The organism is Vibrio xiamenensis (assembly GCF_900100015.1).
In the GTDB taxonomy this organism is placed as follows: Bacteria; Pseudomonadota; Gammaproteobacteria; order Enterobacterales; family Vibrionaceae; genus Vibrio; species Vibrio xiamenensis.
The window spans coordinates 1-115343 of record NZ_FNDD01000011.1 but is presented as its reverse complement, the minus strand read 5'-3'; the positions used below and the strand labels follow the sequence as shown (position 1 = coordinate 115343).

Here is a 115343-nt window from a genome sequence, read left to right as displayed (position 1 = left end):
AATACGCGTTTTTCGATGTGATGCTTAACCGCATTAAACAGCGTAATGCGCTCAATATCTTGGCCTTTAGCAATCAACTCCTCTGGGTATTGCGCATGGCCCACTTCCTGAATGCCTTGGGCGATGATCGGCCCTTCATCAAGATCGTTGTTGATGTAGTGCGCCGTGGCACCAACCATTTTCACCCCTTTTTCCCATGCTTGATGATAGGGACGCGCGCCCTTAAAACCGGGCAACAAGGAGTGATGAATATTGATCGCCTTGCCTTCGAGTTTTTCACACAGCCAAGGCGACAATACTTGCATATAGCGCGCGAGCACCACCAGTTCGACATCATGGGCATCAAGGAGCTCAACCATTTGCTGCTCCTGCTGCGCTTTGGTTTCACGGCTGATCGGCAAATGGTAATACGGAATTTGATGCCACGCGGCAAGCTCTTCCAAATCAGGGTGATTGGAGATAATCAGCGGCACTTCAATATTAAGTTGCCCAGTACGATAGCGATACAGCAAATCGTTGAGGCAATGATCGTACTTGGAGACCAAAATCGCGACTCGCGTGCGATGCTCTGGCTCGGTTAACTGCCACTGCATAGCGAAGGTTTCAGCGCGCGGCGCGAACGCGAGATTGAATTCCTCGACGCTAAAACCGTCTGGATTTGGGCGAAATTCGATGCGAATGAAAAAGCGCTGCGAAGCTTTATCGTCAAACGAAAGAATCTCTTCAACATAGTGCCCCATCTGCGCCATATAGCGCGTTACAACATCAACCGTACCTATGGTACTTGGGCAATTGGCGGTAAAAATCCAAGGTTTGAGGTTTTCACTCATCGGGTTACTCCAGGTCTTTCCATTTACCAGTAAGCCATTTACCAGCAAGACGTTTTTAAAAACTCGCGTGTAAAAATAAACGCTTTGCGATTATCCATATCGAATTAAGCCGCTTAACATTAAACGGCTTAATTCTGTTCACGTGGTGAGCGAACCGCCTTTTACAGCTCGATATTCAGGCCGTATTCAAGGCTGGCATCTTGCAGCCACAACCAGATGTAGTCAGCAAAGCTGCGCCTCACCACCAGTTCAAAGCGATCGGCGTCAACGCGGCGAATGGTCGCATTGCTCTTTGCAAACACGCTCGACACCACTTTCCCCACCGCAAATTCCTTGGGATGAAAATCGATTGGCGTCGATTTTTTAAGCACATCGATGGCATTAGGCCCAGACAGTTCGATGATGGTGTTACCGCCGCTACTGTTGACCAGAGAGTAATGCCCAGGCATCACCTCGCGCAGCTTACTCTCGACATCAAAAGCAGCCAGCCCAGGTGTGGTAATCAGCCACTCATCCGGCGTTAACCAACGAATCGCGAATTCGCCATGCTCAGCACTACTAAGCGGATCGGTCGGCAATTCTAAGCCCAGCGCCCGTTTAACCGCTTGGCACTGCTTTTTATCACTGCCATTGCAGCGCAGCACCAAATGACCCAGCAGCTTATTTTCTTTAAGCACTACGCCCGCACTGGCCTGATTGGCTTTTGCAAGCCCGACCAAATCGGCGTGATGCAAAGGAGATTGCGCCTGAATTTCACCGTTGGGAACTTGATTCATCAAGTCGACTAACTGAGTTTTTTGCTCGTCAAGCATTTGGGTATCAGACATTTTGACGCTCTCCTTGTGGATCAAAAAATACCGGACTACAAATTTCTGCTTCAATCACAGTGCCATCCACTTGCGGATAGAAGATTTTCTCGCCCATTCGCTCATGACCGCCTTTAATAAAGCCCATCGCGATGCTGCGACCTAGGTTGGCGCTCCAATAGCTTGAAGTGACATGTCCAACCATAGGCACCGGAATTGGCGCATTAGGGTCCATCACCCCTTGCGAACCCTCTGGTAGCACCACACTTGGGTCGACGGTTTTGAGACCGACCAGTTGCTTGCGCCCTTCACGAGCACAATCTTCCAGCGCCATTCCGCGTTTGCCGATAAAGCTAAACGGTTTGTTGTTACCCACGCACCAAGACATACCCAAATCGTAAGGGTGAACGGAACCATCGGTATCTTGGCCGGTGATAATAAAGCCTTTCTCAGCGCGCAAAATGTGCATGGTTTCGGTGCCGTATGGCGTGATGTCATATTTGGCGCCATGTTCGATAAGTTTTTCCCAAACATGCATGCCGTAGTTGGCTTGCACGTTGATTTCAAACGATAACTCACCGGTAAATGAGATCCGGAAAATACGCGCAGGCACTCCTGCAACGGTGGCTTGTTTCCAGTCCATAAAGCGGAAATTTTCTTTACTCAAATCGCAATCCGTCAGCTCAGCAAGCAATTTACGACTGTTCGGTCCTGAGATGGTTGCCGTCGCCCAGTGATCGGTGACGGTATTAAAGTAAACTTCAAGTTCTGGCCATTCGGTTTGATGGTAAAGCTCAAGCCACTCTAGAACATGGGCTGCGCCGCCTGTGGTGGTGGTCATCAGAAAATGGTTCTCACCCAAACAAGAAGTGACACCATCGTCAAACACCATACCGCCTTCGCCGCACATTAAACCGTAGCGACATTTACCCACGCCGAGTTTTGCCCACGCATTGGTGTAAATTCGGCCAATAAATTCGCGCGCGTCTTTGCCTTGAATGTCGATTTTACCAAGGGTTGAGGCATCTAAAATCCCAACCGATTGACGCACAGCCTGACACTCACGGTTTAAGCTTTGCTGCATCGATTCGCCCGCTTTCGGGTAATACCAAGGGCGTTTCCACTGGCCGACATCTTCAAATTTGGCGCCGTTTTTCAAATGCCATTCGTGCATCGCGGTATAACGAATCGGGTCAAACAGTTCATTACAGTTACGTCCGACAATCGCGCCAAACGTGACCGGTGTATAGTTGGGGCGAAAAATCGTCGTGCCAGTTTCGGGAATGGTTTGCCCTAGCGCTGCGGCAGTAATCGCCATCCCGTTGATGTTGCCAAGCTTACCTTGGTCAGTACCAAAACCCATCGCGGTATAACGCTTAACATGTTCAATGGATTCAAACCCTTCGCGGCATGCCAGTTCAATCCCAGCAGCGGTGACATCGTTTTGAAAATCAACAAATTGTTTGGGCGCTTTTGAGGTTGAAAGCGGATGAGGAATGTGGAACAGCGCCATCGGTTTAGCCTGATCAAAATCGGCAAGCTTAGGCAACACCACTTCAACTTTGCTAAGACCGAGCGATTCAATTGCGCTTAGCCCCGCAGCGACGCCTTGCGATAGCGCATCCAACGTGGTGTATTTACCAGTGATCGCCCCTGCAATCAGCTGGTTTTGACGTGAAGCGCCTGGGACAAAACCAATCGCCTCGTCATCCCAAACTGGGCGAGAGCCAGTGTGGCAAGAGAGGTGCACTGTTGGGCTCCAACCACCAGACGTTGCGACGGTATCGGCGTCAAGTTCATAAGGCTTGCCGATCGCGCGGCTGCCCAGCGCATCGATTTTCGCCACTTTCACCGCTTTAACGCGTTTGCTGCCTTTGACTTCAATGATCGCCGAGCCAGTGATGACGTTAATCCCTTCGGCTTTGGCTTGCTCAATCACTAAGCTGCTTGGCGCGTTGCGCGTATCAATCACCGCCGCAACAGGTTTGCCGCTGCGATGCCAATCTAGCGCGGTTTGGTAACCGCCATCGTTGGTGGTCATTACCACCAATTTCTTGCCTGGAACCACAGCATAACGGTTAATGTAAGTGGAAACGGCGCTGCACAGCATATTGCCTGGTACATCGTTGTTGCCGTACACCAATGGGCGTTCAATCGCACCAGTTGCCAGTACCACCCATTTAGCGCGCACGCGGTGCAAACGCTGGCGAGCAACGTTTTTTGGCGCACGATCGCTCAAGTGATCGCTGCAGCGCTGATGAATGGTTAAAAAGTTATGATCGTGATAACCATTGACGGTTGAGCGTGGCAGTAGCATCACATCATCATATTGGGACAATTCAGCCACTACTTCAGCGACCCACTCGGTCGCCGGTTTGCCATCAAAACATTCACGGCTTGAGAGTAAGCTGCCGCCAAATTCGTTTTGTTCATCGGCTATCATCACTCGAGCGCCTGCGCGCGCCGCCACCAAGGCAGCTGTCAGGCCAGCAGGGCCTGCACCAACAATCAGCACATCACAATGTTGATTGACGGTTTCGTAGCGGTCCGGGTCAAATTCCAGAGGTGAACGACCAAGGCCTGCGGCTTTACGAATGTAGGTTTCATAAGTTTCCCACATCGATTTTGGGTACATAAACGTTTTGTAGTAAAAACCCGGAGGCATCATTGAGCCGCCGACTTTGCCGAGCAGCCCCATCAAATCTTTGTCGACATTTGGCCAACCATTGGTCGACTCACACACTAAACCGTTATACAGCTCTTGCTGAGTGGCACGTACATTGGGGATTTGTGTCGCCTCGGTCGCGCCAAGCTGCATGATCGCATTCGGCTCTTCGGCCCCTGCGCCAATGATGCCGCGCGGACGGCTATATTTGAAACTGCGGCCAATCACATCAACGCCGTTAGCGAGCAGCGCGGACGCCAATGTGTCGCCTTGGTAGCCTTGATATTGCTGACCGTTGTAATGAAAACTGACTGGCTGAGAGCGATCAATACGACCTTCTTTAGATAGCCGATTTAACTGTGCCATCGTGCACTCCTTGCGTTATTCTGCCACTTCTATTCGGCAACCACAGAAGGTTGCTCGCCAATTTTGTAAACTTCTTTAATTTCGTAGGTTTGCGTATCGCGAGTCATATTGAAAAATTTGCGACAGCCCGCCGAATGCACCCACATTTCATGATGTAAGCCGCGCGGATTAGAGCGAAAATACATGTATTTACCCCACTCCTCATCGCTGCACCCATCTGGGTCGGCTGGCCTTGCGATGTGCGCTTGGCCTTTAGGACTAAACTCTTCTTCTTCGCGGAATTCGCCGCAGTGCGGACAGTAAATTAACAGCATCCCAAACCTTCCTTAGTGTGCAACCGCCGAAGCGCCGTGTTCATCAATCAAAGCGCCATTGTTAAATCGATACATGGAAAATGGTTTCGCCAACTCATGCATTTCTCCCGCCGCCAAACTGGCCGCAAACACGTTGCCAGACCCCGGCGTGGCTTTAAAACCGCCCGTACCCCAACCGCAGTTGAAGAACAGGTTCTTAACTGGCGTGGTGGTCATGATTGGACACGCATCTTCAGTGGTATCAACGATGCCACCCCACTGGCGATTCATGCGTACTCGGCTGAAAATTGGGAACATTTCTAGAATCGCTTGCATGGTGTGTTCGATGGTGGAATACGAACCGCGCTGGCCGTAACCGTTGTAACCATCAATACCGGCGCCGATCACCAAGTCGCCCTTATCCGACTGACTGACGTAACCGTGAACGTGGTTTGACATCACCACAGTATCGATGATGGGTTTAATCGGCTCTGATACCAACGCTTGTAACGGGTGCGATTCGAGCGGCATTTCAAAACCGGCCATTTTCGCTACCACGCCAGAGTTACCCGCCACCACACAGCCGACACGCTCAGCCAAAATGTTGCCGTAACGGTTGGTTTTTACCCCTTTAATTACGCCACCCTCAATGATGAGATCGGTCACTTCGGTTTGTTGAATCAAATCCACACCTAAGCTATCGGCGCCGCGGGCAAAGCCCCACGCCACGGCATCGTGACGTGCCGTCCCTGCATTTGGCTGCCAAGAGGCACCCAATATCGGGTAGCGGCGATTTGGTGAACAGTCCAAATGCGGCACCAACTCTTGAACTTGTTTGGTATCGAGAACTTCACCTTGAATGCCGTTTAATCGGTTAGCTGCAACACGGCGCTCGATATCACGCATGTCTTGCAGGGTATGACCGACATTCAAACAGCCGCGACGCGAAAACATCACGTTGTAGTTAAGTTCCTGAGACAAGGTGTCCCAAAGCTTGAGCGAATGTTCAAACAGGTGCGCCGCTTCATCCCACAGATAATTTGAGCGCACAATGGTGGTGTTACGCGCAGTGTTACCGCCGCCTAGATAGCCTTTTTCGATCACCGCGACATTTTTGATGCCGTGCTCTTTAGCCAGATAGTACGCGGTCGACAAACCGTGGCCACCGCCACCGATGATGATCACATCGTACTGTTTTTTCGGGGTGGGATTGCGCCACACGCTTTGCCAGTTTTCGTGGTGAGTTAACGAGTGCTTGAATAAGCCAAAACCTGAGTAATGCTGCATAGTCCTATTCCTTGGGGTCACATCAAAACGCCGCTCGCGTTTGATAACATATCTTTATTGGCGTCCATGGCTGCCAGCCTTCTGATTTACTGACGCTCAGTGTGCTGGCTTAGCTGTGGGTTGATTTAACAATTCGCGAATCTCAATTAGCGATAGGCTGGAAAATCGCGGCACAGTTCAGCCACTTTTTCCCCCACCTGCTCAATCATGTTGTCTAACGCGCTTGAATCACTTAAAACGTCGAGAATATCGGCAATCCAGCCCGCTAAACTCTGACACTCTTCAACGCCAAAGCCGCGCGTGGTGACCACTGGCGAGCCAATACGCAACCCAGAGGTGACAAACGGTGATTGAGGGTCGCCCGGTACGGCATTTTTGTTGACGGTAATATGCGCGCGGCCAAGGGCAGCGTCGGCATCTTTACCGGTCAAGCCTTGCTTAATTAAGCTGAGTAAAAACAAATGGTTATCTGTACCACCCGACACGACATCATAGCCGCGCTGAATAAACACTTGCGCCATCGCTTGGGCGTTTTTCACCACTTGTTGTTGGTATTGAGTAAATTCTGGCTCTGCCGCTTCTTTAAACGCGACCGCTTTCGCCGCAATCACGTGCATCAAAGGGCCACCTTGGCCTGCTGGGAACACCGCTGAGTTAAGCTTTTTCTCAAGCTCATTGGTCAGCGATAAAATCAAGCCACCACGAGGACCGCGCAGCGTTTTGTGCGTTGTGGTGGTCACCACGTCAGCGTAAGGCACAGGGTTTGGATAGACACCCGCGGCAACCAGGCCCGCAACGTGCGCCATATCGACAAACAGATACGCATCGACCTTGTCAGCAATTTCACGAAATTTCGCCCAATCGACCACGCGTGAGTACGCAGAAAAACCGGCAACAATCATTTTAGGTTTGTGCTCAAGCGCTAACGCTTCAACCTGTGCATAATCGATTTCGCCTGTCGCTTCGTCTAAGCCATATTGCACCGCATTGTATAGCTTGCCAGAAAAGCTGACGTGAGCGCCGTGGGTCAAGTGTCCGCCGTGCGCAAGGCTCATGCCTAAAATAGTATCGCCCGGTTCACACAGCGCCATATATACCGCGGCGTTAGCTTGCGAGCCCGAATGAGGCTGCACGTTGGCGTATTCCGCGCAAAACAGTTTTTTGGCGCGTTCAATGGCCAGCGTTTCGACTTCGTCAACGTATTCACAGCCGCCGTAATAGCGCTTGCCCGGATAACCTTCAGCGTATTTATTGGTCAGCATGGTGCCTTGCGCTTGCATCACACGTGGGCTGGTGTAGTTTTCTGACGCGATAAGTTCAATATGCGACTCTTGGCGCTGCTCTTCTTGGGCGATCGCCGCCCAAAGAACATCGTCATAGTCTGCGATGCGCTGGTCCTTGCTAAACATCTTCTCTCCTTGCTATCACCTTATAAGTGGTGACTGGTCTCTTGACTGGCTGATCATTCGCGCATGGGCTTGAATTTCCCATTACGAACGCGTGATACCTTTTCGGTCTCAGCCGTGATCGCTGAGTCGATCACAACATGGAGCCATGGTAATCAGTTCACCAAATGGCCCCTTGCCTGAAAATGCCTTTGACATGTCCGATAACGACACTCTGAAATGACGTAATCGGATAAGTTTGATTGAGGAGATAAAACGTCGCACTGGTTAGCAGTGACATAAAATCACGACGTGAAAAAGCCGATGGCAAAACCATCGGCTTAGAGGTTAAAACTTGCGAGCTTGCTTCCAGAAAAACTACTGCTGAGCGAGGATGTCTTTGGCCTCTTTTTCTTTGAGCTTTTTCCCCATTGCGGTGATAAACACTTTAAACATCAAGCCACTAAAATAGCTGCTCAAGGTAATGGCAAAAAATGCAGAGACAACCCAATCCACCACAGGATAAGCACTCACGATCACGCGCGGCTGATACAGCGCGACTCCGAGGATCACCACCCAATGACTTAAGCAGTAGAAACAACGAAACAGATAACCAATCATGTGGCCGCACTTATCAGCGAGAGTTCGCAGCGGCACAAATAGCTCAGTTTGAGTGATGGTAATTGAGATACTCGACGCTGCGATAGCAAGCACTAGACACACCCAAAAACCTTGAATGCCAGTCGAGACTAAAATTTCATACATTTGGTGTTTACCCATTAAGTAACTTTTGAAGTTACAATAATGGATACACAAACAGAGATCAATCTTTGGTTTAAAAATGATGGATATCAGTGATAAAAACTAACCTGAGCCACCAAATTTAATAAGCAGCGTAACGCTCGATAAAATCTTCGCTCAGCTCAGATAGTGTGATTTCAGAAAAGCGTTTTAGCAGTAAGGCTTCAGAGGCTTGCAGCGCTTCTCGAATCGCCGCATTCACCGCCTTTTCAACCACACAGTCAGGATTGTTGTTATCAAAACCAATACAAAATACCGTTGGCTTTCCGACGGCTTGGTAGATGTCGAGTAGCGTGACTGTGTTAAGGTCGCAAGCGATTTGCCACCCACCTTTTTGACCACGCACCGACGCCAAATATCCTGCCTCACGAAGCCCTGCCATGGTTCGCCGTATTACCGCCGAGTTGGTACCGAGCATTTTGGCAAAATGCTCCGAATTCATCGGTTTATCTTCGCGCGCCATATGCAAAATAATGTGTAATACGCGTGATAATCGGCTATCTATTCTCATGTCAAACTCTACATCTGTGGTTTTAGTGCGTCGATACTACTCAAAGCGAACGCGACAGCAAACCGGTATTAGCAAAAACGCTTTTCGCGCTGTACAAAATTTGGCGAATTTGTCTAGGGGTTGTCTGTCAGCTTGAGAAATACATTCAGCAACATTATACCGCTGACAGATCACTAACAATACGTTAACACCCACAAAAATGCGCTTCTTATAGTTCCCACACCACCGAAATTCCGTGGCGAATCATAAAGGAAACACAATGAAAAGAAGACCATTAACATTAAAAGCGATCGGATTGCTTACCTGTCTGAGCTTCACATTTGTCGCAAAGGCCGAAACCACACAAATTTCCGCCAAACGCGGGCTTGGCTATTCACTCACACAAACCGACGATGTGAGTTTAATGAAAAATCACATTGCCTGGTGGTACAACTGGACAGAAACACCTAACACCAATGTGGCTTACTCAACCGAACAAAATGCGGTGGAATATGTGCCGATGGCTTGGGGAAGCGATTTTGACCAATCCGCAATGCGCAGTTATCTCGCCGCTCATAATGAGATCAAATACATTCTGGCGTTTAATGAGCCCAATTTTGCCGACCAAGCCAACTTAACACCACAAGAAGCGGCGGATAATTGGTATAAAATTGAAGCCATCGCCGATGAGTTCAATTTAAAAATTGTCGCGCCAGCAATGAACTACAGCCCAGGAGATGTAGATATTCCCGATACCGATAATGACGGCAGCCCTTTTGAATATTTAGACGCCTTTTTTGCTGCTTGTACTGATTGTCGAGTCGATTATCTCGCTGTACACGCCTATATGGGGAATGTCTCCAGTGTCGAATCTTATTTAAATCAGTTTTATGAGCGTTACCAATTACCTGTTTGGCTCACCGAGTTTAATTTGTCGACTGGCAACAGTGATGAAACGCTTGAAGATCAAATGGACTTTCTCGCCGAGTTGACCCGCTGGTTCGAAGCACAAGATTATATCTACCGCTACGCCTGGTTTATTGGCCGCACCGATGATGGCGCAGACAGTTACCCTTATGTCGATATTCTTGATGACGTTGGGCAGTGGTCGAAACTCGGCGCCTTGTACTCAGGCATTCCAAGCCAAGATTATTATCAGCCTATCCCTGCTCGCATCGAAGCAGAACATGCATTGGCCATAACAGGCTTTCATCACCGCGCAACGAGCGCCAACGAAGAACCAGTGGTACAACTGTTTTCCAATCAAGATGATGAACAAAATGGCACGATGACCTTTCAGCTCTATTCAAGCAGCGACACGACTTATAACTGGACACTCAATTACGCCAGCGCCTCCGATTCGACTATCTCACTGCAAATAGACGATAACAGTGCCCAAACCATCACTCTTCCTAGTACTTACAATATTTATGTATGGAGCCAAATCGACAGCGCATTAAGCATTCCATCGGGTAATCATACCCTGACGATTAGCGTCCTCAGCGGCAAACCGGGCTTTGATTGGATGCAGTTTAGTCAATAATTCATAATCCAATTCAAGCCATGCACCACTTGAATTTAGCCCCTTTTCAACCGCTGTGAATGCAGCTAAACAGCAGTGTCCGCCAGCGTGAAAAGGGGTTGATTGCACAACTCATCATCAAAACGGAAACAACGGCGCGCTTTAGGTCAATAGTTTCTTGGCGTTGCATTTACCAATGTTATGTTTTGTGAATTTTAGGTCTTTCCTTACGGAATCAAGCTCAAAAACTGGCAATTTCCCATTAATCCTAATGGCTAAATCTTTTACAATTTGGCGGATTGTTTATGCTTAACGCAGAGAGTTAGGTGGCTCCACCTTATGAGGAAGTTTTGATGGTTATGATTCGATTGTTTTTGTTGGTTGCGATACTTACTTCGCCCTTGAGTCATGCCACATTGCTGACTGAATCGAGTGCTCACCACCGAGTGGTTGATTTAGTCAAAGTCGACAAGTCCAAGCGCCGCATGTATCTGCTGGAAAACAATCACATCATAAAGTCCTATCGTATCGCCCTTGGCAAATATCCAAAGGGCCATAAACAGCGTGAAGGCGATCAACGAACGCCTGAAGGTCGCTACTATTTAGGTACGGTTTCAAACGACTCAGCATTCTATCGCTCGATGCATGTCTCGTATCCTAATCAGCGTGATATTGCAGCGGCCCATCAACTCAATGTTGACCCAGGCGGTAACATTAAAATTCATGGTTTAAAAAACGACGAAACCCTCTCCGCGAGCTATATCCAAAGTTTTGACTGGACGAACGGCTGCATCGCCCTGACCAATACCGAAATGGATGAGTTTCTGACTCTGGTAAAGCCGGGCACGCCGATTGATATTGAGTGGTAATTGGCGCTAATACATGCGCTAAACCTGATGTTCAGCCATTGCCGCCAAAGTTTGTTGGTTAGGTTTGACGTCTCGCGTTACCCACCAACACAGTAGCGAGCCGACCGTCACCATCACCACGCCCTGCCAGAAACTAACACTTAAACTGATTCCGAGCAGAAATGCAGAAAACAGCGCCGAAAGGATTGGCGTAAAATACGACAGCGTCGCAAGAAGCAGCATATTTCCCCCCATCAAGGCTTTATTCCACAGCGCATATCCGCCAGCCATCGCGCCACCAGCGAGTATCAGCCACATCACACTGCCTGGATTAAGATTGATCGTTGGTTGCTCGGTCAACGCAAACTGCAGCCATAAACCACACGAAGTTAAAGCAAAGAAGTAGCTAACGGCATTGTTACCATCGGCGAATCGCTTGGTCACGTTGCAATACAGAGCCCATAACAGCGCACCAAACAGCGCCAAACTGTAGCTCAGTGGATTGGTTTGAACATGCTCGATAAGCGCGGGCAAGGTGAGCTGAGTGTCCCCAGTAATAGACCAAGCCACACCGGTGAAAGTCAGCAGTACACACAGATAAAGCCAAGCGCTGGGCTTTTGGGCACTACCCAGCACCGCGATAAGGATAGTTAGCGCCGGCCAAAGATAATTGATCACCATCATTTCAACCGCTTGATGGCGAGAATTTGCCCAGCCCAATGCCAGAGACAAGCAAATTTCGTAGCTGGCAAACAGCAACCCGCCCACCAGTAGATAAGGTTTAGACAAACTAGAAAATGCAGGGGTTTTACCCGTGAATAGCAGCATGATAGTCGCGACGGTATAAATCGATGCGGCGCCGCCGACTGGGCCAAAATGTTCCGCAACCACACGCACCAACGCGACGACCGTACTCCAAAGCGCGATCGCGCCCACCCCATACCAAGTATATTGATGACGTTTCAATACAACACCGTCTTATTATTGATTTGAATAGCCCACAACATGCGCTTGTGATGACGGAGAGTCAAGCCTGTACTAGCATTTTTCTCTAGCTGAAGAACACAAACACTAAAACCATGCTGATATCTCAGCAATTAGCCCATTAAGATCGCGAAGCCCGCGTTCGCTCACTGTCCAGATTAACGCGGCGAAATGAACACCAATAATCAGCGCCACCAACAGGCGATAGAAAAAGCTGCGACTTGGCAAAGAAAATAGCGCCGTGCACACACTTAAACCAATCCATCCACCAAATAGACTAATAAATATCAACGCTGGGTCACTGGTGAGCGGTTGCTGCTTTGCGTATGCGCGGCGATCTAAGGTAGCGACTACAACACTTGCAAGGTTGATGACACCCAGTCCCCACCCTATTACTCGCGGATACTGATACTGGTAGAGCGCAAAGCCAAGCGCGGTGACAAAAACCAACGCGGCAAACAGTGACAGCGGCGTAGACTGTAAACGCTCAATCTGAGTCGCATGATGATTGCCGTGACGGTCTTGGCTAAGCGTAAAGCGTACCACCGCATCCTTACTCGGTTGTGAAGTGATATTTTTAAGCGCATCGAACTCGAATTTAATCCGCTGAGTGCTATTTTCGAGCGTGATATAGCCATAACCTTGGCTTTGATACCACTGCGTAATTTTGCCTTTGTATGCCATGTTTGACTTTTCATGCCATAAAGTGGCAGCGAACAAATGAATCGCGTCTTCGCCGCCACCATTACCTACTACAAGCATAGAAAGGATTACCAAAATAGAAAAAGCCGAGCAATTCGCTCGGCTTTTTGCACTCAAATGGCAAGCATAGAACTAAACCACTGACCAACTGTGCGTCATGGTGACGCCTTTACCCAGCATTAAACACACTGAGCAGTATTTCTCAAGCGAGTTGGCCGTTACTTCAGCGATCACTCTTTCGTCTAAATCGCTGCCGCTGATTTCAAAATGGATATTGATGGCGGTAAAGAGTCGCGGCGCCGTCTCGCGGCGTTCAGTCGTCAGTTTCGCCACACAACCGGTGACATTTTGCTGAGCGGATTTCAACCCATCAACCACATCCACCGAGCTGCAACCGCCTGCGGCCATCAACACCATTTCCATTGGGCTAGGCGCGCTGGCGCCGCCACTGCCATCCATTACAATCGAGTGACCCGATTGGGATTGGCCAAGGAATTTAAAATCTTCGACCCATTTCACTTCTGCTTTCATCGATGTCTCTCTTGGTTATTTTGCTATTGCTTAACTGTTGCTATCGGTTGGGAATTTTACCCCAGTCTGGCGACGAATTTCTGCTAATAATTTGGCAACCAACATTGAGCGCTGTTTGCATGCTTCATCAAGAGTATTAGCTGTGATTTGATCGGCAAACACATTCGCTTCATCAAACATAGGGTTGTCGTGCTGCGCAACACTTAAATCCTGCGCTTGCCCACCGCGAGGAATTTTGACCACTTTGCTTGCCACAGAAATCATCTCAACTTGCAGAGCACCCTCTTCGCCCTGAATTTCGCTGGCTAAATAAGAATCGCTGATTTTCGAGTGAGTAAGTACCACATCAAAACCGTGATAGCGCATTAACACGCTGCCATTACCATCCACGCCGGAATCCAACAAATGCGCTGTCGCTTGCAGTGATTGTGGCTCGCCAAATAGCTCCACCGCAGATGCCAAACAGTAATAACCGATGTCCATGATTGACCCATTGCTAAACGCAGGATTGAACGTATTGGGGTTTTCGCCGTTTAAATACTTTTGATAGCGCGACGAATATTGGCAATAGCTGATGAACGCTTTACGAATCTCGCCAATCGAGCCGAGCTGCGATTTCAACACTTTAAAGTTTGGCCGATGCGGCGACATAAACGCTTCGAACAGCACTTTTTGGTTATCTTGTGCGGCTTGATACATTTGCTGAGCTAACTCTAAGCTCGACGTGAGTGGCTTTTCACACGCAACATGTTTACCCGCGTTTAACAATGCAATGGTCTGCGGCGCATGCAATACGTTGGGGCTGGCAACGTACACGGCATCAAAAACATCACTGTTGGCAAACTGGTCAAAATCATCAAATAACGCGATATTCGGTGAATATTGGCGGGCAAATTCGCCAGCACGTTTGAGCTCTCGCGAGTAAACCGCACTCAATTCAAAGCGCTCTGTCGCCAGTGCCGCACCGATAAATTGGTCGGTAATCCAGTTGGTGCCGATGACGGCCAATCTAATTACTGTCATGAGTTATACCGTTAACATCACCCGCAGAGCGAGAAGAATAAGAACCAAACCGGACATTCGGTCAATCACCACTGCGCGGCGACGGATTCTTTCCAACACTCGTGGGCTTGAAAGAAACAAAGTGATCAAAGTGTACCATAAGCCATCAACGATAAACGGCGTCAGTACGATAACCGATTTACTCTCCCAGCTGTGTCCTACCGCAACAAATTGGCTAAATAACGCGATAAAGAACAGCGCAATCTTGGGGCTGAGCAAAGAGATCATAAAGCCTTCTTTCGCCGACTGCGCGACGCTTACCGATTGTCCTGATTCAAGCTTTGCTGCCACACCACCTTTGGAGCGCAGCGCATTGTAACCAAGGTAAAAGAGATAGGCGGCACCCGCTAAACTGATGGTTTTGAATAGCATCGGCGATTGCTTAAGAACCACCGCCAAGCCGATAATGGTAATAAAGGCATAGATGCCAATACCAAATGCATGTGCCCAAGCGGTAGCAAGACCGTTAGAGCGCCCACCAGCTAGACTGTGCTTGGCCACCATTGCCAAACTAGGCCCTGGCGACATTGCGCCAAGTAAGCACACCATAAATAAAGATAACCAAATGCTAACCGTCATATTTTTCTCCTTAACAACGCGGTCAATGTAGCGCACTCAAGTTATGATTCAAAATCAAAATGCATCGCTAACATCCTGATATATCGAAAAACTCGGTGAGTATGGTATGAGTGGTGAGGTGTTTCAGTTCGGGAATACTGTACAGCGCTTCATGAAGTTCGCTCATTTTCGCCATACTCGGTACTTCAACATACAACATCATATCTGTTTCACCACTGATCGCGCGGCAGCTTTTGACGCCATCAAGCTGGTAAATAAATTGCGCGTGAGATTCGCAGCGTTGTAGCGAGTTTGAGGTGTCAAACTTAAGTGCCAGATACGCGCAGATCATTTCGGGCTTTTGCTGATCTCGGGCCAAAGTGGCATGATAACCAAGAATTTGCCCATCGCTCTCTAAACGCTTGATTCTCGCCGTCACCGCAGAGCGCGACAAATTGACGTCACGCGCAATATCGCTCACCGAGCGGCGAGCGTTAAACTTCAAAATATCAAGAATCAGATTGTCGAATTTGTCCATGGCTAACTTTATGATTGCGCGCGATTTATTGATGCAGGTAATGTGACATAAAACGCCATACCTGCCTAGCACTGCGCCTTGATAAGCCGCGATTTTTGCGTTGTCAGCCCGTTTATATCAAGCAAAACGATCACTTTGCTTGAATCGGCGCTAATTACCGTCAATTTGACATGCAGCTACGTCACTTTGCACTCTGCCCAAAACCCATCATTTCCGGTAATCTTTGACCTAACAATACTTATAAAAAATTATCTATGTCTCAGCTTAAACAAGAAATCACCTTAATATCCGGAATCGGTCAGTTGTCGACCACACTGATGGGTACAGGCTTATTTATGATACCGGCCATTGCTGCGGGTATCGCCGCTCAGTTATCGCTTTGGGCGTGGCTGTTTTTATTTATTGCGATCTGTCCGATTGCGTTAACCTTTGCGCAATTAGGTAAACGCTACCCAAATGCCGGCGGCACTGCTTTTTTCGTGCGCAAAGCGTTCAACCCACGCATGGAACGTGCGGTCGCTTGGTTGTTCGTCAGCGTGATTCCAGTGGGTGTTCCTGCCGCCATCGCCCTAGCCGCCAGTTTTCTGGTACAGCTGATGCCTAGTGGCCTAGACAATCCGTTATTGTGTCAAGTCATCACCATTGCTCTGCTGATGATTGTCAATCTTGCGGGGGCCAAATCATCTGGGCGATTACAAACGCTGATTGCATTAGCCATTTTTGCTTTGATTGGTGCATTTTTATGGCAGGGTGACATTAGCGCCCGCGACCTTGCGATGCCACCGTTGAACTCAGACAGTATTTGGCCTATTGGCGCGGCGCTGGCAGTGATGTTTTGGTGCTTCGTTGGCATTGAAGCATTCGCGCATATGGGGGAAGAGTTCAAAAATCCGCGCCGTGATTTTCCAATCGCGATAGTGGTGGGCTGCTTTGTTGCCGGTTTAACTTATTGGTTTTGCTCAGCGGTGATTTTGAAGTTTGGCGCTTATGGCAACGCAACCTTTGATAGCGGCGCCATACCTTGGCTGAGCGAGAAACTGTTTGGTAGCCGCGCATCACTGGTGATAAGCCTACTCGGATTCTCTGCCTGTTTTGCCAGCGTGAACTTATATACTCAGAGCTTGGCACGGATGATCTGGTCACAAGCACGTGAATATAGGCCAAGCGGCGCGATGGCAAAATTATCTCAGCGTGGGGTTCCCGCGAATGCAACCTATGTGATTGGCGCCACTTTGCTGATTTCCTGCGCGGTGGCTCAATTAAGCAGCCTCGACCTAGAATTCTTTTTAAAATTGGCCAACAGCATTTTCGTATTGGTTTACTTGCTTGCCATGCTGGCGGCGACCAAATTGCTGCGTGGTATTCAGCGCTTTTTGGCGCTCATAGCGCTCGCTCTCTGCGTGGGTGTGTTTGTGTGTCTTGGTTGGTCAATGCTCTACGCACTAACCATCTTTATCGTTCTATTAGTGCCTTGGCAAACGTTATTTACTAAGCGCGGCAAGCACTCGAATTCGCAACAGCCACAGCCGTCATCGAACTTTGAAAACCGTTCGACAAGCTAAACACATTAAGTTCGGTGCTGATAAAAAATCTTTGCCAATTGAGCCATCAACGGCTCAATTTGGCTTAGTGCAGCATTACCAAATCCTAATACCACGCCGTGCCAATCTCTCGCTGGGGCTAAGCTCGATTCATAATAGCTCAAAGGCCTTAACACAATATTTTGCTTGGCTGCCAACTCAACCCAAGTGCGCTCATCTATGCCCTGCTGCCACTTTAAGGTGATGTGCAGCCCTGCCGCTTGGCTAATCACATCGATATCATCACCAAATTCATGCTTAATCGCGGCTAACATGGCTTGATGTTTGTGTTTATAAAGACGGCGCATTTTACGCACATGACGCAAGAACTCACCTTCAACAATAAAGTCACTGAGCGCGGCCTGAGTATGAGTGGGAGAATCGCCGCTTAGAATATTTTTAAGTGCCAAGCAGGGCTCGATAAGCGACTCTGGTACCACCATGTAACCAAGGCGTAAACCATTAAACAGTGTTTTACTAAACGAACCGACATAAATCACACGCTCATCCAGTCCGATATTGGCCGCCAGACCTTGCAAACTGGTATAGGGCCGATGAGCGAACTGAAACTCACTGTCATAATCGTCTTCGATGATCCAACTGCCTCGCTGCTTTGCCCATTCGATTAACTCAAGGCGCTGCTCTGTATTGAGGGTGGTGCCCATCGGATATTGATTGCTCGGCGTAATATACAGCGCTTTAGCATCACTATTGAAAACGCGCTGAATATCAAACCCTTGCCCTGCGATAACCTCTACAGGTTCAAGCTGATAGCCTAAAATCTCTATGACTTTGGTCATCTGCGCATAACCGGGCTGCTCCATCAACACTTTATCTTGGCGCTCAAGGGTTGCCAGCAGCGCGATGCTCAAAGCTTGCTGAGCGCCGGATGTGATCACTATTCGCCGCGGGTCACAGCGAACCGAACGACTGCTCGACAGGTAGTCACTCAGTGTTTCTCGCAGCGGCAAATAGCCTTGCCGAGATTGATTACCCAACAATGAACTGCGTGATGAATGAAGGGTAATAAAACGCTGCCACTTAGCATTAGGAAATTGCTCTAAATCTGGAACGCCAGGTGAAAATGCGCCGTTTAGTGGCGCTGTTTTTACCGCTCTATTTAACAATTTGGGCGCCACTTTCGCGTCAATAAACCGCTCAGGTAAGGTAACCGCCACATAATAGCCCGCACCTCGCCTGCTTTCGACATACCCTTCAGCCACCAATTGCTCGTAAGCGCTGATAACCGTATTGCGACTAAGATCCATCTCTTCTGCCAGTGCACGAGTTGAGGGTAACTGCGCTCTATTTCGCCACATTCCAGACACTATCTTGGTACGTATCGCCTCAAACAACTGGGCGTGTTTAGGGCTTTTATCACCACACAACACCAGATCGCCAACATCCACCGAAGCCAAATTGGATCCTTTAATTATTCATAATTGGTACTCAATAACGTACCAGTTAACACTTAAATTGCAATCATCATCGGCAAATAAGGACATAAAATGCTGTCACAAACACCACGCACCGTCATAAACAAAGGCGCACACAAAGCGGTATTAGAAACACAAGCGCTATATCAAATTATCGATGAAAGTTTGATTGGCCACATCGCGATAGACGATCAAAGCACACCACTTGTCATCCCCATGTTGGTATGGCGCGTCGACGATATGATTTACATTCATGGCGCCCACAATAGCCGCTTGTTACGCCGACTAAAACATGGCGCACAAACCTGTGTGACCTTTACTCTTTTTGATGGTTGGGTTCTGGCCCGCTCAGCGTTTCACCACAGTGCGCACTATCGCTCAGCCGTTGTGTTGGGGCAATTTAGCCAAATTGAGCAGGCAAGCGAGAAAGATCGTTTACTCAATCACTTTATTGAACAAATTGCCCCGGGGCGTACCGAGCAAGTTCGATTAAGCAGCGACAAAGAACTCGCTGCGACCATGTTACTTGCCATGCCGCTTACCGAAGCCTCAGTTAAGATTGGCAAATTCGGCGTCAACGACGACAAACAAGACATGGATAGGCAAGTATGGGCAGGGATACTTCCCTATCGCACCGTAGTTGGTCCATTGCAAGCGGACCCAAACCTCAATCCTGAGCTTGAATCGCCGGACTACTCGGCCGCTTATGGTCATCGCTGGCATGACAATATCGAATAAACTACGCAATAAATTGCACTATGCAACGCTTAATTTGCAAATTGCAAAGATAAAACCGCATTTTTCACCCATTTATGATGAAAACACACGCAATTAGGTACTCTGAAAGTTGGCACATATCATGCTTTAGTTATTGTGACCCTTATTAAGCCGAGGGTCACCTAGCCAACTGACGTTGTTAGTGAACCGAATTTTGTTCACAAATGTATACGCCAATCGCCTTATTTCGCGGTTGGCTTTTTTTTGCTCAAAAATCTTTCAATGTTTTAACCATCTCTCCAAACGACCTGTATCAATTGCATAAAACAGCTACATTTTAAAGAGATAGTGCTTTTTCTTTGCTAAAGGTACTTATAAACTACGCCATTAGGTCGCATTCTCAATAACACCAAGTGACCACACGACTTGGCACCACTGTTCAATTTTCGTTTCGAGGATTTCGCATGAATTCAAAATGGGCGCAACGCTTTTACCAAATGGCAGAACTTGTTGGCTCTTGGAGTAAAGACCCGTCGACTCAGGTCGGGGCGGTTATTACCAAACAAAATCGCATCGTTTCTGTTGGTTTTAATGGCTATCCGCACGGCATATCTGACAGTGCCAGCAGCGATGATCGAGAAATGAAATACTTGAAAACGCTTCATGCAGAAGAAAACGCAATTTTGTTTGCCAAGCGAGACCTAGATGGTTGTGATATCTGGGTCACCCATTTTCCATGCCCTAATTGCGCCGCAAAAATCATCCAAACAGGGATTTCTGCCGTTCACTGTCCAGAACAAACGCCAGATTTTCTTTCTCGCTGGGGAGACAAAATCAAAGTCAGCCAAGATATGTTTTTGCAAGCCGGCGTTAAGGTCAATTGGCTGCCGTTAAGTGAACTACACCCCGACGCGTAAACGTTCTAAGGTGTCAAAAAGCTGCTGAGATTTATACGGTTTGGTAAGATAAGCATCCATACCTGATGCAAAGCAGCTTTCTATTTCTTCTTCGAGTACACTGGCGGTCAGCGCAATAATTGGTGTCCGTTCTAACCCCTGCTCTTTCTCCCATTGGCGAATATTCTTGGTCGCGGTTAAGCCATCCATTACCGGCATCATGCAATCCATCAAAATCGCACTAAATCGATCACCATCGCGAACGAAATTCAAGGCTTCTTGACCATTACTCGCGATGCGATATTCCATCCCGACTTTGCTTAAAAAGAAGCTGGCAATTTTCTGATTCATCAAATTGTCTTCAACAATCAGTACGCGTTGATGCACGTTGTTCGCTTGCGGCTCTTCATAAATTGCATCGCTGATTGGCGACTTGATACTGGAATGCTGTAACGTTTTGAGCACACTTTCAAAGCGCTGCCCTAAGATGGGTAATGTTATCGATGCTGTGACCCAGTTCTCGAGATCTTGGGCGATAAAAAGATGATGTTGCAGCAAAACCAATTGTGCGAGAGGAAACTGGGCGTGCAAGGTCTCTAAATCTTTGCGTGAGCCTTTCTCTTTGGCTTTAAAATACAAAATGACATCCACATCGGCTCTTGAATCGGACATGCGTTCAACATCACTCACAACCGATATTTGTAGGCCCAGTCTCAAGCATTCCTGCTTGACTAAATGCTGATGTTTTGAACCATTCACTACTAATAATGCATGTAAGGAACAACCTGGAAGCGGTGACGACAGCGGCTTACTCACTTCAACAGGGATAGTAAATTCAAAACAGCTCCCCAGACTGCGCGTCGATTCAACTGCTATTTTCCCCCCCATCAGGTCGATGATCTGTTTACAAATAGTCAGTCCAAGCCCGGTGCCGCCAAAACGGCGAGTAATGCTGCCATCTTCTTGAGTAAAGGGTTCAAAAATGGTCTGCTGTTTCTCTTTGTCTATGCCAACTCCTGAATCGATCACCGCACAATTTAAATAATGAGTATGCCCATCGAAGACATAACCAAGCTCGACCGAAACAAAACCTTCATGGGTAAACTTCACCGCATTACTGAGTAAATTAAGCAGTACTTGTTTAAAACGAAACTCGTCAATTTTAATCACCCCTGGCAGCGCCGTATCGAGCTGAATAAACAACTCATTTTGCTGTTTAAGTGCTTTAGTACATACCATATTGACGGTTTCAAAAACCAAGTTATGAACGCCCACCTCATGGGGAGTCAACACCAAATTACCCGACTCGATTTTTGATAAATCCAAAATATCGTTAATCAGCACCAGTAAGGACTGCGACGAGGTATCAATGTCCGCCAGAATATCCTTCTGACTATGAGTGAGGCGACTGTCGTAAAGTATCTCCGTCATACCAATGATGCCGTTAAGCGGCGTACGGATTTCGTGAGACATATTGGCCAAAAACATACTTTTGGTGCGGTTGGCGGCTTCGGCTTGCTCCTTGGCACTTAACAACTGTTCTTCATAACGAATTTGTTCTTGAATAACGTGATTTAAGTTGGCGGCAAATGCGGTAAATTCATCATTGCCATCGACCTGAATGAACGGCGTTTCGTTACCTTCATTGCGACGTAACGCATTCATCGACTGTAAAATACGCCCAAGTTTAGAATTAATCCGATAAAAGGTACTTGCGCCCCAAAAAAACATCATCAGCAATAAAAGTAATGTCGCAGTGGTGACCGCAATCAAACGCTGCCTTTCGGTACTAATGAGTTCGGCCAGTTGCTGCTGAAATTGACGTGAAAATACGCTGAGCTGCTGTTTCACCAAGGCATTACGTTGCTCGATAGCAAATGCCGCCGCGTCGATATCATTACTCGTTGCTTGGGGTGACATAAGCCGTTCTCGTACTTGCATCGCTTTGCGAAATGAAGCGCTAGCAAATAAGTTGAGTAGCTGTTCAACTTGCTGCTGGTCAGCACCCACATTGATGAATTGGTCAAGATAATATTGCTGCCTTTCGCTAATGTGGTAATACTCGCTTGAATAGCGGTCATAACGCCAAGATTGGGCGCGCGCTTGCTCGACATACCATGCTTCTTTTTCCATCCAAAGGTGCAGCCAATAGAGTTGTGTCAACACGCTGTCGAGTTTGTTGACCTCAGCGCTGCTAGCAAAACCAGACAGATTTTGGATTTCAATATAGCTATCACCGAGCAATTCAAAAATAAGCTGGCCCGATTCAATGCTTTCCTCAACACCTACGTAGTGAAGGTCTCTAACCAAGGTCGATAAATCCTTGGCATAACTAACAATTTTCTGATGCTGTTCAGCATGAATACTAAAGTCATTATCTTGGCTTAGCATTTCTTGAATAGCGTTAAGCGGCAAAACAGTTTGTTCGAGTTTGTCTTGTACTGGCTCGCCTATAATGGCGTTCTTTAAAATTTGATGAGTCGAATTAGAAAATTGTGACAAATTCTCCAGAATAGTGGCTCGCTCTCCGACTAAAGCCATTTGTTGCAAACGTTGCTCCACATCAGCAGCAAAATGAGTAGTAAAAGCAATAATGACAGACGCTGGGATAAGGCTTAAAACGAGCAGTCGAATTTTGATCGACAACGTTCTCAGGGTTATCCAAGAGGTGAATCGCATACAATCAATCCCTTGATTAAAGTATTAGCAAGCTGAATTTTAATAGTAGACAATATTCATCTATATTCTTATTAATTAAGCTGAATTCTTTAAATTACTTTTATCGTAGGATCTCTTTTGCACTCTCGTTGGTTAGCACTAACAATTTTGTTCATCTGGCCGATTTGCTACGCCGAAGATTTTGCCGTTATTACGTTTAATAACGAGCTTCAACCGCTGCGTGCAAACCAAGTCAAAATGCTCTATCGAGGCAGACTCAATCACCTCGAGGGTATCGCAATTAAACTCGCCGACTTACCGGACAATTCCCCGATCCGCCAACAATTTTATCAAGCGCTACTGAATAAAACGCCGAGTCAAATGAACATGATTTGGGCTCGACAAAGCTTTTCAGGCCAAAGTTCCGCACCCTATGAATTGGAAAACGACAGCGTCTCGGATGTCATGGACTGGTTAATAAACAACCCAAACGGCGTGGCTTATTTACCCGCTTCGCTGTTGCCTGCTGATGTTAACGTCTTATATACATTAAATAATTGAGGAAAAGTGATGAGTCGATGGTTTATTTTGTTATTGTTCCTCTCAGCTAAGGCCGCAGCCCAATTCACCCTAAGCGACGATCTTCGCGTCAGTGGGTTTGGAACCTTTACCGCCGCAAAAAGTGACAGCATCACACCTGTCATCGATCAACGCGATCTCACCAACCAATGGTGCTATGACTGTGACAGCATACTGGGCGTGCAATTTGACTGGCATATCTCTGACCATCTGCGTTCAGCGCTGCAAATACTAAAACGCCCACAAGACCATTATTCATCACCTCAACTCGAACGCGCGTTTATCGAATACTTTAATCACGGCATTACACTTAAAGCGGGTCGACTTCGAACGCCAATTTTTATTATTTCTGAATATTATTATGTCAGCAGCGCCTATCCTTGGTTACGTTTACCCAATGAGGTTTATAACAGCTTTCGCGGGTTAACTCATTACGATGGTGTTGTTCTTGATTGGTCGTATGAAAGCCGCTCTTGGGGGCAATGGATTGTTTCACCCTTTTATTCCATCGAAAGAGAAGAAAAAATTGAACAGTACGGCCAAACATTTGATATTTCGATAAAAGATTCTCTTGGTTTTTCGACCAACTGGTTCTACGAAGACCATCAATTACATCTGGCTTACATCCATAATGATGCCACTCAGAAGCTAAATAATCTGTTTATCAAAGAGTTAAAATTAGATATGGTTTCGCTTGGTTTCAGCAGTACCTTTGCCCAATGGCACTTTCAATCGGAACTTTTATTGGCAACCCATCTTTACGCAAACTGGTATGCCAGCATCGACTACACTTGGCGAAAATTCACACCTTATATCACTTACGGACAAAGCCGGCGCCGTATCGATTCACACAGTTATTTATTAGGCACTACATACGCACTAACGTCAGACATCAACTTATATGCAGAATGGCAACGTATCTATGGCCAAAATGAGATGATGAGTGGGCAATTTACCCGCTTGCAAGATCCAAGCGAACCATTTGATACTCAAGTGAACCTCGTGTCGTTTGGAATCTCCTTTACTTTCTAAGCTCTAAGCATGTTATTCGTTCAATTCATTTTATGTTCATATCTCCTCTGTTACTTTACTTAAAAAGGAGAAAGCGATGAAACGATTACTGATTACGATACTGACATTAACCATCGCCACAATGACGTTTTTCATTGGGCTGATATTTATTTTGCCGCTGAGTCTTATTGCTATTTTGAGCGGACGTGCGGCCTTCTCGAGTGCAATTCGATCGCGACCAAGAGCACGTGACCGTGTCATTGAAGGCGAATACTGCGATGTTACTGAAAACAAAAATGTGCCCCAGGCCCACACTCAGAAGCGGACATAAGACTCTTTTCACATAGGAATTGAAGCATAAGTATCGCGACGACAGCAAAACTGCCTGCACCTTTCACTATTTTTTCCTCAAATAATAAGCACCTATACACATAAGAAGAACTGATGAACCAATCAATAAAATTGGAATCCAGATCGCATACCCTAACAATTTCCTGACATTAGTACTAATACTCCAATTAACTCAAATTAAAAATTTTATAACTAGTTCAATAAAACTCATTTATTAATGCCTTGGTTTCATGTAAATAATTAAAATTTAAATCAAAAAAACCAATTAGATTTATCAAACCATTAAAATAATGAAAAGCATTGGATAAAAATGTAATTTATTTCATTTTTGATTTTACAAACAATTGATAAATAAACTAATAGCTAAAACACAAACCCCATCTTCCATTCTTCTTTTGTCAAGAAAACAAATTAAATACAAACCTTTAGTAGTAGATTTCTTGTCAGTACCAAAAAATAACCAATTCATTTATTCACCTAGGATATATATTTCAGCTTTGTATAAGATTAACTCGCGTTTATCGAAGGGCGAGATCGAGAATGTATTGTCGCCATATTGATTAAACACACTAGCTCGATATTTTTCGGGTTGGTCTTATAGGTTAAAAAGTTTATTGAAAACTTAACCGAGTTAAAATCAAAAAGGAATTCACTATGAGTGTCATTATTGGTACGTCCAACCTTGATAGTACAGGGTCATCTGCTGGTTTAACTGAAGAGAATGGTACCCTTGTTTCTGACTATTATGATGAAAACGGTGTGTTAGTGTACACATTCGACTCTTCATCCAGCGTTGCGTTTAACAGCGTTCAAATTCAATCCGATACTTGGGATAACGAAAATTACAAAGAAACAAAAGTAGACGGTAATTATGAAGTCATCACTGTCGATAACTTTGTCGACGTTGATATTACCAACGCGTCCGACCTAGGTTACTCTCATATTGACGTGCTTAACGCTAAACGTGGCACCATCGACACGTCTGGCGCAGACTCCGACGACTCGATCTATATCGCGGTGAGTAGTAACAGCTACACTTGGAGTAATCTGTTCACAATTACGACGGGTGAAGGTGATGATGATGTCACTTTAGCCAATGTCACGGGCTCACAATACACCAGTTTCGATATTAGCCTTGGTGACGGTAATGATGTACTCGATATTTCCGATCTACTTGATGCTAAATACGACAAAATCGAACGTACTGTCGATGGTGGTGATGGTTTCGATGTACTTATCACTAATGGGGACGACAACGTTGAGTTTTCTGGCTTTGAAGTCGTTGAGGGTACAGGCTTTGATGACACATTAGAACTGGACTCTGAAACCCTCGCGGCCAATGATGACGGTGAACTCGGTTTAGTTATCGCCAATATTAGCATCAGCTACTCTGATGATCTGACCTATACAACAAGTGACCTTGACCAAGAACAAACCGATTATCTCGATAACTTAGGGTATGACGCAGACAGTTTTGAAGTTGTGACTGTAACCAGCAGTGATGGCGAATACACTTTGTTGGTCGAAAGCGACTCTTATGCATAACAACCGAAATATCACTGAGATGTAATCACACTCTACTGATTTATTTCCGACTCTGTAACAACAGGGAGCGCCGCTTCCTGTTGTTTTTTTGGAACAATTTACAAAATCCTGCCCCTTGTTGTGTTGAGCAAAAGCATCAAAGCACGCTACTCTAATGCGCTAATTTCATGCTTATAACGGCAATATCATGACACGCTATTTGTTCTTTACTCTGCTTAGCAGCATCATCGCATTTCCGTCTTTATCGGCAACATCACTTAGCTCTGAGCAATGTTTAGCGATGAAGAAAGCCAACGTGATATCAGAACAGGCGCCACTTCCTTGCTCGCGACTTAAACAGGTCGATGTCACTTTCAGAGATTTTTCAGGCAAAACCCAAACTGGCGCTATTATTGTCATGGATGCCGTTGCTCATCGTGTTGAAATGATATTTTCAGCGCTTTATCAACATCAGATCCCTATCCAATCTATCACACCGATACGCGAATTTTTCGGCGATGACGAGGCGTCGATGCGAGCTAACAATACTAGCGCGTTTAACGCTAGACCGATAACTGGCGGCAGCTCTTGGTCAAAACATGCTTATGGTCTCGCCATCGATATCAACCCACTGCAAAACCCGTTTGTCGAATTTCAAGCCAGCCAAATCGTGGTTAAGCCCCCTCAAGCCGCCAAACATTATCTCAACCGTTATTCTTATCGATTAGGCAAACCATTTCGAACTGGAATGGCCGAAGAAATGGTCGACATCTTTGCCAATAATGGCTTTCTGATTTGGGGTGGATACTGGAACGACCCGATTGACTATCAACATTTCGAAATTGGGCCGCGAGCTTTGGTCAATCGACTCACCGCTGAACCAAGTAAGGCACGCGGTGTGTTTGAGAAATACATCGCCGATTATCTATCTTGCATGCAGCTATCGGAACGAACACCTCGAGAAAATGCCCGTGCCTATTGCTCAGCCAGTGTGGTTGAAAAATACAGCCACTGGCCAACACAATGATGCGTTGAACATCAGCCAAAAATTCAGTCGTAAAAAAGGGAGCCTGTTGGGCTCCCTTGGTATTGAATCGGTTCGACTAGTTAGTCGTCGTGCAGCTCTTCTTCGTCTGCGGGTTCGCGGTTGAAAGCCCATGCATACATAAGCTCAAGAGCAATCGTCGCACCAGCCAGAGCGGTCACTTCACTTTGGTCATATGGAGGAGAGACCTCCACCACATCCATACCGACAATATCCATTCCCGCCATTGCTCGAATGATTTTCAGCACTTTGTCCGAGCTTAAACCGCCGCATACTGGCGTACCTGTCCCCGGCGCAAAACACGGGTCAAGGCAGTCGATATCAAAGGTCACATACACGGGTTTATCCGCAACGATATCGCGAATTTGAGCGACGATCTCTTCGGCTGACATATCGTTGGCTTGCATCGCATTAATGACATTAAAGCCGTGGCGCTGCTTCGCATATTCGGTGCGAATCCCAATTTGCACCGAGTGTTTCGCTGAAATCAGCCCTTCTTTTGGCGCATGATAAAACATGGTGCCGTGATCATAGGCACTGCCATTAGCATAGGTGTCGGTATGAGCGTCAAAATGGATTAGCGCCATTTCACCATGATGTTTGGCATAAGCACGTAAAATTGGCAGCGTAATAAAGTGGTCGCCGCCGAGTGCCAACATGGTTTTGCCCGTTTTCAGAATTTCACTGGTTGCCGCTTCAAGACGGTAAGTGAAATCTTCAGCATCGCCGCAATCAAAGACCAAATCACCCGCATCAATCACATTCACGCGTGAAAACAGGTTAAATTCCCACGGAAATTTTTTGCTCTCCCAAGCGAGGTTAACCGAGGCGCGGCGAATCGCGTCCGGTCCCATACGCGCACCAGGGCGACCCGATGTCGCCATATCAAGTGGCACACCGAGCACCACAAGATCGGCATCACTATCACGCGGATCGCGTAAATAAGGACGACGCAAAAACGTCATCGCATTTGAATACAGTGAATAATCAGTTTTAGTAAACAAATCATTCATTTAGAAATCCTCTAAATAGGTATAACCACTTAGACCTTGCTCAAGCTCGGCTAAGATATTTTGTTGCTCGCTTTCATCCACCCGTTGGCTGACAAGCTCACGATAATGCTCACGAATACTATCAACATCGATATGCACGTAACGCATCATGTCTTCAACAGTATCGCCTTCGTTGACCAGCGCTAATTCCGATTCGCCATCATCGTTGATATTGACCACCACACTGTGAGTATCCCCAAACAGGTTGTGCATATCACCGAGAATTTCTTGGTATGCGCCGACTAAGAAAAAGCCCATCATGTACTGCTCATCTTTGGTCCAAGCCGGGACTGGCAAGGTTTTCTCGATGCCTTGACCTTCCACGTATTGCTCAACCACACCATCAGAGTCGCAAGTGATGTCCAACATCACCGCGCGGCGATCTTCCAAACGCTCCAAGCCCGATAACGGCAGTACTGGAAACACCTGGTCGATACCCCAAGCATCCGGTAGCGATTGAAACAGCGAAAAATTAATAAAGAACTTATCCGCTAAACGCTCGCTCAGTTCATCAAGGATCGGACGATGAAAACGGTTTTTCGCATTCATCTGCCGCGATAGCTCATGATAAATACGCAGTGACAATTGCTCGGCCCACGCTCGCTGCTCCAGGTTCATCATTCCGGTCGCAAAATGTGAGTGAACTTCGGCTAAGTCGCTTTGTGTATCGTTATAAATTTCAATCAGCGCACGCGCATCACTACCATCTTGTAGGCTCTCCCAACTGCTCCACATATTTTGCAGCAAAAAGCTCTCTTGCCACTCAGTGGGTTCCACCACAGGCTCTGGATGATACGCTTCCGTGCCAATCACGTTGGTAATCAAAACCGCGTGATGAGCGGTCAATGAGCGACCTGATTCAGAAATAATGGTTGGCATCAATTGACCGTATTGCTGACATACGTCACCCACAGTCGTCACGATGTTACGTGCATACTCATTAAGGCCGTAGTTCATCGAGTTCGGCGACTGGCTGCGCGTGCCATCGTAATCCACCGCCAAGCCACCACCGATATCAAAATACTCAATGTGCGCACCCATATCGCGAAGTTCACAATAGAAACGCGCTGACTCATTGACTCCATTACGCACATCGCGAATATTCGCCATTTGCGAGCCAAGGTGGAAATGCACCAACTGCAATGAGTCCAGCATCTCTTCCTGTTTAAGGCGCTGCATAACCGTTAGCACTTGCGACGCTGACAAACCAAATTTGGACTTTTCGCCCCCGCTCGATTGCCACTTACCCGCGCCTTGTGACGCCAAACGAATACGAATACCCAAGCGCGGTTTCACGCCAAGGCTTTTCGCCTCTTTAAGCACAATGTCGAGTTCCGACATTTTCTCCAGCACCACGAACACGCGGTGGCCAAGCTTTTCACCAATCAAAGCAAGACGCATGTATTCGCGGTCTTTGTAGCCGTTGCAAACAATCACAGAGCTGGCTTTTTGCGCCATCGCTAATACCGCAAGAAGCTCAGGTTTACTGCCCGCTTCAAGACCGAGTTGTTTGGTTTCTAGCTGCGCTTGGCTAGCGAGAATTTCATCCACAACTTCACGCTGTTGGTTAACTTTAATCGGGTAAACCAACAGGTAGTTGTTCGGGTATTGATACTCTTCAATCGCCTGATTGAACGCGTCGCAAATATTGTGAACTCGCTGATGCAAAATCTGAGGGAAACGCACCAATACCGGTAGATTTAAGCCGCGATTTTCAATTTGGCCAACAATATGGCTCAGCGAAGTTGGGAACTTATTGTCACTTCTTGGCGACACATACACTTCACCATCATCGTTAATACCGTAAAAGCCTTGGCTCCAGTAATGAACGTTGTAATCAGCGCGAACACTGTCTAATTTGGATTCGTTTTCCACATTGGTTTCCAGTTGATTGTCTTTCTTTGGGTATAGCAAAAGACTAAGCATAATTCTGTCAATCTTTCACTAATGATTGACAGCCGGTACGTGTAGAGAGGCGAAATATCTGATATTGAAACTGGCTGATAAGCCTTGCTCTGCCTGCGATAGACAGCGTTCACCCCTCAGTAATAACACGCGCATTAACAGGCAAAATCGCCTTTCAGTCTAATGAATAAATTTTGTCGTCTCGACCAAAATTACTATTCAAATTCACCGCTATTTTAGAAGCTAAAACACCGATAGCTTGGCGCTCAATATCTGTTAGTTTGAGGTTAATCTGGGCATAAATAGATTGAGGAGCAAAACCAGATCCGGAGCTTTAATTCATCCAATCAACACGGTGATAAAAACGCAGTTCTATTAAAGCGTCAGCCACAATAGTCATTTTGTGAGCCAGCAGACAAAGCCCAATACCGAGATGGGACGATGGAGATACAAAAAAGGCGCCTAAAAAGCGCCTTGTGGTCAATCAATGCGATCATTACCGTTTTAGTTCGGCGATCGATTCAATGCTGAGTGCGTCATGGCGCCAATATTCGATACCACAATCGATCAACTCGCCGTCTTGATTATAATTGCTGCGCTCAATCACCATTGCCGGAGCGCCTTGGGTGGCGCGCAGCGCTTGTGCCATATCTCCCAGTAACGTGCTGCTGGAAATGCTGTAGCCAATTTTTTGATAAACCACGCCGTAATGCTCTCGATAAATATCGGTCAGTGAATTGGCCAAATCAAACTGCAACAAGTTGGGAAACAGTTCCGGGCGAATATAGTTGGTGACGTAAACTACTGGGCGATCTTCCAAATAACGCACACGGTCAACGCGATACACATCTGAAAAGGGCTGCAGTTTCAGTAGCCGCGTGGCTTGGCGATTCACCAAAGTGCCTTTTGCCGACAGCAGCTCGGTTTTTGGCACGCGATTCTGCGCTTGGGCCATTTCAGGAAAGTTTAAAGTTTGGGTAGGATCGTAGCGCAGTGGCAAAGGCGAAATAAACCAGCCGCGGCGGTCTTCTCGATAAATGCGCCCTTCTGCTTCGAGCAATGACAAAGCTTCACGTAAAGTGACTCGTGTTGTATCAAAGGATTCGGCCAATTTACGCTCTGCAGGCAGTTTTTGACGCGGTGAAAGCATGCCAGATTCAATTTGTTCAACGATGGAATCTTTAATTTTTACGTACTGCACGAAGTGTCCTTATCTTTGGCGCTCTGCTTTGCGACTCTTAAGCCTTATAGTGGCAAGATACTACCCCAATTTTTGAGGTCAATGGATTAAACAAAAAAGCGCCGCAAAATATTCTGCAGCGCTCGATAAGATGGAATCGATATTCGAATCTAATGCGGTTATTTTTGCTCGTACTTGATGTGCAAGTCGCGTTGCGGGAATGGAATACTCAAGCCCGCTTCTTCGATCTTCGGTTTCACCATTTTTTGCATAGCCCAGTAAGTTTCCCAATATTTATCGGTTGGGCTCCAAGCACGTAGCTGTAAATTCACTGAACTGTCGGCCAACATCTGCACCATCACTTGTGGCTCAGGGTCGCGCAAAATATGTTCTTGAGACATGGCGATCTCTTTGAGCACGTTCATGCCCACGTCGATGGAATCCTCATAAGAAATTCCCACGATGATGTCCATGCGGCGACGGTCATTACGGCTAAAGTTTTTGATCGTCGAATTCCAGACCGTGCTGTTCGGACTGGAAATAAAAATGCCATCACCGGTTTTAAAGACAGAGGTAAATAGTCCAATGTCAATCACTGTGCCCGAGATGCTGCCAAATTCAATAAACTCACCTTTTCTGATTGGTTTTAAAAACAGCAACATGATACCCGCGGCAATGTTACTTAAGGTGTCTTTCAGAGCTAAGCCAATCGCTAAGCCTGCCGCACCCACTAGCGCAACCAAGCTTGAAGTATTCACGCCAAACAAATCAAGAACGATGACCAGCGCGACCAAATATACGCAGTAAGACGCCACTTTAGACAGCAAGCGCGAAACAATTTCATCACCACCGCTGATTTTTGACGATGCTTTAAACACGCCCCGTTTGACCAACTTGGCAATGATCGAAGCCACAATCACGATCAGTATCGTCAACAAAGTATTTTGCATAATCTGAATCAGGAGATCCTGATGCGTTTGATATAAGGCGATAAGCCGTTCCATATATGACTCCTTTCGTCATCCTAGGTGTTGAGAAATCCATGCTAAAGGCTGACAACAAATAGCTTGGCGATGAATCACGACCATCAAAGCAATAAGCGCTCCCCCGTGAATCATAAAAACAGCCACCGCGAACGGTGGCTGGTATAGACATAGTATATGCTTGAATCGCCAAGTTAAACTTTAAAACGACATTTCATCCAACCCTTTCACCCAAATATGCAGTTAACATTCATCCCAAAGCGTAATTTTGATGCGATACCGTACTTAAAAAAGTGTCCATTTCGCATTTTTCGCCACCATAAAAAAGCGCCTAAACCTAAGTTCAAGCGCTGTCCATTTTCCCAGTGATCAATTATGGCTGCGATAAGTATTGCTGATCGGTGACTTTTTCTTTCCAAACCACATTTGGACCTTGCTTTGCCGCGGTGACCACAAGATGCGTCATTGGTGCCTCTGGTGTTGCGCCATGCCAATGGTCAATGCCTGGCGGACACCATACACTGTCGCCTTTCGCAAAACGTATCACTTTACCATCACGTGTGCCTGTTAGTGCCACCCCTGATGTCACGATCATATGCTGCCCTGCTGGGTGCTGATGCCAAGCGGTGCGAGCACCCGCTGCAAAAGTGACATACGCCGCGCTGTAATGGGCGACATCATTTTCCGGGAATAACATTTCGACATTGACCTCTCCTGTAAAAAGATCGGAGGGTCCTTGAAAGTGCTTCTGGTCTGCACCGCGATACACCTGCTGCGCTGGTTCCTCACTCGCCTGAGCGTAGAAGCCAAGGCTACATGTGATACACAAACCCAGTGCCGATAATCCTCTTTTCATTTTCAATCTCCTCATTTTTGTGCCAATACGGCGGTCAAAACCTGCTCGGCATTCTGCGCGACTGCGGCGCCACAAGCGCGTTGTAAAATCGCGATAAACTGCTGCAGTTCTTGGCGAGAAACATCATTATTCATACTGATGTTATAGTGAGCGGCCAATTGGCTATTGACGCCGCTCATGTTGGCAAGCGCCGCTATGGTCGCGATTTCACGCAGTTTCCAGCTCAGTAGATCGCGCTGAAAAATGTCACCAAACAGATGGGATTTTAGGTAGGTGTCGATTTGCGATGAAAAATCAAACAGTGCGCCTTTGACTTCGCGGCCGATAAGTCGAGTTTGGTTGTCACTACCAAACTCTAGGCTGGTTTTGTCACTGGGTAACGGTTTCGACTCTGGGCCAAACTGGTCAACAATACCACTCGCTTTACGTGTCTCTAGTACCTGCATGAACGCCGCTAAGCCATTCAAACTGCGAGGAAAACCGGCGTAGGCATAAAGCTGAGCGATGACTTCTTTGATTTCGTTAATCGTCAACCCTTGATCTAAGCCTTGCGCAAGGCTGATTTTCAGTTTGTCGATATCACCGCTGGCGGTAAACGCAGCAATCGGGATAACTGCCTGCTGTTTAGCGTTTAATGCAGGTTGTGCATAACTCCATGGCGAAATGAGCAGCGCAAACGTCGCGACCACAGCTAACCACATAGGCTTAAATACGGATATGAATTTGGACAAAGTACCCTCCTGAACATTGTTGGAATCCATCGAATCTCATAACTAATCTACCTCGAACTGAGCGTAAATCTTTGCCTATAAACCCGTATTCATTGCCTGATTATCCACGATTTTAAAAATTAAAATAAACAATATAATCAAAAGCTTAGTTACATTTTGAAATGATTTTTTGCTTGATCTCGAACGCCGTCATTGCGGTTAGTAAGAGCCGTTGTCCAGACCAGAATGAAAACAATCAGTCGATAAGCACAGTGCGACACCCAGTGAATTGGGCATTTAAGGCAAGCATTCGAGACAATTAGGCAAACGGAAAAAGCCAACGCGCTTTTAGACTTATCGACTCTTGAGCGTTCTTAGCGATTGCGAAGGTTTGGCTGCGCAATTCTAAGCTCGTTTTAATCATCTCGAGGGCCAATTCTTTGTTAACCGAATCTAACCGATTTTCTTTTTTTAGCGCGGCATTATCGCTGATATCTACCTATGTCGTATCCTCTATCGCCATTCCGCTGTACGGCCTTTATCACACTGAAAATCAGGTCAGTTATTTACAACTTTCACTGAGCTCCGTGGTGTATTTTATCGGTGCCGTCTCGGCTCTATTGCTGTTTGGTCGAGTCTCCAATTTCATTGGCCGCAAAACCAGTTCACTGCTGGCTTTGTTGATCGCTGCGTTATCTATCGTGTTTTTTCTCCACCTCGACAGCGCACTACCGTTAATTATCGGTCGTTTACTGCAAGGCACCGCTTGCGGCCTTGCGTCTACGGCGCTGACATCTTGGCTGGTTGACCACGCCAAAGCCGTACCAAACTGGGTGCCTTCTGCGGTGATAAGTTGCGGTCCGATGACCGGTTTAACCATCGGCGGCATTGGTTCTGGATTACTGGTCGAGTACGCGCCAATGCCGCGCCAGTTCGGTTTTTATCTTGCGTTAGGATTGGTGATTTTGTGCAGCGGATTACTGTTTAGAAGCCAAGAAACCATGGTGAAAAAATCAGGAGTACTTCGCTGTCTAAAACCCAACTTCACACTACCTCCAAGCGCGCGCCGCGCATTTCCGGTGGCGGCATGTACCTTTGTCGCAACTTGGGCATTAGGCGGCTTTTTTCAGGCTTTTGGACCTGCGATGGCACACGAACAGCTGCATTCAGACAGCGCCGTTGCTGCCGCTTTAGTTTTTGCTTCAATCATGGCCCCGAGTTCACTGGGGGCCTGGCGGGCGGGCAAAATGAGCGGTGAAAAAGCGCAATGGCTTGGCATGATAAGCTTCACCCTAGCGGTTGGCGGCGTGTTGGTGGCGTTGTCCGTCAGCATGTTGAGCGCTTTTATGATCACCAGTGTTTTAGCTGGGATTGCTCAGGGAATGGTGCTGACAGGCAGCATTTCAACCATGGTGACTGGCTTAGAAGCAGAGCAGCGCCCAAGCGTATTCTCGGTGATTTATGCCGTGTCTTATGTCGGCGCGGCGCTGCCAACACTGATTGCCGGACGTCTTTCCGAGCAGCTGAGTTTACTGCATATTGCCGCTGGCTATGGCGTGTTGGCATTCATCGCAACGTTGGTCGTGCTGCTGAGCAAAATACGGGCGACTTCGTTACAGTCGTCAAAGTAACAGACAAAAAAATAACAGCCGATCTGGCTGTTATTTTTTATCTCTTTCACTCGCATACTCAATCGACTAATTCTATCGTCACCGTCATTGAGCCATGGGTAAAACGGCTCAGCTGGGAATCAAGTTGCCCCAGTGGAATCAAGCCTGATGCGTAACCGAAATCTTTATAAAAAATCACGAGGTTACCCCATGGGGCGTAATAGGCGATATCACCTGCTTGTGCACTGCTGCCCGCTGGCGCACTTTCGGTATCAAGTTTACGCGGCAAGTAAGCAATTTTCTCGGTGCGGGCATAGTCTTCAAGCTTAAACGTTAACGGTAGTTGGCGAATAAAATCGCGGGCGCTGTCACTATCATTTAAGGTCGCGTTGACTGTGGTATCGTCAAAAACAAAGCGTATTTTCATTCCTGTCACTTCTGTTGTGTTGCTTTTCAAAACATGAACATTGCTTGTTATAGAGTAAGCGGGACACGCTGCATTCGCAGATTCCAAACCCGCATCGTTTGCGTTTGGCAATGCAAAACAAGGGGTTGCGACTAGCAAGCTAAACAAACCGCTGCGCTGCATGTGTCGAGCTTGGCTACGCCAATAACGTACTGAAAAGCTAAACGTTCGCATCTAGTCAGCTCAATACCCTTTTCAATCGCTCAAGCCCATCGTGGAGTACACTGCGCGGACACGCCATATTGAGCCGAATATAGCCTTCACCAAACTCACCATACAACGTACCTTCGCAAATATGTAAATGCGCTTGCTGTTTGAGTTGCTCGCTGATTTGATGCGACGTCGTTTTAAGAGCGCGGCAATCAATCCAAGCAAGGTAAGTAGCTTGTTGTTGAGTGAGTTTTAGCTCCGGAAGATACTGACTTAAAAACTGTTCAACGTAGAGATAGTTGGCGTGTAGATACTCACGCAATGCATCGAGCCAAGGCGCACCTTGCGTGTAAGCTGCAATTAATGCGGTAACGCCAAATGGATTTACGTCGCACACTTCGTGTACATTGATCGCGCGATCGACACGCTGGCGAATACTCGAGTTAGCCGCAATAATATTGGCAATTTGCAGCCCAGCAATGTTGAACGACTTGCTTGGTGAATGACAAGTAACCGAGTTTTGTAGAAATTCCTCACCAAGCGCCGCAAATACTTGATGATGTTGGCCAGGAAACACTAAGTCACAATGAATTTCATCGCTAATAACGGTGACTTGGTGTCTAAAGCAGATCTCCCCGACTTTACGCAGTTCATCTTCACGCCATGCTCGGCCAACCGGGTTATGCGGGTTGCATAGAATCATAGCAGTCACATCCTCGCGACTGGCTTGCTGCTCCAACAGCTCAAAATTCATTTCATAATAACCATTGGTATTGCGCAGCGGACTCTCGATAAGCCGGCACCCTGTATTACGAATCGAGCTAAAAAAGCAGTTGTAGGCAGGCGTTTGCACAATCACACCGTCACCGGGCTTGGTCAAAGCCTTTAAAATCGCTGAAAGCGCCGGCACCACACCAGAGGTATAAATCACCCACTCGCGCGCAATGGCAAACCCGTGGCGCTGCTCAAACCAATCACTCAACGCGGCGTAGTACTCATCGGCGACATGGGTGTAGCCAAACACACCGTGCTCAACACGGCGGGCTAAAGCCTCAACAATGACTGGGGCGGTTTTAAAATCCATGTCTGCGACCCACATAGGTAACATGTTTGAATCGCTGTTAATATCCCATTTCACGCTACCGGAGCCACGCCTTTCCACCACTTGGTCAAAGTCAAAATCGGCCATGTTTATTCCTCTTCCTTGGTTTGAATAATACAAGCATTTGGGTCGCGACTGTGTTTATCAATGATGATTTCGCCAATGGAATGGGCTTTGATCTCACCTGCCAGCGGATTCTTAACGCTGATAATATCCGACACGATGTCGGCATTGAGGCTCGAATATTCGAAACACAAATCGGTTTGCTCCATCACACAGTTTTCCATCACCAAGTTTTCGGCATAGCACAGCGGCTGCTCCCCGCGAATGGTGCAATTTACCAAGCGCAAATTTTTCGAGTGCCAACCTAAGTATTCACCGTCTAAAATACTGTCGTAAACCGTGACATTTTCCGTGCCCCAAAATGCATCTTTGGAATCAAGATAAGCGTTTCGAATCGTGACATTTTTGGCATCTTGAAATGAGTAATTACCTTGCAGCTTTAAACCATCTATATCGATGTTTTCACCGTTCATAAATACGTAGTCGGCGCTGCGCATTTCCACATTTCGGATGCGAATATAGTCACACATCCAGAGCGTTTCGCCAGCGTTTGGAAAGCGCGAATCTTCAATGGTCAAATTCGACACCCGACGAAACATTTTTGGCGCTTCAACCACGCAGTTTTTCATGGTGACGTCTTGGCTATACCAAATTGCCGCGCGCGCGTAGACAGTAAATAGGCACTGCTCAATCGTCACCTGTTCGCTGTGCCAAAATGGGTACTTGCCCATAAATTCACACTGTTTAGCGACAATACTCTGGCTGTGTTTTAACGGCGACTCTCCCGGGTAAAAGCGCACTTTCTTCAGCATGACATTGTCTGCTGCATACAAAGAGCGCTCCCCTTCATAGAAACGATCGCTAATGACGGTCTGAGTGCGGTGAGTCTGAGTGTTTGACGAGACAGCACGGCCAGCGACCAAAGAAAGATGATCCATGGGATACCTCGATGAATTGATTTGACCGCACGCCAAGCAGTGTGGCGCTTAGCCAGGAGAAAAAACCATCCTTGGAAATAAGTTTGACGCTGCCGCTCTGGCATTTGAGCTCAGCACGCGATGGCGATAAACCGGGTTTTAACATGCATATCCCTATGCAAAGACAGCGATAAAAATGGGAATATTCAAAGGCAGTGGAAAAGTGAATATTCCCGCAAAGTTATTTGAGCAGCGCGTACTCTTCGTCACTGACAGGTTCACACCACTCGTTGCTTGAACCTTCGGCTGGAATTTCAATAGCTACGTGGGCAAACCAACTGTCTTTGGCTGCACCATGCCAATGCTTAGTTCCTGGCGCGATGTGGACCACATCGCCCGGATTTAACTCTTGGGCAGGTTTACCCGCTTCTTGGTACCAGCCTCGCCCGCCTGTCACCAAAAGGATTTGGCCGCCTTTATGGTGAATGTGCCAAAAGTTTCGACAGCCCGGTTCAAAGGTGACGTTAGCCACAATGATGCCTGGAAGATTCAGCAGCGCTAAATAGCTAGTGCCAGTAAAGTAATCGGCATAAGCGTCGTTGCGCTCACCAAATTCAAAAATCCCTTTACCTTCAAAATTGCCCGCTTTTAATTCAGCGGGAATCAAAGTGTTTAATTGTTGGCTCATCATAAACTCCAATATCAAATAATTCGTTGGTTCTGTGGCAATAAAAGCTGAATGGAATGTCGCTGTATTTTGTCGCTCAATCACTCACCCAAAACGCCGCTCAGTACCGTTTGAGCGTTATCCGCGATATCGTCGCCACAATGCTGACGAATAAGATCGGTAAACTGGTGAAGTTGCTCTACCGTGATGCCGTTATTAAGGCTGATTCCATAATGAGCCTGGAGTTGGCTATTCACACCTTGCATATTGGCTAGTGCGGCAATCGTGGCGAGTTCACGCTGCTTCCAACTCAGAATATCGCGCGCAAAAATATCACCAAACAGATGGGCTTTTAGGTAATGGTCAATCGCCGGAGCGAAATCAAATAGAGCGCCAGTAACTGGTTGGCCGACCAGCTGAGTTTGATTCTCAGTGCCGATGTCGAGGCTGGATTGTGGCTCGCACAGCGAATCGGCGCTGATACCTTCAACGTCAACCAATCCCTGTTGCTTACGTTCATTAACCACCGCCATCAAGGCCCCAAGCGCATTAAGGCTGCGAGGAAACCCTGTGTAGGCATACATCTGAACCAGCACTTCTCGCACTTCACTTATCGTCAAACCCGCATCCAAACCGATATGGAGGCTTGAACTTAGGCTGGTGAGATTACCGCTGGCGGTAAAGGCGGCGATTGGGATTAAGGCTTGCTCTTGTTGAGTTAACATCGGCTCATGGGTTTGCGTTTGCATCGCGACCTCCAAAGTAAAAAACACAGAAAAATGGATGACTTGATGGCAAAAAGCCAAAAAGTGTTAAAAGGGCTCTGCGCTCATTTCCTTGAGCCTGAGACGATATCGCTGGTCATTAATCCAACATGGAATGACGCAAGGTTTATCACCAAAGCAGAGCTCTAATTTACTCCGGTATGCGATTTTTCCGATAGCCTATTCATTTCGAATTCTTGCCTGATTATCCAAATTAACTTCCAAAATCGTCTGTTAAGGCGGTTTCCTTCGTCAAAGTCCATCTGTAATAAAATGAAAATAAATAATTGTTTTAATTAAACTTAACAAGCAAGATCGGGCTAAGGATAGACACCTAAAACCGCGTAAAATCCAGTTAACTTCACACCATTTCTGATTGCCTAATTGTCTTTACTTGAGGAAATTTGCTGTTATAACTTAAAGCATCACTTCTGCTCATCAGCGGATTTATTTGTGGAGTGTTTATGAATTCTTTGTCTCATATCGTCGATTATCAGCACCAGTTAGCTCGCCAAATCTCGCATTGGACTGGTGATCAAAATCAATTCGACACCCCGATTCCAGGCGTTAGGCTCAGCCGCTGGACAGAGCCGACACCACCAGCAAGTTACACCCATAACCCAAGCATTTGCCTGATTGCCCAAGGTCGCAAACGTGTTTTACTCGGTGAAGATGCTTATGTGTATGATGCCAATCACTTTTTGATTTCGTCGGTCGGCCTGCCGATCACCGCCAATATCATGGAAGCGAGCCCCGAAATGCCCTATTTGGGCATCATTATGGAGTTAGATTTACAGGACATTTCGCAGTTGATTGTCGACAGTGAAATGGCGTTTAAGCAGCCCAAACACGCGCAAAAAGGCATAGCTGTGGGCGAACTGTCGATGCCTCTGATTGACGCATTTGTACGTTTGATGGCGCTACTTGATGAGCCAGATAACATTAAAGTGTTGGCGCCAGTGATTAAGCGGGAGATTTTTTATCGTCTGCTGACCACAGAACAAGGGCTGCGCCTAAATCAAGCGGTCACTGCTGGCAGTCACAGCCACCAGATTTCTAAGGCCATTGATTGGTTGAAAAATAACTTCGTCAAACCACTGAGCGTGGGTGAATTAGCCTCATACAGCGGGATGAGCAAATCGGCGTTTTATACCCATTTTCGCTCCATGACATCGATGACGCCGCTGCAATTTCAGAAAAAACTGCGCTTGAGTGAGGCTCGCCGCCTGATGCTGACGGAGAATCTCGACGCCATGGCAACCACCTTTAAAGTCGGTTACGAAAGCCCTTCGCAATTTAGCCGCGAATACAGCCGTATGTTTGGCGCGCCGCCATCCAAAGACATCAAATCGTTACGTGAAGCCAGTTAACCACGTATAAAGTAGAAAGCCCCTGCCAGCTGGCAAGGGCTTTTTATTATTTTAAAGTGAATATAACACTCGAAATTAAGCCTGAGTCGAGGCTAACTCATCAAGCCACTGCTGCCATTGATTAGGTTTTCGATAAAAGCGGCTATGGGGAATGCGCACCATTTGCTGATCGATTTGTGCCAACAGCGTTGGGTATCCCTGCACTTGATATTGCGCCATTAACTGATGGGTATCTTCAACCCATTCGTTCGCCGCTTGAGCTTGCGAGTTCATCAGTTCAACCCACTTGGTTTCGTCGGCGCCAAGCGCTAACGCTAACTGTTTAAGAGTCTCCAGTTTTTCAACTTCGAGCCCCTGCTGATAATGGCCGCGCTGAATGGCTTTAAGCATCGCCATCGGGTTCATGGCTAATTGACTCGCAACGTACAAAGCACGGATCGGCATAAACGAGTCCAATATCAGCGGCGCATCGCTGGTCACGCGCGCCAGATAACCATCACCAAATAAGCTGCCCGTTTCGGTTTGAATCCGCTTATCTGCTTGGACAATGTGCTGACGAAAACCGCTATCGATAGCTTGATGTGCAATCATCCCGCCGGGATGATACTCGAGCTCAAAACCGCGGTGCTGCTCAACAATCTCCATCAGTTGTCCGGCGCCATAACACCAGCCGCACATTGGGTCAAAAAAGTAGTGTATTTTAATCATGGTGTATTTCTTCCTGTGCACCGCTTGCGGCTTCGCTCTCTACTAAATACTACTATAAAGAATAAAACCTTGAATGTTAGAGACTTTTATCGACAGCTAACTGTGATTTTCGTAATTGAATATTGTTGATGATCGTCACCAATACAAAGCTCAGCATCACCAATAAATACCAAGAGCTCAACTTGGTTAATGACACCATTTGCCAGTGGCTGCTTTGATTTGGATAAATCCACACATTAGCAAATGTGGCGATATTTTCAGCAAACCAAATAAATAACGCCACCAAAAACCAACCCAATAACAATGGCATATGACGATGGGTCTTGACCACTCTAAAATAGAGGCGAGTTTTGTAAAACAAAACTATCGCACAGGCGAACAGCAGCCATCGAATATCCCAAATATAATGGTGACTGAAAAAATTAATATAAATCAACGCCACTAAACCTGCCGTTAATCCTTTGGCAGGGTAAAACGAGTATTCGAACTCAAAAATCCGCCAGATACGTGTGATATAGCTCCCCACCGCACTGTACATAAAACCGGTGAATAAAGGCACATTACCGATGCCAAATAGATAGGCTTCCGGATAAGTCCACGAGCCAATCGCATCCGAAGTTTTAAATAACTCCATCACAGTCGCCAACACATGGAACACAACGATGACCAGCGATTCGCGAAAGTTTTCTAACTTAGTCACTATCAGGAAAATTTGAAAAGCGATCGCCGCGAGAAAAATAAAATCGTAGCGATGAATCGATTCAAGTGGGTACCAATAACTGGTCGCTACCATAATCACTAACAAGAAACCGCCAAATAGACTGGCATACGCTTGCTTTAAACCAAAAATCCAAAATTCATGTACTGCTTGTTTAAATTCATATTTTGCGCATGTTAAGTGGTTTTAAAAACTTGCCAATAAAGCGGAGGTTAACCTTGCATCCGAGCTATCCGCAAAGCGGTGACTTGGAAAAGCAATCGCTTAGGCAAGCAACTGACTAACCCATAATCAGCTCGAAAAAGGGCTCACACCTTCCACTCGAGCGCCGCACCAATAACACATCATGTTTCTACGGCCAATCTTTTTGCCACACTGCGTACACTCAGTAACGGCTTGTCTTATCGGCGTCATTCGACCATCCAATTTGCCATCACGCAGGTCGATTTCATTCATTTTTTTGACCAAATCGCTTTCGCTCACGCCAAGTTGTGCAGACAGCAGTTCCCACATGGCTTGATTAGCCAGCACTAAGGTGTCCATTTTGCGCTGCAGATCCTTAACCGAAACGGAAGTGGAGCGTGCCACACTCGCAACGTTTTTAGTATTGGTTTCATTATCGGCAATTTGAAAGCCTTGAATCAGATTCCAGATGGTATCAAGCACAGTGTTTTTCCTTTCTCGCGCGGCAAAGCGTACTCAGTGTCTTTCTCACTACGGTCACGATAAAACTGGCGAATACGCCAACGACCGCTCCGATCATCAAATAAGGGAGAGCAAGGTCGTTGTGCATAATGTCGAGATAGTCTTGCGTGGTGGGTTCTAAAGGAAACCTTGTGTCGCCAGTTTGCAAAAACAAACGAAACAAAAAGCCGCACAATGCAAACCATACCACCAGAAAAACATTCCATTTCACAAACGCTTGCCCCACAAGGGTTGTTTACCAAGGTAAACAATCCAAATCGTTCTGTATCATTGCGTCAGGGCTCAGAGTTTTACTAAGTTTTTCTGATGGTTATTGATATTGATGTCGAAATTTTCGGCTTCGCGCAGCGGCGTTAAGCTTGCACGCGACCTTGCTCAAGGATGCCCATCACCGCCACAGAGCGCTGCAAGTATTGGTAGCACTTGGTGAGATCGTTGTGCGCGTACATCTCCATAAAATGGCGGAATTCATACACCATATGATTATCAACATCGTGCTGGTTAAACACCTGACGGTGCCCATCGACATGCAGTTCTACCGAGGCGGCAATATTCGGCGTTCCTTGAATGACCAAGTAACCCTTTTCACCTTGAATCGTAAAATGGCCTGGGCTTTGTGAATCTTTCGCGCCGCTGCACACCGAAATAAACTCTGGGTATGTCATCACCATGACGCCCGAGGTATCGATGCCGTTATAGCCATGATTGGCGGTATAGGTCACTTGCTGTGGTACACCGAGGAGATAGCAACACAGGTGCAAATTGTAGACGTTGATGTCATACAGCGCGCCACCAGCAAACTGCGGATCAAATGCAGGATGAACATCCCCTTGCAGATATTTGGCATAGCGGCTGGAGAGCTGAGAATAGTTACCTTGCACCAATTTGACTGCGCCAATTTGAGGCAGTAAACGTTGAGCGATTTGAACGTTAGGCGCATGAATATTGGTCACCGCTTCAAACAAAAACAATCCTTGCTGCTGCGCCAAATCTCTTAGTTGGCATAACTCGTCGACGTCCTTAGTAAACGGTTTTTCACAAATCACATGTTTAGCGGCTTTCAAAGCCAACCACGAATAGTGAAAATGCATGTTATTTGGAATACCCACGTAAATAAAATCAATACTTGGGTCTTCAAGCATCAAATCGTAGTCGGTATAGATCTTCTCAATAGCATATTGCTCACACAGCTGCTGTGCTCGCACATAACTGGTTTGGCGCACAAAAATGGCTTCGCAGCGTACCCCTTCAATCTGCTGCAACGCATCTAAGCACGATTCAACAATATTTCCCGCACCGATAATGCCAATATTCATCTTTACCTCACTTAACATCACTTACAAAAGCGTAAATCAACTTAAATAGATCGATAAAGTCGCATAAACACTGATTAGTAGTCAATAATCTTAATTAAAAATAAGCAACCATAATTCTTTGTATTAAATTCACCCAACATCACTTACAATCACTTAAAAATTGCAATATTGAATAGGCAAAGCGGCAACATGACACAAGAAGAGCGTCTGATTGAACTGGAGTCTTTGGTGCGTAGCCAAGGTAAAGTGACGATTGAAACCATTTGCGAGCGGTACAATATTTCTTATGACTCCGCTCGTCGTGATCTAGTAAAACTGACCGAACTGCCGGGGATTTTGCGTATTCGCGGCGGCGCCATCGTCAATGAAGCCACGCGACATCTCTCCTTTGCCCAGCGCAACAAACCGGACCCGGTGAAGCAACAACTCGCCCAAATGGGCACAGCTCTGGTTGAAAGTGGTGACACCCTATTTCTTGATGCGGGCACCACACTTGAACTGCTCGCCACAGGCTTGAGCGTTGAAGCGAAAGTGATCACCAACTCGCTGGAAAACCTTAATGCTTTACGAGATAAAAGCCACATCAGCAAATGTGTACTAGGCGGCATGTTTGACGATCACTCTCACGCCGTGCTCGGCAACATTACGATTGAGCAAATCAAACATTATCGCGCCAATCGCGCCTTTATTGGTGTGAGTGCACTATCGGAAGATGGCATTACTACAGACAGTGAAATGGATGCGGCGCTGAAAAAGGCCATGGCCGAGCAATCACAGCAAGTGATATGCATAGCAACCGCAAATAAATTCAATACCCAGTTGATGCACCAATCTTGCACTTGGCGAGACATCGACTGCCTTATCACCGACAGCATGCCACCGCAGAATATTCTTAAGCGGCTAGAAGACCATGACGTGAATTTGCTGCTGATTGAAAACTCATCGGCCAATTAAAGCGCTGCTGACAAAAGCTTGCCTAACTGGTTACACCTCAATAGCAAAAGACGAGAAGGTCGCCCTGCTCGTCTTTTTATTCAACAACCTAACCTTTAGGTGTTCACCCTATTAAGCCAAGTGTTGTTTAAAGAACGCTTCCAGTTTATCAAACGGAATTACGTCCATTTGATCGTACAAATCCGTGTGGGTTGCACCTGGAATGATCATCAGCTCTTTAGGTTCAGCTGCCGCTGCGTAAGCCGTTTCACTGAAATAACGTGAATGGGCTTTCTCACCATGCACAAACAGCACCGGACGCGGTGAAATTTCAGCAATGTAAGTCAAAATCGGCATGTTCATAAACGACAGTGGCGTAGTCAGAGTCCACGAAGCATTAGAGTTCACAGCACGCGGATGGAAACCGCGCTGCGGTGATTTGTAATACGCGGCATATTCAACCACAAATTGAGGCTCACCACCTTGCAGCTCAAGCGAGACCGGGCCATAAGCCGTTTGCCCATTTTCAGCATCTTGCCAACGTTGCTGTGCCAATTGTTCAAGGCTTTGTGTGCGCTGCTCAAGTGTCACGCTGTCGTTATAGCCTTTGGAATATAAACGTGTCATGTCGTACATGGTGCTTGCCGCCACCGCTTTGATGCGTTTATCAATCGCCGTCGCATTCAGCACCATACCGCCCCAGCCACAAATACCAATGGCGCCGATACGCTCGCGATCGACATTGGCTTGCAGGCCAAGAAAATCCACCGCGGCGCTGAAATCTTCGGTATTAATGTCTGGAGAAGCGACGTTACGTGGCTCGCCGCCGCTTTCCCCGGTGTAAGAAGGATCAAATGCCAGAGTGACAAATCCACGTTCAGCCATGGTTTGTGCATACAGACCCGATGATTGCTCTTTCACCGCACCAAATGGGCCGCTAAGTACCAAACCCGATAATTTGCCGTTGGCGTTTTTCGGTTGGTATAAATCGGCCGCTAAGGTGATGCCATAACGGTTAGTGAAGGTTACTTTTTGGTGGTCAACTTTGTCACTTTTTGCAAATGTTTTGTCCCACTCGCTGCCAAGTTCAAGCTGAGTGTTCGCTGCTGCGGTTTCAGTACTCAATGCCCCTACTCCTATTGCGACCAGACCTGCGCTGGTCATTTTCATCATGGTTCGGCGCCCAGTATCAACGAACTCCTGAGCGGTGTTTAGTTCTGCTGTTTCACTTTGATTTTTCATGATAATTACTCCGAATCAGCCTGAAGCGCGAGGGCGACATATCAGGCGTTAAAGTTGGCTATCACTTAAAGGCGAAAGACTCACAAGCCGAAGTAAGCAACAGCAATTTCGAGGAGCTTATTGTGGCGTAACGACGTGGTTTTTAGTTAGCCAGATGATGTGGGTTTATTGCCTATTCGTCCAAAAATCTATCGAATGGCAATCGTAGAGATGATGAGTATTTAGCGCTGCAAGTGGATTGCGGATATCAAAAAGCCCCCTCATCCATCGTGATGAATGAGGGGGCTTTGGGCATTAACTTGCCTTGCTTCTTAGCCGATATCGACTGGGATGGCTAACATTTACGGCTCGATAAAGTACATATCTTTGGCGTAAATATTGCCTTTAGGATTATTGGTTGGGAATCCTTTGAGCGTCTTTTGCACCAAGCGAGTTTGCTTATAGTAATACAGTGGGATAACCGGCGCGGCGTCGGCTAAACGCGTTTCTGCCTGATGAAACAGCGCATAACGTTCCGCTTTATCGCTGGTTACGCTTGCTTGTTGCAGCAAGTCGTCAAACTTTTGGTCGCAAAAACCCGTTTCATTTTCAACATTGTTACAAGTGTAGGACGCCAGCACCGAAGATGGCTCTGCGTAATCGCCAAATGACCAAGAGCGCGCCACTTGGTAGTCACCCAAGGATTTAGCAGACACATACGCTTTCCACTCCATATTTTGCAAATGCACTTGAACGCCGAGCGGTTTCCACATCGCAGCCAACGCGATTGCGATGGTTTTGTGGTTCTCACTGGTGTTGTATGTGATGGTGAACTCAAGTGGATGCTCACTGTCATAACCAGCCTCTTCAAGCAGCTGCTTGGCTTGTTTTAGCCGAATCGACATATCTTGATCGCTATATTCCATATGCGCGGCTGAATAATCAGCAATGATTGACGGCACCAGTGTATAGGCTGCTTGCTCTCCTTGACCGGTAATTTTGTCAACCAGAATATTGCGATCAATTGCCATATTCAGCGCTTGTCTGACTTTGACATTATCGAAAGGTGCTTTGCGAGTATTAAACGAATAGAGATACGTGCCAAGCAGCGGCAAGCCTTGGATTTGCGACGGATCTTCTTTCATCAAACGCTGATACTGCTCAAGCTGAATGCGGTTGGTCATATCAATTTCACCAGACTGATAACGCACCAACTCAGCATTTTGCGACGCCAGACCCAGGTAGGTAACGCCCTCAATGACGGTGTTGGCGTTATCCCAATACTCAGCGTTACGTTTAACCTCCACATATTCATTCGGTACCCATTTCACCAGAGTGTAGGCACCGTTGGTTGCAATGTGCTCTGGTCTGGTCCACTGCTCGCCATATTGGCTCACTACCGCTTGAGGAATTGGAAAGAAGGTTTTAACGCTCATCAGGCTAAGAAAATAAGGCGTTGGCTTGCTCAATTGCACCTCAAGTTGAGTATCACTGAGCGCTTTTACCCCAAGCTGATCAGGCGCTTTATCCCCGGCAATAATGGCATCGGCGTTAACAATATTCGCGGTAGTGAAATAATGGCCGGTAGTATTACCAGTATTCGGATTTACCGCTCGCTGCCAAGCATAAACGAAATCACTGGCCGTTAATGGCGAGCCATTTGACCATTTAAGGCCATCTTTAAGCACAAAGGTAATGGTCTTGCCATCAGGCGAAACCGACCACGACTTTGCCTGGCCGGGAACCATTTTCCCGTCAAGGTCCTCAATGATAAGCCCTTCAAACATATCATTGACGATAACATCACCTGGCATACCCGAATTCACTAATGTCGGATCGAGAGTGCTTGGTTCAGCGCCATTGCCGCGCACTAAATGTTGCTGCTGAGCAAGCTGAGTACCTTGTGGAACATGAGCGGCCCAAACGGCGCTCGAGGAGAGAGAGGCCAGCGAGGCGATGACAAGTGATAGAGCGTTTAACTTCATTGGAGCATCCTTTACATGCATGACGTTAGCGATCATTTCAACCCAATAAATCGCCAATGTCACACCTAGAGACATGTGTAAAATCGCAGGATAAACCAATGTTCATATAATTAATATTGATAAGAATAAGAAATTGAATAACAAAGTGTTCTATCAAATAACTAGAAAAAACAATTAATAAAAAAACGAAATATAAACACAAACCTCATTCCTGTGGATTATATTTTCATTTTAAAAACCTGACCTGGCGCCCCTATACGCCCTACAATTTGAACCAACTTTAATTCGTCTTATAAGATCGAAATTTAAATTTGTGAAAGAAAGACTAATAAACTTTAAAAAATAGCCTAAAAATAAATTCGATGGATTTTTTTTAAAGTTAATAAACCATATAAAGTGGTTAAATAGCCATAACTTAGCAAGAAATATGATTGTGACATCGCGAATTACAATTGCTAAGCCAATGACACCCCCAATAGAAGCACAAACATAACAAACTGAAATTAAAGGATATAATTTATAAAAACGTTTAAGTATCCAAATCCTCAACCGCCAATCAAATAGTCACTTTAATGATATCCATTGTATCTAAACACATTAGACAATGATTAAACAAACACGTCCCGCCTATTGTAAATATAAAATCACCATCACTACATTTACCACCTACTTTTTTCAACAAAACTTAAAATATATTTAACTAGATTTAAATTCGAGACAAACTTTAAATTACATCCATTATTATTAATTATATTAATAATTAGATACATTTTTACTTATTCACTTCAAAGAATAATAGAATTTTAAGCAGATAATACCTCACCACAAGATCATTAATTAAGCAACATCAATGTTTTTGTGCAACGCAAAATATGGGTAAGCCGTCCAAAGATTGGCAAATGGCGTCAAGTTCATACCTTCCAGACGCCGTGACTTTTGGAGATTGGACTCTTGCAGGAAAAGTCGAAGACATCAATGCAATCAGCTGGGGCGATGAGTTAGTGCCAAAACTGATTGCGAGAAAGAGCATGCCACCTTATAGCCAACATATCGTCTACGACAAAAACCTTATCCAAACGCTCAAATCCTAATTGACACCAAGCGATTTTTTGTACAAGTTGAACGCTATGTTATCAGTTTGTGACCACACAGTTTAGCATTCACCGATAAGAAGGAATGGCCGATGAATCCGGGTCAACGCAGCTTAACCTTGCGCTTTTTAGCAGAACCTACCGATGTCAACTTCGGCGGCAAAGTCCACGGCGGCGCCGTAATGAAGTGGATAGACTTAGCGGCTTACGCCTGCTCGGCCTCTTGGAGTGGCAAGTATTGCATCACCGCCTACGCTGGGGGAATTCGCTTTGTCTCACCAATTTTGGTGGGCAATCTCGTTGAAGTGAATGCCAAAGTGGTTTACACCGGAAAGACCTCGATGCACATCGCCATCGATGTTCAAGCCAGTGACCCCAAAGAGATGAAAAACCACCTCACCACGCACTGTATCGTGATTATGGTCGCGGTCGATGAGAATGGTAAACCCACTCCGGTGCCCGAGTGGGTACCTGAAACCGAGGAAGACATTGAGCTGCGTAAATCAGCGATTCGTTTGATGGAGATGCGCCAAGAGATCGGCGAAGAGATGGAAGCGCACGTCAAGTATTTAAAAACCGACGCTTAATAGCAAAACACCCGCAAGTTGCGGGTGTTTTTTTCTGCTTAACTTGGCGTTAAACCGCAAGCTCGCGAGCCGTTTTGATGTAAATGTCGCGCAGTTTAAGCGCGAGTTCACCGGGCTTACCACTGCCGATCGGCTTGTCATCAATGGCGACAACAGGCCAAACAAAAGTGGTGGCCGAGCTGATAAACGCTTCTTTAGCTTGATACGCTTCATCAATCGTAAATAAGCGCTCTTCGATGGTCAGATTCATCTCTTTTGCCAGCGCCATTAGCGAAGCACGAGTAATCCCATGCAAAATATCGTTACTTAGCGGGCGAGTTACGAGCACATTATCGTCGGTGACGATATAAGCGTTACTTGAACCGCCTTCGGTCACAAACCCATCTTCAATCAACCACACATCTTCTGCACCTGCCGCGTGTGCGGCATGTTTTGCCATACACGCTGGCAGCAAACTGGTGGTTTTGATGTCGCGGCGACGCCAGCGAATATCATCAAACGAGATCACTTTGATACCAGTTTGAGTTTTCGGGCTCTCGATCAGGCTACGTGATTGGGTAAACAGCACTAAGGTAGGCGCAATCTCATCACTGTATGAAAAATCACGGTCACCTTCATCGCCGCGTGTCAGTTGCAGATAAATCCCGCCTTCCACTAAGCCATTTTTTTCGATCAACTGGCGCTGAATGTCCATCAACTCATCACCAGTAACCGGCATTTTAATCCCCAATTCTTTCGATGAACGCTCTAAACGCGCTAAGTGTCCTTCATGGTCAATCAGCTTGCCGTCCAAAACTGCGGTGACTTCATATACGGCGTCAGCAAAAAGAAAGCCGCGGTCAAAGACCGAAATTTTTGCCGCAGATTCTGCGAGGTACTCTCCATTGAGATAAACGATACGTTCCATTATTTTCCCCTTACCCCCACAACTGACTGTGGAAAGGCAGCATCGAATTATTTTCAAATTCAAAGCCGTGTTCAATATCTTCGCTCAAAAGCAGTGGGCCATCTAAGTCCACAACTTCGGCACCTTGCGCCACCACAAAAGCTGGCGCCATACTCAGTGATGACGACACCATACAACCGACCATGATTCTCAGCCCAGCTTGCTCAGCTTGCGCTTTGAGAGCCAACGCCTCAGTCAAACCACCTGTTTTATCGAGCTTAATGTTAATCATGTCATAGCGGCCTATCACTTTGCTGAGACTCTGGCGGTCATGGCAAGATTCGTCAGCGCAAATCGCAATCGGTCGCTCAAGCGTATCCAAAACATGATCGTTATCGGCATGAAACGGCTGCTCAATCATGGCAACGTCTAACTTCAAAAGCTCTGGGATCAGCTGCTGATAAATCTCTGCTGTCCACGCTTCATTGGCATCCAAAATGATGGTCGCGTTCGGCGCACCGCGGCGCACCGCTTGAACACGCTTAAGATCGTCAGGACCGCCCAGCTTGAGTTTCAAAAGCGGACGATGAGCATGTTCGATGGCGGTTTTTTCCATGTTTTCCGGCGTATCAAGCGACAAGGTATAGGCGGTGGTCAGCGGACCTGCGTCAAGATTCACCTTATCCCATACCGACTGCCCCGCTTGCTTACACTCCAAATCCCATAGTGCACAATCAAGGGCATTGCGCGCCGCGCCCGAAGGCAGCAGTGGCTGAAGTTGTTCGCGGCTAATGCCCGCTTCAACTTGCTCAATCACCGTTTTAATTTGTGCCACAACCGAATCGATCGACTCACCGTAACGGCCATAAGGAACGCATTCTCCGCGCCCTTTAATACCTTGGTGTTCAATTTCAACAATGATGGTTTCGGCATGGGTTTTACTGCCACGCGAAATGGTAAAACTGCCGCGAATTGGCCAACTTTGGGTATAAAGATCAACCTTCATTACAGCTCCAGCAATTTATCGACAATGCGTGATACGCCTTGGCGGAATGGGTCAACCACAGGAAGGCCAACCTCCGATTCGACTTTGTCCATGTACTCAAGCGCTTCGCTTTCTGCAAGGCCTGAAGTGTTGATTGAAACGCCAACAAATTGCACGTTCGGGTTCGTCAGTTTCGCGGTAGCGATGTTCGCTGCCATACACTCTTTCAGCTCAGGCAATTTGTAATCCGGTAAGCCGCGCATGTGCGTACGTGTTGGTTCGTGGCACAGCACCAAAGCATCGGCTTGAGAGCCATGAATCAACCCTGTGGTGACGCCCGCAAACGACGCGTGGAACAGTGAACCTTGACCTTCAATCACATCCCAGTGCTGCGGATCGTTTTCAGGTGTGATGGTTTCAATTGCACCAGACACAAAATCAGATACCACGCAATCTGCGCTCACGCCGGCACCGGTAATCAGAATGCCGGTCTGGCCTGTTGCGCGAAAATCGGCGTCAACACCGCGCTCTTTCATCTCTTTTTCAATCGCCAAAGAGGTGTACATCTTGCCCACAGAGCAGTCTGTACCAACGGTAAGAACGCGTTTACCTGCACGTTTTTTACCATTCGCTACCGGGTAAGTTTGGGTTGGATAACGGACATCAAACAACTGACAACCATTTTTGCTCGCACATTCCACTAACTCTGGAATATCAACCAGTTTGTTGTGCAGACCGGCAGCGATATCCATCCCAGCATCTAGTGCTTGCACCAATACTGATACCCACTCTTTAGAGATCACGCCGCCGCGGTTAGCAACGCCTATCACCAAGGTTTTTGCGCCCGCCTCTGCAGCTTGATCAATGGTCATGTCTTCAAGACCGACATCCGCATTACAGCCTTCTAGACGCAGCTGACCAACGCAATAGTCTGGGCGCCATGTTTTGATCCCTTGCGCGACTTTGGCAGCCAGTGCATCTGCCGCATCGCCCAAGAATAATAGGTAAGGTTGTTTAAGTTCCATTTTGCTGTACTCCATATTGAGGCGATATCGCGCCAGACATAAATATCAATCGACAATACAATCTACAGAGCAAAATTCGTGACAACAATACATTCAACAGCAAAATATCATTCAAAAAATAGTCAATACACCGCAAATAATTGAATAACAAGTCATAACATTAAATAAAAATGAATAAAAATTCACAAAGTTTAATTTTGCGCAAAAATCTGATCAACACAAATAATTTAGAATAAACAACACGTTTACATATTCATATTTGGAAGATTGTATTATCGGCAAATTGATTGGGCATAAGATCTAAAATTTAGCGCAACCCCTAATTCAGAGATTTATGCCATAAAAATAACACTTAATAGATATTCGTTATTTGTGATCTGTGTCGTTATATTCAATAAATATTCACAATGAATGACTTAAAATTAATGCACCCCCAGCCTTTATTGCACTAAATTAATGCTAAATATTCCCAAAATGGTGCATATTGAGTTATTTTCAACCAATCATTGCAGCATCGATTCGAAGAAAAACGTCATGTTTAACAATCAATAGAAAAATTTCCTACAGAATTTAAATCTGGAAAATAAAACTTTTAAAAAATAAATTTCCAAACAAGATGAAAACTAAAACATTCAACAGGCAATCTGTTTAAGCAGCATAGAACTCGGCATATGAACCTCAGGTGAGAGATTGATCCGGCAAATGTCATAACAGCCAAATGGTCTGCATATTGCTTAATCTGCTACAAGAACAACTCGCTAACATCACGAGAGTTAGCGAGCCACACCATTTACAGACACCCAAAGCGCTTTGGCTTTAAGCGCAACAAATCAAAGATTTAACGCCAAGTCGATGCCTATCGAACGGCCATGGAAGAACATTTGTATTAAGGAAGATTCAATGATCACTGCCGAAGCGGTTATTAACCTCAAGTCTCTTAGCGATAACTACGACAGACTCAAACAACAATGCGCAAACCGCTCGGTTATCGCGGTGATCAAAGGCGATGCTTATGGACACAATGCGATTAAAACCGCGCAAACTTTGGCGCAGGCCGATATGTTTGCCGTTTCACGCATTGAAGAAGCATTGGAACTGAGAGCGGCAGGCATTCACCAACCAGTGCTACTGCTGGAAGGGGTATTTTGCCAACGCGATCTTGAAATCGCAGCCAGTGAAGGATTTCACACTGCGATTCATTGCCAAGAGCAACTTGAGGATCTCAGACAAGCCAATATCAATACCCCCATTTCAGTGTGGCTAAAGCTCGATACGGGCATGCACCGCTTGGGCGTTCAACCCTATGAGCTGAGTGATTATGTCGGGCAAATCCACGCCACCAATAAACTGGCGGGACCAGTTGGGTTTATGAGCCATTTTAGCTGCGCCGACGATTTCGAGTCCCTCACAACCAAGCGGCAAATTGAGTTGTTCTTGTCCCAAACTGCGCCCTTCCCCGGTCCAAAAACACTGGCGAACTCGGCGGGTATTCTGTATTGGCCAAACTCACACTTGGACTACCAACGCGCCGGGATTGCGCTGTATGGCATTAGCCCAAATGAAGAGCAAGTTGGTAAGCAACACGGTTTAAAACCTGCGATGACGTTGAAATCGAAGTTGATTGCGGTGCGCTCACATCATGCCAACCAACCCGTCGGTTATGGTGAGACATGGTCGTCACAACAAGACACCTCTATTGGCGTGGTCGCTATGGGCTATGGCGATGGTTACCCGCGCAGCATTCCCGAAAGAACACCTGTGTACATCAATGGCAGAGAGGCGCCGATTGTTGGACGCGTCTCGATGGACATGATCACCGTCGATTTAGGCCCACACGCCCGCGATAACGTTGGGGACGACGTGGAATTTTGGGGCGACAACTTAGCGATTGAAAAAGTGGCCAAGCATATTGGGACAATTCCTTACGAACTGACCATCAAGCTGACCCAGCGCGTGCACCGACGTTATATCAGCCAGTAAACAACCTGCATGGCAGACGCAGCGCGCCTACCCCTTAGGCAAGATGTGATAATAATGGCGAACTTAAGCTAAGGGTTTGAAGTGGCGAATATTTTGCAATATACACCGCGCTTGTTCGCGTTTACTGCTCGCGAAAGATATTTATTGATTAGCCAGAGAATTGGAATGTTTTTATAGATAACTTTCACTTCGCCACAAATTTGTCATCTTTTGTTCATCTGCCTTTGGTTAAATCTTCACGTTAAACAACCACATAAGGATTTGAACTTGGCGCTTGTAGCAACCACTCTCAGTGAATCAACGCTGGCTGATTCTAAAGCGGTCGAATATCAATGGGTAAGAACCATGTATGTGGAAGGATACAGTGAGCAAGACATCAATCACTATATTCAAACCTGCTTTGGCGGTGATGAGACCTTCGCCAATCTGTTTCGCAAGGTGGCGTTAAAGCAAGAGAGCTTATACGTTCTACTGCAATATTTGGGCTGCGCCCCATCCAACAAAGAGCTGAGCTAAAGGCTGAGCTTTATGAGCACAGCGCTCAGTTTTGCTGGTTTATTACCTCGCCATTCATAGCATTCTTCGCATTCACTCGTATCGACCCAATCTGTTTCTTTACCGCCCTAGCAGGCGGTTTATTATTGCTGGCAAACAGACATAAAAAAACCCGAGTAAAACTCGGGTCATGGTTACAAAAACTGTTAGTGAACTATCTAGTAAGGAATAAAACTAACAGCCAGCTATGCGTAACGCCAGTCTGTTCTTCCACTTAGCTTGTCGGCGGCCAAACCAAAGGTGCTAAGCGAAGAGACAAAATGGGCGACCTTACGGTCGCCCTTATCGTTGTTATTAACCTTTCACCCCACCGGCGGTGAGTCCACCAACCAGCCAGCGTTGTGCAAGTAAGAACACGACAGTTATTGGTAATGCAGAAAGCACTGCTGCTGCTGCGAAATCACCCCATAGATAGTTTTGAGGGTAGAGATATTGCTGCATACCAACCGCTAAGGTGTAAGAGTTTACATCAGAAAGCAGCAGTGATGCCACCGGAACTTCGCCAACCACCGCAATAAACGACAGAATAAATACCACCGCTAAAATCGGCACAGACAGAGGTAACAGTACCAGTCTGAACGCTTGCCATGGCGTTGCACCATCCAGCGCTGCCGCCTCTTCAAGCGAGTTATCGATGGTTTCAAAGTAGCCTTTGATGGTCCATACGTGCAGCGCGATACCGCCTAAGTATGAGAAGATCAAACCGCCATGGGTGTTCAAACCAAGGAATGGAATGTACTGACCCAATTTATCAAATAGTGCGTACAGCGCAACCAACGCCAATACTGCCGGGAACATTTGGAAAATCATCATCGCTTTAAGGATGGTGTTTTTGCCTTTAAAGCGCATACGCGCAAATGCGTAAGCAGAGGTTGTTGACAGCGCCACAATCAAAATGGATGAAATGCCCGCCACTTTGACTGAGTTCCATAACCAAGTCAGAACTGGGAATGGCGGCGGCGTTACAGTGCCGTCAGCATTGGTCACAGAGAAGCCCAGTGCCAGTTTCCAGTGCTCAAGCGATGGGTTATCAGGAATCAAGCTACCGGTTGCGAAGTTACCTTCACGAAACGAGATAGCGATGACCATCAACAGCGGGAATATAATCAATGCAAGGAATGCCCATAGCGCGGCATGCGTTGCCCAAACTCGGTATTTCAGCGATTTACCTTGAACCATTGCCATTGTCGGCCTCCTTAATCTTGCGAAACTTTAGTAAAGCGTAAGTTGAACAGTGCTAGCGCGCCCACCAATAGGAAGATAAGCGTTGCAATGGCACTTGCCAGACCAAAGTCTTGACCACCTGAGCCTTCAAAGGCGATACGGTAGGTGTAGCTCACCAACAAGTCGGTGTAACCGGCTGGCTCTGACGTACCAATCATGTTCGGGCCACCAGAGGTCAACAATTGAATCAAAACGAAGTTGTTAAAGTTAAACGCAAAGCTTGCAATCATCAGCGGCGTCAGCGGCTTGATCATCAGTGGCAATGTAATACGCTTAAAGTTTTGGAAGAAGTTCGCCCCATCGATGGCCGACGCTTCATATAAGTCATCCGGAATCGCTTTAAGCAGACCCATACATAGAATCATCATGTAAGGGAAACCAAGCCAAGTGTTCACCACCAGCACCATGGTTTTGGCTAACAACGGGTCAGAGAACCATGATGGACTGATGCCGAAAATCGACTCAAGCACCATGTTAATTTCACCAAAACTTTGGTTAAACAAACCTTTAAAAATCAGAATCGAGATAAAGGCTGGCACCGCATAAGGCAGAATTAACAGCACGCGATAGATAGCGCGTCCACGCAGCGCTTCCCACTGCACTACGCTTGCCAGCACCATACCGATAACGGCGGTAAAAATAACCGTGCCTGCCGAGAAAATGATCGTCCAAATAAAGATGCTGATAAACGGCTCTTTGATGCCCTCATCTTTCCAAACGCGTTCAAAGTTGTGAGTGCCAATTGTGACCACAAAACCTGGCGAAACGGTTGAACCGACGAACGCTCCATTTTCATCAACCGGTTGGTAATAACCGACATCCATATTCGGGCGCAGTGTTTCACCGCTTTCGTTATTAATCAGCGTTTCGCCATCGTCTTGTAACGCGTACAGCGGTTTCACCGCAGCGAATTTACGCAGGCCGCTCATGCGGATTTCACCGCCGCTTGGCAACTGCAGATCGAGCGTGTTGAGTTTGCTGCGATTGGAGATGATCGCTTTGATCGGTGCTTTGTCGCCCTGCGGTACGTCACCTGCGCTTAGCGCCAATTCTGTTTCGCTCAGCTTGGTTAAATCAAACGGCTTGGTCAGCAAAGTCTTGCCATCTTTAGTGATGGTGATCACCTGACCTTGCGGCGTATCGATTAAATTAAACGGGTAACTTTCCCCGCTTTGGAAAGTTCGATCGAGCAACACATTCTGAGCTCGATCAAACGAAAGTTGGTTTTTCGCGCTGTAGTTGGTAAAGGCCAGTCCAATCGTGTACGCGAGCGGAAAGAGAATGAACAAAATCATCCCGGCAATGCCAGGGTAAATATAGCGATGCGCGTAAGTTTTCTTACTACCAAAAATGTACAGGGCTAAGGCGGTTAAAATGAGGGTAAGCAATGCGAAGGCCAGTTCGCCTCTTGAATACATGAGAATGGTGGCGTAACCATTGATGATACCGACCGTGCCGAGCAGTGCCCATTTGACAAACACTTTTTGGCTGGCGGGTAAGCCTTTGTTAGAAGATGTCATAACATCGATACCTTGGACTGACTGCATATTACAACCTGCTAGCGATAAAAGAGGAAAATAAGGAGGAGTTGCCCCCTCCTTCAAAAAGGTAGAACAATATTATTTCGTGGTTTGCTTCTCAGCGTCAGCAAGTGCTGCATCGACGGTTTGACGACCATCAACGATGTTGATGATAGCGTTTTTCGCCGCGCCCCAGAATGCGTTCATCTGTGGAATGTTTGGCATGATTTCGCCATTCATCGCGTTGTCCATTGTCGCAGCGATGCGAGTGTCAGAGTCAAGCTCACGTTGGAATGAGTTTAGAGCAACCGCGCCAAGTGGTTTATCGTTGTTCACCATACGTAGACCATCGTTGGTCAATAGGTAGTTTTCGATAAATTCAACCGCAAGGTCTTTGTTTGGTGATGCGGTGCTGATACCTGCAGTCAAAACACCCACGAAAGGTTTTGAAGATTGACCGTTGAACTTAGGTAGCGTCGTCACACCGTAGTTAATGCCAGATTTTTCAACGTTACCCCAAGACCAAGGACCGTTAATGGTCATCGCTGTTTTGCCTTGGTTAAATGCAGATTCTGATACTGAGTAATCCATGTCCGCAGAGATAACGCCTTTATCAACCAAACCTTTAACAAAGTTCATCGCATCTTTTACGCCAGCTTTATCAAGACCCGCGTCTTTTACGTCATAACCATCTGCACCAAACTTGAACGCGTAACCACCATCAGCCGCCATTAGAGGCCAAGTGAAGTACGGTTCTTTTAGGTTCCACATGATGGCAGATTTGCCTTCTTTTTTAAGCTTGGCATCTAAAGCAGCCACGTCTTCCCAGTTTTTTGGTGGGTTTGGCACTAGGTCTTTGTTGTAGATAAGCGACAATGATTCAACCGCAATTGGGTAACCGATGTATTTGCCATCGTACTTCACTGCATCCCATGCAAAATCAACGATGCCGTCTTTGATGGCTTTTGAAGGTTTGATTTCAGCTAATAGACCTGACTGAGCGTAGCCACCGAAGCGGTCGTGAGCCCAAAACACAATGTCAGGACCATCACCGGTTGCGGCGGTTTGCGGGAATTTGTCTTGCAGCGCGTCTGGGTGCGCCACAGTCACTTTAATACCCGTATCTTCTTCGAACTTTTTACCCACTTCTGCAAGGCCGTTGTAGCCTTTATCACCGTTGATCCAGATAGTCAGTTGACCTTCTTCGATGGCAGCGTTTGCACCAAACGAACCAAGAGCAACCAGAGTACTGAGCGCGACTGTGCTTAGGGCGTTTTTCATGTTCATATCCTTTTTTTTATATTTGTGTTGTAGGGCTCACCAGAGGTTTCGCCGTATTTCGCCATATATAATCAGAAAAAATCCGCCTCGTCTCATCCTCCTAACCCCTACGCCCTCTGCAGTATGGCTTATTTTCGTGATCGCCATCGATACTGAATGACGACCGGAATCACAAAACTGCGGCTGTTTGTGATCATTCTCATAATTGACTAATGCAATAATTTGAACTCGATCTTACTGTGCGTTCTCCTCCCTCTGTGCCCTCATCCCCTTCTACTACCCCTACAAAAAATCTCACCAGGAGGATGTATACCCTAGGCGAAATAGGGACACTACAGCTATCCAATGTGGATGGTAAGAAACCTTTACTAGTGATTAGCCTTGTTGCGGCAAACTAGTTTGCAATATCACGCAGGTTGGCTGTGAAAATGAGTGTTCGGGGTAGTGAATTTCTGTTTCGGGGGAGACACTCTATTCTTCGCGGGGGAAGCGGACCGAGCTTTGATATTGAAGGGTGATGTGTCTTAGTAGTCGTCCATCACCCTTATTTTTTCTTACCATAGAGACATCACACCATATCCTACTGTTATCGCTCACGACATAACTCATATAATGTTGAGCGGTAAAAAATAAAAATTCGATCGAGGACAAGCTAGATGGCGAGTGTCACGTTAAAAAATGTATGTAAAGCTTATGGCGACGTATTGATCTCGAAAAACGTCGATTTAGAGATTAAAGAAGGCGAGTTTGTCGTTTTCGTTGGTCCATCAGGCTGCGGTAAATCAACGTTATTACGCTGCATCGCCGGTTTGGAAGACATCACTTCGGGTGATTTGTATATCGGCGAAGAGCGCATGAACGACATCGAACCGTCAAAACGCGGTGTCGGCATGGTATTCCAATCCTACGCACTCTACCCACACCTAAATCTGTACGACAATATGTCTTTCGGCCTTAAATTGGCAAAAGCCAGTAAGAATGAGATCGATAAGCGCGTTGAACACGCCGCTGACATTTTGCAGCTTAGCCACTTGCTGGACCGTCAACCAAAAGCCCTTTCTGGTGGTCAACGTCAGCGGGTTGCGATTGGCCGTACTTTGGTTTCTCAACCCAACGTATTTTTGCTCGATGAGCCATTATCAAACCTTGATGCAGCGCTGCGCGTGCAGATGCGTTCAGAAATCACCAAACTGCAACGCAAGCTTGGCTGTACCATGATTTACGTGACCCACGACCAAGTCGAAGCGATGACCATGGCCGATAAAATCGTGGTGCTTGATGCCGGTTTTGTATCGCAAGTGGGTAAACCCCTTGAGCTTTACCACTACCCAGAAAACCGTTTTGTCGCGGGCTTTATCGGCTCACCTAAGATGAACTTCATGAGCGTATTTATCGAAGAAGTGGAAGCAGAGCGCGTGAAAGTGCAGATTTCGAACGGCACATCTTTCTGGATTCCAGTTTCTGGCGAAACTGTTGAGCGCGGTCAACGTATGTCGCTTGGCGTACGCCCTGAGCACTTATTGCGCCCTGAAGACGCCGATGCCACCATCGAAGGCGACGTGATGATCGTAGAAAAACTGGGTAACGAGACTCAAGTTTACATGAACCTTGAAGCCGCAGATGCCGACGTTATTTACCGTCAGCCGGATACACTGGATGTCGAAGTTGGCGATAAACTCGAAATTGGTATTCCTGCCCACCGCTGTCATCTGTTCCACAGTGATGGCCGAGCTTGTCAGCGCCTGTTCCGTGAAAAAGGCGTTGAGTTTTTAGACGACTAGTCTGTTATTCCATCTCTCTATTATGTCCATTGGCCACATTATGTGGCCTTTTTTATGGCCTTTTACCCACATTTCACCCCTTAAGCACTTTGGTAGTGTCGAGACCATATCTGTTATCTACAAAAAAGCTACGAAAAAGCCATCACGTCAAACGCGATGGCTGATACTTGGTAGATTAATTTGCGGTATCGAGATTACTGAGCCGTTACCGTAATCGCTTTGGAGCTACTGTTAAACGTGATGCTGTAAGTGGCATTGTCTCCGACCTCATAATCTTCATCAGGATAAGACTCCGTCCACGAACCATCGTCGATTTTAAAGCGCGCTGGCGACTCTTCACCGGCAAAAGTTTGCACCGTGGTATAAAGCCCGCTGCTGGTATCATACTCAAGCTGAGTCAGCCCCCAAGAGTTTGATGTGCCGCGAAAATACCACACTTCATCCCCAGCTGAGGTGGTCGCTGCGCAATCGGCAATATCCACCCAACTTCCCGCTTGATAACAAAGATTCGGGCTGCTGGCGCTCAAGTTGTCGGTTTGATTGCTGCCTTGGTCACTAAAAATCACGTTCAGTGAGGTTAAATCCGTGCCAAAGTCATAGCAATAAACGCCATTGTCTTCACTCATGCTCACGCCAGGCCAAGTTGCATCCGCAACGTCACTGGCGGCTTCGACGCTCCAGTAATACAGCGTTGGTGAACTAAAACCTGCGGCGTTGTCGTAGCACACCTGTGTGTAGGTATCACTATCACCACCGCCAGTGTCACCGGAATCAATAGTAAAGCCGCAATCTTCTAAGCTTTGCCATGCACCATTTAGGTAGCAACTGCCCGATGTGGTGACCAAATCGTCGCTTTGTGAATCGCCGTTATCCGAGAAAATTACATTGACGCTGGTTAATTCAACACCGAGATCGTGACAGTAAAAATCACCATTAGCCGTCATGGCGACGCCCGGCCACGTCGCATCGGCAACACTGCCATCAGGCAGCGCACTCCAATAATACATGGTTGGTGTGCTGAAATTGGCGCTGTTGTCATAACAAATAGCGGTGCTCGCCACTGGGTTCTCTGGTTCAGGGTCGGTTGAACAGTCGCTGCATACCTCACCCACTTTGGCACCGACATGAATGGCAGCGGCATCTTGAATGGCGATGTTAAACGTCGCGTAACCACTGCTGTCGACGGTGATAGTCGCACCGTCACATTCGCCAGTTTGCTCGTCAAAATTAGCGGCGATCACATCGCAATACACGCCGGCAGACATGCCCGTTTGCAAGGTTTGCGAGAGCGTGCTGTTGTCGTCACGGTTGATGGCAACAAAGCCCAATCCACCACGCCCAAAGGCGATTTGGTTATAACCGTTATCCCACCAGTCGGTCACTTGCCACTGTGAAGCGGTGTAGTTACGAAACGCCACCATGTTGGCAACGCCACGCCACTCATGCTCACATACCCAATCGCCCCCATCAAAGCCGCAGCTGTTACCACTATGTACACCCGTTGACGGTGGACCTGCGTCGTTGTCATCAAAGTAGTAGCTCGACATGATTTTTGGATAGCCATAAGGGTATGCCAGGGTAAAAACGTTGCCTAGAAAGTATAAATTGCTGGCATCTTTGTAGGTCAAGGTAGTTCCGGCATTGGTTCGCTGCTCATCATGGTTGGTGACAAACGTGACAGCATCACTGCTGGCGAGCCAACCGTCGGAGTTTTCAATGCCATTTAAACTGTTAATACCACCGTTTTTAAATTTCGGCCCAATGGTACGTGCGTAATTAAATTCGGTTACATTACCAATATAGGTATATTCACTGGTTAAAATAGGTTCCCCAGATGCGCCAATGACCTCTTGAAATATATATGGAGATCCATCGAGTTTACTTTTTATTGCTGCAATATCTTCAGCTGGAATATGTTTCGCGGCATCGATACGAAAACCAGCCACTCCCATACTAATTGCATCATTCATATAATCTGCAATTTTTTGCCGTACATATTCAGATTCGGTTTTAAGATCGTTCAAACCCACCAGATCGCAGTTTTGTACTTGCCAGCGGTTGGTATAATCGATGTCACTGGTGCAAGTATGAAAATCATCACTATCGTAAGGGACATCAGGAAAATATCGGTCGGCAGCTGCCATATGGTTAATCACCGCATCAACATAAATATCCACCCCGACCGCATTACAACGTGAGACCATATCTTGGAATTCAGCGCGAGTACCACTACGCCCTTCAAACGCATAACTCATTGGTTGATAACGTGACCACCACGCATCGTTATCTATGCTGGTTTGCGGCGGTGAGACTTGAACTGCAGCAAACCCTTTCGGACCGAGAAAGGTTTCACATTCAGAAGCCACATCCGACCAGCTCCATTCAAACAGATGAACGAACGCGGTTCTTGGCACCTCATCGGCATAACTTGGCAACGCGCAAAACATTGAACCTAGCAGCGCACCAACGGCAGTATAATTTTTCAGTTTCATATTCATTCCTTTAACTATGAACTAGTTAAAATGTTATTTTTTATCCGGTATGACAATAAAACCAAGTTCTGAAACTTGATCAGATTAATAATTAGTCAAATATCGTCGATAAAAAAATCATGAATATACTGTGATGTGAAGGCCATCATTATCGGGGCAAAAATATTATTTCTGGCTAATATATCAGTCACATTTGGGGGGGAACTAATAGCATTTCGTATGGTTTATCAGTGTTCGATTAGTTATTTAAAAAATTTTATAGAATTAAAAATCACTTATATTATTGAGTTACTCATTTACTTTTAAAATAGCCCTACAATGCGAGATTTCTATCACAAGTGAACCTATCGACTTTTTTATTTTAGATTACAACCATTGCAGATTAAGATTGAAGGCCACAAAAAAGGGCCACATGCCCCTTTTGGTTTTTTGCTATTAGCATCATCATGTCGTTTCAATTTTCTGATGCCCCTGCTCTAGATGAACAAAATCCACCAAATCATCACCGGAAACTTGGTACGCTTGTCCAAAGCCTTTAACAAATAGGCCTTGTTCGGGTTTGAAGTTGAATAACACAAAGTCTTGTAGCTGGCTAAGCCCATCAATGATCTCACCAAAACGTTGTTTCAGCTGAGCAATTACCGCTTGCCATTGCTCACTATTGCGCTCGACCACTTCAGCCGTCGCATCAAAAGTTAAACGTTTACGTGCAAACAACTGCTTGGCGCTTTGTTCGTCCTCAATCATCATGATCGACACATTAGGATTGACTTGCAGATTGCGAGCGTGGCGCGCAATTTCTGAAATCAGTACAAAATAGCCATGCTGATTCTGTACAAACGGCGCGTAGCTGACATTTGGCTTGCCTTGCTCATCAATGGTCGCGAGCTGTAAGGTTTGACGTGATTGGCGAAACTCTTGAATCTCCGGCTCAAGTCTTCCTTGCAGGCTCTCTTGTTTAACTTGTTGATCCATCAGACTGACTCCTACTTAATCCTGGGTTGTTTCAATTTCGCTTGCATTTGCTTAAAGCGGTGCACTTGATCTGGCAACAGTTGACGCTTGTCATCACGTCCTAAATAGACCTTAAAGATGTTTTCACCCTGCTGACTAAAAAAACCAAAGTAGTGGCTCTCTTTACCCATAAACGGCTTACTGACCAAAGCGACATGAGCGATATTATCGAGCTTTAAATGCCCATGCAGTTCACCGGTTTGGCCAAACAAATTGTAATAACCGCGGGCCATACTGCCCCTTGGAAACACCGCTTTAACTTCAAAGATTGAACCACCCGCATGCATAATGGTGGTCAGTTGGCCAAACTCAGGCAAGGTTTCTAAAATCGCTTGTGCATGTTCACCAACTGCCACCGCCACCATATCGCTTGGCAGCGCAGCAACGACCTCAAACTCACTGACGGCCAAACGTTCAGCCATATCAACCGGTAAAAGCTTGGGCTCTTGCGCTATTAACTCACTCACTTTGGTCTTCAAATTCTCCATAACCTTCCTATTGAATCGCGGGGTTGATTAATTATGCGCCAGTTCCATGCCATCTTAGAATAAAAGCGGCCCTAAATTCTATACCGCAGTAACCGTGTGACAATGTTGCCTTTTGTTTCACCGGTTTTCGTTTTCGCCCAGTTGTTTAATATCTCCGTTACTAACCAAGCAATAGTAACCTCGGCTGCTACTCTTGGCTTTCCGATGAAGCTCTGTCGCTCATCAAGGAAACGAAGATCCAAATACACACGACGAATCTTGCCAAGTGAATGTAATTTAGACAATAAATGGGCGTTTCAATACGGCTAATCTACACTTAACTAAAGCATGGTAACTAGTGAGGATTTACGGTAATGAAGCGCACTCTCTCAGTGTTGGTTTTTTCGATTTCGACTGCTTTTTATGCCTCAGCACAGACGATAACCTTTGGTATCGTGCCACAACAATCGGCGGTCACGCTGGCCAAAAATTGGGGGCCAATTCTTCAATACCTTTCTCAACAAGTCGGACACGATGTAGTATTTCGCACCGCGAAAGACATTCCAGAATTTGAAAAACGTGTGCTCGCCGGTGAATATGACATTGCCTACATGAATCCCTATCACTACACCGTATTTCACCAAAAGCCCGGTTATACCGCCTTCGCCAAACAAAAAAATAAGCAAATTCGCGGCATTTTAGTCATCAATAAAAACGCCCCCATCACGGCTATCGAGCAGCTTAATGGCAAAAGCCTTGCCTTTCCTTCACCTGTGGCGTTTGCGGCAACGGTTGTGCCAATGTCGGCACTGGCGCAGAAAGGTATTCACGTTGAACCTAAATATGTCTCATCACATGAATCGGTTTATCTCAATGTCGCACAAGGCTTTTTTCCGGCAGGTGGCGGCATAGAGCGCACCTTTAACAACAGCGCACCGGAAATTCGCGATCAATTACGAATCCTGTGGCGAACACCAGGCTATACCCCGCATGCTTTTGCATTTCATCCCGGCTTCAACCCCGAATTAGCCGAGCAAATACAATCAGCACTGCTGGCCATGAACGACAGTAAAGAGGGCTTAGAACTGCTGAAAAACATCAGTTTCAATGGCATAAGTCCAGCCCAAGACTCGGATTGGGATGATGTGAGAGCACTGCACATCACCTTGCTTGAGCACATGGTTGAAGAATAATTATGTCTTTTCGGCTTAAAACCATTCTCGGTATCGCCAGTATTGAAGCCATCTTACTGGCAATATTGCTGTCGCTAACTCTTAATTATTTGGAGACCACCAACTACAAAGGGCTTGAGCAACGCGCCAGTTCAACAGCTGCGCTGTTTGCAACATCGGTTAAAAATGCCGTTCTTTCGTATGATTTAGCCACCATTCATGCGTTTACCAGCGAACTAAAGTCCAACCCAGACATCGTTTATGTCGCGGTAGTTGGCGAAAACAACCAGCCGTTATCCATTCAAGGTCAGGCTCCAGCACAATTAAACGCCGCACTATTTCAGCTAGATAATCATCAAACAAATGAGAAAATCTATCATATTAAACAGGATATTAAGGCATCCGATATTGTGTTTGGCTCGGTTTGGATTGGCTTTGATTTAAGCCAGCTGCATCAACAAATCGCCGATGCGCAGCACTGGAGTACTTTAATCGTGATTGGTGAAATGTCTCTGGTTGCCCTGTTCTCTTACGTGCTTGGCGCGTATCTGACCAGACGTTTATCTGAGCTAAAAAACGCCGCCGATCAAATTGCATCCGGTCACCGGGATATTGACTTATCAACTAAAGGTGAAGATGAACTTGCCAGTGTCTCCAAAGCGTTTCAAAACATGGTTGAAAACCTTAAGCTGTCTGAAAGCCAGATGCATATTTACCAGCAACAATTACTTTCAGCGAATGAGTCACTCGAGTACAAAGTGTCTGCACGTACCGAAGATCTGCTGCGTTCAAACAGAGAACTAAGAGACACCAATGCCACGCTTAAATCGACTCAAGCAAAACTGATAGAAACGGAAAAGATGGCGTCAATCGGCACCATGGCAGCAGGTGTCGCCCATGAAATCAATAACCCGATCGCGGCAGTAAAAAGCAATCTACAAAGCTGTTTTGAATACTTAGAAACCTACCATAAATGGATTGAACAAGCCGAACAGATCATAGAACAAAAAGGCGCTGCCCCTGCTGAATTGCAACAGTGGAAACAAGCTCAGTTCGTCGATTACCTGCATGATGATTTCAACGACAGCCTCAAAGACGCCGAAACCTGCGTCAATCGGGTAGCAAAAATCGTCAGCGCGCTGCAACACTACTCCCAACATAACGAAGACAGTCCGCAACATTTTACAGCGGTCGACCTCTTTATCGCTTTGGATAAAGCGCTCAATCAAATCTCATTGCCTATTAATGTTCAAGTCACTATCAACCCTAGTATCGCCAAGCAGCCTGCGATTTGGGGCTTAGCCGATGAACTCAAAACCCTGTTTGAACAGGTGATCAAAAATGCCGTGCAAGCCTGCTCGCGAGTTCAATCCTCAACGCAAAACCACAGCAACGTTACTATTTATGCGCAAACCGATGACAATCGAGTTCACGTAATGATTCAAGATACCGGTCCGGGGATTCCAGAAAATGAAAGTAATCGTGTGTACGACCCTTTCTATACTACGTTACCGGTTGGTGAAGGTATGGGGCTTGGACTGACTTATGCTTACGATATTGTGCGCCTACACCAAGGCGATATCGATATTCAATCGACCGCTCAAGGCACTTGTGTCACCGTCAGTTTACCGATCGCTAAGGCGCATCTTGATGTAGCAAATATTGATTGATCTTCTCAACATTGCTGGCCAGATAGGCTTTGAAGTTATCTAAATCTTGCTCCCATTCTGCGCGCTCAACAGAGCCAACCTGCGAATCTTGCAAACAATATGCGTTTTTTTCTAAACTCGCCGCCCATTTTCCAGCTTTGCTCGCTCCCACCATCAAACTGGCGGACTTGATGGTATGCAGACAAAGAATCAGCTCAGATTCATGCTCTTGTGGTGTAGGCTGAGGAAAATTCAATAACACATTCACTGTGTTCAAGTATTCACGCATGATCTCAACCACATAGTCCTCTCCCACTGTGCTTGCAAGCACATTGGGAGAAAAGCCGTAAATCGCCTCGTTGGTTGGCAAGATGCCCCCTAATTAAATAAATATCGCTATGGGAAGTTTAGTCTCTTTCTCAATTTCTTTAAGTTTCGAGATAGTTTGATAGGTGAGCGTTTGCCCCGCCGTCAACATAAGTTTGCCATTAGGCAAGTAGAGGTCTTGCTTTAACACCATGCCCGATTTGACATCATCAAGGCTGACACACGCATCAATGTCGAGATTATCCAACCCGGATTCAACGACTTTGGTAAACACCTTTACAATATCTGGGTCGTATAAAGTCCCGCTTTGCTGTTTGATATACAAAAGCGCACTTGCAGGTTTCATTCGAGTGGGATTATTGGTGCAGGTAACAAAGAAGTCGTAATTTTTCACAATGCGCAAAATGCGTGCGCCGATTGGGATGTCCTGCTGCTGAAGATGGTTAGGACTTCCAGTGCCATCAAAGTTTTCATCTTGATGAAGAATGATCTCAACAAGCGGTTCAAAGCGCTTAATCCCCGCAATAATTTCGGCGCCGAGTTGCGGATTGGCGGATGGCGCAACGGGAATCGCGGCTTCATCTTGGTCAACGACCGGCGCTTCCACAGCAGGCGCAGAACCAATTAAGCCAATTTCATGCATTAAGCCCGCTAGGTAAATCTGCTTGATGTCACTGTCTCCGAGCTTCATCTTACGCGCCACTTCACGTGATATTTCAGCGATACGCTCTGCATGATCGGCTTTAAGCCCGGTTCGATGCTCAATGATCGCCATTAATGTGTGCAGAATGTCATTAAAAATTGCGCTGCGATTTTTGAGCAGTATCTGTAAATGGCGGTTGGCTTTTACCAGTTCGGCGGTGCGCTCCTCCACCTGAACTTCCAGCTCTTCGTTCATGGTTTCAAGCAGCTGGTTTTTTGAGGCCAATTCACCCAATAACCGCCGCTTTTCTCTTTTGAGTTCAAACACTTCAGAAGCTTGCTTGAGAGTTTCTTTAATCGCATCGTTATCCCAAGGTTTGGCCAAATAGGTATGAATCCCGCCTTCATTGACGGCTTTCACCGTCGACGCCATATCGCTATACCCTGTCAGCAAAAAACGCAGCGAATCCGGGCGCATTTCACGGGCTTTTGCCAAAAACTCAGCGCCATCCATCGTTGGCATACGCATGTCGGAAATAATTATCGATGCATCGTGCTCCTGCAGGTGTGCTAAGGCATCTTGGCCATTATCAAAACTGACCACATCGTAGTCATAACGTAGTACTCGAGTAAGGGACTTGAGAATATCTTGCTCATCATCGAGTAGCAGTAACGAAAGCTTTTCTTTTTCGGGCTTAGTGGCCTGGGTTTCATTCGTATGCTGAGCGTCTTCTGGTTGTTGGCTATCTTGGTGTATTTCAGGGCTATTCATCGGTGTCCCCTTAAGCTTGGTAGTCGTGTAAATAATTGAGGAAATCGAGCCGACATAGCGGTGGGCTAATCAGATAACCTTGTGCATGTGTGCAGCCTTGGTTTTTGAGGTACTCGATTTGATTTGGCTCTTCGACCCATTCGGCAACAATATCGATATTGAAAGTTTTAGCGCTTTGAGTGATGGAGTGCAGAATCACACGGCTATTATCGTTTGTCCCTATCGAGCGAACATAGCGACCGTCAATTTTGACCGCATCAAACGGTAAGTCGCACAGCGAATCAAAACCCGAAAAACCGGTGCCAAAGTCATCGAGCGCTGCGGTAACGCCTAGGCTTTTCAGGCGTTCCAACTCATAGCGAACCGCGTCGAAATCTTCAATCTTATCCGTTTCAACCATCTCGATGCCCACTTGAGCGATGCAGGCTTTATAGTCGTCTAAATACCCCAGCAGTAAGTTATAAATAAAGCCTTTCTCCAACTGTTTCGGGGTAACGTTAAAACTGACTTTCAGCTTAATATTTTGCTCACGTAAGCTTTTTACTAACGATAATACTTGCTCAAACACAGTGACAGTCACGACATCGACCAGATGGTGCTGAGTCAGCAGCGGCATAAATAGATTCGGACTTTGAAAACCGCCATCAGATAACCGGCGGCGAACCAAAGCTTCACAACCATCGATCTGCTGGGTAACCAAATTCATCTGCGGCTGGAAAAACGCTTCGAAACGAGCGGTTTCAATATCAGAAATGACATCTTTCAGTTCGATGACATCACGCTGCTCCTGACTATCCTCCAACCAATACATTCTATCGGTAATTTCACGCCTCTTTTGTTTACGCGCGGCGATGTTATATTGATTGATGGACTTATTTCTCCAAGAACTGACCTCGCTCAGTAGTAATTTAACTTTAAAGTTTAATTCGGTTTCGCGAGCCAGATTATCAACCCAAACTTGAATATTTTTTAGCAAGTAGTGACCATCTGAGGAGTACTCAAGCAAAGAGATAAATTTATCGGCGGCTCGATACCATTTAATCGATTGAAAGGCGTTCAGCTGCGCGGCGCAATCACTGAGAATTTGGTTACCAACCACAACAGAAAGCTGGTCGTTGATTTTCGACATATCTTCGATGTCGAGCATCACCAGCAACCAAGGCCTTTGGGGGTGCTCATCCAGTTGTTCAAAACGCCGAGTTAACTCACTCGCCGACCAACAACCGGTGAGCTTATCACGTTGAGAGCGCGCTTTATGTTGTTCTAAAGTGCTGCATATGGTCGAGAATAAGGCATCTTTATCCCAAGGCTTATTGACGTATTTATTCAGCGCCCCAGCATTGAGCGCCGCTGACACTCCGACAATATCGGCTTGCCCGGAAAGCATAATGGTCGGTATTTCAGGATAACTAGCATTCACTGCCAACAAAAAATCTGCGCCATTCATTACCGGCATACGATAATCGGTGATCACTAAATCAATATGGGTTCTGTCCAATAAATCCAACCCTGCTTTGGCAGAAGTTGCGGTATGAATTCGCGCAACCTTGGTGCGTAGCTCGCGCTCTATTGCTCGTAAAATATGCGGTTCATCATCTACCACCAGAATTTCTGCGTACGCCACCATGTATTCACCTATCTTTTTTAATGCGAGCTACTCAGTCTCTTTGGTGTGTTCGGCTTGACTTGCACCAGCAACCGGTAGAGTTATGGTAAAAGTCGTTCCTACATTGAGTTCACTTTCCACTTCAATGCTGCCGTTATGGGCATGGACAATGCCATAAGATACCGATAACCCAAGCCCCGTCCCCGACCCCACTGGTTTGGTTGTGAAAAACGGTTCAAATATCGATGCCAAGTGTTTTTTATCGATGCCAGAGCCCGTATCCGAGATTTTGATTTCAACTTTGTCGTCATTCAGTGGCGCCACATCGACGCGAATGACGCCTTGCTCTTTAATTGCCTGACTGGCATTGACCAAAATGTTCAAAAATACCTGGTTAAGCTGCATTGGCTGACAATAAATATTCGGTGTGTTGGCGGCGTAATGGCGCTCGACCTCTATGTGATACTTGATTTCGTTGTTAATGATGCGAAGCGTTGAGTCAATGCCTTCGGTAATATCGACACAGGCCCAATCGGCGCTGTCGACATGGGAAAATTCTTTGAGGTTTTTTACAATTGCCATCACACGAGAAGATCCTTCGAGCGATTCACTGATAAGATCGGCGATATCCTCAATGATGAAATCCAGTTGCGCGTTGGCGTAAAGTTCGGCGATGTTACTTCGCACCGCGGATGCCTCCTCCTCTGCCATCAGAGCATTCACGCTCTCGATAAAACCGGTCATTTTTTTGAAATAGTCATCAAGGGTTTGCATATTTGACGTAATAAAACCAATCGGGTTATTGATTTCATGGGCGATCCCTGCTGAAAGTTGGCCAATCGAGGCCATCTTCTCTGATTGTAAAAGCTGCGTTTGCGCTTGCTTTAATGCTTGATGCTCTTGGCGCAGCCGATTGGTCACATCAGTCAATTCCTTTTGCTGACTGGCGGTGATTGTTGAGTCGTACACGCACAAACACAAATGTTCTAAAACCCCGTTTTCACTGTGAATAGGAATCAACTCTAAATCTTGGTACATGCGCTCTTCTCGACCCGATACTGGCCTTGAAGTTTTAAACGGCAGCACATGGGGCGATTGTTCCCAAGAAGAGAAACTCGGCGACTCAATCATGAAAGCGGTATCCACTTTTCGCTTTAAAAACTTGGCGGAATCGGGGAATAACTTGAGTAAATTTTCACCGACAATATTGTTACTTATGCCTTTTACTCGCGACAAAAAATATTGGTTGGCCATCACAATGCTGTAGTCGCGCTTAACAATACATAACGCAAAAGACATTTGATTGAGCAAATCAGACAGCAGCAACTTGGATTTCATTGTCGCTCCCTATTCTTGTAGATAATCGTCTAAACGACTCAGCAACTGAACCAAGCCGTTATCGGCGAAGCAGATGATGGTCTCCGATTCAAATTTGACCGCTTCGATTAAAAACGAAACTTGCAGCATCAGTGATTGATCCCATTTATCCATCGGTAACGGCGTTCGCGACGGAATCAAAATCACCGGAGGTTGAATCCTGGTATTCATTTCCACTTGCTGACATAGACCTCGCAAGCTTGCCCCAGAGAGAATATTGGAAACATCCAACATGCAATCAATCAAATCACTGTCTTGGAGTTGCGTCTCATCTTCAAGGGAGCACATTTCGCGCGCCAGCAAGGTTCCACCTTCTTTTCCCAGCAAGGTGATCACTTCACCGCTGAGCTCACCAAAAAACGACTGCTGGGTGTAATGGAATGTCTCTTCATAGCTCAGTTGACGATTAAGGTGCTCTGGCGACGCCAACATGATTTGCGGTACCGACAAAGTCACATGCAAACCAATCAATTCCGCCAACTTATTTGCCGCTTTACCCATCGAAATATTGAGTGACTCTTTAAGAAAGTCTTCATGATCTTCGGTTAGTTGAATGCTCATAGTAGCCCTACCTCTTTCAGCACAACTTTCAATTGCTCTGGCTCAAGAGGCTTGTGCAAAAAACGTACAGCGCCGAGTTCCATGACTTTTTGTTGCGATTGAGGTTGAATATCAGCACTGATGACAAATACAAAGTTTCGCGCTTGACTCTCTTTGAGTTTTGCGAGTACTTCAAAGCCGTCCATTTCGGGCATGGTTAAATCTAAAAACATCACATCGGCTTTGCCATCCTCAAACAGTGCGATCGCCTCCATACCATTTTGAGCCTCATGCAAATCGAGCTTAAACTCGTCCGGTAAAGCCCGAATAACAGCGCGGCGCGACATTTTTGAATCATCAACAACGGTGACAGACATTCCCATACGTGACTCCTCATTGATTTTATTATTCTGGCCAATCTTGAAAAAAGTGGCCGATTTGGGGTGCCAATTGCTGGCAAAATTGATTTCGACTTGTTTGACTATCTTGTTTCATCCACTGACGGCACAGCCATATCATTTGTCCCTCGCTTTGCGGCAATGTTGTGAGTTCAATTTCCTCCTCACTTTCGAGTACAATCTGAGCAATCTCTAGGCTGTAGCCCCATAAAATTAAGATGTAACTGGTAATCACTAACGCATCACTGCGGCCGGGTTCTATAGTCGAGAGACTTTCGATATCCTGCTGATGAGTGCCCATTTCACGGATCACCAGCTCGCCCAATGCGCTCATTAACGCGGCCAAATAAATACTTTCTTGATGCGCTTTGGCAACGCCAAGCTGTTCACTTAAATTGCGGCTTAGCCCAGCCAATTTAAGATGTTGGTCAACAATACTTTGATGCTCCTGCGCCGACACTTGGCTAAACACTTTTTGCGCCAGCATGCAGGTTGCAAGTGCACTGGTCACTGTGGTACCTAAACGATTTAACGCAACTTCCACCGACATCGTCTGCTTACCAAAGCCCAAATACGCCGAATTTGCTAGCTGCAGTAAGCGCGCAACCAACGCTGGCTCTTCACTCACCATCAGTGCTATGTGTCCCACATCAGCATCCGGGTCGCGCAACGCTTGGTTAATTTTGCGAATTCGCGATGGCAGTACCGGCAAGGCTTCAAGCCCAGCTAGCTGATTTCGCGCTTTATCACTGAGCGGCAAATCGTACAGGCGCTCAACACTGTCTAACACGTAAGAAAAATCACTCTCGGTAAACGGTTTAGGCAAAATAAAGTGCACATTGGCGCCGGCAAGTTCGGGAATATCTCGCGATGAATCGCCGGTTATCAACGCACGCACTGTGCTTGGATAGCGCGTTGCCACTTGCTTGAGTAACTCGTCGCCTTGTAACTTGGGCATCAACAAATCGCTGAGTATCAGTTCGGGAGGAGCGCTTGGGTCAACACTCTGCTGCCAGCAGGTTGGGTCTGAAATGAAGTCCATTTTCCACTCGGGCTTTAACCGTCTCAACAAGCGATGAGTCGCTTTAAGCATAAACTCATCGTCATCAATACAAAGTATGTGAAAATGTGACTGTTTCATTGGGCTTCTTCGCTCGCCTCACTGCTGTTGGTTGGCATCCAAATCGCCTCGCCCCTTTAGTTCTTCTAATTAATATAGACGAAAATTGTGACATTCATTTACCCATATAGTATTAGATTCTATATCGCTAACACTTCTGTGCTTTGAGCAAAATTTGTTGTTTTTTCCACCAAGTACGCACGGACCTACCTCATCAACCTAAGTCCAATTTACCTGGCTTTACGAATCCTTTGCGTCGCTTTACCAAGCGCGGGATAGCCTTATATCAGGAACTCAAAGGTGGAATACCAAGGAGGAAAAGATGCGTAAACAATGGTTCGCCATCGGGGTATTTTTGGCTGCTATCTCCCTGATATGGTGGCAAGCAGCAGGTGATTTTGTTGTCAGTAATAGCGAGGACTTTTTCCGCGTTCGCGCTTCACTGATTCAACTGACGGGTCTATTGGCCCTCTCTATGATGAGCATTGCAATGCTGTTGGTGATGCGCTTTGCTTGGGTGGAACGAATGACCAATGGCCTGGATAAATCGTATCATTTACACAAATGGCTTGGGATAAGCGCCGTGGTGACAGCAACACTTCATTGGTTGCTGGTAAAAAGCCCGCGTTATTTGATTGATTGGGGCGTTATTGCCGCGCCTAATCATGGTCATAGTGGCTGGAATGTGCCTGGTGAACCACTGCAAGCTTGGGTCGCCGCGCTGCGCCCTGAAGCATTGTTAGCCGGAGAATGGAGTTTCTATGCCCTGATAGTGCTGAGTGTCATCGCACTGGTTTCCGCTATTGGCTACAAACCGTTCAAGATTACCCACAAATTAATGGCGCTGTGCTTTATCGCCGTTGCCTTTCATTCAATATTGCTGATTAAACGCACTTATTGGTCACAACCGATTACCTATGTCGTGATTGCGCTGGCAATAATAGGCACACTCGCCGCGCTGTATAGCCTATTTGGACGCATCGGCCAACGCCATACCTATTTGGCCAACGTGGTCGATGTTGATTATCACAGCATCAATAAAACCACCCGCTTAACCGTCAAAGTAACTGACTGGCCAGGGCATCGAAGCGGTCAATACGCTTACCTTAAATGTGCCCATGAGCAACCACACCCGTTCACCATCACCAGTTATGATGAACACAATCAGCAACTCGAGTTTCTGATCAAAGAACTTGGCGACTTTACTTGCGAGCTGAAAACTCGCGTTCAGTGTGGCGACACACTGCAAGTAGAAGGCCCTTATGGCCGCTTTGAGTTTGACGATGAAAAACCAAGTGTTTGGATCGCGGGTGGCGTGGGGATTGCCGCATTTAAGGCGATACTAGCCGAACGTGCAAAAAAACCATGCGAGCAAAATGTTCGCCTTTATTACTGCACGCTGAGCCCAGATCCTGAGCTTATTGACGAGCTAAATACACTAGCAAATCGAGCCAATATTATCCTGCATGTGATTGATAATCGAAGCGAACCAAAACTCAATATCGAACGATTAACTCAAGAAGTACCGGATTTGCTCCAGCGCTCGATTTGGTTTTGTGGCCCAAGTGGGTTTGCTAACGCATTAAAAACTTGGCTGACAAAACGCGGCTTTCCAAGCCAACGTTTTCACTGTGAATACTTTGAAATGCGTTAAGCCTGATACCACCAGTCAAGCGCCCGATTTAATTACGTCATAAAGTGATTATTCAAAACCGCCTCGCAATTCTTATCCACTGGCGGTTTTGTTATCAGTACGCGCTCATATACAGATGGCAACATCAATGCACCAAAATGCGTATCTCGAGCACTTTTGGACGCGACATTCTCGCTAACGAACAATGGCATCGGTCAATTTTTCTTTGTAATTCATAGTGCTACATCGGTCTGACCAAAGTGATCTCCTCCCCATTTTGAAACCCCAAAACTAAGCATTTTGCTTCTTCTTGGTTCAAAACACCAAATGACATAAGTCATTGATGTTAAATAAATTTTTACATTTATAAATTTATTTAATCAGGATAATCAGTGAGTTATTAACATCGCATGTTGAAATCGATTACAAATGCAACAACTACGCAGCGTGTTGGTACACTGCTTGCTCATTAAGTAACTGCTTAAACACTCTTTCTTGTATCTGAAAAGGAATATTCTATGAGAAAAACTTTAGTGTGCCTGCTGGTGTGTAGCGCATTCTCCCAAGCCCCCGTCGCGCTGGCTGAGACTCAGTTCGTTCCAGACCATGTCTCGGTGGAAAAAGAGATAAAACCCGGCCCAAATGTGTTCGTCATGGACCAAAGTTGGAGCGGTACCAGCATGGTCACGGTATTTGGTTCCAATGATCTTAAAGCCAAAGGCAATATCTCAACTGGGCTGATTTCGCAATTCGGGCTGTCTAAAGATAAATCCAAACTCTATACCGCTTCGGTTTACCCAAAACGCATTGTTTGGGGGGATATCGATGCGGTTGTGCAAAAGTTTGACGTTAAAGGGCTTAAGCTGGATAAAGAGATCGAAACCTCGCCCAAAATGGCGCAAGTGTCTGCCACCGTAAACACATTTAGTCTCTCTTCTGGCGATAAATACGCGTTCGTACAAAATGCCACGCCAGCGGCGTCAGTGTCCGTGGTCGACCTTGCGACCAATAAAGCGGTCTTGGAAGTCCCAACGCCAGGCTGCTGGGGCATTTACCCATCTCAAGATGCAACCAAGTTCAGCTCGCTATGCGGTGATGGTACGGTGACGAGCTATCAACTTAGTAGTGATGCGAGCAGCTACGAAGCATCAAAAAGCGACAAAATTTTTGATACTGACAGCGACGCGCTTTTCATCACCTCACAACGTGATGGCAACAAGCTAATGTTCACCTCGTTCAACGGCAATATGTACGTGCTAGACGATTCAGGCAAAACCGCCAAACTGGATGAAAAATTTAGCTATACCAAAGGCATCGACGGTGGTTGGGTACCCGGCGGCTACGAAGTGATCGCCTACAACAAACCCAATGACATCATGTTTGTCACCATGCACCCCGACGGTCACGAAGGCAGCCATAAAGATGGCGCGACTGAAATTTGGGGCGTCAACATGAAGACGCACAAAGTCGTGACACGCATGAAAGCCGAAGAACCCATTTCACTGGCGGTTTCGCAAACCAAAAGCCCAGACCTATTTGCTTTAACCGACTGGGGCATTGTGACCAAATACTCCTTTAGCGGCTCGCCTCTGGCAGGTAAAGAAGTCAATAAAATCGAAGACGCTGGCGGCTTTACCCAAATGCTGATGGTGGATTATTAATATGATGAGCTCATGGATTGCGTGCTTACACTTAACGCTACTCACCTTCATGGTGTTGGTATTTACGCAAGCCGCGCTGCATAAAGCCTCTGATTTACGTCGTTTTTCCGGCTATATCGCCAACTATTCGCCCAAACTCGATAAAGCCAGTATGGCGATTGCAACCGCGCTTCTCGGTGCGGAAATCGCGGCGGTACTGATGAGTATCAGCGCCCAATATACCGATTTAGGTGCGGGGCTGATGCTGATCCTGCTGGCATGTTATACCAGCGCGATGTGGCAAAGCTTGAAGAATAATCATCGTGAAATTGATTGCGGCTGCGGCGGCACCCCTGTGGTGGTATCGCGAAAAACCATCGTTCGCAATAGCGTATTGGCCGCGTTGACTGGCTTAATTTTAGTCACGCATTACCAAGCACTCAACCTTGCCGAATTACTGGTGGCACTGATGAGCGGCTGTGTACTTTGGCTTGGTTATTTTCTGGTCGAGCAACTGCTGCACAATCAAGATTCGCTGTTAAAGCTCCATCAAGCTTCTCAAGAAAAGGAGTTCTAAATGAACACTGTAATACTCTTCGCCCTGACGATTCTGTCTATCTTAGTGGTGTGCCTGATCGTGGCGTTTTTGGCCCTATCACGCCAAGTAGGTGTTCTGTTTGAACGCATTACACCGGTTGGCGCGATGATCAACAATAACGGACCAGAACTTGGCGAGACCCCGGCACCAATGACTCTGCCGAGTTTAAATTTAGGCATGGTCACCCTAGGCGGCCAGCAGCCAAAAAGTACATTGGTGCTGTTTGTTTCACCGAGCTGTCCAATTTGTAAAGTGCTGCTGCCGCTAATGAGTGGTCTGCAAAAACAAGAGCAGTCTTGGTTGAACGTGGTGCTTGCCAGTGATGGTGATGAACCAGCGCAGCGCGAACTCATCGCCAAACATAAACTCGACACCATTCCTTATGTGTTGTCACAGCAACTTGGGCTGAATTATCGCGTTGCTAAGCTGCCCTTTTCGGTGTTGATGGATGAAAACGGCGCCATTGTCTCAAAAGGCCTAATCAACAGCCGCGAACAGCTTGAAAGCCTCTTTAATGCCAAGGAATCTGGCTATCAATCACTGCAAGATTTCTCTGAAAAACAAACCGTATCAGTTAGTCACTAAGAGTTGTGGAGAACCTTCTATGAAAAAACTCAGCGAAATAATTTTTAATGCCATGGATAGGCTGTCAGAGAAGAGCGTTCGCCACTCTGCCCGTCATATTGGCCGTCGTAACTTTTTGTCGAAAGCGGGCAAAGTCTTTGTCGGCGCAAGCGTATTACCCCTGCTGCCTTTTGATCGCAGCTCGGGCAAAGTTTACGCCGCCGAAGGTCCAACCGATGACGACACCAGCTGTGAATATTGGCGTTACTGTGCCCTAGACGGCAACTTGTGCGCCAACTCAGGCGGCAGTATTTCTACTTGCCCTCCTGGCTCTGAAGCATCGAAAGTGGCTTGGATCGGCACCTGTCTCAATCCAAACGACAACAAGAGCTACTTAGTGTCGTATAACGACTGCTGTGGTAAAGCTATTGTGAACACCTCAACGTCTTGCCTCAATAGTGAACGAGAACGCCCAGGATACCGTATGGGCCTTCATAACGATATCAACTGGTGTATGGCGAATACCAATAAAGGTTATCACTGTACCGTTGCTGCATTAGTGGGGCTTGCCAATGAATAAACGCGTGTCATTAGCACTGATTGTAGGTTGCATGTTGTCTGGCGCAGCGGCGGCGCAAACAGGTCAAGAACTGTTTACCGCCAACTGCTCTGGTTGTCATGGTGCTGATGCGCACGGTATCGAGGGGCTTGCCCCCTCGTTACACAACCCCGATTTATGGACCAAGCTTGGCGCCCATCGTGATAACTATATCGCGGGTGTGGTAACAGGCGGAATGAGCGGAAAAATTGAGTCGTTAGGTAAAACCTATCAAGGGTTTGCCATGCCACCACAAAGCTTCTTGTCGTCAGCCGATTTAGTGCAAATCACTCACTATATTATCGATGACGTCAACCAGTTAAAAGGCGGTCCAAGTGAAGCACTTATCGACCAATATAAGCAAAAACCACTGACTCACGGTGAATTGCATAAGCTCCGTAGCGGAGGTTAATACCATGAAAGTGCATAAATGGAGTGCACGCTTGGCACTTTTGAGTGCGTGCATTTTGCCACTTGCAGCCCAGGCGCTGGGTAACACACCAGAGCAGAACTACATTCTGAAATGCGCTGGCTGTCATACCCTGCAAGGTGGTGGTTCGGTACCCGGCGGCGTGCCACCATTGCCCGGCTATTTAGGAACTTTTATGGCCGATAAGCAAGGTCGAGTGTATTTGATGAATGTCCCTGGCGTGGCATCATCTGGGCTGTCTCATCAAGAGTTAGCGACCCTGATGAACTACCTCAATGATAAATGGGGCGAGCCAAGCAAAACCAAGCCATACACGACAGCGGAAGTGGATAATATTCTCAAAAAACCGCTCGCCGATGTGGTCAAATACCGCCGAGCAATTGTTGCACGCTTTGATAAACAAGGCATCGCAACCGGCAATTATCCTTGGCCTTAATCGCTTAGTCATGGCCAGCTCACCTAAAACAACGAGGCTCTTTTTGAGCCTCTTTTCATTCATTTTCAATCGATGCTGAGAATTGGGCGAAATCTTTACGCCTTGCCTTGAATGTTATTAATGAAGGCGTAAGCTAATCGAAAGCTCACTCAAACCTAAATTTAACCACAGACCAATGAGTATATTGTTTGACCAACTGGCAGAGCGGCGTATTCAACAGGCAATAAATGAAGGACAGATGGACGATCTGCCCGGTAAAGGCGAGCCACTGAATATCGATGATGACAGCATGGTGCCCGAGCATTTACGCATGGGGTATCGAATATTAAAAAACGCCGGTTTTATTCCCCCAGAGCTTGAACAACGTAATCAAGCTTTAGAGCTTTGCGATCTGGTGGCGCAATGTGAGCCCGATTCGAAGGAACAAAGAGTGGCACTAGGAAAAATTCATCAACTAGAGCTTAAGATGCGCATCAAAGGCATCGATACCCGTTTTCTTCATCAATACCTACGAAAAATGCACTCATCTTAATTACCCTCTTTGACCGCGAGTTTTTCATCCAAAAACCTGATTTAGCATTGACTAAATTGATCCTTCTCAAAGCGCTTTAATCACTGGCGAAACCATTCTTATTTCCCCCTTAAACCAAATACCTACTCACGCTAAAGGAGGATAAAAGTACCAATCATACGCAGATTGACCTAAGCCAAGTTCGCGCTACCTATACTGCCAATAGTTCCTCCTATAAAAATCCAATATCCCTGCAAATATAAGGAGTAATGAATATGACTGTTTATGTTGGCACCACCAATACCGATGGCACAGGGTCAGCCAGAGACCTCAGTTCAGCTAATAGCTTTCTGATTCCCTTTGACTCCATTTCCGGACCAGACGATGACGAACTGGCATTAGAAGGTGTGTGGGTGAATGGCTACATCGATGAAAATCTAAGCATCACTGAAACCATAGAAAAATTTGGCGTGGCTAACTTTGAATACAGCTTTGCAGCGAGCAACCTTTCGAATTGGAACTCAGCAAATTTAAAAGAAATTGCCCTATATAACCTCGATGACAGCTACATAGAAATTAATAATTTTGTCGATGTTACGTTTATATCCGACTACTACGGAATCTGGGGAACCGGGCATGATGGGTATCAAAAGCTTGTCATCAACGATGCTAAACGAGGCTACATCGATACCAGAAACTCGGAAGGTAATCCTCGTGTCTTCAGTGAAGATAGCCCGGACTACGGCTACACATTTGACGGTTATAATGAAATGGACACCACCACCTGTTGGTCGAATATTACTATTCGGCCGCACAGTAATGGCGCTTCTTGGAGTAACCTATTTGAAATCTACACAGGTTACGCGGAAGACACCGTCTATTTTACGTCACAACAAGATGGCGAGACGGATACCTCGACCAAATGGACCGAATTTAAAGTTGACCTTGGCGAAGACAACGACATTTTTATCTACGAGTTAACTCATAGCGTGAATGACGACCAACAGCGTTTTGTCGATGGTGGTGACGGAAATGACGCACTTTTCCTACGCGTTGACACCGACGACTTAGAATTTGTCAATTTTGAACTTATCAGTTCAAACAACAACAGTATTTACCTAGACCAATCACTGCTTGCCAATAATCAAACCGAGCTTGGACTGATCATTAACAATACCTCTGTTAAATTTTCGCAAGACATCACCAGCGTTGAAATTTATGAATTGAGTGAGGAGCAACTCGAGTATTTAGACTCAACCACAGACTGGCAGCAATACAGTTATAACGGGGGTTCTAATTCATGGATCAGCAGCGATGAATTCTACTCAGTCAGCGTAACGACCGAGGAAGGCACCTACATTCTGCTGATGAATAGCGTAGACGACCTGACGCTTGGTTAACCTTGCTATCTGAAATGAGGAGAACTTTATGACTATCTATATCGGCACCACCAACACCGACGGCAGCGGCTCGGCGCAAAATCTCAACGCCGATAACAGTTTTTCACCCACTTTCGAGTACATTTCTGGCCCACTAGAGTCGCAGCCTGAAGGGACTTGGGTGTACGGCTATGTTGATGATGTTCTAAGCGTGACAAAAACCGAAGAGCGTTACTGCGTATACTGCTTTGAGTACAGTATTGAAGCTACCAATTTAAGTACGTGGAATGCAGAAGGCTTAAAAGAGATCGCCATGTATGACGTTGAAGAAGGCTATGTGGAGATCAATAACTTTGTCGATGTTTACTTTATTAACGACTATTACGGCACCGCTGAACCATATGGCTACGATGGAGATCAAACATTAGTTATCAACGATGCTAAGCGTGGCTATATCGATACTCGCAATACTCGCGGTGATCCTGCTGATGAAGGTATAACCTATCAGATGGTTAGTAGTACCGATATCATTATTGCTCCGCATAGTAATGGTGATTCGTGGAGTAACCTGTTTGAAGTCTATACCGGCCTTGGTAGTGATAAAGTGACATTTACCGCCAGCCAAGACGACGGCAGCCGTGACACCTCAACGCAGTGGACGGAGTTTTACGTCGATTTAGGTGAATATCGCGATACCTTCACCTACGATTTAACTCATAGCGTCAGCAGCGACCAACTGCGCTACGTCGATGGGGGTGACGATACCGACACTTTGACCTTGTTGGTTGATACCGATGACCTCGATTTTGAAAACTTTGAAATCATCACCTCTGATGGCGTGACGCTTAGCCTCACTGCAAATTCACTCGAACAAAATAGCACAAGCGAAATAGGACTGATTATTGAAGATACCTACGTCGAATTCGGCGCGGATATCCTTGACGCCAGCGTTTCATCGCTGAGCGACGCGCAACAAGATTACTTAGAAGAGCTTAACTTCGACAGCGATGAATATTCAACCATAACTGTAACCACCGACGATGGCGCGACTTACACTCTGCTGATGAACGAAGTTGATGATCTTGTTGCCGCTTAACGTTTAGCCAACACTCAATGAATGCCAGATGACAAAAGGGAAGCTGACACTTCCCTTTTGGCTTATTCGATTGATTGCTAGACCTGATCGCCGCTCAATTACGGCGACGCTTGGCGCAGTGCAACTCGCGGCTCGCGCTTTTTATCCAGCGCGCTATTAGCATGGTTGCCGTCATCACCAACACACTGGCGGTAAGCGAGCCAAAGCCAAATTCGCTGACTGCGCCAATCGCTTCCGCGCCTTGAACCAGTCCATGACAGGCGCTAAATGCCGCGATGGCGAGCATCGCAACCCAGCGCATCGCACCGCCTTTACGCAGCGCGTAAACCGCAATTGGCAGAATGACAAGTGACACGGTCACCAAACCTTCCACCTGATGAGCACTCGACCACTCAACGCCAACAAAAAATCCGCCTATCAACGCGAGGGCAAAGCAGCCGATAATCTGCGCTGCTTTACGGCTTGAATAGCTGGCGGCAAAAATGCCAATCAGTATCAGCGCCGTTAAGTGGTCAAGCCCAGTTAACGGGTGCAAAAAGCCAGTTGTAAAACTCGCCTGCATACCATGTTCACCAAGATGGCCTACATGGGCAAAACATGGCGCGCTGAGCAAAGTCACGGCGCCAGCGAGCACCCATTGACGTGTACCAATAACCATAAAATACTCCCTATTTTTTGATATCCAGTTGTTAAAATACCGAGCTGATTTGCCGGCTATACTGCAGTTTCGGGCGCGGTCCCAGGCTCAGTCACCCGCACATTGACATCTCGCTTGGCGAGCATGCCTTGCTCCACAATAAAATTGATGATGGTTTGCAAGCCGTCACCGCGAATCAAGTTAGTAAACACAAACGGCTTATCGCCGCGCATTTTGCGCGCGTCGCGCTCCATTACTTCAAGCGAGGCGTTGACCATAGGCGCAAGGTCGGTTTTGTTGATGATCAGAAGATCTGACTTAGTGATCCCAGGCCCACCTTTGCGCGGAATTTTGTCGCCTGCGCACACATCAATCACATACAGGGTTAAATCCGATAGTTCAGGGCTAAAAGTGGCGCTTAAGTTATCGCCGCCGCTCTCCACCAGCACAAACTCAAGATTGGGGTGGCGCTGGAGCAACTCATCAATCGCTGCAAGATTCATCGACGCATCTTCGCGAATCGCGGTGTGCGGACAGCCGCCCGTTTCCACCCCCATAATGCGGTCCGACTCAAGCGCCTCATGGCGCATTAAAAATTCGGCATCTTCTTTGGTGTAAATATCATTGGTCACCACCGCCAAATCGTAGTGCTCGCGCATCGCGCTGCACAGTTGGCGCAGCAGCGCGGTTTTGCCAGAGCCGACTGGGCCGCCGACGCCAACACGTAAACATTCTGAGCTCATCCTTAACTCCTAAACAGTCGTGAATATTGGGTTTCATGCCAGGCGCTGACCATGGCAAAGTTGGGTAGTGTCAAACCGATCTCGTCATCGTCCACCTCCAGCCCGTGGGCGATGGCGTCTTCAATAGCGGGCATTAACGCCAGCAGCACGGTTTGCGCCGAGGTTTGACCCAGCGGCACCGTTTTACATGCGGCCATCACCTGATTTTCCAGCCAGCTCCACAGCCAACCGGTCATCGCCGCCTCAAGCGGCACGCGAAAATGCACGCAAGCCTTGGCATACAAAGGCAAGTAGCTTAAGCCTTGGGTTTGCTCGCTAAGCTCAACATCTAGACTTTTCAGCAAGCGGCGAAGTGTCAAACCGAGTTTTTGCTCCTCCATCACCAGCTCTGCGGTTTCGCGATTGGCGAGCAAAATCGCCTGCCAATGAGCAATTTCGGTAGTTTCGGTGTCGTTTCGCTGCCACGCTCGGTAGCAGCGCGCCAGCACAGGCAAATCAAGGTTGGCTTGCGCGCGGGTCAAAATCGGCTCAAGCCATTTGATTAAACTGGCCTCGTTGTTGACTAACCCAAGCTCCACCGCGCCTTCCAGCCCTTGGCTGTAGGCGAACGCGCCAATCGGTAAGCTTGGGCTGCTTAAATGCAGCACCGAAAGCAACGCATGGATCTCCATCAGTGATGGTGCCCCGAATGGGAATGGCCGTGATCATCGTGCTCATGATGATGGCTGTGACCACCAGCTCCGCCGTGAGAGCTGTGGTAAGCGCCATTTTCGGGGGTGAACTCGGCTTGATGGGCGCGGCAGGTTAAGCCAAGCACCTCAACCATATTTTGCAGTACATGGTCGGGCTGAAAACGCAGCCAGCGTTCACCAATGGCCATCGGGACATGGCGATTGCCCATGTGATAACACGCTTTTGCAAAAGTCTGCCAATCGCTGCAGCTTGCAGTCACCACCGCCTCTTTCTCAGCGACCACTTGCAGCACTTGCCCACATTCAGTATGGAGAAAGTCACCGTCATGGAGCACGTCGCCCCGAGTGAGAAAAAAGCCGACATCCAAGTTCGATTGGCTGAGAGCACGAAAGCGTCCTTTCTGGCGCAGCGCATAGGGCAAAACCACATTATCCAATACCGCGCCATGGTAGTGCTCGGAACGTCCAACCACTTTTAACATACTGGTTCTCCTTAACAATTTAGCCAGCCATCTTTGTTGTAAACCATACTGGGTTATAAACAGTGCTAGGTTGTAAACAATGCTGGCGATAAGATGGATATTCTTCAGGCAACGCATTTAAAACAGTGCGTAGCGCTGGGCGAGTGGCAGCTCGCTCGCCGGATCGCAAGTCAATAGCACCCCATCGGCCATCACCTCATAGGTTTGCGGATCAACACGGATGACTGGCATATAGCTGTTGTGCACCATGTCATTTTTGGTCACATCACGACAGTGAATACACGCCTCAATGCGGCGCTGCAGACTGAGCGTTTGCCGCAGACCATTGTTGACCGCAGCTTGGCTGGTGAAGGTCACCGACGTCGCCGCGCCTGCACTGCCAAAGCCGCCAAACATCAAGCGATAATGCACTGGCTGCGGGGTTGGAATCGAAGCGTTAGCATCGCCCATCGGCGCCGCGGCGATAAACCCACCTTTGATGATCAGCGCCGGCTTGACACCAAAAAACGCCGGCTTCCACAGCACAATATCGGCCAGTTTACCCGCCTCCAGCGACCCCACCCGATGGCTGATGCCATGGGCAATCGCCGGATTGATCGTGTATTTGGCGATAAAACGCTTGGCGCGAAAGTTATCCGCTTGGCGCGCTTCATCTTCGGGTAAAAAACCGCGCTGGATCTTCATTTTGTGCGCGGTCTGCCAAGTGCGGCAAATCACCTCACCGACGCGGCCCATGGCTTGGGAGTCGGATGCGATCATCGAAAACGCGCCAAGGTCGTGCAAAATATCTTCCGCGGCGATGGTCTCTTTACGAATTCGTGAGTCGGCAAACGCCACATCTTCGGGAATATTCGGGTCCAAGTGGTGACAGACCATCAACATATCGAGATGCTCATCAACGGTATTGACCGTGTACGGGCGCGTCGGGTTGGTCGAAGACGGCAACACGTTAGGCTGGCCGCACGCGACAATAATGTCCGGAGCATGACCACCACCTGCCCCTTCGGTGTGATAGGTATGAATAGTGCGATCTTTAAACGCGGCTAAGGTGTCTTCAACAAAGCCGGATTCATTAAGTGTATCGGTGTGAATGGCCACCTGAACGTCATATTTTTCCGCCACCGCTAAGCAGTTATCAATCGAGGCTGGGGTGGTGCCCCAATCTTCATGCAGCTTTAAACCGCACGCGCCCGCTTCGAGCTGCTCGGCAAGGGCTTCGGGCAAACTGGCGTTGCCTTTGCCCAAAAAACCAAAATTCATCGGCAGCAAATCGGTGCTGCGCAGCATCTGCGACAAATTCCACGCACCCGGCGTACACGTCGTGGCGTTAGTACCGGTGGCAGGCCCTGTGCCGCCGCCAATCATAGTGGTGGTACCCGACATCAGCGCCTCTTCGATTTGCTGCGGGCAGATAAAATGGATGTGAGCATCGATGGCACCTGCGGTCACGATATGACCTTCACCGGCAATGACTTCGGTGCTGGCACCGATATGAATCGTCACATCAGGTTGAATATCGCTGTTACCGGCTTTGCCAATCGCGGCGATGTTGCCATCTTTAATGCCGATATCGGCTTTGACGATTCCCCAGTGATCAAGAATCAAGGCGTTGGTTATTACGCAATCCACCACCTCGCTGCGGCATTTCTGCCCTTGCCCCATACCATCGCGAATCACTTTGCCGCCGCCAAATTTGACTTCATCGCCGTAGGTGGTGAAATCCTCCTCGACTTCAATCCAAAGCTCGGTATCCGCCAGTCGCACTTTGTCACCGACGGTTGGACCGTACATATCGGCGTAAGCTTGGCGAGTTATTTGTGCCATTGCGCTCTCCTTAGCGTTTACAATTTGCCCATGATTTGACCGCGAAAGCCGTACACTTCGCGCTCGCCCGCCATTGCCACCAACTCAACGCTGCGACTTTGCCCTGGCTCAAAACGCACTGCCGTGCCCGCGGCGATATTAAGGCGCATACCCTTGGTTTGTTCGCGGTCAAAATCCAGCGCCGGGTTGGTTTCATAAAAATGGTAATGGCTGCCAACCTGAATGGGCCGATCGCCATGATTCACCACCGAAATGGTCACCACCACACGCCCTGCATTGAGCGTGATGGGCGAAGATTTAAGTTGGTATTCTCCCGGTTTCATCGTGCCTCCTATTGAATCGGCTGATGTACAGTCACAAGCTTGGTGCCATCAGGAAACGTCGCTTCGACTTGCACCTCTTCAAGCAGCTCAGCAATGCCGTCCATCACTTGTTGTTTGCTCAGCAGGCTGCGGCCTTCGCTCATCAACTGCGCCACGGTTTTGCCCTCGCGCGCCCCTTCCATGATTGCCGCCGAAATGTAAGCGCTCGCCTCGGGATAATTGAGCTTGATGCCGCGCGCTAAGCGCCGCTCAGCAACCAGCGCCGCGGTAAACAGCAATAATTTGTCTTTGTCTCTTGGGGATAATTCCATAGCCAATCCTTTATCCGTTCTTTATCAATCCGTTACGAAATCCGTTATTCAGCGCGTCGAGAAGTGTTAGGTATTCCAGATGCGCGGCGCGCACGGCGCAATACCAAACAGCAGCGGGCGCAGCCGTTGCCAACATTGGCGCAGCTGAATTTGCGCCTGCTCGCTACAGTCACCCAAATAACGCACCACAATCACGCCAAGGCGTTCGGTGACCGCGAGCGTCTTAGCGCAAGATTCCAACTCGCAGCGTAAAAGCTCAACCGCCTGCGTAGGCTTATCAATCCCCACCGCCACCAATACGCCAGATACCAGCTTGTTATCAAAGCCGCTCAGTGCATCAATTAATGGGTCGTCGGCGGCCAATATCTGGCGCTCTAGCAGCAGCGGCATATCGTTGTGATACAGCGCCAAACGCTGCTCGATACGGCCACTTTTAAACGGCAGCGCGCTTTTTGGCCTGCCTAAGCAAAACACATCACTGCCGATAAATTTCGCATCGCCATGCAAGTTGATGCGCGTCGAAAGCTTGCCGTGGGCGCCGTCAAACACAATGGTTTCCATCGGTAGCCATTCACAAGCAGCATCACGAACCGTTACATTTACCTGCTGGCGCTGCACGCCGCCGCTTGAGTCGGCGCGATAAATTTTGCCTGCCGATGGCGTGGTAAGCAGCGCGTGACTGCCCGGCTCGCACGTCACTTCAATATTAAGATCGTCCCCAGACACCAAGCCTCCCGGCGGATGCAACAAGTAAACATGACACACCCTACCCTCGGGATAAAATGCCCGTTGCACGCGAAGCGGACCTTGAAAGCGCATCTGAGTCAGTGCGGTTTTGCCTTCACTGGGCGCAAAACCTAGCGCCAAAAACGCTGGCCAGTGACGCTCGCGTTGGGTACACGTTTGAGAACTCGTATTAAGTTTTGCTGTGCAATTCATGGATAAGGAGCTCATCGCCGTTACACCGTTAAGTATTTTTTGACCAACGCATCATCAAGGCTTGGCATCTCACCACTCGCCACTTGGCGGCCACGATCGAGAATGCAAAATCGGTCAGCCACTTTGCGTGCAAACGGCAGCTTTTGCTCAACCAGCAATACGGTTAAGCCAATCTCTTGATTGAGGCGGCGAATGATGTCGCCAATTTCTGCCACCACGTTAGGCTGAATGCCTTCGGTCGGCTCATCTAAAATCAATAACTTAGGGTTAATGACCAGTGCGCGGCCAATCGCTAATTGCTGCTGCTGACCACCAGAGAGATCGCCGCCGCGCCGCGCCAGCATCTGCTTGAGCACCGGAAACAGCTCAAAGATAAAATCAGGAACTTGTTTGGCTTTGTCACCGCGCATCGGCAACCCAATGCGCAAATTCTCCTCCACCGTCAGCAGCGGAAATATCTGCCGACCTTGCGGCACATAGCCAATTCCAAGCGGCGCGCGTTTTTCCGCCGCCATGCTGGCAATATTGTGGCCCTGATACTCGATTTGCCCGCTTTGGGTGTGTAACAGCCCCATCACGCATTGCAATAAGGTGGTTTTGCCAACCCCGTTGCGGCCCATTAGGCAAGTGCACTGCCCCTTTGGCACTTGCATATCCAAATCCCACAAGGTGTGGCTCTGGCCGTAAAACTGGTTCAATCCTTTGATGGTTAACATGCTTCTTCTCCCAAATAGACTTCAACCACTTTGCGATTACTCTGCACCTCGGCCATGGTGCCTTCAGCCAGCACGCTGCCTTGGTGCAGTACGGTGACGTCTTTGGCAATTGAGCGCACGAAATCCATATCGTGCTCGACCAAGATGATGGTGCGCTCTCCCGCCAGTGAAGTGAGTAGCTCGGCGGTGCGATCCATCTCTTGGTGAGTCATGCCCGCGACGGGTTCGTCGACCAACAACAGTTTGGGGTTTTGCATCAACAGCATGCCGATTTCGAGCCACTGTTTTTGACCGTGCGACAATGCGCCAGCGGGCAAAAAGCGCTGCGCCTCTAAGCCAATTTGTTTGAGTACATAGTCGATATAATCGATGTCTGACGCGCTGAGTTTGGCCATCAGCGTCGAGAACACGGTTTTAGCGCCCGCCATGGCAAGCTCTAAGTTGTGAAACACGCTTTGGCTTTCAAATACGGTCGGCTTTTGGAATTTGCGCCCAATCCCGGCCTGAGCAATTTGCGGTTCATCGAGTTGGAGTAAATCGATATTTTGCCCAAACCACGCGCTGCCGCTGTCGGGGCGCGTCTTACCCGTAATGATGTCCATCATGGTGGTTTTACCCGCGCCATTGGGGCCGATAATGCAGCGCAGCTCGCCCTCTTTGATATACAAATTCAAATCGTTAATGGCTTTAAAGCCGTCAAAACTGACCGTCAAGCCTTCTAGATACAGCAAGTAGCCATGGCCGACCGTCAGCAGTGGATTGACTTTCGGGGTCATAAAATCATAAACGTGCTCGCGGTCAGTCAGTGCGCGCGCCATGGTTAAAATGCTCATGCTTGCGCCTCCTGAGCGGTATGTTTGGTTTTGCCATTAGCGCGACGCAGCCCGACCACACCTTTAGGTAAAAACAGCGTTACCAACACAAACATCGCGCCAAGGCTAAACAGCCACACATCCGGCAAGGCCGCGGTGAGATAGGTTTTGGCGTAGTTGACGGCAATCGCGCCCACCACTGCGCCATATAAGGTTGCGCGTCCGCCAAGCGCCACCCACACCACCAGTTCAATTGAGTTAAGCGGCGAGAATTCTGACGGGTTGATGATGCCCACTTGTGGCACATACAAAGCGCCTGCAATGCCAGCCAGTACCGCAGAGAAACAGAAAATCGCCAGCTTGATGTATTCCACTTTATAGCCGGTAAAACGGGTGCGCGATTCGGCGTCGCGCACCGCCATCGCCACTCGGCCAAGACGACTGACCACCACAAAACGGCAGGCTAAATAGCCCAAGCCAAGCGCCACGCCCGATAAGACAAACAACCACACTCGCGTGGCGTGCGCTTGCAGATCGAAGCCGAGAATATCTTTGAAGTCGGTTAGACCATTATTGCCGCCAAAGCCCATTTCGTTACGAAAGAACGCCAGCATCAAAGCATAAGTCAGCGCTTGGGTGATGATTGACAAATACACGCCGGTCACGCGTGAGCGAAACGCCAGCCAACCAAACACAAAAGCAAGAATGCCGGGGGCAAGCACGATCATCAGCGCCGCAAACCAGAAATGTTCAAACCCGTGCCAAAACCATGGCAGTTCTTTCCAGTTCAAAAACACCATAAAATCGGGCAACTCGGGGTTACCATAGATGCCACGGTCGCCAATTTGACGCATCAAATACATGCCCATTGCATAGCCGCCAAGGGCGAAAAATGCCGCATGCCCGAGGCTTAAAATGCCGAGATAACCCCACACTAAGTCCACCGCGACCGCCAGCAATGCGTAAGTTAAATACTTACCCATTAAGGTCACGGTATAGGTTGAAACATGCAGCGCACTGCCGGTTTGCACCCATAAATTGAGCGCTGGGACCAGACAAACCACCGCCACCAACACCAGTAGAAACAGCGCGGTTGAACGGTCAAATATCCTTGGTTGAAATTCCATATCTTAACCCTCAGCCGAGCGCCCTTTTTGAGGAAACAGTCCTCGAGGCTTTTTCTGAATAAAGAGAATGATGAACACCAGTACCAAAATTTTTGCCAGCACTGCGCCGGCCCAAGGCTCTAACACCTTATTGGCCACGCCCAGTGACATACCCGCCACCAAGGTGCCCCACAAATTGCCCACGCCGCCAAACACCACCACCATAAACGAGTCGATGATGTACGACTGACCAAGGTTTGGCCCGACGTTGGTGAGTTGGCTGAGCGCAACACCGGCAATGCCCGCAATGCCAGAACCCAGACCAAAGGTCATCGCATCAACCCACTCAGAGCGCACCCCCATCGCCCGCGCCATACTGCGGTTTTGCGATACGGCGCGCACCTCAATACCCAGGCGGGTAAAGCGTAAAATAAGGTACAAAGCCACAAATACAATCAAGCAAAACGCGATGATATACAGTCGATTTAACGTCAAGCTAAGCAGCGGGTTAATCTCAATGACTCCTTGCATCCAATCGGGCGTAGAAACTGAACGATTAAGTGGTGAAAACACACTGCGCACCGCTTGCTGAAGCACCAAACTGATGCCAAACGTCGCCAGTAACGTCTCAAGCGGCCTGCCGTACAAAAAGCGAATCACGCAGCGCTCGATCACCACGCCTGCTAGCGCGGAAACCAAAAACGCCAATGGAATCGAGACAAACAGTGACAAACCGATGTGGTTCGGCATTAGCGTTTGCACCACATAAGTGGTGTAAGCGCCGAGCATAATCAGTTCGCCATGGGCCATATTAATCACCCCCATCACGCCGAAAGTGATCGCCAGACCAATCGCGGCAAGCACCAATACCGAGCCAAGACTTAAGCCAAAAAACAGCGTCTGCGCCATATCGGCGACTTTCTCACGCTGCTCAATACTTGCCAGCGCTTTACGCACATCCGAATTGAGCGCGCTATCTGGGTGCTGATTCAGATATTGATTGAGCGCGTTACGCGCACTGGGTTGATAGCTCGATTGCAACACATCAAGCGCCGCTTTAAGCACCGCGTTATCGGTTGAGTTCGAGAGATCGAAAATCGCCAGCGCCATGCTGCCAAGCTCAAGCACGTCGCTATCCGTTTCTGACTCTAGATGACTTTTCAGCAGTTGATAGCTGGCTTGGTCCATATCGCCCATCAACTGGTTAATCGCATCCAAACGGCGATTGGCATCAGGGTTGGAAATATTCAGCGCCGCGATCATCGATTTAAGCTCGCCGCGCACTTTGTTATTAATACCAATCTTTTTTATTGCGCGAGATTTGACGCTTTGCGTCTGATCTTCTGCGCTGGCAAACAGTGGCGCAATCACATAATCGCGGCCTTGTTTGCTTTGTATGGTCACCAATGACGAGTCTTGTTTAAGTCGATACAAATCGCCATGCAGTAGCAGCGTTAATACCGCCGCCGCACGTTCATCACCACTTTGGGCAATCGCGCTCACGCCTTGGGATATTTGGCTGAAGCTGCCGGTTTTTAGCGCTTCTAGCCCTTGCTCAAATTTGGCGTTCTCAGCACTCAAACTTGGCTGAATATGGATTATCAGTAGCGCAACGCTCATCAGTAAAGCGCGCAGCCAAGTTGGAGATAGAATGAAAAACAATCGTTTGACGCCCATGGTAAAAACCTTTTGCTCAAAGCCGATGGATTCACAAACAGCGTGGAACTCACGCTGCCTGTGAAGTCATAAATTACAGGTTCAAACTCAGTAGTTTTGACCTGAACATTTGCCGGTTTTGACGTTGTAGTTACCGCAGCTTAGCGGCGCGCGCCAATCGGAAATCAGATCTTTTGAGCCGGGCAGATAATCTGACCATGCATCGCCTGCAACCAATCCGCTGGTTTTCCACACGGTTTGGAATTGTCCGTCATCTTGAATTTCACCGATCAACACAGGTTTGGTGATGTGATGGTTCGGCATCATGGTTGAATAACCGCCCGTTAGGTTAGGTACAGAAGTACCAATCAGCGCTTGTTGCACGGCATCTGGGTCGGTAGTACCTGCGGTTTGCACAGCTTTCACCCACATGTTAAAGCCGATATAGGTCGCTTCCATTGGGTCATTGGTGACGCGATTGTCGTCTTTAGTGAACTTATGCCACTGCTCGATGAACTCATCGTTTTGCTCAGAATCTTCGCTTTCAAAGTAGTTCCAAGCCGCCAAGTGTCCCACCAGCGGTGAGGTATCCATACCCGACAGTTCTTCTTCACCGACCGAGAACGCCACCACCGGAATGTCATCTGCGGTCACGCCTTGGTTAGCCAGCTCTTTGTAAAACGGTACGTTGGCATCGCCATTGACGGTTGAAACCACTGCGGTTTTCTTACCAGCCGAGCCAAATTTCTTAATGTCGGAGACGATGGATTGCCAGTCAGAGTGACCAAACGGGGTGTAATTGATCATGATGTCACTGTCGGCCACACCTTTGGCTTTCAAGTACGCTTCGAGAATCTTATTGGTGGTACGCGGATAGACATAATCGGTACCGGCCAATACCCAACGTTTCACGCCTTGGTCCATCAAATAGTCGACCGCTGGAATCGCTTGTTGGTTTGGCGCAGCGCCAGTGTAGAACACGTTTTTCGACGACTCTTCCCCTTCGTATTGCACCGGATAGAACAAAATGCTGTCGAGTTCTTCAAACACTGGCAATACCGATTTACGCGATACAGATGTCCAACAGCCAAATACTGCAGCAACTTTGTCTTTGGCGATGAGTTCACGGGCTTTTTCTGCAAACAGTGGCCAGTTAGAAGCCGGGTCAACCACCACAGGTTCAAGCTTTTTACCCAGCAAGCCGCCTTTTTTGTTTTGCTCGTCGATGAGCATCAACATGGTGTCTTTAAGCGTGGTTTCACTGATTGCCATGGTGCCTGACAGTGAGTGCAGCACGCCGACTTTAATGGTATCAGCCGCCATAGCATGAGCACTGAGCATCGCCGCAGCCAGCATCGCGGTGGAGAGGAATTTCCTTTTCATTGTTGTCCTTCCTTTGGTTAGTAATGAGTAGACAGTCAATTGCAAACTGTCACTCAGTATCAACGCGAATTATGGCGATGGATATGCGCAGTTTGCGCACTTTGACTACGTCAAACTACGCATATTCCAAGCCTTTGGCTTGCGGTATAATCGCGCGATAAATCTCAAACAAAAGACAGCCTTAGCGGCTCTTTTTTGCGACGATGCTGTTTGTCTTAGATGGATTGGCTGAGACGGATTGGCAAGGAGTGCCAATTAACGCTTGAAGGATTAAGAGAGAGGCATGCAAAAAGTTCCGGTAACGCGAAGGCGTTACAACAAGTTGGTCGCCAACGAACTGCTCGAAGATTTCGCGCTGCGCTTTACGGCTAAACGCGCGCGCAAATGGTCCGCAGGTTGGATCGCTAACACCGCCCTTGGCATCGTGTCGTTTTTGGTGTTGGAAGCACTTGGCGGCACCATCACACTCAACTATGGTGTGGTCAATTCGCTGTGGGCAATTGGCGGGGTGTCGCTGGTGGTAATGCTAAGCGGTATTCCGATTTGCTATTACGCCGCCAGATATGGCGTCGATGCCGATTTGCTCAGTCGCGGCGCCGGATTTGGTTATATCGGCTCAACCATCGCCTCGCTCATCTACGCCTCGTTCACCTTTATCTTTTTTGCCTTAGAGGCGGCGATTATGTCGATGGCGCTGCAGCTGCTGTTTGGCATCGAACTGTTTTGGGGTTATATCTTAAGCGCGGTGATTGTTATTCCACTGGTCACCCTTGGCATCTCCAATATCGGGCGCTTTCAGATGTGGTCACAGCCCTTGTGGCTACTGATGCAAATCATTCCACTGTTTTATGTGTTTAGTCATCCTGATAGTCAACTTGAACAATGGCTCGATTATGGCGGCGTATCCGGACATGCGCCGCAATTTGATTGGCTACTGTTTGGCGCCGCCTCAGCGGTGCTGCTGTCAGTGGTGGCGCAAATTGGCGAGCAGGTCGATTTTCTGCGCTTTTTGCCCGCACAAACACCATCGAGCAAATGGCGTTGGTGGGCGGCAATGCTGATTGGCGGCCCGGGTTGGATGCTGTTTGGCGCACTTAAAATTGCCTTGGGCAGTTTTCTTGCTTGGCTTGCCATCACCCGCGGCATTGCGCCGCAATTTGCCAGCGATCCTGCGCACATGTACGTTAACGTGTTTCAATACACCACAGACAATACCAAGCTGGCACTGCTGTGCGCCGGCTGCTTTGTGATCATTTCTCAGCTCAAAATTAACGTGGCTAACGCCTATGCCGGCTCGCTGGCATGGTCGAATTTTTTCTCGCGTTTAACCCATCATCATCCCGGACGTGTGGTGTGGATGGTATTTAATGTCTTGATTGCGCTACTTTTAATGGAGCTTGGCGTCTATCAACTGATTGAACAGACGCTGCAAGTCTATTCCGTGCTGGTGCTGGCGTGGATTGGCAGTATTGTTGCCGACCTAGTGATTAATAAGCCGCTCGGCCTTAGCCCCAAACACATTGAGTTTAAGCGTTCCAAACTTTACGACATTAACCCGGTTGGTCTTGGGTCAATGATCATCGCCTCCAGTTTTGGTCTCGCCGCTCATCTCGGCGCGTTCAACGATATTGTCAAAGCCTTTGCTTCCTATCTCTCTTTTGCCCTGCCATTTTTGACCGCGCCGCTGATTGCACTCGCCACCCGCAGCCGGTTTTATCTGGTGCCGAAAAATGTCATCTACCGCCAAGGAGAGCAAGAGCATACTTGTGTGGTGTGCGAACATCGCTTTGAAGAGGAAGATATGGCACTTTGCCCAGCTTATAAAGGCCATATTTGCTCATTGTGTTGCTCGCTCGATGTGCGCTGCCATGACAAATGTCGCCCAGAGGCCACCTTTCACGCCCAATTAAAGCGCTTCCTTAGCCCCTATTTACCCGGCCATTGGATTGGCAATCTGTCTTCTTCCGTGAGCCAGTTTGTGATGGTGATGGTATTGATGAGCCTTGCCATTGGCGCCATCTTGGCGCTCGCCTACAGCCAAGTGCCAAGTTTGGATAGCCTGAAAATGAGCGCGTTATCGCTCAGCCTATTCAAAGCCTTTACACTGCTTTTGATCCCAATTGGCGTGATCAGTTGGCTGTTTGTGCTGGCTCGGCGTAGTAGCCGTTTGGCCATGAACGAACTGCAAGCCCACACCAATCTGTTATCAAAAGAAATCACTGCCCACCAACGCACCTCCGAAGAACTGGAGCGCGCCAAACGCCAAGCGGAAACCGCCAACAACGCCAAAAGCCGTTATCTAGCCGGGCTTAGCCATGAGCTGCGTACCCCACTCAATGTATTGCTCGGCTACGCCCAGCTGCTGAGTAACGACCAAGAACTCAGCGCGCAAAAGCGCCAATATGCAGAGACTTTGCAGCGAAATGGTAAGCATCTCGGTGATTTATTGGAAAGCTTACTGGAAATTTCCAAAATCGAAGCTGGTCGAATGGAGCTGCATCGTGACCAATTCAATCTTCATTCGCTGCTTGAGCAGTTGGTCGAAGTATTTGAATTGCAAGCCGAGCGTAAAGGACTTGATTTTGAGCATCACTTTGCCAGCCAACTGCCTAAATTTGTTAGTGCCGACAAACAAAGATTGCGGCAAATTCTAATTAACTTACTCAATAACGCGGTGAAATATACCGAAAAAGGCATGATCGTGTTTTCGGTCAGTTATCGAAACCAAGTGGCGCGTTTTCAAGTTAGCGACACCGGCATTGGGATTTCCAGCGATGAACAAGCCCTGATATTTCGCCCGTTTGAACGTATTCAATCGGCGCAAACCGAGCACATTAACGGCACCGGCCTTGGCTTAACCATTTCCAATGCACTGGCCGAACTGATGGGCGGCGAGATAACATGTGTCAGTGAAAAAGATTGCGGTAGTACCTTTACACTCAACATGATGTTACCGCCGATTCGCGATTATCAAAGCGAGCCAGAGCTGTCTAACACCGCCGTGACGGGCTACCTTGGCGCGGTGAAAACCATTTTGGTGGTCGATGACATTCACGATCAGCGCGAGCTCATTAGCAATATTCTTAGCCCGCTCGGATTTAAAGTACTTAAGGCCAGTAACGCAGATACGGCACTCACCCTTGCTAAAAACCATCACATCGACTTGTTTATGCTCGATATTTTTATGCCGCAGGTGAATGGCTGGCAGTTGGCTATCAAACTGCGCCAGCAGCATTATCAGCAACCGATTGTGATGCTATCGGCCAATATTCAAGAGCTGGAAATTGGTAATCAAGAGAACGTGAGCCAACTGCAGCGCTATCACAATGGCTACCTGACTAAGCCAGTAGTGATATCGCAACTACTGGGCAAACTGAGCCAATTATTGAGCATTGAATGGACTTACGTGGCGAAGGGCTCATCTTTAGCCGCTGCGTCGAGTTATCCTAGCAACGCTGAACTCGCGCAGCTGAAAAGTTACGCCGAAATTGGCTATTTAAGCGCCTTTAATTCGCTGCTGGATAAATTGGAAGCCCAAGGACACCAAGGCAGCGCCTTTATTCACGCTATGCGCGAGGACGCGCAGCAATGTCGCTTTGCCGATATCGTCACAAAGATTAATGGACTGACTCATGAATGACCTCGCTGCAAACACACTGATTGTATTAGTTGTCGACGATTCTCCCGAATCGCTCGGCATGTTAAACGCCACCTTAAACCAAGCAGGATTGACGGTATTAGTGGCGCTCAATGGCTTGCAGGCGCTTGCCATCGTTGAAAAAATTCAGCCCGATGTGGTGCTGCTTGATGCGGTAATGCCCGAACTTGACGGCTTTGATACCTGCCTTCGGCTCAAAGAGCGCCTGCCCGCTGTGCCGATCATTTTTATGACCGGACTCAACGACTCGAAACACGTTATTAAGGGCTTTGAAGCGGGCGGCGTGGATTACATCACCAAACCGGTGGTGCCCGATGAAGTGCTGGCAAGAATTCGCGTGCATAGCCATAACGCGCAGATGGCAAAATCGGCGCAAGCCGCGCTTGATTACGCCGGACAGTTTATTTTTTGCGTATCGAAACTTGGCGATCTCGAATGGGCCACACCGCACGCACTAGAGCTCTTGAGCAAGCTTTGCGTGCCAACAACTTTACATGGAAGTGACGCAACATCCTCCCATTTTGGGCATGATATCAATCAGATATGGGCCAAACTGCAACCGGATATCGCCGCTTGGCTCGCTGGCGGCAACAGCGACAAGCCTCTGCGCCTTACTCAACTTAACGAACCGCTTGAAGCTTGTGTGGCAGGCAGTGATGAACATTTTCATGTGCTGCTACGCATCAATGTGCCAAAGCAGGCCGGCAGTGAAGACGATTTGCGCAGCGTATTTAATATCACCAAGCGTGAGTCGCAAGTGCTGTATTGGTTGTCATTTGGCAAAACCAACTGGGAAATTGCGCAAATTCTGCAAATGAGCCCACGTACCGTCAACAAGCACCTTGAGCAGATCTACAAAAAACTTGAAGTGGATAACCGCACCTCAGCCGTGAGTTTATCGATTCGAGTCCTGGAGAAAAACTGACTCTTAAGGATGATAATAGGGCCAATTGGAATAAATGTGTCATACAAGCTGGTTAGGATGTGTGCATTCACTATTAATAGGAAAAATATCATGCAATTCAAAACGCTAGTTTCAAGCGTCTCAACACTGTTGATTAGCTCAAGCCTGATTTTGGCATCCAACCTGGCGTTGACACTCAATCTCGCCAACGCAGAATCACTGCACGCGGGCAGCGTCACTGAGGTTGAGCTTAAACAGCTTCACCCAACCCAAACAAGTGTTGGCTTTGACCAAATCTACTACAAGCTTGGCCGTTATCGACAAGATCCTGAAAAACAGTTCGATGAAATCTGCGAGGCGAACGGTCAAAAAGGCATTAAACACTTCGAGCCAGCTAGTTCTAAGCCAAACGATGCAAGCAGTTATGAATGTAAAGAGCCGGTTGGCAGTCGCACTGAAGATATGAAAACCATCGTCATTGCACCGAATGGCGATTATTACCTCACCGATGGGCACCACACCTTTAACACCTTCTGGCAGATGGCTGGCGGCGGCGAAGATTTCAAAATCCACGTTGTCGTGGCAAAAGATTATCGCGGCCTTAACTCAATGGATGCGTTTTGGGGCGCAATGCAAGTCGATGGTAATACTTGGCTTGAGAATAACAAAGGCGAAGAAATTACCGCCGATGCCCTACCCACCTCGCTGGGTTTAAGCCATTTTGAAAACGATCAATTCCGTGCACTGATGTATTTCACCCGCGATGTTGGTTGGGAAAAGCCACACTCTCCAGTACCATTTTTGGAGTTTTACTGGGCTCGAGAGCTTCGCAAACAAATTGACCTTAGCAAATACAACCTTCATGGCAAGCAAGGTTACCGCCAAGCGATCATCGATATCAGTAACGCGATTATCGACACCGACAGCGACAATATCGGCGGTTCGGGTAAATCGGCCAAGCAAATGGGCCAACTCGATGAATTTAATGAAAAGGCGTTTAAGAAGTTATTTAAAGAAGGCAAAGGTAAAGTGCTGTATATGCTCGATTTCAAGAAGGTGTTGTAACACATCTGAAAAGCATTTCAGCACTTAAATGAGCCCCAAGAAACGATGCGCCGGCTATCATTCTTCTCACAGCGAGCGCATCGGTTGTTTTTGGCTAGGCATTAAGCGTTAGGCGATTAATGTTATTCATTTGGGCCAAAGTTTTCATCGTCTGCCGAATGTTCGCCATAGTTTCTTGGTGGTGACGTAAACAACAAAATTAATGAAGAGACAAATCCCACCATACACACCCAAGTCGTCCAAGCGGGTAAAATGAATGTCACTCCACCTAGTAAAAAATAAAATGTTGGCGCACGTAAGGTAACATCAATTAGAAATGCTTTGGGATGATGTTTTATCCATTGCCAAGACGATTTGATCGGTTGACCTAAGAAGGGATAGCCAATATAGCAAAGATGGATAGCGGTTGTGAGTAGTAGGAAATTCGTCATTAAACTAATCATCATCAATTCTCTACATAAATTTGAGCAATGACTTTAACGGGCGACGTATGATCTCATTTTATTAAGCGATTAGGTGGTGTCGCATAGACTCGAAATAGCGTTAATTCATAGCAAAATAAATTGAATGCACGGATTTGTCTAATAAGTGAATAAGATGATTGATTACTTTAACCTGATCGAAACCCAATCGAGCTGGCGGCAACCCGATAAAAATGGTGCACATCGTTAAGATATGCGCCATTAAAATACATCAATATGAAATATTATTTACTTCTCATATTGAAGTTCGTTGTTTAATAACACCGGCTTGAGGGTATCGCGCCATACAATATAACCAGCACGCTGCATGTGAATCATATCTTCTTTGAACAGTTCGCGGCGCGGCTTACCATCTTCGCCAAACATTGGCGTCGCCACATCAACGTATGTCAGTAACGGATTATTTTCCGCCCTTTGCTTAAGTAGCTCATTAGTGGCTTGAATTTTTGGCCAGTGAGAACTTCTAGCAACACTGGATTTAATCGACATCACATAGATACGACAGTCGGGAAGTGAGGCATGAATTTTAGCCACGAACTTATCAAACGTATCTACAATTCGCGCAGGCCCAACTTTTTGCGCAATGTCATTATCGCCTTCATATAACACCACGGCGCGCGGCTTGTAAGCCAGCACAATGCGGTCGGCATAATGCAAAGCATCGTTCATATTACTGCCACCAAACCCGCGAGGTATCACGCTAAGCGGCGCCATATCATCACGCACAGTACCACTCCAATAGCCAATACTTGAACTGCCAATAAACACTATCGCCCCTTGCGGTGATGGATTGGCTTGTTCACGCTTTTCAAAACGTACGATCTCTTGTTCATAGCGATCGTTCGGACCATAAGCAAGCCCTTGTTCACGACTAAAATCTTGCGCCGCACTCAATCCACTTACCAATGTAAGTAGTGCAGCAAGACACATTTTTGAATGAAACATTTTCATCACAACATTCTTTTATCCATGGGGGAATCTTCATGGTAATCAACAACGAAGACCGATAAGTAAGAATCGAGTCATATCTTTGTAGCTTCACTAAACGCCGACTTATCGAATATCGAATTTACAGCATGAGAGAACAAAAAATTTGCACTGCAGTATTGCGAGATGAACTATAGTTTAGAAAGCTATTCGCATAGTTTAAACAATAACATAGAGCGAGATATTCGACATGAAACTAGGTATTTGGGGCGGGTTAGTCGGCTTAGGAGTGATGCTTTGTTCAGCGCCCGACACTCTCGCTCAAGGGTTGACGTTTGGCATCGTCGGAAAAACCAAAAACGACATTAATTTTGAAAGAGCATGGCAAGGCTGCTTACATGCAGCTGAAAAAGATGGTAATCAATGTGTCTTTATTGGCGCGCTCGGCTCTGCCAACCCTCGCTCTCAAGTCGTTGCAATCAAAGAAGCACTCGCGAGCCAACACTTTGATGCTCTTGCCATTTCGGTTACGAAATCCGATTATGTCGCGGAAGCCCTCAAAGACGTCCAAGTTCCTATCATCACTTTCGACTCCCCATTTGAAGAGCAAGACCGCGGCTTAAGCCGGGGTTATGTCGGCATCGACAATCAAGAAGTGGGCGAGCATTTGGCTGAAATTGCCAAGCAGCTTTATCCTCAAGGTGCTCACATTTGTTTAATGACGGCCGCGAACGAATCCAACCTCGACATGAGGATGATCGGTATTCGTAGTACGCTCAGCCAAGATGATAGTTTTGCCATCGACCAAAAGTTAGACGGTGAGCATGGTTGGTATGAATGTTCTCGCTCACCTTGGAACACCGCTGACAGTATTGCCAGAACCATGGATGAGTTGTCTTTTACACTTGAAGAGATCAAGCCTGATGCTCTGCTTTCTACTGGGCACTGGCCCATCGCGAATATCAGTCAGTTCTACCGTACCATTGCACCATTTCGTGACGACCTCACCTCAGGCCAAACCAAACTTTTGGTTGTGGTGGGCGAAGTGGAAGGCATTGACGAGTTACTTGAACAAAAGCTGGTCCACGGATATGTCAAAATCAATTTCGCGGATATCGGGGTACTGAGCTACAAAATTATGCTCGCTATTGCGGAAAATCGTGCCATTCCTAGCGTTTCATATATTCAGAACTTCACGACTCGTTATGTAGGACCTTGAGCTCTAATTTGTTACGAAAAGGGTAGCCAAATGACTGCCCTTTTTCCATTGAAACGGTAAATTACGCCAATTTCGGCATACCAGTAATATAGCCGACTGTCGAACCATAACGATCTTTATAGTTGGCGCGAACATAAGGGTCCAAAACATCTTTGACTTTGTCATGAAGCGGGCTTTCCCAATCGCCGGGATGCTGCGCGTTACTCATAATGTAAGTCCAGCCATTGATCTCATCGACCGCATGCAAACCGGTTGACTCAGCGCCAGCTGCGCAAGACATCACTCGCGATAGCTCTCCGCTATCAACATTGTATGCCCAAAGGAAGTTATTAACGTGATTCCCACTGTCTTCTCCAATAAATAAAGTACGCAGTTTTTCCGAGAACTTGATGTTATCAGGATTGGCGATGCGATCAGCATGCGCTGTATTACCGAGTGCATCTGGCGCTTTCAAGTCTTGGCCAACTAGATTGTACGGTGCATGCATATGCACTGACACCCATTCACTGTCAATCACATTTCCATCACTGTCTTTTTGCACGCCAGTAAGAGAGTGCTCATACACAGCGCCGGCTTTTGGCCCTTCAACGTGAATATCAGTGCTACCATCGGTCATACTTTTATAGATATACGACATGGCCGAATAGGCTTTTTTGTCGGCAACATTGACGGTAGTGCCTTCCATTTTGGTAAATCCCAGTGAGCCGCCAACCAGCGCAGCAAAACGGTGAGTCTCCAAAAATGCCGCGGCCTTTTCCATCCCAGGCTTGAGTTTCACCCAGTTATCGCTACCGCTGTAACGAATGTGACTAAAGCTGGCATCATTAGGGTTCTCTGTGCGTATATCCATGATATCGGAAGCTTTAATACCGCCATCGACCAATGCTTTGATTTCATTGCTATTGGCTTCACCAAGTTTGATCCAGCTAATGTCACCCGCGCCTGCCCCTTTTGACGAAGTCTGGCTCCACTTAGCAACGTAAAGTTTGCCCGACGAAAGATCGCGTTTGTTGTCAGCAATAAACATGAACAAGCCACCATTGGTTGCGTCATCCCCCATCAATACGGTGCGCTCATCCGGCATCACTTGAACTAATTCGTGCGAAATGCGCCCAACACAATAATGTTTTTCGATGCTTGCGGTGCCATCTTTATTGACCGTCACTTCTGGTAAATGACCGTAGTTATATGGTGTGGCATGGTTTTCATCACCAAACAAGTTTTTGCTGTACGCTTTGAACTGATCGTTCGCCAAATCCGATGCATCCGGTTCATACTCTTCGCTTGAAAGATGTGTTCCCCACGGGGAGAGACTAGCGCCGCAGGTGATCCACAAACCGCCGACACTCGAAGTATCCACATTATGGTATTTCACCAGTTTGAGCTCACCGGTTTGCGGATTTTGATCGAGCGTAAGCACCGCAATCGGCGATGGCAAACGGCCATACATATCTTCCTCGGCACCATTTCGCGTGGTGTATTCAAACTGCACCACCGCGAATACTGGGTTACCATACACACCGTCGACGTGTGCGCCATCAACCGTTAATAAGCTGCTGCCGTCTGGACAATCAGAGAAGAACTGACGATTGTTTGCGGTACTATCTAAAATCGGCTGATTGTGAATATCATAGTAACCGCCTGCGACTACAGTATTACCATTGCCATCAGGTACCTTATCCCCTGTGATGAAAAATGGTTTGTATGCGAGTGCCACTTGGCGACTCGAACCATCACTGAGTTTGAGTTCCAATGCGGAATTAATTGTGGTGGTCGACATTGCACTTGGATTATCCAAACTTGGTGCATCCATTGATACAAAGCGAATAAAGTCCAATGTGGCATTGCTAGCCGCTAGCGACTCCGAACTAAACAGTGACCCAATCACACCACCGGTTAAAGGCAGCAGTGGCGCACCCGCTAAAAATTGCAGCATTCTGCGCCGCTCATTATCTATATCTTGTGAGTATTCATTAACTTGAGAAGGTTGAGACATTGCTTTGCTCCTTGCATAACCATCGTTCATCGCACTCGTGAGAGGCTTGGTCACTGCGAAATGATTGTCTAAGCCGAGTTGCTGACGCGGTTATTCATTTGCTAGTTATGTTGATGTATTCAAATAATCTAACAACGCAATGTGAACCATATCTGACATAAATATGAACGCATTCTTTACAATGATATAAAATATGAAAATTGTATCTTATTGAATTACCAATCTTTTACAGAGAAAAGCCGCGCTGCATATCATCAGCGCCATTGTGAGACTGTGCTCAACCTTGTCGACCGCGTAACGTAGACACTTTCTTACATCGCCAACTGCTACTATGATGAAATTACTCAATAATTCACTGTGTACTGAGTGATGACATTCGCTCAGCCACAGTGAATTTTTATTGGCTTTAATTGTCGAAGTGACAGATCGTTATTTAAAAATGGGCTGGAAGCCCAACCGCGTTGCTCGCTTTGGCGCCTCAACGCAAGTATCCACTCAATGATGCGCCCGCACGTGACGCGGCGTTAGAAAACAAGGTGTTTTATAGTGTTTGATTCATTTTTTCCAAAACCTAAGCTGTTTTTCTTCAGCTTTGCTCTCTGGTCACTGCTGTGTGTGGTCGGTTGGTACACTCAAGTACACGATCTTGGCCCCAGCTTAAGCTTGGCGAGTTGGTTTGGTATTCACTATCCAGAGGCGCTGGCAGCGGATGCCAAACCTGCGGCAATGGCACAATTTCAATCGGCCCAAGAAACGGCCAGCAATGCTTGGCTCTACCAATATATGGTGGTGTGTTACCTGCTGTTTATTGGTACATGGCTTAAAATCGGCGGTCAAAAATGGGCCAAATGGTCAGTGGCAGGCTCCGCGCTAATCGTGTTTATTACTTGGTTTCAAGTCGAAGTCAGCGTCATGCTTAATGAGTGGTACGGCGATTTCTACAACCTGATTCAAAAAGCGTTGTCAGCGCCAAACAGTATTACTTTAAGCGAGTTCTATTCCGAACTTTCGACCGTCATGATCATTCTGATGGTCGCGATTACCGTGGCAGTGTGTAACTCGTTTTTCGTCAGCCACTATGTATTCCGCTGGCGCACGGCGATGACCGATTACTACACCTCCAAATGGCAGCACGTTCGTCATATTGAAGGTGCGTCACAGCGTATTCAAGAAGACACCATGCGTTTCGCATCGATCATGGAAAGCCTTGGGGTAAGTTTTCTCAACTCAGTGATGACCCTACTCGCTTTTCTACCCATTTTATGGGGTTTGTCAGAGCACGTAAAATCAATTCCGATTGTTGGAGAAGTGCCACAAGCCCTAGTGTTCGTTGCGATTTTGTGGTCAATTTTCGGCACCATGTTATTGGCCGCTGCGGGGATCAAATTGCCTGGGTTGGAATTTAAAAATCAGAAAGTCGAAGCGGCCTATCGTAAAGAGTTGGTTTATGGTGAAGACCACGAAGATCGCGCCGAACCGATCACCTTGGCGACACTATTTAATAACGTTCGCAACAACTATTTCCGCCTCTACCTGCACTACGTGTACTTCAATATTGTTCGTTATGGCTATCTGCAGTTTGGCGCTTTTGTGCCTATGATCGCGCTGGCACCATCCATCGTGGCGGGGGCATTTACTCTTGGAATGATGCAGAGAATTATGAATGCGTTTAATCAGGTCGAAAATTCATTCCAATACCTAGTCAACTCTTGGACCACGATTGTTGAACTGCTATCGATTTACAAACGTCTTAAAGGCTTTGAGCAAGCGGTCAACCAAGCAGAGTTGGAGTACTTGCAAACAGAACACCTGCAAGCCGAACAAGCCAACGAAGTAAGCTAAAGACAAATACCCGTTATAAAAACACCGAGCCTAAGCTCGGTGTTTTTTCACAAAAGATGAAAAGTTGAAGACAGATTAAAATATTAAAGCTTAAAACGTCCGACGATGCGCACCAGCTTGTCATTAACACTCGCAATGTTGTCCATATCACTCAGTGCACGTCGACCGTTAGAATCCAGTTCGCCAACAATATCGTTAAGCGCGGCCATATTACGACTGAGCTCTTGCGTAACACTGCTTTGCTCTTCTGCCGCGGTGGCGATTTGCGCGCTTAGCGTATTAATTTCTGCCACATAGGTGGTCATGGTTTCTAAACTTTCACCTACCTCACCCGAACCGTCTGCAGTTTCTTGGCAGCGCTGCTTGGTGTTTTCCATCGATTCCACCACCACTTGCGTACCTTTAAGCAGTTTCGACAGCGCGTCTTCGACCTCTTCGGTACTGGACTTGGTGCGGCTAGCAAGATTACGCACTTCGTCCGCCACCACGGCAAAACCGCGGCCTTGCTCACCCGCGCGCGCCGCTTCAATCGCCGCGTTCAATGCCAATAAGTTGGTTTGCTCGGCGATATCACCAATCACGCTGAGAACTTTGTTGATCTCTTGGGTTTCTTGACTCATTCGGTTGACGTTGTCTGCCGCCGATTCCACATCTTTAATCAATGCCGACACAGTGTTTTGCGACTGGCGCAGTGTGGTGACTGATTGGACGCTGGTGGTATCCGCTTGCTGCGTGATGCCAGCAGTATTCGCTGCATCGGTTGCCATAGAGTTGGCGGTGGCGTTCATCTCTTCAATCGCTGCAACAATCTGTTCGGTTTCTGAAACGTGACTTTGCAAGATAGCGGCATTGCTTTGCGACTGATTTTTAAGCTGCGCTACGTTGGTTTGCAGCACATTGGAGCTCTCTTGAATCTCCTTTAGCATCACTTGTAAACCAGCAATAAATTTATTCACGCCACTTGCGATGGTGCCGAGTTCATCATTAGTGGTGATAGTCAAACGCTGGGTTAAATCGCCATCACCACTGGCTAAATCTTGAATGGTGCGATTAAGTGATAAGATTGGGCGATACAAAACCTGAATCAGCAAATAGGCGACAATTACGCTAACCAGCATTGCCACCAGCGCAATAATAATCGCGGATCTCTTCTTAGTGTCTAACATCGCAAACGCGACGGAGGTATCTAAACCGATTGCAAAATACCAGTTCTTATCTGCCACCTTGATACGATGCGAAAACAAGATTTTATCTACCCCGTTAAGTTCGTAATGAACGTAGGTACTTTCATTGTTTATCGCTTGAGTGATTGCTTTATTGAACCAAGGGTAATCGACCCCCTTATCACCAACCTTGACCGCATCAGACGTAGAGGCCAAAACAGTACTATCCTGATTAACGATTAGCGCGACAGAACCAACAATATCTGTCGAGTCTTTAACCAATTTGGTTAAAAAATCCAACTTCATGTCGGCACCCATCATGCCTTGCTTGACCTTTTGCACAATGCTGATCCAGTAGATTTTCGAGTTGCTCTCATCAGGGTATGGGTCGGTCACGGAAGGGGTTACAGCGCGGCGACCATCTTGATAGTAGCTCTGCTCGCGAATATCGCCGTTAAATTTATGATTCGGCCATGCCGAGGTTTCCTGGTTCCAATACGCATCGCCACTGTCTTCAAAACCAATAAAAGAACTGCCGGTATTGAGCGCGGTAGCCAAAACTTCAGTCAGCGCAATATAGTCTTTGGCGGTACTACCTGGAAAATCTTTATCTTTATAAAAATCCCCCAGCCCTTTTACACCACTGATTTTCTCACCAAGAAAGCTTTCAACCAGCTGAGCACGGCCTTTTATGTAATCCTGCCCAGAAGTAATAATTAGATCGTTAATTGAAGATTTCGTGTTGGAATAAGAGATAAAACTCGAGACTGAAACCGAGAGGCCAACCAATAAGATGACTGAAAGTAGTAACAGTCGCTTAAACCCAAGTTGCTTCATAAATGCACCGCCTTCCATGAAAAGTTAATCAAAGTATAGTGATGATTTTTCATATCGTTATGAATGTAGAGAAGAAACTGCTCAGCTTATTTGGCGATGGGAGTAGAAAAACGTAGCGCCTTGGTGGGAAGAAGAGAAATCAGCACCGCAGTTTGTAACAACTACGGTGCTGGTAACTAATGATTAGTCACTGATTTCATTAAAGGTTGCATCTGAAGTATCATCAATATCCGATTCAGGGTCGACACGTAACTGATAATACTGATGACGAATGTAGTAACCAGGATAGTTGTACGATTCATACGAAACCGCACTAGAGTCAGATAAACCTTCTTGACGATAGAAAGTTGCATCTTCGTCGAAGTCGTCACTGCCGTTGTCGTATTCCATATACAACACAAAGCCGCGATGGCGCAGGTAATACCCAGGACGAGTAATAGACGCAAAAGAAATACCGCTGCTATCAGCAAGCCCAGATTCAATTCTAAATTGGCTGCTGTCCAGTGGCGACGGCGACGATTCCATCCACACCCCATTGGCTCGATATGATAAGTAATAACCTTCATAAGAGACAGGTTCGATTTGTGTTGCTTCCGGTCTTAAAAACCACCACTGCTGCTGATAGCCGCCATTATTTGACCACTGCCCAACATTAGCGTCTTCATCCAGCAGAGCATCCGCTGTTTCAAGCAGCAGTTGGCTGTTGTAGTTGGTCACATCGTAAATTTCATCGTCATCCGACTGACTATCCAGTTGCCAATATTGATTGTCGCCATCGTAGTTCGCCCACAAAATTGCGCGCGCACCATTGGCAACCGAACCTTGGCTGATGTCGAGCACTTTGCCACTCTCTTGATGAGTAATTTGGTAGGTATCATCAAGAGTATGTGTCAAATCCCAGTGCTGGGTATCGTCATCGTCACACGTATGTTGAACAATCTGGGTGCCGTTTGAAGTCGCGCCATCGAGTGGCTGCAAACATTTGTCGCTTAAACGGTTTTTCAGTACATACTCGCCACCAAGTCCATCAACACCGACGCCGTCGGTGGTCGGAGTGACTTGCTGAATCGTGCCGTCATCATTGTAGTAGAGCCTATCCATTGCAACGCTACGACGATACTCTCCGCCATCGGGTAAATCCGCGTTGTGGTAAACCAGATACCAGTTATCGTGGTACTCAATGATCGACTGGTGGCTGGTTGGCGAGCTGACATCATCAGCATCCAGAATCATACCTTGATAGGTAAATGGCCCCATCGGATTATCCGCGGTCGAGTAGTAAATATTTTCCGGCCACCCTGCCGCATAAGAGAGATAATAGATGCCGTTGCGTTCATGCATATAAGGCGCTTCAGTAAAACTCGGCACTTGATCGGTGTCGATGTCGGTAATATCGCCATCGGTTTCAATCATATTGTCTTTGAGTTTGACCACCTTGATGATGCCATCGTCGGTGGCGTTACCCCAATAAAGGTAAGCTTGACCGTCATCGTCGATGAACACGGTTGGGTCGATATCGAGGGTTTCATTGGGCGTCATACTGTCGGTGATAAGCGCCGAGCCAATTGCATCAACAAACGGACCGGTTGGTGAATCTGAAACAGCCACGCCAATGCCAAACCAGCCATCGGTGTCGTCATTAACGGGGACGTACCAGTAGTATTTGTCATCTCGTTTGATCACTTGACCCGCCCAAGCATCGGCCGATGCCCAGCTAAAATCTTCCAGTGACAACACTTCGCCGTGATCGGTCCAGTTAACCAAGTCTTTAGATGAGAACACGTGCCAATCGTCCATCACATAGGCAGATTCGTCGGTGCCCGCTTCATCATGACCGGTATAAATGTATACGGTATCGTCATCGACGATCGCGGCAGGATCGGCAGTATAAATGTGTTTAATAATCGGGTTACTAGCCATGGCTAGCATCGGGGTTGCCAGCAGCACACTTGCCGCCAACACACTCAATTTCGAGTGAAGTTTCATTTGTTGTTTTCCTCTCATAGATGCCTTAATCGATGGATTTCATGGGGGAATGAAATCCACCGCTCTGCTTTTCAGGCACCCTGAGGTCGGTGTCGCCCCAATAAATTTGAACGGTGAAATACCACTACGCTGAGCCTAGGTGATGGCCTATTCACTGGCCATTATCTCGTCCTTGTTTCAGTCGCCATGATTCGCACTCCTTTAAACGAGCTAACGCACATTCTGTAATAGCAATGATACGATACGAACTGACTGCTACCCTTGGTCCCACGCCTGCAAGCGTGTTCACTTTAGCGTGTCAGACGCTACGCTCAAGCCGCGACCTTGCTATTTTTGCCCGCGTCTAATAAACACAATTTCTAACATCATCAAAGACATAAAGACGTGATATGAACATAATTTCAGATCACACTTTTGTACCGCTTGTACTGAGTCTTTAGTGATTGAGTCCAAAACCATTTCGACTACTCAAATCGTTAGGCAACAGAGCGATATTTGCGCAAAAAATGTGACCAATAGCGGCGAACAAGCAAGACAAACTCAGCGCTTTTCGCTACTATTCTCGCGCCTTATTGCCAGCTCTTGGCAGTATTTGATTGGATTGCGTCGCAAAGACCTTAAGGTAACGCTGTATGTCTCATGATTCTCACCCACTGTTTTCCAAGCCACTGATTGTGTACGCCTTAGCGATTTTATGTACTCTGCTGTGGGGCAGCGCCTATCCTGCAATCAAAACGGGTTACGCACTGCTGCAGATTGAAGCCCACGATGTGGCCTCACAAATGGTGTTTGCCGGCCAGCGCTTCTTTCTCGCCGGAATATTACTGTTGCTTTTAGCGCGATTACTTGGTCGTCATCGCGGTAATTTTAGCCGACAAAAAATGCGCCAAATCGCCATACTTGGTTTAACTCAAACCAGCTTGCAGTACATTTTCTTTTATATCGGCGTGGCGTTTGCCAGTGGTGTCAAAGCATCGATCATCAACGCAACCGGCACCTTCTTTAGCGTATTGCTGGCGCATTTCATTTACCAAAATGATCGCCTGACTCAACGCAAAGCACTCGGCTGTTTGGTGGGGTTTCTTGGCGTCTTCATCGTCAATTTCAACCATTCACTGCTGGATTTTCAGTTCAGTTTAGCGGGCGAAGGCTCGGTGATGTTGGCCGCGTTCATTCTTTCGGCGGCATCCATCTATGGCAAAAAAGTCTCGCAAGGTATTGATGCGATGTTGATGACCGCTTGGCAGTTGGCGATTGGTGGCTTAGCACTATTATTGATTGGGCTTGTCGCCGGTGGGCATTCTGGGCATTTCAGCTTAGCAAGCGTCACGCTACTTATTTACTTAGCGCTGCTGTCTTCTGCGGCATTTGCGATTTGGAGTGTGCTACTCAAATACAACTCGGTCGGTACCATCACCATTTTTAACTTTTTGATTCCGGTGTTTGGCAGTTTGCTTTCTGCGATCTTTCTTGGTGAGACCATATTGGAGTGGAAAAACTTAGTCGCCTTGGTATTGGTGTGCAGCGGTATTTATCTGGTCACCCGCCAAAAACGCATGCGCTCTGCCCAAGCCGATTCTGTGCTAGCCAAGTAAACTTCCATCCTCGTAAAAAACCATGATAAAAAATCCGCGCTTATCGTAAAGCGCGGATTTTTGTTTCTGTAAGATAAGCATAACGCTCGAATTAGCGATTCAGTAGCTCAGTTTTAAGCTTAACCACCACTTTACGTACCGCACTTGGCTCGCCAATCGCCAAGTTTGGCATATGGATAGTTTGTGGCGTGAACAAGTAGAAGTGCCCTAGTTTCATTTGGTTAATTTCAAGTGGCAGCTCTTGCTCTTTAATAAAGCAGATATCACGCTCAGCATCGTATTGATATTTGCTGTCCAGATCAGCGAGCTCACTGTCGCTGACACGAACCCAGCCAAATTGCTCTTCGCCAGAAACCAACAGTTGGATGTCTGTGTATTTGCGGTGAAATTCAGGGCCAACACTGCTCTGCTTTGCGGTTTGATATTCCATCACAATGAAGAACGCGTCGTCTTCATCAATCCCTTCAAATGAGTACTTACCCAATTCAAGATTTGCAAGATTCAGCGCTTTGAGTTGCTCTAACATCGCAACCACTTTTGGCGAAAATAGTAGGCTATTTTCTGAACTATCAAACTTACTCACCAACATGGTGAACGCTCCTTATGTGTCATCAAAATGTCTGCCTTGTTGACGTGCTCGGCAGTATGCTTCGAGAATAAAATAAAAAGCCGTTTCAACTCAAGTAAAACGAGTTAGTAAAGATGAAAAGTTTGTTATCGCTGCATATCACAGTTATGCCATGCACGAGCAAGCAATCTGCGCCAGTCGCGACTAACAAAAGCTCGGTAACGAGAACCTACCGAGCAAGGGATGAATCAAACAATGGCTGGGGTTAAAAAGCGCGTATCATTTTCTCTAAACAGCCGATAAGCTGAGCGGGCTGTTCACTGTTTAACTCTTGGGTCAACTCGTTGACCAGTTCCAAATGCAACTGATTGTGTTGACGATGTAAATTGAGGCCTTGCGCTGTCAAGCCTACTACGATCGCGCGGCGATCGTTTTCAGATGGCATCCGCTCGATAAGTTCGGCGCGCACAAGTTTGTCGATTTGCACCGTCAAAGTGCCAGTGGTGATGCCGAGCTTTTCCGCCAATTCTTTCATTCGCATTGCGCCGTGGCTGCCTAGCACTTCGATGGTATGAATCTGCGCCAGCGAGTAGCCGGTCTCTTTTACCACAGACTGCTCCCACGATGACATCTTGTCGTAGAACTCCGTTAGCAAGCGGTTTAATTTTTCTAACTCTGTCATAAGCTACTGATGATTAACCTCAATGGTAAGGTGATGAATCTTATCAAATTTCGCCAACATATGTTTATAATCCTCGGCGCTTTTATTAGAACTTGATACCAAAGTGATGGCGGAGGCATAGTGATCAGCACTCACCTTCCAAATATGGAAATCCACCACTTTAGCGTGAGGATTAAGTACATCCAATACCGATTGCTTGTAACTGTTGCTAATGCTGGCATCAAGCAATACTGGGCTGGTTTGTTTTAGTAGTCCCCAAGTCCACTTACCAATCACAACGGCGCCCACCATACCCATTAAAGCATCCAACCAGTTCCAACCTAGGTACTTACCGACAATCAAGGCGACAATGGCCAACACCGAGGTCAGTGCGTCAGCCAACACGTGCATGTAAGCAGCGCGCAAATTATGGTCTTGGTGACCATGAGCGTGACCGTGGTGATGGTCGTGGTGATGGTCGTGGTGATGGTCGTGGTCTTGGTCGTGGTCGTGGTCGTGGTCGTGGTCGTGGTCGTGGTCGTGGTCGTGGTCGTGGTCGTGGTCGTGGTCGTGGTCGTGGTCGTGGTCGTGGTC

Annotated in this window: 108 protein-coding genes (1 of these 108 running past the window's edge); 37 read left to right on the top strand and 71 right to left on the bottom strand. The window is 47.2% G+C overall.

The window, feature by feature from the left end:
* From purU to BLS03_RS10970, 8 genes are all read right to left on the bottom strand, one after another.
* A protein-coding gene (gene purU / locus BLS03_RS11005; protein ID WP_093273537.1) for a formyltetrahydrofolate deformylase crosses the window boundary here: on the bottom strand, positions 1–830 show its 5' portion. Its footprint begins 37 nt before the window's first position; the window shows 830 of its 867 coding nt (coding positions 1–830); its start codon is at positions 828–830; the stop codon falls past the left edge of the window.
* 161 nt (positions 831–991) lie between these two features.
* Positions 992–1657 (bottom strand): sarcosine oxidase subunit gamma, encoded by a 666-nt coding sequence (locus BLS03_RS11000; RefSeq protein ID WP_093273534.1) that lies wholly within the window; start codon positions 1655–1657, stop codon positions 992–994.
* The gene (locus BLS03_RS10995; RefSeq protein WP_093273532.1) at positions 1650–4667 is read right to left on the bottom strand and encodes a sarcosine oxidase subunit alpha; all 3018 of its coding nucleotides are present in this window, start codon (positions 4665–4667) and stop codon (positions 1650–1652) included. Before BLS03_RS10995 ends, BLS03_RS11000 begins: the two co-directional genes overlap by 8 nt.
* Positions 4668–4696: 29 nt before the next feature.
* Positions 4697–4981: a sarcosine oxidase subunit delta gene (locus BLS03_RS10990; protein WP_093273529.1), complete on the bottom strand. Its 285-nt coding sequence runs from the start codon at positions 4979–4981 to the stop codon at positions 4697–4699.
* A 12-nt stretch (positions 4982–4993) separates the two neighbouring features.
* Positions 4994–6247: a sarcosine oxidase subunit beta family protein gene (locus BLS03_RS10985; RefSeq protein WP_093273526.1), complete on the bottom strand. Its 1254-nt coding sequence runs from the start codon at positions 6245–6247 to the stop codon at positions 4994–4996.
* Between the two features lie 146 nt (positions 6248–6393).
* Entirely contained in the window at positions 6394–7656 is a 1263-nt protein-coding gene (glyA, locus tag BLS03_RS10980) for a serine hydroxymethyltransferase (RefSeq protein ID WP_093273523.1), read from the bottom strand.
* Between the two features lie 354 nt (positions 7657–8010).
* Positions 8011–8412, bottom strand: coding sequence for a DUF1360 domain-containing protein (locus tag BLS03_RS10975; RefSeq protein WP_245696662.1), 402 nt, complete (start codon positions 8410–8412; stop codon positions 8011–8013).
* 103 nt (positions 8413–8515) lie between these two features.
* A complete protein-coding gene (locus BLS03_RS10970) occupies positions 8516–8944 on the bottom strand; it encodes an Rrf2 family transcriptional regulator (RefSeq protein WP_093273521.1) in 429 nt (142 codons plus the stop codon).
* Between the two features lie 259 nt (positions 8945–9203).
* On the opposite strand from BLS03_RS10970, the gene BLS03_RS10965 reads away from it, so the two are divergent.
* A complete protein-coding gene (locus BLS03_RS10965; RefSeq protein WP_093273518.1) occupies positions 9204–10466 on the top strand; it encodes a glycosyl hydrolase in 1263 nt (420 codons plus the stop codon).
* A 341-nt stretch (positions 10467–10807) separates the two neighbouring features.
* Positions 10808–11314: a L,D-transpeptidase family protein gene (locus tag BLS03_RS10960; RefSeq protein ID WP_425445110.1), complete on the top strand. Its 507-nt coding sequence runs from the start codon at positions 10808–10810 to the stop codon at positions 11312–11314.
* A gap of 18 nt (positions 11315–11332) precedes the next feature.
* On the opposite strand, the gene yddG is transcribed toward BLS03_RS10960, so the two are convergent.
* The 6 genes from yddG to BLS03_RS10930 all read right to left on the bottom strand — a co-directional run bounded on the left by yddG (position 11333) and on the right by BLS03_RS10930 (position 15668).
* Positions 11333–12259: an aromatic amino acid DMT transporter YddG gene (gene yddG / locus BLS03_RS10955; protein WP_093273515.1), complete on the bottom strand. Its 927-nt coding sequence runs from the start codon at positions 12257–12259 to the stop codon at positions 11333–11335.
* 105 nt (positions 12260–12364) lie between these two features.
* Positions 12365–13039 carry a tripartite tricarboxylate transporter TctB family protein gene (locus BLS03_RS10950; protein WP_093273513.1) on the bottom strand — a complete coding sequence of 225 codons (675 nt, stop codon included), beginning with the start codon at positions 13037–13039 and terminating at the stop codon, positions 12365–12367.
* 72 nt (positions 13040–13111) lie between these two features.
* Complete coding sequence (locus BLS03_RS10945; RefSeq protein WP_093273511.1) at positions 13112–13510, bottom strand: OsmC family protein; 399 nt, start codon at positions 13508–13510, stop codon at positions 13112–13114.
* Positions 13511–13540: 30 nt separating this feature from the next.
* The gene (locus BLS03_RS10940; RefSeq protein WP_093273508.1) at positions 13541–14533 is read right to left on the bottom strand and encodes a Gfo/Idh/MocA family protein; all 993 of its coding nucleotides are present in this window, start codon (positions 14531–14533) and stop codon (positions 13541–13543) included.
* 3 nt (positions 14534–14536) lie between these two features.
* Positions 14537–15151: a LysE family translocator gene (locus BLS03_RS10935; protein ID WP_093273506.1), complete on the bottom strand. Its 615-nt coding sequence runs from the start codon at positions 15149–15151 to the stop codon at positions 14537–14539.
* A gap of 67 nt (positions 15152–15218) precedes the next feature.
* Positions 15219–15668, bottom strand: coding sequence for an Lrp/AsnC family transcriptional regulator (locus tag BLS03_RS10930; protein ID WP_093273503.1), 450 nt, complete (start codon positions 15666–15668; stop codon positions 15219–15221).
* Positions 15669–15922: 254 nt separating this feature from the next.
* Here BLS03_RS10930 and yjeH point away from each other — a divergent pair, with 254 nt between their 5' ends.
* Entirely contained in the window at positions 15923–17230 is a 1308-nt protein-coding gene (gene yjeH, locus BLS03_RS10925; RefSeq protein ID WP_093273500.1) for an L-methionine/branched-chain amino acid transporter, read from the top strand.
* Positions 17231–17235: 5 nt separating this feature from the next.
* Here yjeH and pdxR read toward each other — a convergent pair whose 3' ends face one another.
* Positions 17236–18681 (bottom strand): MocR-like pyridoxine biosynthesis transcription factor PdxR, encoded by a 1446-nt coding sequence (gene pdxR / locus BLS03_RS10920; protein WP_093273498.1) that lies wholly within the window; start codon positions 18679–18681, stop codon positions 17236–17238.
* A 75-nt stretch (positions 18682–18756) separates the two neighbouring features.
* On the opposite strand from pdxR, the gene BLS03_RS10915 reads away from it, so the two are divergent.
* Positions 18757–19422, top strand: a complete 666-nt coding sequence (locus BLS03_RS10915; protein WP_093273495.1) for a pyridoxamine 5'-phosphate oxidase family protein — start codon at positions 18757–18759, stop codon at positions 19420–19422.
* A gap of 443 nt (positions 19423–19865) precedes the next feature.
* Positions 19866–20318: a dCMP deaminase family protein gene (locus tag BLS03_RS10910; protein WP_093273493.1), complete on the top strand. Its 453-nt coding sequence runs from the start codon at positions 19866–19868 to the stop codon at positions 20316–20318.
* On the opposite strand, the gene BLS03_RS10905 is transcribed toward BLS03_RS10910, so the two are convergent.
* A complete protein-coding gene (locus BLS03_RS10905) occupies positions 20301–22976 on the bottom strand; it encodes a hybrid sensor histidine kinase/response regulator (protein ID WP_245696660.1) in 2676 nt (891 codons plus the stop codon). The genes BLS03_RS10910 and BLS03_RS10905 overlap by 18 nt on opposite strands.
* 117 nt (positions 22977–23093) lie before the next feature.
* On the opposite strand from BLS03_RS10905, the gene BLS03_RS10900 reads away from it, so the two are divergent.
* From BLS03_RS10900 to BLS03_RS10880, 5 genes are all read left to right on the top strand, one after another.
* Positions 23094–23516, top strand: coding sequence for a hypothetical protein (locus tag BLS03_RS10900; protein ID WP_245696659.1), 423 nt, complete (start codon positions 23094–23096; stop codon positions 23514–23516).
* A gap of 9 nt (positions 23517–23525) precedes the next feature.
* Positions 23526–24566 (top strand): porin, encoded by a 1041-nt coding sequence (locus BLS03_RS10895; RefSeq protein ID WP_093273490.1) that lies wholly within the window; start codon positions 23526–23528, stop codon positions 24564–24566.
* A 76-nt stretch (positions 24567–24642) separates the two neighbouring features.
* The gene (locus tag BLS03_RS10890; RefSeq protein ID WP_093273488.1) at positions 24643–24876 is read left to right on the top strand and encodes a hypothetical protein; all 234 of its coding nucleotides are present in this window, start codon (positions 24643–24645) and stop codon (positions 24874–24876) included.
* A 674-nt stretch (positions 24877–25550) separates the two neighbouring features.
* A complete protein-coding gene (locus tag BLS03_RS10885) occupies positions 25551–26441 on the top strand; it encodes a hypothetical protein (protein ID WP_093273485.1) in 891 nt (296 codons plus the stop codon).
* 187 nt (positions 26442–26628) lie between these two features.
* Complete coding sequence (locus tag BLS03_RS10880; protein WP_093273482.1) at positions 26629–27447, top strand: M15 family metallopeptidase; 819 nt, start codon at positions 26629–26631, stop codon at positions 27445–27447.
* 80 nt (positions 27448–27527) lie between these two features.
* Here the strand turns inward: BLS03_RS10880 and speB are convergent, their stop codons facing one another.
* From speB to BLS03_RS10850, 6 genes are all read right to left on the bottom strand, one after another.
* A complete protein-coding gene (gene speB, locus BLS03_RS10875) occupies positions 27528–28478 on the bottom strand; it encodes an agmatinase (RefSeq protein ID WP_093273479.1) in 951 nt (316 codons plus the stop codon).
* A complete protein-coding gene (gene speA / locus BLS03_RS10870; protein WP_176765579.1) occupies positions 28479–30392 on the bottom strand; it encodes an arginine decarboxylase in 1914 nt (637 codons plus the stop codon).
* Positions 30393–30918: 526 nt separating this feature from the next.
* Positions 30919–31623, bottom strand: coding sequence for a phosphonate utilization transcriptional regulator PhnR (gene phnR, locus BLS03_RS10865; RefSeq protein WP_093273473.1), 705 nt, complete (start codon positions 31621–31623; stop codon positions 30919–30921).
* A 158-nt stretch (positions 31624–31781) separates the two neighbouring features.
* Positions 31782–32606, bottom strand: coding sequence for a mechanosensitive ion channel family protein (locus BLS03_RS10860; protein WP_093273471.1), 825 nt, complete (start codon positions 32604–32606; stop codon positions 31782–31784).
* 352 nt (positions 32607–32958) lie between these two features.
* Entirely contained in the window at positions 32959–33441 is a 483-nt protein-coding gene (locus BLS03_RS10855; RefSeq protein WP_093273468.1) for a (R)-mandelonitrile lyase, read from the bottom strand.
* Between the two features lie 11 nt (positions 33442–33452).
* Positions 33453–34202: a carboxymuconolactone decarboxylase family protein gene (locus BLS03_RS10850; protein ID WP_245696658.1), complete on the bottom strand. Its 750-nt coding sequence runs from the start codon at positions 34200–34202 to the stop codon at positions 33453–33455.
* A 389-nt stretch (positions 34203–34591) separates the two neighbouring features.
* Between BLS03_RS10850 and BLS03_RS10845 the strand changes: the two genes are divergently transcribed.
* Positions 34592–35782, top strand: coding sequence for an MFS transporter (locus BLS03_RS10845; protein ID WP_093273463.1), 1191 nt, complete (start codon positions 34592–34594; stop codon positions 35780–35782).
* A 58-nt stretch (positions 35783–35840) separates the two neighbouring features.
* Here the strand turns inward: BLS03_RS10845 and BLS03_RS25905 are convergent, their stop codons facing one another.
* The 5 genes from BLS03_RS25905 to BLS03_RS10820 form a co-directional block, all read right to left on the bottom strand.
* The gene (locus BLS03_RS25905; protein WP_245696657.1) at positions 35841–36401 is read right to left on the bottom strand and encodes a cyclophilin-like fold protein; all 561 of its coding nucleotides are present in this window, start codon (positions 36399–36401) and stop codon (positions 35841–35843) included.
* 4 nt (positions 36402–36405) lie between these two features.
* Positions 36406–37566 (bottom strand): MalY/PatB family protein, encoded by a 1161-nt coding sequence (locus BLS03_RS10835; protein ID WP_093273460.1) that lies wholly within the window; start codon positions 37564–37566, stop codon positions 36406–36408.
* A 2-nt stretch (positions 37567–37568) separates the two neighbouring features.
* Positions 37569–38480: a DUF3737 family protein gene (locus BLS03_RS10830; RefSeq protein ID WP_093273456.1), complete on the bottom strand. Its 912-nt coding sequence runs from the start codon at positions 38478–38480 to the stop codon at positions 37569–37571.
* Positions 38481–38700: 220 nt separating this feature from the next.
* A complete protein-coding gene (locus BLS03_RS10825; RefSeq protein WP_425445109.1) occupies positions 38701–39147 on the bottom strand; it encodes a cupin domain-containing protein in 447 nt (148 codons plus the stop codon).
* An 80-nt stretch (positions 39148–39227) separates the two neighbouring features.
* The gene (locus BLS03_RS10820) at positions 39228–39875 is read right to left on the bottom strand and encodes a carboxymuconolactone decarboxylase family protein (RefSeq protein ID WP_093273449.1); all 648 of its coding nucleotides are present in this window, start codon (positions 39873–39875) and stop codon (positions 39228–39230) included.
* 479 nt (positions 39876–40354) lie between these two features.
* On the opposite strand from BLS03_RS10820, the gene BLS03_RS10815 reads away from it, so the two are divergent.
* The gene (locus BLS03_RS10815) at positions 40355–41260 is read left to right on the top strand and encodes an AraC family transcriptional regulator (RefSeq protein ID WP_093273446.1); all 906 of its coding nucleotides are present in this window, start codon (positions 40355–40357) and stop codon (positions 41258–41260) included.
* Between the two features lie 75 nt (positions 41261–41335).
* Here BLS03_RS10815 and BLS03_RS10810 read toward each other — a convergent pair whose 3' ends face one another.
* The 5 genes from BLS03_RS10810 to BLS03_RS10790 all read right to left on the bottom strand — a co-directional run bounded on the left by BLS03_RS10810 (position 41336) and on the right by BLS03_RS10790 (position 44707).
* Positions 41336–41968, bottom strand: a complete 633-nt coding sequence (locus tag BLS03_RS10810) for a DsbA family protein (RefSeq protein WP_093273443.1) — start codon at positions 41966–41968, stop codon at positions 41336–41338.
* A gap of 76 nt (positions 41969–42044) precedes the next feature.
* Positions 42045–42818: a DUF817 domain-containing protein gene (locus tag BLS03_RS10805; protein ID WP_093273440.1), complete on the bottom strand. Its 774-nt coding sequence runs from the start codon at positions 42816–42818 to the stop codon at positions 42045–42047.
* Between the two features lie 159 nt (positions 42819–42977).
* Positions 42978–43352: a hypothetical protein gene (locus BLS03_RS10800; protein ID WP_093273438.1), complete on the bottom strand. Its 375-nt coding sequence runs from the start codon at positions 43350–43352 to the stop codon at positions 42978–42980.
* The gene (locus BLS03_RS10795) at positions 43345–43602 is read right to left on the bottom strand and encodes a hypothetical protein (protein ID WP_143015617.1); all 258 of its coding nucleotides are present in this window, start codon (positions 43600–43602) and stop codon (positions 43345–43347) included. Before BLS03_RS10795 ends, BLS03_RS10800 begins: the two co-directional genes overlap by 8 nt.
* Positions 43603–43744: 142 nt before the next feature.
* Positions 43745–44707 (bottom strand): Gfo/Idh/MocA family protein, encoded by a 963-nt coding sequence (locus BLS03_RS10790; protein WP_093273433.1) that lies wholly within the window; start codon positions 44705–44707, stop codon positions 43745–43747.
* 189 nt (positions 44708–44896) lie between these two features.
* Between BLS03_RS10790 and BLS03_RS10785 the strand changes: the two genes are divergently transcribed.
* Complete coding sequence (locus BLS03_RS10785) at positions 44897–45661, top strand: DeoR/GlpR family DNA-binding transcription regulator (protein WP_093273430.1); 765 nt, start codon at positions 44897–44899, stop codon at positions 45659–45661.
* A gap of 111 nt (positions 45662–45772) precedes the next feature.
* Here the strand turns inward: BLS03_RS10785 and BLS03_RS10780 are convergent, their stop codons facing one another.
* Both BLS03_RS10780 and BLS03_RS10775 read right to left on the bottom strand, forming a co-directional pair.
* The gene (locus BLS03_RS10780) at positions 45773–46882 is read right to left on the bottom strand and encodes an alpha/beta hydrolase (protein ID WP_093273428.1); all 1110 of its coding nucleotides are present in this window, start codon (positions 46880–46882) and stop codon (positions 45773–45775) included.
* A 341-nt stretch (positions 46883–47223) separates the two neighbouring features.
* Positions 47224–48846, bottom strand: coding sequence for a peptide ABC transporter substrate-binding protein (locus tag BLS03_RS10775; RefSeq protein WP_093273425.1), 1623 nt, complete (start codon positions 48844–48846; stop codon positions 47224–47226).
* Between the two features lie 899 nt (positions 48847–49745).
* On the opposite strand from BLS03_RS10775, the gene BLS03_RS10770 reads away from it, so the two are divergent.
* Positions 49746–49937 carry a hypothetical protein gene (locus tag BLS03_RS10770; protein WP_143015616.1) on the top strand — a complete coding sequence of 64 codons (192 nt, stop codon included), beginning with the start codon at positions 49746–49748 and terminating at the stop codon, positions 49935–49937.
* A gap of 92 nt (positions 49938–50029) precedes the next feature.
* Positions 50030–50524, top strand: coding sequence for an acyl-CoA thioesterase (locus BLS03_RS10765; protein ID WP_093273420.1), 495 nt, complete (start codon positions 50030–50032; stop codon positions 50522–50524).
* Between the two features lie 49 nt (positions 50525–50573).
* On the opposite strand, the gene BLS03_RS10760 is transcribed toward BLS03_RS10765, so the two are convergent.
* From BLS03_RS10760 to dgcN, 3 genes are read right to left on the bottom strand one after another with little or no spacing between them, the layout of a single operon-like run.
* Complete coding sequence (locus BLS03_RS10760; RefSeq protein ID WP_093273418.1) at positions 50574–51431, bottom strand: D-amino-acid transaminase; 858 nt, start codon at positions 51429–51431, stop codon at positions 50574–50576.
* 10 nt (positions 51432–51441) lie between these two features.
* Positions 51442–52416, bottom strand: coding sequence for an N-acetyl-D-Glu racemase DgcA (dgcA, locus tag BLS03_RS10755; protein WP_093273415.1), 975 nt, complete (start codon positions 52414–52416; stop codon positions 51442–51444).
* Positions 52416–53420 carry an N-acetyltransferase DgcN gene (gene dgcN / locus BLS03_RS10750; protein WP_093273413.1) on the bottom strand — a complete coding sequence of 335 codons (1005 nt, stop codon included), beginning with the start codon at positions 53418–53420 and terminating at the stop codon, positions 52416–52418. The genes dgcA and dgcN overlap by 1 nt, the downstream gene beginning before the upstream one ends.
* 900 nt (positions 53421–54320) lie before the next feature.
* Here dgcN and alr point away from each other — a divergent pair.
* A complete protein-coding gene (gene alr, locus BLS03_RS10745; RefSeq protein ID WP_093273410.1) occupies positions 54321–55400 on the top strand; it encodes an alanine racemase in 1080 nt (359 codons plus the stop codon).
* A 267-nt stretch (positions 55401–55667) separates the two neighbouring features.
* Positions 55668–55916 carry a hypothetical protein gene (locus BLS03_RS10740; protein ID WP_093273408.1) on the top strand — a complete coding sequence of 83 codons (249 nt, stop codon included), beginning with the start codon at positions 55668–55670 and terminating at the stop codon, positions 55914–55916.
* 333 nt (positions 55917–56249) lie between these two features.
* Here the strand turns inward: BLS03_RS10740 and malG are convergent, their stop codons facing one another.
* The 3 genes from malG to malE all read right to left on the bottom strand — a co-directional run bounded on the left by malG (position 56250) and on the right by malE (position 59980).
* Entirely contained in the window at positions 56250–57140 is an 891-nt protein-coding gene (malG, locus tag BLS03_RS10735; RefSeq protein ID WP_093273405.1) for a maltose ABC transporter permease MalG, read from the bottom strand.
* Positions 57141–57151: 11 nt separating this feature from the next.
* Positions 57152–58726, bottom strand: coding sequence for a maltose ABC transporter permease MalF (malF, locus tag BLS03_RS10730; RefSeq protein WP_093273403.1), 1575 nt, complete (start codon positions 58724–58726; stop codon positions 57152–57154).
* Between the two features lie 72 nt (positions 58727–58798).
* A complete protein-coding gene (gene malE / locus BLS03_RS10725) occupies positions 58799–59980 on the bottom strand; it encodes a maltose/maltodextrin ABC transporter substrate-binding protein MalE (protein ID WP_093273400.1) in 1182 nt (393 codons plus the stop codon).
* Between the two features lie 656 nt (positions 59981–60636).
* Here malE and malK point away from each other — a divergent pair.
* Positions 60637–61761, top strand: coding sequence for a maltose/maltodextrin ABC transporter ATP-binding protein MalK (malK, locus tag BLS03_RS10720; RefSeq protein WP_093273398.1), 1125 nt, complete (start codon positions 60637–60639; stop codon positions 61759–61761).
* Positions 61762–61955: 194 nt separating this feature from the next.
* Here the strand turns inward: malK and BLS03_RS10715 are convergent, their stop codons facing one another.
* The 3 genes from BLS03_RS10715 to hutX form a co-directional block, all read right to left on the bottom strand.
* Complete coding sequence (locus BLS03_RS10715) at positions 61956–64253, bottom strand: starch-binding protein (RefSeq protein WP_093273395.1); 2298 nt, start codon at positions 64251–64253, stop codon at positions 61956–61958.
* Between the two features lie 444 nt (positions 64254–64697).
* Positions 64698–65228: a heme utilization protein HutZ gene (gene hutZ, locus BLS03_RS10710; RefSeq protein ID WP_093273392.1), complete on the bottom strand. Its 531-nt coding sequence runs from the start codon at positions 65226–65228 to the stop codon at positions 64698–64700.
* Positions 65229–65239: 11 nt separating this feature from the next.
* Positions 65240–65755: a heme utilization cystosolic carrier protein HutX gene (gene hutX / locus BLS03_RS10705; RefSeq protein WP_093273389.1), complete on the bottom strand. Its 516-nt coding sequence runs from the start codon at positions 65753–65755 to the stop codon at positions 65240–65242.
* 353 nt (positions 65756–66108) lie between these two features.
* Here hutX and BLS03_RS10700 point away from each other — a divergent pair, with 353 nt between their 5' ends.
* Together BLS03_RS10700 and BLS03_RS10695 are read left to right on the top strand one after the other, a co-directional pair.
* Positions 66109–66927, top strand: a complete 819-nt coding sequence (locus tag BLS03_RS10700) for a phosphate/phosphite/phosphonate ABC transporter substrate-binding protein (protein WP_093273387.1) — start codon at positions 66109–66111, stop codon at positions 66925–66927.
* Between the two features lie 2 nt (positions 66928–66929).
* Entirely contained in the window at positions 66930–68576 is a 1647-nt protein-coding gene (locus BLS03_RS10695; protein WP_093273384.1) for an ATP-binding protein, read from the top strand.
* Here BLS03_RS10695 and BLS03_RS10690 read toward each other — a convergent pair.
* From BLS03_RS10690 to BLS03_RS10660, 7 genes are read right to left on the bottom strand one after another with little or no spacing between them, the layout of a single operon-like run.
* On the bottom strand, positions 68542–68925 hold the full coding sequence (locus BLS03_RS10690; RefSeq protein WP_093273382.1) for an Hpt domain-containing protein: 384 nt from the start codon (positions 68923–68925) through the stop codon (positions 68542–68544). The two genes, BLS03_RS10695 and BLS03_RS10690, sit on opposite strands and share 35 nt — an antisense overlap.
* 12 nt (positions 68926–68937) lie before the next feature.
* The gene (nosR, locus tag BLS03_RS10685; protein WP_093273379.1) at positions 68938–70296 is read right to left on the bottom strand and encodes a response regulator c-di-GMP phosphodiesterase, NosR family; all 1359 of its coding nucleotides are present in this window, start codon (positions 70294–70296) and stop codon (positions 68938–68940) included.
* Positions 70297–70306: 10 nt separating this feature from the next.
* The gene (locus tag BLS03_RS10680; RefSeq protein WP_093273376.1) at positions 70307–71923 is read right to left on the bottom strand and encodes an EAL domain-containing protein; all 1617 of its coding nucleotides are present in this window, start codon (positions 71921–71923) and stop codon (positions 70307–70309) included.
* A 27-nt stretch (positions 71924–71950) separates the two neighbouring features.
* Positions 71951–73240 (bottom strand): sensor histidine kinase, encoded by a 1290-nt coding sequence (locus BLS03_RS10675; RefSeq protein ID WP_093273373.1) that lies wholly within the window; start codon positions 73238–73240, stop codon positions 71951–71953.
* A 9-nt stretch (positions 73241–73249) separates the two neighbouring features.
* Positions 73250–73840 (bottom strand): chemotaxis protein CheC, encoded by a 591-nt coding sequence (locus BLS03_RS10670; RefSeq protein WP_093273372.1) that lies wholly within the window; start codon positions 73838–73840, stop codon positions 73250–73252.
* Positions 73837–74202: a response regulator gene (locus BLS03_RS10665; RefSeq protein ID WP_093273369.1), complete on the bottom strand. Its 366-nt coding sequence runs from the start codon at positions 74200–74202 to the stop codon at positions 73837–73839. Before BLS03_RS10665 ends, BLS03_RS10670 begins: the two co-directional genes overlap by 4 nt.
* Positions 74203–74224: 22 nt before the next feature.
* A complete protein-coding gene (locus BLS03_RS10660; protein ID WP_093273367.1) occupies positions 74225–75358 on the bottom strand; it encodes an HDOD domain-containing protein in 1134 nt (377 codons plus the stop codon).
* A gap of 301 nt (positions 75359–75659) precedes the next feature.
* Between BLS03_RS10660 and BLS03_RS10655 the strand changes: the two genes are divergently transcribed.
* The 10 genes from BLS03_RS10655 to BLS03_RS10610 all read left to right on the top strand — a co-directional run bounded on the left by BLS03_RS10655 (position 75660) and on the right by BLS03_RS10610 (position 84222).
* Positions 75660–76991 (top strand): ferredoxin reductase family protein, encoded by a 1332-nt coding sequence (locus tag BLS03_RS10655; RefSeq protein WP_093273364.1) that lies wholly within the window; start codon positions 75660–75662, stop codon positions 76989–76991.
* 497 nt (positions 76992–77488) lie between these two features.
* Positions 77489–78631 carry an amine dehydrogenase large subunit gene (locus tag BLS03_RS10650; protein ID WP_093273362.1) on the top strand — a complete coding sequence of 381 codons (1143 nt, stop codon included), beginning with the start codon at positions 77489–77491 and terminating at the stop codon, positions 78629–78631.
* A 1-nt stretch (position 78632) separates the two neighbouring features.
* Complete coding sequence (locus BLS03_RS10645) at positions 78633–79187, top strand: MauE/DoxX family redox-associated membrane protein (RefSeq protein WP_093273359.1); 555 nt, start codon at positions 78633–78635, stop codon at positions 79185–79187.
* The gene (locus BLS03_RS10640; protein ID WP_093273356.1) at positions 79188–79793 is read left to right on the top strand and encodes a thioredoxin domain-containing protein; all 606 of its coding nucleotides are present in this window, start codon (positions 79188–79190) and stop codon (positions 79791–79793) included. It abuts the gene before it with no gap.
* 19 nt (positions 79794–79812) lie between these two features.
* Positions 79813–80352, top strand: coding sequence for a methylamine dehydrogenase light chain (locus tag BLS03_RS10635; RefSeq protein ID WP_093273354.1), 540 nt, complete (start codon positions 79813–79815; stop codon positions 80350–80352).
* Complete coding sequence (locus BLS03_RS10630) at positions 80345–80782, top strand: c-type cytochrome (protein WP_093273351.1); 438 nt, start codon at positions 80345–80347, stop codon at positions 80780–80782. The genes BLS03_RS10635 and BLS03_RS10630 overlap by 8 nt, the downstream gene beginning before the upstream one ends.
* 4 nt (positions 80783–80786) lie before the next feature.
* Positions 80787–81236: a hypothetical protein gene (locus tag BLS03_RS25900; protein WP_245696654.1), complete on the top strand. Its 450-nt coding sequence runs from the start codon at positions 80787–80789 to the stop codon at positions 81234–81236.
* Between the two features lie 175 nt (positions 81237–81411).
* Positions 81412–81768, top strand: a complete 357-nt coding sequence (locus BLS03_RS10620) for a DnaJ family domain-containing protein (protein ID WP_093273349.1) — start codon at positions 81412–81414, stop codon at positions 81766–81768.
* A gap of 254 nt (positions 81769–82022) precedes the next feature.
* Positions 82023–83147 carry a hypothetical protein gene (locus BLS03_RS10615; protein WP_093273346.1) on the top strand — a complete coding sequence of 375 codons (1125 nt, stop codon included), beginning with the start codon at positions 82023–82025 and terminating at the stop codon, positions 83145–83147.
* 28 nt (positions 83148–83175) lie between these two features.
* On the top strand, positions 83176–84222 hold the full coding sequence (locus BLS03_RS10610) for a hypothetical protein (RefSeq protein ID WP_093273344.1): 1047 nt from the start codon (positions 83176–83178) through the stop codon (positions 84220–84222).
* A 94-nt stretch (positions 84223–84316) separates the two neighbouring features.
* On the opposite strand, the gene BLS03_RS10605 is transcribed toward BLS03_RS10610, so the two are convergent.
* The 13 genes from BLS03_RS10605 to urtA all read right to left on the bottom strand — a co-directional run bounded on the left by BLS03_RS10605 (position 84317) and on the right by urtA (position 95846).
* Positions 84317–84880, bottom strand: coding sequence for a HupE/UreJ family protein (locus tag BLS03_RS10605; RefSeq protein ID WP_093273341.1), 564 nt, complete (start codon positions 84878–84880; stop codon positions 84317–84319).
* A 56-nt stretch (positions 84881–84936) separates the two neighbouring features.
* Positions 84937–85602 (bottom strand): urease accessory protein UreG, encoded by a 666-nt coding sequence (gene ureG / locus BLS03_RS10600; protein ID WP_093273337.1) that lies wholly within the window; start codon positions 85600–85602, stop codon positions 84937–84939.
* Positions 85603–85604: 2 nt separating this feature from the next.
* The gene (locus BLS03_RS10595) at positions 85605–86273 is read right to left on the bottom strand and encodes an urease accessory protein UreF (RefSeq protein ID WP_093273335.1); all 669 of its coding nucleotides are present in this window, start codon (positions 86271–86273) and stop codon (positions 85605–85607) included.
* Complete coding sequence (gene ureE, locus BLS03_RS10590; protein WP_093273332.1) at positions 86273–86776, bottom strand: urease accessory protein UreE; 504 nt, start codon at positions 86774–86776, stop codon at positions 86273–86275. The genes BLS03_RS10595 and ureE overlap by 1 nt, the downstream gene beginning before the upstream one ends.
* A gap of 117 nt (positions 86777–86893) precedes the next feature.
* Positions 86894–88600, bottom strand: a complete 1707-nt coding sequence (gene ureC / locus BLS03_RS10585; protein WP_093273330.1) for an urease subunit alpha — start codon at positions 88598–88600, stop codon at positions 86894–86896.
* Between the two features lie 17 nt (positions 88601–88617).
* The gene (locus BLS03_RS10580; protein ID WP_093273327.1) at positions 88618–88923 is read right to left on the bottom strand and encodes an urease subunit beta; all 306 of its coding nucleotides are present in this window, start codon (positions 88921–88923) and stop codon (positions 88618–88620) included.
* A gap of 8 nt (positions 88924–88931) precedes the next feature.
* Positions 88932–89234, bottom strand: coding sequence for an urease subunit gamma (gene ureA / locus BLS03_RS10575; RefSeq protein WP_093273325.1), 303 nt, complete (start codon positions 89232–89234; stop codon positions 88932–88934).
* A gap of 66 nt (positions 89235–89300) precedes the next feature.
* Positions 89301–90188 (bottom strand): urease accessory protein UreD, encoded by an 888-nt coding sequence (locus BLS03_RS10570; protein ID WP_245696653.1) that lies wholly within the window; start codon positions 90186–90188, stop codon positions 89301–89303.
* 5 nt (positions 90189–90193) lie between these two features.
* Entirely contained in the window at positions 90194–90889 is a 696-nt protein-coding gene (gene urtE, locus BLS03_RS10565; RefSeq protein ID WP_093273320.1) for an urea ABC transporter ATP-binding subunit UrtE, read from the bottom strand.
* Positions 90883–91722, bottom strand: a complete 840-nt coding sequence (gene urtD / locus BLS03_RS10560; RefSeq protein ID WP_093273317.1) for an urea ABC transporter ATP-binding protein UrtD — start codon at positions 91720–91722, stop codon at positions 90883–90885. The genes urtE and urtD overlap by 7 nt, the downstream gene beginning before the upstream one ends.
* Positions 91719–92828: an urea ABC transporter permease subunit UrtC gene (gene urtC / locus BLS03_RS10555; protein ID WP_093273314.1), complete on the bottom strand. Its 1110-nt coding sequence runs from the start codon at positions 92826–92828 to the stop codon at positions 91719–91721. The genes urtD and urtC overlap by 4 nt, the downstream gene beginning before the upstream one ends.
* Before the next feature lie 3 nt (positions 92829–92831).
* Complete coding sequence (urtB, locus tag BLS03_RS10550; protein ID WP_245696652.1) at positions 92832–94484, bottom strand: urea ABC transporter permease subunit UrtB; 1653 nt, start codon at positions 94482–94484, stop codon at positions 92832–92834.
* Positions 94485–94571: 87 nt separating this feature from the next.
* Positions 94572–95846, bottom strand: a complete 1275-nt coding sequence (gene urtA / locus BLS03_RS10545; protein ID WP_093273312.1) for an urea ABC transporter substrate-binding protein — start codon at positions 95844–95846, stop codon at positions 94572–94574.
* 283 nt (positions 95847–96129) lie between these two features.
* On the opposite strand from urtA, the gene BLS03_RS10540 reads away from it, so the two are divergent.
* The 3 genes from BLS03_RS10540 to BLS03_RS10530 all read left to right on the top strand — a co-directional run bounded on the left by BLS03_RS10540 (position 96130) and on the right by BLS03_RS10530 (position 101473).
* Positions 96130–99486: a hybrid sensor histidine kinase/response regulator gene (locus BLS03_RS10540; protein ID WP_245696651.1), complete on the top strand. Its 3357-nt coding sequence runs from the start codon at positions 96130–96132 to the stop codon at positions 99484–99486.
* Positions 99479–100429 carry a response regulator transcription factor gene (locus tag BLS03_RS10535; RefSeq protein ID WP_093273308.1) on the top strand — a complete coding sequence of 317 codons (951 nt, stop codon included), beginning with the start codon at positions 99479–99481 and terminating at the stop codon, positions 100427–100429. Before BLS03_RS10540 ends, BLS03_RS10535 begins: the two co-directional genes overlap by 8 nt.
* Positions 100430–100519: 90 nt before the next feature.
* On the top strand, positions 100520–101473 hold the full coding sequence (locus tag BLS03_RS10530; RefSeq protein ID WP_093273306.1) for a ParB/Srx family N-terminal domain-containing protein: 954 nt from the start codon (positions 100520–100522) through the stop codon (positions 101471–101473).
* A gap of 122 nt (positions 101474–101595) precedes the next feature.
* Here BLS03_RS10530 and BLS03_RS25375 read toward each other — a convergent pair whose 3' ends face one another.
* Together BLS03_RS25375 and BLS03_RS10525 are read right to left on the bottom strand one after the other, a co-directional pair.
* Positions 101596–101919 carry a hypothetical protein gene (locus BLS03_RS25375; RefSeq protein WP_143015615.1) on the bottom strand — a complete coding sequence of 108 codons (324 nt, stop codon included), beginning with the start codon at positions 101917–101919 and terminating at the stop codon, positions 101596–101598.
* Positions 101920–102183: 264 nt separating this feature from the next.
* Positions 102184–102906, bottom strand: coding sequence for an SGNH/GDSL hydrolase family protein (locus tag BLS03_RS10525; protein WP_093273301.1), 723 nt, complete (start codon positions 102904–102906; stop codon positions 102184–102186).
* A gap of 226 nt (positions 102907–103132) precedes the next feature.
* On the opposite strand from BLS03_RS10525, the gene BLS03_RS10520 reads away from it, so the two are divergent.
* Positions 103133–104101 carry a substrate-binding domain-containing protein gene (locus BLS03_RS10520; RefSeq protein ID WP_093273298.1) on the top strand — a complete coding sequence of 323 codons (969 nt, stop codon included), beginning with the start codon at positions 103133–103135 and terminating at the stop codon, positions 104099–104101.
* 61 nt (positions 104102–104162) lie between these two features.
* On the opposite strand, the gene BLS03_RS10515 is transcribed toward BLS03_RS10520, so the two are convergent.
* Positions 104163–106097 carry a PhoX family protein gene (locus BLS03_RS10515; RefSeq protein ID WP_093273295.1) on the bottom strand — a complete coding sequence of 645 codons (1935 nt, stop codon included), beginning with the start codon at positions 106095–106097 and terminating at the stop codon, positions 104163–104165.
* Between the two features lie 546 nt (positions 106098–106643).
* Between BLS03_RS10515 and sbmA the strand changes: the two genes are divergently transcribed.
* The gene (gene sbmA / locus BLS03_RS10510; RefSeq protein WP_093273293.1) at positions 106644–107939 is read left to right on the top strand and encodes a peptide antibiotic transporter SbmA; all 1296 of its coding nucleotides are present in this window, start codon (positions 106644–106646) and stop codon (positions 107937–107939) included.
* 83 nt (positions 107940–108022) lie between these two features.
* On the opposite strand, the gene BLS03_RS10505 is transcribed toward sbmA, so the two are convergent.
* Positions 108023–109939 (bottom strand): methyl-accepting chemotaxis protein, encoded by a 1917-nt coding sequence (locus BLS03_RS10505; protein ID WP_093273605.1) that lies wholly within the window; start codon positions 109937–109939, stop codon positions 108023–108025.
* A gap of 183 nt (positions 109940–110122) precedes the next feature.
* Entirely contained in the window at positions 110123–111925 is a 1803-nt protein-coding gene (locus BLS03_RS25650) for a family 43 glycosylhydrolase (protein ID WP_176765577.1), read from the bottom strand.
* A 439-nt stretch (positions 111926–112364) separates the two neighbouring features.
* On the opposite strand from BLS03_RS25650, the gene BLS03_RS10495 reads away from it, so the two are divergent.
* Entirely contained in the window at positions 112365–112568 is a 204-nt protein-coding gene (locus tag BLS03_RS10495) for a hypothetical protein (protein ID WP_093273290.1), read from the top strand.
* The gene (locus BLS03_RS10490) at positions 112558–113520 is read left to right on the top strand and encodes a DMT family transporter (protein WP_093273288.1); all 963 of its coding nucleotides are present in this window, start codon (positions 112558–112560) and stop codon (positions 113518–113520) included. Before BLS03_RS10495 ends, BLS03_RS10490 begins: the two co-directional genes overlap by 11 nt.
* 91 nt (positions 113521–113611) lie before the next feature.
* Here the strand turns inward: BLS03_RS10490 and BLS03_RS10485 are convergent, their stop codons facing one another.
* The 3 genes from BLS03_RS10485 to BLS03_RS10475 all read right to left on the bottom strand — a co-directional run.
* A complete protein-coding gene (locus BLS03_RS10485) occupies positions 113612–114109 on the bottom strand; it encodes a NanQ anomerase/TabA/YiaL family protein (RefSeq protein WP_093273285.1) in 498 nt (165 codons plus the stop codon).
* A gap of 244 nt (positions 114110–114353) precedes the next feature.
* Complete coding sequence (locus BLS03_RS10480) at positions 114354–114770, bottom strand: MarR family winged helix-turn-helix transcriptional regulator (RefSeq protein ID WP_093273283.1); 417 nt, start codon at positions 114768–114770, stop codon at positions 114354–114356.
* A 3-nt stretch (positions 114771–114773) separates the two neighbouring features.
* Positions 114774–115343: cation diffusion facilitator family transporter (locus tag BLS03_RS10475; RefSeq protein WP_143015614.1), on the bottom strand; the 570-nt coding region annotated here is incomplete at its 5' end.

What these genes read in the sequence shown, in the direction of transcription:
- BLS03_RS11000 (WP_093273534.1), bottom strand. Translation starts at nt 1,657, where the DNA reads ATGTCTGATACCCAAATGCTTGACGAGCAAAAAACTCAGTTAGTCGAC.
- BLS03_RS10995 (WP_093273532.1), bottom strand. Translation starts at nt 4,667, where the DNA reads ATGGCACAGTTAAATCGGCTATCTAAAGAAGGTCGTATTGATCGCTCT.
- BLS03_RS10990 (WP_093273529.1), bottom strand. Translation starts at nt 4,981, where the DNA reads ATGCTGTTAATTTACTGTCCGCACTGCGGCGAATTCCGCGAAGAAGAA.
- BLS03_RS10985 (WP_093273526.1), bottom strand. Translation starts at nt 6,247, where the DNA reads ATGCAGCATTACTCAGGTTTTGGCTTATTCAAGCACTCGTTAACTCAC.
- glyA (WP_093273523.1), bottom strand. Translation starts at nt 7,656, where the DNA reads ATGTTTAGCAAGGACCAGCGCATCGCAGACTATGACGATGTTCTTTGG.
- BLS03_RS10975 (WP_245696662.1), bottom strand. Translation starts at nt 8,412, where the DNA reads ATGGGTAAACACCAAATGTATGAAATTTTAGTCTCGACTGGCATTCAA.
- BLS03_RS10970 (WP_093273521.1), bottom strand. Translation starts at nt 8,944, where the DNA reads ATGAGAATAGATAGCCGATTATCACGCGTATTACACATTATTTTGCAT.
- BLS03_RS10965 (WP_093273518.1), top strand. Translation starts at nt 9,204, where the DNA reads ATGAAAAGAAGACCATTAACATTAAAAGCGATCGGATTGCTTACCTGT.
- BLS03_RS10950 (WP_093273513.1), bottom strand. Translation starts at nt 13,039, where the DNA reads ATGCTTGTAGTAGGTAATGGTGGCGGCGAAGACGCGATTCATTTGTTC.
- BLS03_RS10945 (WP_093273511.1), bottom strand. Translation starts at nt 13,510, where the DNA reads ATGAAAGCAGAAGTGAAATGGGTCGAAGATTTTAAATTCCTTGGCCAA.
- BLS03_RS10940 (WP_093273508.1), bottom strand. Translation starts at nt 14,533, where the DNA reads ATGACAGTAATTAGATTGGCCGTCATCGGCACCAACTGGATTACCGAC.
- BLS03_RS10935 (WP_093273506.1), bottom strand. Translation starts at nt 15,151, where the DNA reads ATGACGGTTAGCATTTGGTTATCTTTATTTATGGTGTGCTTACTTGGC.
- BLS03_RS10930 (WP_093273503.1), bottom strand. Translation starts at nt 15,668, where the DNA reads ATGGACAAATTCGACAATCTGATTCTTGATATTTTGAAGTTTAACGCT.
- yjeH (WP_093273500.1), top strand. Translation starts at nt 15,923, where the DNA reads ATGTCTCAGCTTAAACAAGAAATCACCTTAATATCCGGAATCGGTCAG.
- BLS03_RS10915 (WP_093273495.1), top strand. Translation starts at nt 18,757, where the DNA reads ATGCTGTCACAAACACCACGCACCGTCATAAACAAAGGCGCACACAAA.
- BLS03_RS10910 (WP_093273493.1), top strand. Translation starts at nt 19,866, where the DNA reads ATGAATTCAAAATGGGCGCAACGCTTTTACCAAATGGCAGAACTTGTT.
- BLS03_RS10905 (WP_245696660.1), bottom strand. Translation starts at nt 22,976, where the DNA reads ATGCGATTCACCTCTTGGATAACCCTGAGAACGTTGTCGATCAAAATT.
- BLS03_RS10895 (WP_093273490.1), top strand. Translation starts at nt 23,526, where the DNA reads ATGAGTCGATGGTTTATTTTGTTATTGTTCCTCTCAGCTAAGGCCGCA.
- BLS03_RS10890 (WP_093273488.1), top strand. Translation starts at nt 24,643, where the DNA reads ATGAAACGATTACTGATTACGATACTGACATTAACCATCGCCACAATG.
- BLS03_RS10885 (WP_093273485.1), top strand. Translation starts at nt 25,551, where the DNA reads ATGAGTGTCATTATTGGTACGTCCAACCTTGATAGTACAGGGTCATCT.
- BLS03_RS10880 (WP_093273482.1), top strand. Translation starts at nt 26,629, where the DNA reads ATGACACGCTATTTGTTCTTTACTCTGCTTAGCAGCATCATCGCATTT.
- speB (WP_093273479.1), bottom strand. Translation starts at nt 28,478, where the DNA reads ATGAATGATTTGTTTACTAAAACTGATTATTCACTGTATTCAAATGCG.
- BLS03_RS10860 (WP_093273471.1), bottom strand. Translation starts at nt 32,606, where the DNA reads ATGGAACGGCTTATCGCCTTATATCAAACGCATCAGGATCTCCTGATT.
- BLS03_RS10855 (WP_093273468.1), bottom strand. Translation starts at nt 33,441, where the DNA reads ATGAAAAGAGGATTATCGGCACTGGGTTTGTGTATCACATGTAGCCTT.
- BLS03_RS10850 (WP_245696658.1), bottom strand. Translation starts at nt 34,202, where the DNA reads ATGGATTCCAACAATGTTCAGGAGGGTACTTTGTCCAAATTCATATCC.
- BLS03_RS25905 (WP_245696657.1), bottom strand. Translation starts at nt 36,401, where the DNA reads ATGCGAACGTTTAGCTTTTCAGTACGTTATTGGCGTAGCCAAGCTCGA.
- BLS03_RS10835 (WP_093273460.1), bottom strand. Translation starts at nt 37,566, where the DNA reads ATGGCCGATTTTGACTTTGACCAAGTGGTGGAAAGGCGTGGCTCCGGT.
- BLS03_RS10830 (WP_093273456.1), bottom strand. Translation starts at nt 38,480, where the DNA reads ATGGATCATCTTTCTTTGGTCGCTGGCCGTGCTGTCTCGTCAAACACT.
- BLS03_RS10825 (WP_425445109.1), bottom strand. Translation starts at nt 39,147, where the DNA reads ATGAGCCAACAATTAAACACTTTGATTCCCGCTGAATTAAAAGCGGGC.
- BLS03_RS10820 (WP_093273449.1), bottom strand. Translation starts at nt 39,875, where the DNA reads ATGCAAACGCAAACCCATGAGCCGATGTTAACTCAACAAGAGCAAGCC.
- BLS03_RS10815 (WP_093273446.1), top strand. Translation starts at nt 40,355, where the DNA reads ATGAATTCTTTGTCTCATATCGTCGATTATCAGCACCAGTTAGCTCGC.
- BLS03_RS10810 (WP_093273443.1), bottom strand. Translation starts at nt 41,968, where the DNA reads ATGATTAAAATACACTACTTTTTTGACCCAATGTGCGGCTGGTGTTAT.
- BLS03_RS10790 (WP_093273433.1), bottom strand. Translation starts at nt 44,707, where the DNA reads ATGAATATTGGCATTATCGGTGCGGGAAATATTGTTGAATCGTGCTTA.
- BLS03_RS10785 (WP_093273430.1), top strand. Translation starts at nt 44,897, where the DNA reads ATGACACAAGAAGAGCGTCTGATTGAACTGGAGTCTTTGGTGCGTAGC.
- BLS03_RS10780 (WP_093273428.1), bottom strand. Translation starts at nt 46,882, where the DNA reads ATGAAAAATCAAAGTGAAACAGCAGAACTAAACACCGCTCAGGAGTTC.
- BLS03_RS10775 (WP_093273425.1), bottom strand. Translation starts at nt 48,846, where the DNA reads ATGAAGTTAAACGCTCTATCACTTGTCATCGCCTCGCTGGCCTCTCTC.
- BLS03_RS10770 (WP_143015616.1), top strand. Translation starts at nt 49,746, where the DNA reads ATGGCGTCAAGTTCATACCTTCCAGACGCCGTGACTTTTGGAGATTGG.
- BLS03_RS10765 (WP_093273420.1), top strand. Translation starts at nt 50,030, where the DNA reads ATGAATCCGGGTCAACGCAGCTTAACCTTGCGCTTTTTAGCAGAACCT.
- BLS03_RS10760 (WP_093273418.1), bottom strand. Translation starts at nt 51,431, where the DNA reads ATGGAACGTATCGTTTATCTCAATGGAGAGTACCTCGCAGAATCTGCG.
- dgcA (WP_093273415.1), bottom strand. Translation starts at nt 52,416, where the DNA reads ATGAAGGTTGATCTTTATACCCAAAGTTGGCCAATTCGCGGCAGTTTT.
- dgcN (WP_093273413.1), bottom strand. Translation starts at nt 53,420, where the DNA reads ATGGAACTTAAACAACCTTACCTATTATTCTTGGGCGATGCGGCAGAT.
- alr (WP_093273410.1), top strand. Translation starts at nt 54,321, where the DNA reads ATGATCACTGCCGAAGCGGTTATTAACCTCAAGTCTCTTAGCGATAAC.
- malG (WP_093273405.1), bottom strand. Translation starts at nt 57,140, where the DNA reads ATGGCAATGGTTCAAGGTAAATCGCTGAAATACCGAGTTTGGGCAACG.
- malF (WP_093273403.1), bottom strand. Translation starts at nt 58,726, where the DNA reads ATGCAGTCAGTCCAAGGTATCGATGTTATGACATCTTCTAACAAAGGC.
- malE (WP_093273400.1), bottom strand. Translation starts at nt 59,980, where the DNA reads ATGAAAAACGCCCTAAGCACAGTCGCGCTCAGTACTCTGGTTGCTCTT.
- malK (WP_093273398.1), top strand. Translation starts at nt 60,637, where the DNA reads ATGGCGAGTGTCACGTTAAAAAATGTATGTAAAGCTTATGGCGACGTA.
- BLS03_RS10715 (WP_093273395.1), bottom strand. Translation starts at nt 64,253, where the DNA reads ATGAAACTGAAAAATTATACTGCCGTTGGTGCGCTGCTAGGTTCAATG.
- hutZ (WP_093273392.1), bottom strand. Translation starts at nt 65,228, where the DNA reads ATGGATCAACAAGTTAAACAAGAGAGCCTGCAAGGAAGACTTGAGCCG.
- hutX (WP_093273389.1), bottom strand. Translation starts at nt 65,755, where the DNA reads ATGGAGAATTTGAAGACCAAAGTGAGTGAGTTAATAGCGCAAGAGCCC.
- BLS03_RS10700 (WP_093273387.1), top strand. Translation starts at nt 66,109, where the DNA reads ATGAAGCGCACTCTCTCAGTGTTGGTTTTTTCGATTTCGACTGCTTTT.
- BLS03_RS10695 (WP_093273384.1), top strand. Translation starts at nt 66,930, where the DNA reads ATGTCTTTTCGGCTTAAAACCATTCTCGGTATCGCCAGTATTGAAGCC.
- nosR (WP_093273379.1), bottom strand. Translation starts at nt 70,296, where the DNA reads ATGAATAGCCCTGAAATACACCAAGATAGCCAACAACCAGAAGACGCT.
- BLS03_RS10680 (WP_093273376.1), bottom strand. Translation starts at nt 71,923, where the DNA reads ATGGTGGCGTACGCAGAAATTCTGGTGGTAGATGATGAACCGCATATT.
- BLS03_RS10675 (WP_093273373.1), bottom strand. Translation starts at nt 73,240, where the DNA reads ATGAAATCCAAGTTGCTGCTGTCTGATTTGCTCAATCAAATGTCTTTT.
- BLS03_RS10670 (WP_093273372.1), bottom strand. Translation starts at nt 73,840, where the DNA reads ATGAGCATTCAACTAACCGAAGATCATGAAGACTTTCTTAAAGAGTCA.
- BLS03_RS10665 (WP_093273369.1), bottom strand. Translation starts at nt 74,202, where the DNA reads ATGGGAATGTCTGTCACCGTTGTTGATGATTCAAAAATGTCGCGCCGC.
- BLS03_RS10660 (WP_093273367.1), bottom strand. Translation starts at nt 75,358, where the DNA reads ATGAAACAGTCACATTTTCACATACTTTGTATTGATGACGATGAGTTT.
- BLS03_RS10655 (WP_093273364.1), top strand. Translation starts at nt 75,660, where the DNA reads ATGCGTAAACAATGGTTCGCCATCGGGGTATTTTTGGCTGCTATCTCC.
- BLS03_RS10650 (WP_093273362.1), top strand. Translation starts at nt 77,489, where the DNA reads ATGAGAAAAACTTTAGTGTGCCTGCTGGTGTGTAGCGCATTCTCCCAA.
- BLS03_RS10645 (WP_093273359.1), top strand. Translation starts at nt 78,633, where the DNA reads ATGATGAGCTCATGGATTGCGTGCTTACACTTAACGCTACTCACCTTC.
- BLS03_RS10640 (WP_093273356.1), top strand. Translation starts at nt 79,188, where the DNA reads ATGAACACTGTAATACTCTTCGCCCTGACGATTCTGTCTATCTTAGTG.
- BLS03_RS10635 (WP_093273354.1), top strand. Translation starts at nt 79,813, where the DNA reads ATGAAAAAACTCAGCGAAATAATTTTTAATGCCATGGATAGGCTGTCA.
- BLS03_RS10630 (WP_093273351.1), top strand. Translation starts at nt 80,345, where the DNA reads ATGAATAAACGCGTGTCATTAGCACTGATTGTAGGTTGCATGTTGTCT.
- BLS03_RS25900 (WP_245696654.1), top strand. Translation starts at nt 80,787, where the DNA reads ATGAAAGTGCATAAATGGAGTGCACGCTTGGCACTTTTGAGTGCGTGC.
- BLS03_RS10620 (WP_093273349.1), top strand. Translation starts at nt 81,412, where the DNA reads ATGAGTATATTGTTTGACCAACTGGCAGAGCGGCGTATTCAACAGGCA.
- BLS03_RS10615 (WP_093273346.1), top strand. Translation starts at nt 82,023, where the DNA reads ATGACTGTTTATGTTGGCACCACCAATACCGATGGCACAGGGTCAGCC.
- BLS03_RS10610 (WP_093273344.1), top strand. Translation starts at nt 83,176, where the DNA reads ATGACTATCTATATCGGCACCACCAACACCGACGGCAGCGGCTCGGCG.
- BLS03_RS10605 (WP_093273341.1), bottom strand. Translation starts at nt 84,880, where the DNA reads ATGGTTATTGGTACACGTCAATGGGTGCTCGCTGGCGCCGTGACTTTG.
- ureG (WP_093273337.1), bottom strand. Translation starts at nt 85,602, where the DNA reads ATGAGCTCAGAATGTTTACGTGTTGGCGTCGGCGGCCCAGTCGGCTCT.
- BLS03_RS10595 (WP_093273335.1), bottom strand. Translation starts at nt 86,273, where the DNA reads ATGGAGATCCATGCGTTGCTTTCGGTGCTGCATTTAAGCAGCCCAAGC.
- ureE (WP_093273332.1), bottom strand. Translation starts at nt 86,776, where the DNA reads ATGTTAAAAGTGGTTGGACGTTCCGAGCACTACCATGGCGCGGTATTG.
- ureC (WP_093273330.1), bottom strand. Translation starts at nt 88,600, where the DNA reads ATGGCACAAATAACTCGCCAAGCTTACGCCGATATGTACGGTCCAACC.
- BLS03_RS10580 (WP_093273327.1), bottom strand. Translation starts at nt 88,923, where the DNA reads ATGAAACCGGGAGAATACCAACTTAAATCTTCGCCCATCACGCTCAAT.
- ureA (WP_093273325.1), bottom strand. Translation starts at nt 89,234, where the DNA reads ATGGAATTATCCCCAAGAGACAAAGACAAATTATTGCTGTTTACCGCG.
- BLS03_RS10570 (WP_245696653.1), bottom strand. Translation starts at nt 90,188, where the DNA reads ATGAGCTCCTTATCCATGAATTGCACAGCAAAACTTAATACGAGTTCT.
- urtE (WP_093273320.1), bottom strand. Translation starts at nt 90,889, where the DNA reads ATGTTAACCATCAAAGGATTGAACCAGTTTTACGGCCAGAGCCACACC.
- urtD (WP_093273317.1), bottom strand. Translation starts at nt 91,722, where the DNA reads ATGAGCATTTTAACCATGGCGCGCGCACTGACTGACCGCGAGCACGTT.
- urtC (WP_093273314.1), bottom strand. Translation starts at nt 92,828, where the DNA reads ATGGAATTTCAACCAAGGATATTTGACCGTTCAACCGCGCTGTTTCTA.
- urtB (WP_245696652.1), bottom strand. Translation starts at nt 94,484, where the DNA reads ATGGGCGTCAAACGATTGTTTTTCATTCTATCTCCAACTTGGCTGCGC.
- urtA (WP_093273312.1), bottom strand. Translation starts at nt 95,846, where the DNA reads ATGAAAAGGAAATTCCTCTCCACCGCGATGCTGGCTGCGGCGATGCTC.
- BLS03_RS10540 (WP_245696651.1), top strand. Translation starts at nt 96,130, where the DNA reads ATGCAAAAAGTTCCGGTAACGCGAAGGCGTTACAACAAGTTGGTCGCC.
- BLS03_RS10535 (WP_093273308.1), top strand. Translation starts at nt 99,479, where the DNA reads ATGAATGACCTCGCTGCAAACACACTGATTGTATTAGTTGTCGACGAT.
- BLS03_RS10530 (WP_093273306.1), top strand. Translation starts at nt 100,520, where the DNA reads ATGCAATTCAAAACGCTAGTTTCAAGCGTCTCAACACTGTTGATTAGC.
- BLS03_RS25375 (WP_143015615.1), bottom strand. Translation starts at nt 101,919, where the DNA reads ATGATGATTAGTTTAATGACGAATTTCCTACTACTCACAACCGCTATC.
- BLS03_RS10525 (WP_093273301.1), bottom strand. Translation starts at nt 102,906, where the DNA reads ATGAAAATGTTTCATTCAAAAATGTGTCTTGCTGCACTACTTACATTG.
- BLS03_RS10520 (WP_093273298.1), top strand. Translation starts at nt 103,133, where the DNA reads ATGAAACTAGGTATTTGGGGCGGGTTAGTCGGCTTAGGAGTGATGCTT.
- BLS03_RS10515 (WP_093273295.1), bottom strand. Translation starts at nt 106,097, where the DNA reads ATGTCTCAACCTTCTCAAGTTAATGAATACTCACAAGATATAGATAAT.
- BLS03_RS10505 (WP_093273605.1), bottom strand. Translation starts at nt 109,939, where the DNA reads ATGAAGCAACTTGGGTTTAAGCGACTGTTACTACTTTCAGTCATCTTA.
- BLS03_RS25650 (WP_176765577.1), bottom strand. Translation starts at nt 111,925, where the DNA reads ATGAAACTTCACTCGAAATTGAGTGTGTTGGCGGCAAGTGTGCTGCTG.
- BLS03_RS10490 (WP_093273288.1), top strand. Translation starts at nt 112,558, where the DNA reads ATGTCTCATGATTCTCACCCACTGTTTTCCAAGCCACTGATTGTGTAC.
- BLS03_RS10485 (WP_093273285.1), bottom strand. Translation starts at nt 114,109, where the DNA reads ATGTTGGTGAGTAAGTTTGATAGTTCAGAAAATAGCCTACTATTTTCG.
- BLS03_RS10480 (WP_093273283.1), bottom strand. Translation starts at nt 114,770, where the DNA reads ATGACAGAGTTAGAAAAATTAAACCGCTTGCTAACGGAGTTCTACGAC.